This is a genomic window from Paenibacillus sp. FSL W8-0186, assembly GCF_037969765.1.
Taxonomy (GTDB): domain Bacteria; phylum Bacillota; class Bacilli; order Paenibacillales; family Paenibacillaceae; genus Fontibacillus; species Fontibacillus woosongensis.
In genome coordinates this window covers 4,967,501-5,082,843 of the sequence record NZ_CP150207.1, presented here as the reverse complement: position 1 = coordinate 5,082,843, position 115,343 = coordinate 4,967,501, and the positions used below count along the sequence as shown (strand labels likewise).

Below are 115,343 nucleotides of genomic sequence, written 5' to 3'. Positions count from 1 at the left end.
TGTCTGAGTTTACGAAGAACAACATTCTTCAACAAGCTGCAACTGCTATGTTGGCTCAAGCGAACCAACAGCCGCAAGGCGTACTGCAATTGCTTCGTTAATTTGGTTTATAGCCGGCCGGGGAACCGGTCGGCTTTTTTAATATCTGGCCTTTAGTAGGGGAAAGGGGGGAGAGTGATGAGGATAGATCCTTCTTCAAACTCTTCGCATTCGTCCTTGCTGCCATGGTTCAATAATCTTGCTAACGAAGCTTCGTTGGAAGTGAATACAGATAAGCCTAAAAACAATCCAGAGAAGACGATTCCTGAACTTGTTGACATGACGAATAAGAAACTTGAAGAGCTCGGGACTCATATCCAAGTGAAGGTTCATGATAAGACAAATACAATCATGGTTCTTGTAATGCAGGACGAGACCAATGAAGTAATTCGTGAAATTCCAAGTGAGAAAATGCTCGATATGCTGTATAACATCACAAGAAGAGTTGGTCTCTTCGTGGATGAAAAATTGTAAATGAGTAAAGGTAAAGGAGGTACCAAATGGCAATCAACAGTCCAATCCGGATTACTGGTTTTAGTGGGACGCTAGATACCGATAGTCTTATTACAAAGCTAATGCAAGCCGAAAGAGTTCCACTTGATAAAGTTTTAAAAAGCAAGCAGTTCACGATTTGGCAGAGAGAAGATTATCAGGCGATGAATACCGCGCTCTTGTCTTTTCGGAATTCTATTAACAATTTGCGTTTTGAAAGTAACTTTGAAAAAACTACAGCTACCTCTTCGAATACTTCTGTAATTGAAATAGCATCGAGCGGGACTTCTGCAGGAATTAGCTCGGTTAGAGTAGATAAGCTTGCTACCTCCGCAACTATTGTAAGTAATCCAATTGCATCTGCTACCCAAACAATAAGTCAGAGCGGAGCGATTTCTATCAATGGAAAGGCTACGGTGGCATTCACTGCAGGCGTTTCGACGGTAGAATCGATTGTAAAGGATATTAACAGTAAAGCTTCTCAAACTGGTGTCAAAGCTAATTTTGATAAAGCTAGCGGTGTTCTCTATTTGAGTTCCTCACAGACGGGAGATAATTCGGAAATTAGTATAGCAAGCTTGGATCCTAGTAACCCGAGTGACAATAGCCTCGATAATTTTATGAGCTTTCTTAATCTTTCTCAATCAAGTGCTAGTGGCTCGGATGCCGAATATTATGTGAATGGATCAACAAATGTAATTAAATCTGCTTCTAATAGTGTATCCATCAATGGTGTTCAAGTTACCTTGCGTAGTCCGGGAGAGGCTTCAATAGGTGTTGTAACCGATCGGAGCGGGATTGTCGATAAAATCAAAGATTTTGTTACTCAATACAATTCTTTGATTGATCTTTATTCAACCGCTGCAGATACCAGACGCAACCGTGAATATGAACCACTCACCACGGAGCAGAAAGAGGCCATGAGTGAGAGTCAGATTACTCAATGGGAAAAGCGGGCTAGACAAGGCACACTGTATAACGATAGCATTCTTAGAGATACATTGTCATCCATGAGAAGTGCCCTAAATACTCCCTTGAATGTACCTAAAGATCAAATCCAGTTGTTGTCTAGCATCGGTATTACTGTCATATCTGACTATAGAGAAAACGGGAAGCTGCAGATTGATGAAGCTAAGCTTCAGGAGGCAATTAATACACGGTTTGACGAAGTGAAGGAACTGTTCGTCAGAACATCGGATGAAACACCTCCTGCAGGAAAAAGTAACATAGGTATCGCAGACCGGCTGTATAATATAGCTAATGTGCAGATGGAAAAATTTAAGAAAAAAATGGGTACCGGATCGCTAGAGGCTATGGATGATAGTGTTATTGGTAAACAACTAAAGGCCCTATCTGAGCAAGAGTCCAATTGGAAGAGAAAACTAGAAGATATTGAAACCCGTTATTACAAAAGGTTTGCTGCAATGGAAGCTGCGCTGCAAAAGATGAATAATCAAAGTTCATGGTTGTTTTCACAATTAGGTCAGTGACCTCGGGATAAATTACACTAAATGATCAATAAAATGACTGATGGAGAGAGGAAACTATGCATTACGCACAACAACAGCAATATTTGAAAGTTCAAGTGGAGACCGCGAGCCCTGGAGAATTAACCTTACTCTTATACCAAGAGATGGTCAAATCATTGCTTCTAGCCAAAAAGTTATATTCTCAAAATCAGTTTGAAGACATGAATGCACCCTTGCATAAAGTTCGCTTAATACTAAGCGAGCTGATCGTGACTTTAAACATGGATTATGATATTGCCAAAGACTTGCGAAGGTTATATGAATTCTACAGTCAGTACATTGCTGAGTTTATTATTAAAAAAGACGAGGCTATGTTAAATGATACAATAGAATTTGCACGAGACCTGGCAGCAACATGGAAGCAGGCTTTGTTATCTTTAAAGACAGGTGGTACACAAGTACATGCATGAAGAAGAAAAACATGCAGTAACCCCTGTCGGACAGCTTCTTAATCTTTATCGCAAAGTAATGGATAATCCGAACTTTGATCAGTATCAGATATATGAAGCAGATATAACGACACTATTTGAAAAAATTAGTGAAATGCAATTAAGTGAAGCTGATCTAATTCTTTTATCAGAGGTTCGGATTTTACATGAGCAAATCATCCATGTCATTTTAGAGGAAAAGAGTAGTTTAAACGAGGAAATTGACCTTTTTGAAAGAAAAAAGCGCGCTAATGATCATTATGGCAAATCAAGTAACTATAATGTCGGCGCTTTTTTTGTAGATTTAAAAAATTAGTAAATTGGGAGGTTTCTATGAAAAGGAAGTCTGGGTTATTGATTTTTCTGGCTTTTATGTTGATTTTCGCACAACTTCCAGGCCTGCAGGCAGTTTATGCGGCTTCCGGGAGCGAAAATGTGCAAGTTACAAAGTCATTGAATCCTACTGAAATATTTGTGGGAGGAGAAACGGAAGTAACTATTAATGTTCAAGGAACACCAGATCAGAACGTCGTTAAGCCTAACGATGTTATTCTAATTATTGATAAGTCAGGCAGTATGGCTCCAACCTATGGGCCAAATAACGGCGAAGACAAGATGAGAAACGCCAAGGATGCGGCTAAAGGATTTATTGATTTAATGGACCTGACGAAGCATCGCGTCGGAATTGTAGATTATAGCACATCGGCAAGCGCATTCGCTCTTACCACGGATAAGACAGCAGCCAAAAATTACATCAACACAATTCAAGCCAGTGGGAGCACAGCAACAGGGGCTGCTATTGACAAAGCAATGGAAATGTTGCGGGATCATAGAGAAGATGCCCAGCCAGTTATTATTCTCATGACGGATGGAGATGCAACAGTTCCAGACTCAAACCCATATGGATTTGCGATGGAGAAAGCAAGGGAAGCGAAGGAGGCAGGCATCGTATTCTATACGATTGCATTGTTGCTACCTACTGAAAACCCAGTAACTAGCGGACCAAATAAATTGATGATGGATATGGCTACTACCGCACACCACCATCACTTTGTGCTTGGATCCGTGGGGCTCGCTGAAATTTATGCGGCGATTGTTCAGGAAATAGGTATTGCAAGTGCATATGATGTAAGAGTTACGGACTATATTTCTCCAGAGTTTGAAATAGTGCCAGATTCTTACAAGGATAATATACCACAACCGACCATTTCTGGAAACTCCATTTCTTGGAATTTTCTTGAGTTGAAAAATGAGTTGCTTACTTTTAAATACAAGATTCGGCATAAACAAGGTGCGGCGGTAGGGGACTTACCTGCTGGAGACCAAAAAATAAATGTTGGATATAAGAACTATTTGGGGGCGCAACGTCAGTATACTGTAACACAGCCCACAGTCAAAGTAAAACATTATGCGCCTATCATCACATCTGTCGACAAAGATAATGGCCCAATTCAAGGTGGGGAAGAGGTTATCATTTATGGTGACCACTTCAGGCCGAATCCAGTAGTGAACTTTGGCAATATTAAATTAACATCCGTAAATTATGTAAGCGCAAATCAATTAATTGTAACTGCTCCTGCTGGTACGCAAGGAACTGTTCAAATTAAAGTAACCAATGACGATGGTCAATTTGCAACTGCGGACTATCGCTACTATGCAACCCCTGAAATTACAACAATAACACCAAATGAAGGACCTCTTGAGGGAGGAACGAAGGTTGTTATTAACGGAGATTACTTCATGACTGGGGCGCAAGTATTAATAGACGGTAAAGCAGCCACCGTTACGAAGGTTGGAAAAACAGAGCTTGAAATCACTACCCCAGCCGGTACTACGGCTAAAACGGTTGATGTAACTGTTAACAATCCTGATGGCACTACAGTGACGGCAACAGATTCATTTACATACATTAAAGGCCCTGAGATTTTAGCAGTCGACCCTTCAGTAGGAGCTAGAACTGGTGGAGAGCAGGTGAAATTAACAGGTGAAAGATTTGTTGATGGAGCTAAAGTTTATTTTAATTCGACTTTAGTCAACTCAACATTTGTTTCCAGTCAAGAGATTTCATTAATTACTCCAGTATGGTCTAAAGCTGACACAGTTGATGTGAAGGTAGTAAATCCAAATGGCCAAAGTGCTACCCTTACTAAGGGTTACACCTATGAAGACCCTGTTCCTGCTATTACATCAGTGACCCCTTCTACAGGTCCTATGGCTGGCGGAACTGTGGTTATCATAAAGGGGGATTACTTTAAAACAGGTGCAAAAGTGCTGTGGGGAGGGCAAGAAATCACTGATTACACGTTTGTAAATTCCAGTGAGATTCGTTTCAAAACTCCTGCGTGGCCTAATCCAGAGCTGGTTTCCTTGAAGATTATTAATCCAGACGCTAAAGAGTTAGAGATGAGGGATGTATTCCAGTATCTGGCCCCTCCTGATCCAACTTTTGCTTCTATAACGCCAACAACAGGGTTAATAACCGGTGGAACAACTGTAACTTTAAATGGTACAAATTTCCCAAGTGATGTCAAAGTGTACTTTGATGATCATGAGGTGGCAACAGAGTCAGTTGCCGCATCCAGGATTGTAGTTAAATCACCTGTATGGCCTTCTCCTGAAACGGTTGATGTTAGTATCCAAACATCCACAGGGTTTAGACTGAGCCTGCCAGATGCATTTGAATATTTACCACTTCCTAAACCGCCTGCGCCGTCAATCACTAGCATCACTCCATCATCAGGTTCGGTTACTGGGGGCAATAACGCAACAATTAAAGGTCTGAATTTTGAAAAGGGTCTGAAATTGTATTTTAATGATCAAGAGTTAACATATACGTTTGTTAGTAGCTCTGAACTGCGGCTTAGGGTACCAGCTTGGCCAAAAGCAGAATCAGTCACTGTTAGAGTTACTAATCCGGATGATCAGTCAGCCGAGCTAGTAAATGGCTATAAATTCGATCCGCTGCCTGGACCGACGCTAACTGCAATATCGCCCAACTCTGGGCCGATAGAAGGAGGAACGACGGTTAGACTGACGGGTACTAATTTTAAAAATGATTCTAAAGTGTTCTTAGCTGATGAAGAAGTTAGTAGTACATTTATTTCTGCAACTGAACTCCGTATCACTACTCCAGCATGGGGAAAAAGTGATGTAGTAGATGTTAAGGTTCAGAACGCTGATGGACAAACTGCCTTATTAGCAAATGCTTATACCTTTGAGGTACCGCCACCGCCACCAGCACCTGTTATAACAGAAGTAATTCCTAATAGCGGACCACAAGCAGGTGGCACGACTGTTACAATAAAAGGCAGTAACTTTTTTGCGAATTCTGTTGTAAAGTTTGACGACACGATTATCTCATCGTCGTTATTATCTTCTTCAGAACTTCGTATTAAAACACCAGCCTGGGATTCAGCGGCTACAGTAAAAGTAACTGTAATATCGGAGGATGGGCAGTCAGCTTCTTTGGATAATGCCTTTACTTTTATAGCACCTCCTCCAAAACCAGATCCGGTTGTTACTTCAGTTTCTCCAAACTCATTAGAAATACCGGGAACTGGGACACTTGTAACTATTACAGGGCAACATTTCCAAAGTGGGGCAAAGGTATTCTTTAATGATACAGAGATTCCTGCTACTTACCTGAGTCAGTCTCAACTCAGATTAAGAACACCTGCATGGTCCATTGCGGAAAACGTGAATGTAACAGTTGAGAATCCTGACGGTAAGTCGGGAACATTGGTAGATGGATTTAAATTTGTAACCCCGCCACCGCCACCGGCACCAATTGTAACAGGTGCCTCGCCGAACACAGCACTTGCATCTAAGAGTAGTTTAATAACAGTAATTGGCGAAAATTTTGTAAATGGTTCAAGGGTTGCATTTGGAAATACAGAGCTAGCAACAACGTACTTAAGTAAAACGCAATTGCGTGTTGCTACGCCTATCTGGCCTAATCCAGAGACTGTTACACTGAGTGTAATTAATCCAGACGGGCAGTCTGGCCAGTTAGTAGATGGTTTTACATTCCTTCAGAATCCTCCGCCGACAGTTACAAGCTTATCTCCGAATACTGGATTGATTTCTGGTGGAGGACAGGTCACCGTCAGTGGAAGCAATTTCATAAGTGGTGCAAGCGTATATTTTAATGGTGAAGAGATTGCCGCGACTTATATAAGTGCGACACAACTTAGGATTAAAGTACCTTCTTGGCCGTCTGCAGCAGCAGTAGATGTCCAAGTTATTAACCCAGATGGTCAACAATCAGCAATTTTGAGTGGCGGATATGTATATACAGCGCCAGCACCTAAGCCTGCTCCAATAGTGACTAAGTTAACTCCAAATGTGGGCGGTATCAATGGTGGAACTATTGTTACTGTTACTGGGTCTAATATTCAAAGCGGAGCTAAAATAGAGATAAATGGCGTAGTAGTTGATGCAACGTATTTAAGCTCCTCTCAACTGAGATTTAGGACACCTGCTTCGGCTGTAACAGGTCCGGTTCCAGTCCGAATTATTAATCCAGATGGCCAAGCCTCAGAAATACTAGTAGATGGATTTACTTATCAATAAATACTATTTTGATTAATTTAAAGGTGCTTCTCTATAATTTTATAGAGGAGCACCTGATTTTATTTGCTGCAGGAAATGTCTAGAAAGATTAGAAAAGAGGGATCTCAACTGTGAAGGCACCAATATCTGTTTGTATATTAGCGAAAAATGAAGAAGATGTTATTGCCGATTGTATACGCTCGGTTAATAAGTTTGTTAAAGAAGTCATCCTTCTGGATACGGGATCAACTGATCTAACTAGAGAAATAGCTGCTAGTGAAGGTGCTGTTGTTAGGAACGGCATATGGGCAGACGATTTTGGAAAATCCAGAAATGAATTAATTAAGTATGCAGCTCAACCTTATGTATTAATGCTAGACGCAGATGAGAGATTAGTGAATCCTAGCTTAACAGATCTCGAGCATGCTGTTTCATTGCTCCAGAATGCTTCAAACCTAGTTGGAAGAGTGGAGATAAATAATATTAATGATGATAATCGAATTTCAGTAGCACAAATCATACGGCTGTTCCCCAATAAGATTGGATTCCAGTATTCAGGACGCATTCATGAGCAATTATTATATAATGAGGCCCCCCCAGAAACAGTTGTTACTAAAATTAGATTAACGCATTACGGATATACAAAAAAAACAATTTTATCAAAAGATAAAATTGCGAGGAATTTAAAATTACTTTTTGCGCAATTAAATGACCATGCAAATGAACCGTATACTCTATTTCAAATTGGCAAAACTTATTTTGTTAATAAACAGTATGATGAAGCTTTAACTTATCTTACAGAGGCATACAAATATTCTAATAGCAATATGCCATTTTACCCTAGTATAATTCGGACTTTAGCAGAGACCTTTCTACGAACGAAAGAATGGACTCAATTATTATCTCTTTTAGACTTTGCTATTCAGATTTTTCATGATTATACCGATTTATATTATATATATGGCAGTGCATTAATTGAGATTAGAACCATAGAATCTTTTCAATTGATTCCAACAGCTTTCGAACGATGTGTTGAGTTGGGAGATGCTGATCCACATAAATATGAAGGTGAAAAAGGGGCTGGGACGTATCTGGCCCATTATAATTTGGGCTTGTATTATGAATTATCAGGAAATTTAGAAAAAGCTAAGTTTCATTATAAGACAAGTGGCGGGTTAGGTTTTAAATTAGCAGATTCTCGTTTAGCGCAGCTATCATAGGAGGCAATATGAAAAAATCTACTATATCTTTATGTATGATTGTTAAGAATGAGGAACGTTGTATACAACGTTGTTTAGATAGTGTTGCTTCAGTTGTGGATGAAATTATTATTGTGGATACAGGTTCTACCGACAAGACCCTTGAATTATTGAATAAGTATGACGCGAAAATATTTCACTACCAATGGGATAATAACTTTGCTAATGCTAGAAATTATGCAATTGAGCAAGCTACCTCTGATTATATTCTACAGTTGGATGCTGACGAATGGATTGAAGATCCCCTCAATCAACTTAAGCAACATCTTACTAATGAAATTTACTATATACCAATTCGTAATGATTTAGGTGGCGGATTAGCGGAAATTCATAAATTTCCTCGTTTATTTGTAAGGATACCTGAACTAATGTACCATGGTGCAATTCATGAACAAATTGACATTCAATCCAATTGGCATAGAAGCAGTCAAATATTAAGTGAGATGATCATTCATCATGATGGCTACTTAACAAAAGTTGTTAACCAGCAGGGTAAACTTGAACGGAACTTACAAATATTATTGAAGGAAGTTGACGAAAATCCATCGGCTTTTAATTATTATAATCTAGGGCAGCAGTATTTTATCTCTGGCGAATATACAAAAGCTCTTGAGGCTTATAAAAAGTCTTATTCTTACGGTGACAACTATACATTTACTATAAAACTGCTTCTTGGTCTAATTCAAAGCTTAATAATGCTGAAACAATATAAAGATGCTTTGTCAATAGCCAATGATGCATTTAAATTATATTCAAATTATGTAGAATTCAAATATTATGAGGGACTCATATATCAGGAATTGGGTTATTTACCTGATGCCAGGGAGTGCTTTGAGAATTGTATTGAAGTTGGCGATAGTGATGTAAGCATCCATTTTAATACCTATGAGGGCACCGGTAGTTACTTAGCTTCTACTCGACTGGCAGAAATTGCTTACTCAAACTTTGAATTTGGTCAGGCTGATGCTAATCTACGTGTTGCGATAAGCCAGGCCCCTCATGTTATGGGATTACTGAAAAGTCTATTAGATTTTAACTTATATCATGATAATGAAGATTTGTTCAAACAGATCTCCGCCTTATGGCCGCAGGAAGAAAAGGTTATTCAGCAATTGATTGAAGCATTATATCAATTAAGGCATCCTGTAATAATTCAATTTATGAATAAATACAACATTAAATGTGATGAAGAGGCTTTGTCTTTTATTAACCTTTTAAAGGGAAACTATGAGGATTCCTGGAATTACTGGAGCAGCAAACAGAAGTACGAAGAAAAGGATCAAAGAGATATTTTATTAGTAAGCATACTTATGCAAAACAAGGAGTTAGCTGAACGCATTCTCCAAAATGCATCTCTCCGTACTGCTGAGAAGAGGGTCATACTAAAGCTAATAGAAATGAAGGATATTAAATGTGAAAATTTCACAAAGGATTTTCAGGATATTGTTAGTGTTCTAATCACGGATATTTTGAGACTTCAGAAGTACGATTTAATTGACTATTTCATGAATCAATTTACTACCTCTCAAATGCGTTTTATTCTTGCAAAAGCAATGTATGAGCAGGGATTTTATGAAGTTCTTCTTGATGTACTCTTACAAGGAACAAACCAAGAAGAAAGCTATAATATTAATCTTTTGGCTGCTCAGGCATTGCGGCGACTTAATATGCTAGAAGACAGCTTATATCATTATAAAGAAGCATATAAGAATAAGCCTGATGCTGAAATTGCTTTTCATATCTGTAATTTAGCTATCCAGACACAGGATGCTAACACCCTAAAGTCAATTCTAGGTGAGATGATGAATTGGGATATTGTATCAAAATGGGTTAATTCGCAACTTAGTACAGCAGGATAACATAAATAAATCCCAAGACAGGAGACTTGCGTTCATGCCAACTAAATTATTACAACAAGTGATTGAGTCAATTCAACAAGGTAGCCCGGAAATCGGATATGGTTTTTGTTTTTCAGAGTTAGCCATAAACCCAGAGAATAAAGAGATTTCCTTCTGTTTGGGACTATTATCCATGATTGTAGGGAATCATCAACCAGCAGAGTGGTATCTTCAAAATAGTACAGATTTGATGGATGCCAAAGAACTATCAGGTATAACTTTAGAGGTTATGAAGTATATAAACGATCCAAAGCTGAAAGAAAGATGGGGGAATTACCGTAGGCTCCGTAACCAGCAAGAGTTAAAGAGGATGGCCGAAACTGCCCCATTGTGTTATGGGGACGTATTGGAGATCGGTTGTGCGAATGGGGACCTTTCAGTATTTATTGCTAGCCATGGATCTAACTTATACGGCATTGATATTGATCCTATTGCTATTGATTTGGCGAGGCACAAGGCTGCAAAACTAGGATTCGATAATTGCCGTTTTCAAGTAGGAAACGGTTATCAACTCCAATTTCCAGATCATACGTTTGATACTGTTGTTGTTGCAGAAGTCCTTGAGCATGTTGATGATCCTAAAAAAATCATTAAGGAAGCCTTTCGGGTTTGTAAACCTGGAGGTACCATCATTATAAGTGTACCAAATGGATATTCTATCCCAGATCCGGATCATTATAATATATTTACCAAAAGAATTCTCAATAATTTAGTTGAATTTTCAATCGGATGCTCGCTGCATTGGAATAGTAAGGTCCCGAATGAATGGATTATGGGTTTTCTAATCAAGCCTTATGAAGAATACGAAGTTGCTTCAAACGATATAAATTCACTTTTCTTGCCTCAGCCTTACAGTTTTCCCAAAAGTAACCAACTTGTTTCGGTTATTGTTCCCACATATAATCGGAAAGAATATATTTCTGAAACGATACAGTCTATTTTAGATCAAACCCATAAAAATGTTGAAATTATTGTTATTGATGATGGTTCTGTTGAATCTCCAAAGGAAGAACTTTCACCTTATTTAGATAAAATTAATTATATTTATAAGGAAAACGGGGGGAAATCATCCGCACTAAATGTAGCTATTAAACAGGCTAATGGTGATTTCATCTGGGTGTTTGATGATGATGACATTGCATTACCTTTAAAACTAGAGCTTCAATTAAAGAGATTTTTACAAAATCCCGAATTGGGATTAATTCATACCCGCTCGATTGATTTCAATGATGTTAATGGTCAGGTAATAAGAGTACATGATTTGTCTCCTATAGATAGTAATAAATTAGATTTTCAAATGTTAATGAGAGGCTGCTTTATTCATGGGCCTACCGTTGTCTTTAGGAAAAGCTGCCTCGAACAATTAGGAGGTTGGGATGAGGAACTAGTAAGGGCTCAAGATTATGATTTTTGGCTTAGACTAGCCAACCTGAATAGTATAGAATATATCCCTGTACCAACGGTAAGATATAGAGTGCATGCAGGTAGTAGGGGCTCAGCTGCAGATCCCGTTTCTTATGATCAATTAGTTTCTAAAACAGCAGAATATGAACAAATAATTTTTAGAAAGCTGTACCAATCGATTCCTATCAATGAGATGTATAGGGAAACTTTCGAGTCTGACAATGTCACGCTTATGTTAGAGGCATTTATTGATAGAGCGGTTATTTTGGCTGCAAGGGGATTGCTGCAAGAAGCAAAGCAGGATTTATTAATAGTTAGAAAAAACTCTCAGAGTTTCGGTAACCCTTGTTTTAGTGGAGCGGCCATTCAAAACATTCATAATTTAGCCCAAACTGCAGTACAGAATAACTGGGATGATCACGAGCTAGTGTCTAGTGTTTTTGAGCTGGTCAATATGGTTACTTCAAAGGATTAGAGCGTTTGGGTTTAAAAGGAGCAAATAATGAATTCTAATGAAATTGAGCAAATTAACAACATGGTTGACACTTTGGCTGAAGCTGTAGATTATTTGGCTCATAAAAATCATGATTAGATGCACGAATTGTCCTTTTTGATTCATGACCTCATCAATGGCTTACAAGCTCTAAAACAAATGAACTATGTACAAAATAGTGAGGTCATTACCAAATACACTAATCAATTGATTGAAATAATGGGAAACTTCTTGTCTACCAATGAGAATTTTACTGTTGTTAATGATTCGTTCTACCAATGGAGAATGTATCTGCTATTTGATTTAGGGGAAGAGTCATTTAGGAAAGGCGACCATGCTGTCGCCTCTAAATGCTATAACAGTTTGGTTAGTGTAAATAATATAGATTATCAATCAATTGCTTATTATCGATTAGCACAAGTGAATAGTAGCTCTGACCCACTATACGCCTTTAATATGTATAAAATTTCCTTTAAGACAAATAATTCTATTAATAAGTTATCCTTCACATAATTACTTTTATGAAGAAGTAGACGAAATTTTAGAAAGTGACTGCCCTTTTTGCCAAAAGGAAGCACGGCCTTATTTTTGTGCGGAATCATTTTCGGGTATGAGTTATAACAGTATGTACAGTCCGGTTAAAGTTTGGATGTATTGCGAACCTTGTGAACATATATTTTCGTATAACAATCCCTCTTCATTAAGTGATATGAAATTTGATGGTATAAATTTTAATTTGATGCCTTCAAAATTGGATTTTCTACCAACAATCGGAGAAAATTTACGAGAATTGAAAAGAAATGTAACTGGTAAGAAGCTACTCGATGTAGGTATTGGTGGAGGGGAACTTCTAGCAGTGGCAAAAGAGCTACATTTTGAAGTTGAAGGTTTAGAAATCGTAAAAAAGCAAGCTGATCATATCGCGAATTTTTTGGGCATTCCAGTAACAGCTTGTGATTTTTTGAAATACGAAACGGATAAAAGATACGATGTTATCACTATGGGAGATGTTATTGAACATATTGAGGATCCAGCGGCTACAATTAGAAAAGCGTATGATCTATTAAATGATAGAGGCATACTCTGGATATCGACACCTAATTATCAGAGCGCCCACGCCCAATTTGTTAAGTTTGATGATGCGATGTGGAAAGAGGCAGGGCATTTGCATTACTTCTCATTTCATTCATTAAAAATGATTTTGGAAAAACACCAATTTCAATTGATTACAAGATGTCAAAGCACTACAAAGGCTCGATGGAGGTTACGGCTATAAAAATTAAGTAATTATTCTTAGGATATGATCTAAAATTTGGAGTGATGCCTCATGAGAATATCCGTGATTGGAACAGGATATGTTGGCCTTGTGACGGGGGTTTGCTTGGCGGAAATAGGACATATTGTCACTTGTATTGATATCGATGCCTTGAAAATTAATTTGTTGAGAAGCGGTAAATCACCTATTTATGAACCGGGCCTTGAAGAATTAATTGTTAAAAATATGGCTGAGGGCAGATTGCATTTTACCAATCAATATAATGAAGGGTTGATTAGAGCAGAAGTAATATACATTGCGGTTGGTACCCCTTCAAATGAAGATGGTACAGCTGATCTGAGTGCGCTTGAGGATGCAGCGATTGCTATTGCCGATCAAATTAGTAATGATGTGGTTATAGTAACGAAAAGTACAGTACCGATTGGAACAGGCGACCGGCTCAAAGCCATAATTGAATATAATAAGTCGAATGATAGCGTATCATTTGAAATGGTGTCGAATCCTGAGTTTTTAAGAGAAGGATCTGCCATCAATGATACATTTTATGGTGATCGAATAATTATCGGTTCTGATAGTGTGAAGGCGGCAGAAATGATTGAAGAGATCAACAAGCCATTTCAGATCCCAATATATAAGACATCTATACGAAGTGCAGAGATGATTAAATATGCTTCGAATGCCTTTCTTGCTACGAAAATAAGCTTTATTAACGAAATATCCAACTTATGTGAGAAGCTTGACGCAGACATTACAGAAGTAGCTCAGGGAATGGGAATGGACAAGCGGATTGGCGCGCACTTTTTGAATGCAGGTATCGGATATGGAGGGTCGTGTTTTCCCAAGGACACTAATGCACTTATGCAAATTGCGGGAAATGCAAATCATGATTTTGAGCTATTAAGATCTGTGATTGAAGTGAATAAGAAACAGCAAAATATTTTGACCGAAAAGGCAAAGAGGAGATTTGGATCCTTAGAGGGGTTGAAGATTGCTGTGTTAGGACTGGCCTTTAAACCCAATACTGATGACATGAGAGAGGCAGCTTCACTCACTGTTGTGACAGACTTAATAAAGTCCGGCGCTGTGGTAAGTGCTTATGACCCTATAGCAATAGATAATGCGAGAAAGCTGCTGCCAGAGGAAGTAGAGTTTTTATCAAATATTGAAGATGCAATCCAAGACGCAGACTGTGTGTTTATATTAACAGAGTGGCCTGAGATCGTAAATTTTGATTTGGAACTGTATGTGTCTAAGATGGGGAAACCTGTCATTTTTGACGGAAGAAATTGTTTAGACATGACGAAGATTCAAAAGCTTAAAATCGAATATCATTCAGTTGGTAGATCAAGCATTTATCTAAATCATTCTTACCCTGTTTCACCCCTCCCCTTCCAGGGTAATAAAAAATAAGCGCATTTCTGCCTCTGCTGGCTAAATGGGTCATTCCGCTTTTTGCGACAAGATTTTACAATAAATTAACAGTAAAACCTTTTCTTTTCCAATTGACACAATTTAAGCTGGAGTGGTATAGTCAGAAATGTGAGCTTGGTTCACACTCTTATTTGATAATGAAGGGAATGTTAGTGGATGCAAGGTAAAGTGAAATGGTTTAACGCAGAGAAGGGTTATGGCTTTATTGAGACTGAAGAAGGCGCAGACGTGTTCGTACACTTCTCGGCTATTCAATCCGAAGGCTTCAAAACGCTGGAAGAAGGACAATCTGTAGAGTTCGAGATCGTTGAAGGCGCTCGCGGACCGCAAGCGGCTAACGTAATCAAATTATAATCATCCGGCAGAGCCGACCTACATATAACGGTACGATGGTTAACAATTGAAGATTCGCTAGCATAGACCCGGGGCAGCCCGGGTCTTTCATTTTTCCTGGCAAGCGTTTACATATAGCGGCATACTGACCAGCAGGCTCAAGAAAAACGGCCAGGCATACTCAGCGGGCGCTGCACCAAATTGTCACAGAACTGCAAGACTAGCACTGGCGGCTTGCGCCATGGGCTTGGTCTTTTTTTAGGTCTTAATCCTGCGTTTACACTTTTTACATTGCCTTAACACCATGCTATAATAAAGGTGCAAAGCAAAGGAGGAGTGCCCTATGAATTTTAGTATTCGTGGACAGCAAATTGAAGTGACTGACGCACTGCGAGATTACGTAGACAAGAAGCTCAGTCGACTTGACAAGTACTTTGAAGCACCCCCTACCTCAGAAGGCTACGTCACGTTAAGTGTCGTACGCGGTTTGCATACGGTGGAGGTTACGATTCCTCTAACCGGCGTCGTGCTTCGCGCTGAGGATCGCAGTGATGACATGTATGCATCGATTGATGCAGTCGTGGACAAGCTCGAACGCCAGATACGCAAGCATAAGACGAAGATCAATCGCAAGTTCCGTCAGGAAGGCAGTCTGAAGAGCCTGTTCGTTGAGAATGGCGGCTCAGTCGCCGTGGATGAAGCGGACAGCGATGATCTGGAAGTCGTCCGCACGAAGCGGTTTACAATGAAACCAATGGACGTGGAAGAAGCCATACTGCAGATGAATATGGTCGGCCATAATTTCTTTGTATTTTCCAACATCGATACGAAAGAACTAAACGTCGTCTATAAACGGAATGACGGGAAATATGGTTTGATCGAGCAGGATTAGTATAACGTATCCAATCACGACGATTGTATGAATGGCATGGTAATTCTTGCAATTGAACTTAGGGAAACGAGCCTTGTCCGCCCGCGGATGGGGCTCTTTTTAGATATTGGAATGCCGCAGGAAACGTGACGGCGCGTGTTGCGGCATGCCTTACAAACTGTTACAATTTAGGTAAATCATTTGTTTAGCCGTGAAAGGGGTTAACTATGCTAGGAATAGTGAAGAAGATATTTGGCGACACGAATGAACGTGATGTCAAACGTCTTATGAAGACGGTGGACTTAATCAATACATTAGAACCGAAATTTGAGGCGCTGTCGGACGAGCAGCTGCAAGGCAAAACGGCCGAGTTCCGCGAACGGATCGAGAAGGGCGAGACATTGGATGAACTTCTTCCCGAAGCGTTTGCGACGGTTAGAGAAGCTTCGCGCAGAACGCTGGGCATGCGCCATTTTGACGTACAGCTGATCGGGGGGATGGCCCTCCATGAAGGCCGCATCGCCGAGATGAAAACCGGTGAAGGTAAAACATTGGTAGGTACCTTGCCGGTTTATTTGAATGCGCTCCTGGGCAAAGGCGTTCATGTCGTTACGGTCAACGACTATCTGGCACAGCGCGACAGCGAGCAGATGGGACAGATCTATAATTTCCTCGGCATGACTGTCGGGGTGAACCTCACCGGGATGGAGCATGCGGACAAGCAAGAAGCTTACGCCTGCGACATTACCTACGGAACGAACAATGAGTTCGGGTTCGACTATTTGCGCGATAACATGGTTCTATACAAAGAGCAGATGGTTCAGCGTCCGCTTTACTTCTGTATCATTGACGAAGTGGACTCGATTCTGATCGACGAGGCGCGCACGCCGCTGATCATTTCTGGACAAGCTCAGAAATCGACGGAGCTGTATTACGCAGCAGACCGTTTTATTAAGAGGCTTGTGCCTGAAGAGGACTTTACGGTTGATATTAAAGTTAAAGCAGTATCCTTGACAGAGAAAGGGGTAGCCAAGGCCGAGAAGGCTTTTGGCATCGACAATCTCTATGACCATGCCCATGTCACGTTGAACCACCATATCGTTCAAGCGCTCAAGGCGAATGTTATTATGCGCCGCGACGTAGACTATGTCGTCACCGAAGACGAAGTCATGATCGTCGACGAGTTTACGGGCCGCTTGATGGCGGGACGCCGGTATAGCGAAGGGCTGCATCAGGCGATCGAAGCCAAGGAAGGCATCGAGGTACAGAACGAGAGCATGACGCTGGCGACGATTACGTTCCAGAACTATTTCCGTATGTACCGCAAACTAGCGGGAATGACCGGTACGGCGAAGACCGAGGAAGAAGAGTTCAAGAAGATCTACGGCCTCGAAGTGCTGCAGGTGCCGACAAACCGTCCAAACCGCCGGATTGATATGCCGGATGTCGTGTATAAGAGCGAGGAAGGCAAATTCAAGGCCGTCGTTGAGGAAATCGTAAAACGGCACAAAGAGAAGCAGCCAATTCTTGTCGGTACAGTATCGATTGAGAATTCCGAACGTCTCTCCGAAATGCTGAAGCGCAAAGGTGTCCAGCATAAAGTACTCAACGCGAAATACCATGAGGAAGAAGCGGAGATCATTTCACGCGCAGGGGAGCCGAACTCCGTGACCATCGCTACGAACATGGCGGGCCGCGGTACGGACATCCTGCTTGGCGAAGGGGTAGCCGAAGTCGGCGGTTTGCATATTATAGGTACCGAACGCCATGAATCGCGCCGGATCGATAACCAGCTTCGCGGACGTGCGGGCCGTCAGGGCGATCCGGGCTCCACGCAGTTCTACCTGTCGCTCGGCGATGAGCTGATGAAGCGCTTCGGTGCGGATAACGTGCTTAACATGATGGAGCGCCTTGGATTCGAAGAAGATCAGCCGATCGAGAGCAAGATGATTACGCGCGCCGTGGAATCCGCCCAGAAGCGGGTCGAAGGCAACAACTTCGATGTGCGCAAGATCGTCCTGCAATATGACGACGTTATGAACCAGCAGCGCGAAATCATCTATAAACAGCGCCGGGAGCTGCTCGAATCTGAGAACATCAAGCAAATCATTATCGATATGATCAAAGCGGTTATCGAGCGGGTGGTCGAAGCGCATACGGCCGACGAAATCCCAGAGAACTGGGAGCTGCAGGACGTAGCGGAGTACATGAACGCCAAAATGCTGGATGAAGGCGCGATTACGAAAGATGAGCTGTGGGGCAAAGAGCCCGAAGAAATGGTTGAATATATTTTCTCTAAAGTGATGACCAAATACGATACACGCGAGGAAGCGCTTGGACCAGAAATGGTTCGTGAATTTGAGAAGGTTATCGCGCTTCGTGCGGTGGACAGCAAGTGGATGGATCACATCGACGCCATGGATCAGCTGCGCCAAGGTATCCATTTGCGGGCATACGGCGGTACCGATCCGCTTCGCGAATATCAATTCGAGGGCTTTGAAATGTTCAACCAGATGGTAGCCAGCATCCAAGAAGAGGTTGCCACATATATTATGAAAGCACACGTTGAGAGCAATCAGGAGCGCCAGGCGGTTGTGGACGAGAGCAAAATCTCCACCAGCGGCGAGCCCGCGGAGAAACGTCCGGTTCAACGCGGCGACCAGATTGGACGCAACGATCCATGCCCATGCGGCAGCGGAAAGAAATACAAACACTGCCATGGGCAGAACGCATAAAGTACGCAGAATGACTCTTGCAGCAGGCTAGAGCATCCTGAATCCTCAAGTACATTTGGGAAGGTGAATGAACAACGATGATCGACCCGAGCATCAAGCAGGATATGCGGGAAATCGCAAAGAAACTATCCAATCTTAGGGGGTCTCTTTGACTTAGATCTCAAGCATGAAATGATTGCCAATTACGAGGACAAGATGGCAGCCCCGGATTTCTGGGACGATAATGACAAAGCGCAAGGCATCATTGCCGAGCTGAATGCCATCAAGTCCTCGGTAGACCAATATGAAGCGCTGCAGCGGGAGTATGATGATACGGCGTTGATGGCCGAACTCGCCGAGGAAGAGGGCGACGAAGAGCTTGCGGCCGATATCGGCGGCTCCGTTGAAGCGCTGCTGAAGAAGCTGGAGGATTTCGAGCTCCAGCTTCTGCTCAACTCGCCGTACGATAAGATGAACGCTATTCTGGAACTGCATCCCGGAGCGGGCGGCACCGAGTCGCAGGACTGGGGCCAAATGCTGCTGCGGATGTATACCCGCTGGGCGGAGAAGCATGGCTTCAAGGTCGAGACGCTGGATTATCTTCCAGGTGACGAGGCGGGAATCAAAAGCGTTACGCTGCTGATCAAAGGATACAATGCCTACGGCTATCTGAAGGCTGAGAAAGGGGTACACCGCTTGGTGCGAATTTCTCCGTTCGACTCTTCGGGAAGAAGGCATACCTCATTCGTATCCTGTGACGTCGTACCGGAGATTACGGAGGACGTGGATATCGAAATCCGGTCAGAGGATTTGAAGATCGATACGTACCGGGCAAGCGGGGCCGGCGGGCAGCACATCAATACGACGGATTCCGCCGTACGGATTACTCACCTGCCGACAGGTATCGTGGTGACGTGTCAGAATGAACGTTCCCAGATCAAGAACAGAGAGCGGGCTATGACGATGCTCCGTTCCAAATTGGTCGAGCGCAAGCTGGAGGAACAGCAAAAGGAATTGGACGAAATCCGCGGCGAACAGTCGGATATCGCCTGGGGCAGCCAAATCCGCTCCTATGTGTTCCATCCTTACAGCATGGTGAAGGATCACCGCACATCGGTAGAGTCCGGGAACGTAGGGGCCGTCATGGATGGGGAGCTTGATCCGTTTATCGATGGATATTTGCGCAGCCAAATCAAGACCGAGCCCAAAAACTAAGCTATAGAATGAGACAAGAATTCCTACACTAGCGTTAGCGTGTAGGAATTTTTTTGGAGCCAATAAGGAGGATTACCGTGTCATCAAAGTCACGCAAACGCAGGCCAGGGGACTATATCCCGCTAAGCGGCCCGTTCCGGCATGCGCTCGATACGTTCATGATTCTAATCGGGGCATTCATTACGGCTCTGGCCTTTAACCTGTTTCTCGTACCCGCTCATATTGCTTCTGGCGGCGTTTCCGGGCTGTCGATCATCGCTAAGTCGCTGTTTAATATTGAACCAGCATATACCCAGTGGATGCTGAATATCCCGTTATTTACTGCAGGATATTTACTGCTGGGAAGATATTATGCGCTCCGTTCGCTGCTGGGGACGGTATTCCTGCCGTTGTTTGTGTTATTGACCAAGGATTGGGCGGCACCCACGACGGATCCGCTTCTAGCCTCCTTGTATGGAGGGATCGGTGTCGGCTTGGGACTGGGTCTTGTTTTTCGGGGCCGGGGCTCTACTGGAGGGCTGTCCATCGCGGCGCATATTATTCAGAAATACAGCGGGCTAAGCCTATCCCTTTGCGTGGTGCTGATGGATGGGCTGGTCATAGTCCTGGCCGGCTTCGTCTTGTCGCCAGAGCGGGCGCTGTACGCCTTGATCGGGCTTTATATTACAGGGAAGTTCATCGACGTGGTGGAGCTAGGCTTCAATTATACGAAGGTGGCTTATATTATAGCCGATAAGACCGATGAGATTGCGGATGCCGTATTGCATCATTTGGACCGGGGGCTCACCAAGCTGTCCGCGCAGGGCGGCTACACTGGAGATGATCGGACGGTGCTTATGGTTGTGGTCGGGCAGAGTGAAGTGACAAGTCTGAAAACGCTAGTGCAGACAATCGAGCCGACGGCATTTGTCATCATTTCGAATGCTCATGAGGTGCTGGGCGAGGGATTCTCGCTGGGCAGGGGCAGCAAATACGATAAATCAAAGAATCCGGGCTAAGGCCCGGTTTTTTTGTATATAAGTTCAGTTCAACCATTTTTGCAGCATAAATAATTATGCATTGCGGTTGTATTTATATAAGTATAATCGTATAATAATACATATTTTCTTTTCGGATCGCAAGTGAGCAGGGAACGTTTAGAAACAGACCGAAATTAGGGAGAGGAAGAGAGGTTATGACGGTGTCTGGAAATGCAAGCAAAGTAAAAGTGGCTATCGTTGGTTCCACAGGGTATGGCGGGGTGGAGCTGATTCGTTTTTTATTGGGACATCCGCTGGCGGAGATTACCTCTGTCATTTCGGCTTCAAGCGCCGGGGTACCGATTACGGATGGATTCCCGCATTTATCGGAAATCCTGGTTCAAGACCTGGACGGAGTAGACCCGGAGGAAATGGCCAAGAAGGCGGATATCGTATTTACGGCAACGCCGTCCGGAGTAAGCAGCAAGCTCGTGCCACAATTGCTGGAAGCGGGGCTTAAGGTTATCGACCTATCGGGAGATTTTCGTATCAAGGACGGTTCGCTCTATGAGGCCTGGTATAAACACGATGCCCCGGATGCCAGCGTGCTGGAGCAAGCGGTATACGGGTTGAGCGAAATTAACGGCGACAATGTCGTTGGCTCGGGATTCATTTCGAACCCGGGATGCTACCCGACGGCAACGCTGTTGGGATTGATCCCGGCGTTAAGCGCAGGCTGGATTGATCCGGCGACGATTATTATTGACGCGAAATCCGGGGTTTCCGGCGCCGGCCGCGGCACCGGCCTGATGACGCATTATGCGGAAATCAACGAGAATTTCAAGGCTTATAAAGTCAACAAGCATCAGCACATTCCAGAAATCGAGCAAAGCCTGTCGCAAATTGCGGGAGAGCAGGTGACCGTCACGTTTACGACGCAATTGGTGCCGATGACGCGGGGGATTATGTGCACGATGTACGCTCAGCTCAAAGGAGCTTATACCGATGAGGATTTAACCGAGCTGTATCGCCAGTATTATGAAGGCAGACCGTTCGTGCGGATTCGGGAGGCGGGCAAATGGCCAGCGACAAAGGAAGTATTCGGCTCGAACTACTGTGATATCGGCTTTGCCGCAGATCCTCGTACGGGAAGATTAACGATTATATCGGTTATCGATAACGTCGTAAAAGGTGCAGCAGGTCAGGCCATTCAGAATATGAATCTAATGATGGGTTGGGATGAGACGACGGGACTTAAGCTCAGTCCAGTTTATCCGTAATTGCGAGGGGAGAACGCCATGGGAGAGGTTAGCAAGTTTACTGTAGTTACTGAGGGAACGGTTACGACGCCGCAGGGTTTCCGGGCAGGGGGACTGCATTGTGGCCTAAAAAAAACATCGCGCAACGATCTCGGCGCGATTGTATGTGAAGTGCCTGCCGTAGCAGCAGCCGTGTATACATTAAATGTATTTCAGGCTGCGCCGCTTAAGGTGACGCGCGACAGCCTCGCCTCCAGCAGCCAGCGGCTGCGGGCGATCGTTGTGAACAGCGGCAACGCCAATGCCTGCACGGGCAAGCAGGGCGAGGACGATGCCTATGCGATGCGCGCAGCGGCTGCGGAAGCCTTCGGGCTGCAGCCGGAGGAAGTCGCCGTGGCGTCAACGGGTGTCATCGGCGAGCTGCTGCCGATGGAGCGCGTGAACGCCGGGATTCATGGACTTCCGGCAGTGGTAGCATCGGGAGCCGACGGGGCGGAGGAATTCTGCCAAGCCATCCTGACCACGGACCTCGTGAAGAAAGAGGTATGCGTGAAGCTGAACGTGGATGGACGGGAGGTCAGCATCGCCGGAGCCGCCAAAGGCTCAGGCATGATTCACCCGAACATGGCGACCATGCTTGGCTTTGTGACGACCGACGCGGTTATCGATGCCGAAGCGCTGCAGGCGCTGCTCCGCAAGGTGACCGATGCCACCTTCAATATGATCACGGTAGACGGCGATACGAGCACGAACGACATGCTGCTTGCGATGGCGAGCGGGCTGGCCGGAAATGAGCCGCTGACACCGGAGCATCCGGCCTGGGAGAGCTTTGCGGCGGGCTTCGGCTATGTGTGTGAGGTGCTCGCCAAGGCAATCGCCCGCGATGGCGAGGGAGCATCACGGCTCGTTGAAGTGAACGTGGAAGGCGCGGTCAGCGATCTGTCGGCCCGGGCTATTGCGAAGACGATTATAGGCTCCAGCCTGGTGAAATCGGCCGTATTTGGCGCCGATGCGAACTGGGGCCGCATCATCGCGGCGGTAGGCCGCGCTGGCGAGCCGGTGAACCCGGAGACGGTGGACATTTCGCTCGGCAGCATCCATGTGCTGACGGGCTCCCGGCCGATTCCTTTCGACGAGGATGAGGCGCTTGCTTATCTGCAGGGGGACACCGTGGTTATCCATGTCCACCTGCATAACGGCGAAGGCCAGGCCACGGCCTGGGGCTGCGATTTGACCTATGACTATGTACGGATAAATGCGGCATACCGCACTTGATTTCGAGGTTTTTCGACACATAATGATTACTTCATGAGAATCGGAGAGGGGTTTTGGAGCGATGAGAACAGCGCTGGATAACAGTAACACAGCAAGCAATCCGCTTGCGGCAAACGGGACGTTTGTAATGAAATGTGGAGGCAGCACGCTCGCAGAGCTTCCGGATTCCTTTTTCGAGGATCTGGTGAAGCTGCAGCAAAGCGGAGTGCAGCCGGTCATCGTCCACGGGGGCGGGCCGGCGATTTCCGGCAATCTGAATAAGCTCGGCATTGAAACGAAGTTCGTGAACGGGCTGCGATATACGTCTGAGGAAGTGCTGGACGTCGTAGAGATGGTGCTGGCCGGAAGCATCAACAAAGGCATCGTGCGCCGTATCGGGCAATCCGGGGGCAAAGCGCTAGGCTTGTCTGGCATAGACGGCCAACTGATCACCGCGCAGCCGGTAGCGGCTAGTGCAGAAGTCGGGCTTGTCGGCGATGTTACCAAAGTCGATGCCGCTCTGATCGAAGGCGTAATCCAGCTTGGATTTATGCCGATCATCGCGCCGCTTGGCGTTGATGCGGCGGGCCAGCGTTACAATATCAATGCGGACACGGCAGCCGGGGCGGTAGCGTCCGAGCTCGGCGTGGAGCGAATGATCGTCGTGACGGATGTGCCGGGCATTCTGAAGACCATCAACGGGGAGAAAAGAGTGCTGCCGACCGTGACCGTACAGGAAATCGAAGACATGATTCAGACCGGTGAAATTTACGGTGGCATGATCCCGAAAGTCCGGGCTGCGATTGCCTGTATCCATGGCAAGGTGCAGGAGGTCGTCATCGTGGACGGCAGCGAACCCGGGATCTTAAGCCGCGTTCTGTCCGGCGAGGAAATCGGGACGAAAATTGTGCGGATGCAGTAGCATGGCATTTTAGACTGCGTTATAGTTAATAGAGTGAAATGAAGAGAGTTTATCCAAATGATAGGAGTGACAAGCGATGGCACAAAGTGATCTTAAAGAAGCAAAAGCATCCAAGGCGGCGGACGCGAAAGCAAAGAGCGCGCTGTTTCCAAGCTATGCCCGCTATCCGATCAGTCTCGTCAAAGGACATGGCAGCTGGCTGTGGGATGACCAGGGGAATCGTTATCTCGACTTTATGAGCGGTCTTGCGGTGACGAATCTCGGGCATGCTCCTGAAAAAGTGACGGCGAAGGTCAAGGCTCAGCTGGATGAGCTATGGCATGTATCGAATCTGTTCCATATTCCGCAGCAGGAGAAGGCTGCGCAGCTGCTGACGGAGGTCACTTGTGCCGATGTCGTGTTCTTCTGCAATAGCGGAGCCGAGGCGAATGAAGCGGCCATCAAGCTGGCGCGCCGTTACCATCAGAAGATCAAAGGAACCGGCCGCTATGAAGTGATTACTTTCCAGCAATCGTTCCATGGACGGACGCTGGCGACGCTGACAGCTACAGGGCAGGATAAGGTGAAGGACGGCTTCCTGCCGCTGCCGGAAGGCTTCAAGACTATACAGCTGCATGATATGGCGGCGCTGAAGGAGGCCATCGGGCCGAATACGGCGGCGGTCATGCTGGAGATGATCCAGGCCGAGGGCGGAGTATATCCAGTCGATCCTGGCTTCGTTCAAGAGCTTGCTGCGCTTTGCAAAAAAGAGGGACTCCTGCTAATCGTAGACGAGGTGCAAACCGGCATGGGCCGTACGGGCAAATGGTTTGCGCACGAGCACTATGGTATAGAGCCGGACATCTTCACCTCCGCGAAAGGCATTGCGAGCGGATTGTCCGTCGGGGCGATGCTCGCCAAGGAATACCTGCGCGAAGCATTCACGCCAGGCAGCCATGCGACTACATTTGGCGGCAACCCGGTAGCAGCCGCGGCGGTCATCGCAACGATCGAGACAATGCTGGAGGACAGCATTCCGCAGCGCGCGGATGAGATGGGCAAATATTTGCACGAACGTCTTCAAGAGGCGTTCAAGGATGAACCGTTCGTGAAGGCCATCCGCGGCAAAGGCCTGCTGATCGGCATCGAATGCGCTGAACCGGTAGCGGACCTGGTTACTGAGGGCCAGAAGCGGAAACTGCTGTTCGTCACTGCCGGTCCGAATGTCATTCGCCTGCTGCCGAACCTGAACGTGAGCCGGGAGGAAATCGATCAAGCCGTCGATACGCTGGCAGCGATCATTTCCGCCTATACATCCAAGGAGGAAGTGTAGTATGAGTTTAATAGAGGGAACGAAGAAGAATGCATTTAATTTGAAGGGCCGCGATTTCATCGAGCTTACAGACTATACAACGGAAGAAATTCAATATTTGCTCGACCTCGCGATCGAGATCAAGGATAAACAGAAGAAGGGCGAGGTTTACCATCCGCTGAAGGGGAAAACCGTCGGACTTATTTTTGAGAAATCTTCGACACGGACACGGGTATCCTTTGAGGTTGGCACCTACCAATTGGGCGGGCATGCCTTGTTCCTGAGCAAGAATGATATCCAGCTTGGCCGCGGCGAGACGATCGCCGATACGGCGGCCGTCATGTCGAGATATCTGGACGGTATTATGATCCGTACCTTTGGTCACGAGAATGTCGTCGACTTGGCTCGTTATTCGACCGTTCCGGTCATCAACGGGCTTAGCGATCTGGCGCATCCATGCCAGGTGCTGGCGGATTTGCAGACCATTTACGAGCATAAAGGAATCCTCAAAGGCCTGAAGCTGGCCTATATCGGCGACGGCAACAATATGGCCCACTCCCTGATGATCGGCTGTGCGAAACTCGGGGTTCACATTTCCGTGGCGAGCCCGGAAGGCTACGAGCCGGATGCGCAAATTACGGAGCAAGCCCGGCACATCGCGAAGGAGACCGGAGCGGCCGTCGAGGTTGTCCGTGACCCGAAAGCGGCGGTAGAGCAGGCGGATGTCATTTACACAGACGTTTGGGCAAGCATGGGCTTCGAGGAAGAGCAGAAGGCGCGCGAGGCGGCGTTTGCTGCGTATCAGGTCAATGAAGAGCTGGCGCAGCATGCGAAGCCGGATTATTTGTTCATGCATTGCTTGCCGGCCCATCGCGGCGAGGAAGTGAGCGAAGGGGTTATCGACGGCAAGAACTCGATTATTTTCGATCAGGCCGAGAACCGTCTACATGCCCAGAAAGCGCTGATGGCAGCGCTGATCGGATCATAGGATTCTAAATCGGAGCTATAAAAAGTAACAGGAGGATCATTTAATATGGCAAAAAACAAAATCGTGCTCGCCTACTCCGGCGGCTTGGATACATCGATCATTCTCAAATGGCTTAAGGAAACGTACGATGCCGAAATCATTGCTTTCACGGCGGATATCGGCCAGAAAGAGGAATTGGACGGCCTGGAAGCCAAAGCGCTGGCTACTGGAGCTTCCAAAGTATATATCGACGATCTGCGCGAGGAATTCGCCAAGGATTTCATCTACCCGATGTTCCAGGCTGGCGCAATGTACGAAGGGCAATATTTGCTCGGTACGAGCATCGCCCGTCCGCTGATCGCCAAGCGCATGGTTGAAATCGCCCGCGCGGAAGGCGCAATGGCTATCGCCCATGGCGCTACAGGCAAAGGGAACGACCAGGTCAGATTCGAGCTGGCCGCTGCTGGTCTCGCTCCGGAAATCCAAGTAATAGCTCCATGGCGTCTCAGCGAGTTCCGCGACCGCTTCCCGGGCCGCGCGGAAATGATTGCGTACGCCGAAGAGCACGGCATTCCGGTTACCGCGTCTGCGGCAAAATCCTACTCGATGGACCGCAACCTGCTGCACATCAGCTATGAGAGCGGCGTGCTTGAGGATCCTTGGTACGATGCGAGCGGCGAGGAGAGCAAGGATATGTACCTGCTCAGCGTATCCCCGGAGGATGCTCCGGATCAGCCGGAGTATTTGGAGCTGGAATTCGAGCAGGGCAACTGCGTCGGCCTGAACGGCCAGCGTCTTGACCCGCTTGGCGTGATGGAGAAGCTGAATGAGCTTGGCGGCAAGCACGGCATCGGCCGGGTAGACATGGTCGAGAACCGGTTCGTCGGCATGAAGAGCCGTGGCGTATATGAGACGCCGGGCGGTACGATTCTGTTTACAGCGCATCGCAAAATGGAATCCCTCACGATGGACCGCGAAGTGATGAACTTGCGCGACAGCCTGATTACCCGTTACAGCACGCTCGTATACAACGGCTTCTGGTTTGCGCCGGAACGTCTTGCGCTGCAGGCGCTCGTGACGGAGAGCCAGAAGAACGTGACCGGAACAGTGCGCGTGAAGCTGTACAAAGGGAACATTATCGGGGCCGGCGTTAAGAGCCCGGTCAGCCTCTACAATCCCGACATCGCTACGATGGAGGCCGATCCGACCGAAGCTTACGATCAAGGGGACGCAACCGGCTTTATCCGCCTGAACGCGCTGCGCCTCAAAGTAAGCTCCCGGCGTGGAGCAGAACAACAAGTAATTGAAGCTACGTTTGAAACAGACAAGGAGTGAATCAGGTGAGCAAGCTGTGGGGAGGCCGCTTTACGAAGCAGACCAACAAACTAGTTGAAGAATATACCGCATCCATCGGGTTCGACAAGGCGCTGGCGGAAGAGGATGTACAGGGAAGCCTGGCGCATGTGACGATGCTGGCTAAGTGCGGAATCGTTCCTGAAGAGGATGCAGCGAGAATCAAGGAAGGATTGCAGTCCGTCCTTGAAAAAATCCGCCGCGGAGAGCTTGAGTATTCCGTCTCGGACGAGGATATTCATATGAATATCGAGAAGAATCTGATCGAGGAAATCGGACCGGTCGGCGGCAAGCTGCATACGGGCCGCAGCCGTAACGATCAGGTGGCCACGGATATGCACCTGTATTTGCGCAAGCGGGTCGTTGAATTCGTGGGGCTTCTGCATGACCTGCAGGAGGCCCTGATCGGGCAAGCGAAGGCCAATCTGGATACGATCGTACCAGGCTATACCCATTTGCAGCGGGCTCAGCCGATTCTGTTCGCTCATCATCTGCTTGCTTACGTCTCGATGTTCCAGCGGGACATCGAGCGCCTGCAGGACAGCTACAAGCGGATTAACGTCCTGCCGCTCGGCGCGGGGGCTCTGGCGGGAACGACTTTCCCGATCGACCGCCATTTCGTGGCCGAGCAGCTGAATTTCGGGGCTGTTTACGAGAACAGCCTGGATGCGGTCAGCGACCGCGATTTCATCCTGGAGTTTCTGGCGGATGCGTCGATCCTGATGATGCACTTGTCCCGTTTGAGCGAGGAATTGGTCATGTGGAGCAGCACTGAGTTCCGCTTTATCGAGCTGGACGATGCTTTTTGCACAGGCAGCAGCATCATGCCGCAGAAGAAGAACCCGGATGTGCCTGAGCTTGTGCGCGGGAAGACGGGCCGCGTTTACGGCAACCTGATGGGCCTGCTGACCGTCCTGAAGTCCCTGCCGCTTGCTTACAACAAGGACATGCAGGAGGACAAGGAAGGCATGTTCGATACGGTGGCAACGCTGCAGGGAGCGCTGCAGTTGTTCGCTCCAATGATTGCTACAATGAAGGTGAACAAGGAGCAGATGCGCGAGGCCGTCAACAAAGATTTCTCCAATGCGACCGACATCGCCGATTTCCTGGCCAACAAGGGATTGCCGTTCCGTCAGGCTCACGAAGTGATCGGCAAGACGGTGCTGTATTGCATTCAGCACAATAAATATTTGCTCGATCTCTCCCTCGAGGAATTCCAGCAATTCTCACCGCTGTTCGACGACAGCATTTACGAGGTGCTGCAGCCGGAGACGGTCGTTAACGCCCGCAACGTCTACGGCGGTACGGCGACCGGCCAGGTGAAGGCCGCGATTGGCCGGGCTGAGGAGAAATTGCAGGCGACCGGGCAATGGGTGCAGGAATATTTGGCTAAGAGCAAATAATAATGGATTTAAACATATACGAAATGATCAAAAGCAGATTTTGCCCCCTGGGCAGATTCTGCTTTTTTTTGCGACTAAATAAGGTTTTACAAGGAAAATCAAATGAATTTACAGTAAATTATCATTTATTTTCATGAAAAGTATAAAAAAATATTGAATTTTGTCGAAATATAGATATATAGAACGATTGACTAAGGTCAATCGAGACAGGGTATTTAGTCATTCCGAGCTATAAAGGGACAAAAAAGGTATGTAGCGTCCATTGAAGCAAGAGTAATTAGGTGAGGAACGGGTATCTGCATAATGGATTTTGAGAGGAGACAACAATGAGAAAGATATGGTCCAACTTACGGCGAGTCATCGAGATTAACTCGCTGCGGAATCGTCTGCTGCTTGCGTTCACGATTATGCTGGTCATTCCTAATATGGTGATTATGGGGTCCAGTCTGACAAGCGCCAAGCATGAAATGGAATCCAAGATTGGGAGTTCATCCAAAACGAGCGTCGAGCTGATGAATGAAGCGCTGAATGCTTATATAGAAGCGCAGGTACAGAACGTCGAGCAATTGGTCATGCAGATGAATTCCAAGCAAATCGATGAAGGATCGCCAGAGGTACAGTCGATGCTGGAGCTGTTCATGGCGAAGCATCCTGGGCTTGAGCTGCTTACCGTAGGCAACAATAACAAGGCTTTTATGAAGGCGCCAGACCCAGGCCCGCATGAATATGATCCAACAGATAGGGATTGGTATAAGGCTGCACTTGCCGATCCACAAAAGACAGTCATTATCGATCCCTTTAAGTCATCGACCACGGGACATCATAATTTGTATATCAGCCGTGCGCTTCCGGATGGGCAGGGAGCCATGACCGTATCCTTTAACATGGAAGCCATCAACGAGTTCACCCGGAACGTGCAAATCGGCAGTGAAGGATTCGTATACATATTTGACCGCAGCAACAAGATTACATACCATCCGCAGTACGAGCCCGGCGATGATGCTGTGGGAGAGCATATTTCGAGAATTCAGGCGATGGATTCGGGATTTATCGATTACAAAAGCGAGCTGACGGGCAAGCCGCAGAGAGCTTACGTTCTGACGAACGAGCTGACGGGTCTTAAAATCGTCGGAGTTCTGGAAATTAACGAATTCGATAAAGCGATTGCCCCGATTGTCTGGACTTCTGTGATCGTGCTATGTATCGCGCTCGTCGTTTCTGGCCTCGCGCTATTCCTGATTATTCGCAGCGTAACGCGTCCCATTGAGCAGCTGAACGCCTCCGCGAAGCGCGTGGGAGAAGGTTATCTCAATGAAGAGGTTCAAATTAAGCGAAAAGATGAAGTCGGACAGCTCGCCGGGAACTATAACGAGATGGTCGCTTCGATTCGCGGAATGGTGATGGACGTCGCGGAAATCTCCAGCCAGCTTGCCGCTTCGAGCGAGGAGCTGACAGCCGGGACTGAGCAGAACGCAAAATCAGTCGAGCACGTCGTGGATCTGGTTCAGGTGTCCTCCGAGGGAGCCGAGAGACAGGCTAGCGTCTCGCTGGAGAGTGCCGATACGATGGACGAAATGTCCCAAGGTATTTATAAAATCGCCGAAGCATCGGGAGCGATTGTCGATTCTTCGTCCCAGACGGTTGAGGATGTGCGGTACGGCAGCGAAAAGGTGGAGCAGGTCGGCCTGCAAATGGAGGAAATCCGGCGTTCTACGGAGCAGTCGGCCGAGCTGATGCATAAGATGAACGAGCTTAGCGCCCATATTGCCGGGATGAGCTCAGCGATTTCGGATATCGCCGTCCAGACGAATCTGCTGGCGCTGAACGCGGCGATTGAAGCGGCGCGTGCCGGTGAGGATGGCCGCGGCTTCTCCGTCGTGGCGGGCGAAGTGAGGAAGCTGGCTGAACAGTCCAGGGAGACGGCGGAGCAAATCGGCGAGGATATCGTGCAAATGACGAGCTTGGTAGAGAAGGCCTATGCAGTCATGAACGGCGAGGTTGCAGATAACGTCAAACGCGGCATTAGCGTCACTACCGATGCGCAGAATGCGTTCCGGCAAATCGAGCAATCGACGCGTCATATTACGGAGCAGATTCACGACGTGTCCGCGATTACGCAGCAAATGTCGGCGAGTGCCGAGGAGATTGCCAATTCCGTGAAGCATATCTCGGAAACCTCGCAGCAGAGTCTCGACTCCTTCCAGAGCGTAACGGCCGCGACGCAGGAGCAGCTGGCCTCGATGGAGGAAATTTCGTCAGCCGCAGAGGGCTTGGCCCGTATGGCGGCGGATATGCAGACGAAGATCGAGCACTTCAAGGTCTAATCTCCTTATAGCAGCGCCCAGAGTATCTAATTGCACCCTTTAGAATAATGTTGGGAGAACCATCCTGGTCCAACCAATGAAATTCTAAGGGTGCATTTTTTATGCGATGCTAGCTATAGGCTGGAATATCAATGGATTAACCATATTAAATTAAATTCCCTTATTAACTTTCCGATAAAGATAGAATGTCAAATAAAAAAGGAGAGAGGCCTATGAAAACGAAGGTTATAATCCTGGTCCTGTTAGTCCTAATGCTCATCAGTGGATGCGGCCAGGCTGCCAAACTGGAGCCAGATGCTTTTTTGGACAAGGATATGTGTATTGAATCGATTCACGAGCCGGGAACAAATATTTGTTTTGGTATGAGTCGGAAAAAAGTTGAAAACATTTTGGGATCAGGCAAAGGAAATGACATTGAGCAACGCTATGGTGCCGCAACGATTTATTATCGTGATGATAAAGTTGTTGGGATCGAGCTAACTAAGGGAGATTGGTTTCAGACACCACGAGGGATTCATGTAGGTTCGACAAAGGAAGAAGCCGAGAAACAATACGGCAGCCGATATATGCATCCTGTTACACCGAATGGACTGTTATACAGCTTTTATCAATTCAATAAAAATCCGCTTGGCATTCAAGCCATAAAAAAAGAAAAGTCAGATGAGGAAATGGAGGGGATTTATGAAATATGGATTTTGGCAGACACACAAGATGTTGTTAATAACATTATGTTACTGGACGAACGCTTGTCGGTTGAAATGTGGTATTGGTAAATGATCATTTTACAGTTTTGATTTGAGGAGAATAGATATGCATAAATACATAATGTTTTTAGCCAGCATTATGCTGGTGGTACTTAGCGGTTGTGGAAAAGGAATTCATCTTACAAATGATGAACAGGGACTTCCCTATGCGGAGGAATTAGTCGAGAAGTCTTCGGAACAAATCGAAAGTTTAAAAAGTTTTTCCGTGGAGTCAAAGTATGTTTATAAATCATTTGAAAATCCGAATTTAAAAGAAGCTTCTGGAAGCAGTTCTACTAACACCAAAATCGAGTATGTCAAAAAACCGTTCTCTATGTATTCTCAACATGAAAGCCCCGACTTAGAAAGGATAGTCAAAGAGTATGTAACGGAACAATATGGTGTTGCCACATTTAGGGATGGTCAATGGGAAGTGGGTCCCGAGCTCGAAGGTTATACGTCCGGTATGATAGAGAACAATAAAAAATACGTTGATCCGTACCACGATTTAAAAAGCCTAACCACACAGGGTATGCAAGTAGAGCAGAAAGATGGAAACTATATTCTTACAGTTACAGGGAACCAGCATGAGGAGAGTGCTCACGAGGGCTTTTATGACGCTAAGACCCAGAAAATAATTACCCTCGTAGTGACGACCGACCACCAATCGAAACTTACCTACACGATTAATAAAAGGACCTTGTTGCCTGTCGAGCTTATAAAAGAAACCGAAACGACCCTCGACTATTCAGGAGATAAAAAGTATAGCGAGTTAAAGGTTGTCCATACATATCAAGATTTTAACGATGTTAATGAAAAGAAATTATTAGAAGGTGCTTATAAAGCCTCAGACCCGAGGTTTAGTGAGTGGTAGCAGAACTAAAGAAAGGGATGCCAGGATCTGGGGAAATAGCGATCGTAGAATTTGCGTACTTGTCCACTCCATTTTAATTGTTCAACTTATAATAAATGGATTAATAGTAGTTAGTTTCTGCGGTAAAGAAGAGGATGTAGATTTAAATGGATTTCATGTCTCTAAAAGAAGAGAAATTGCCAATAATGGTCTGGGTGCTTGATTGTAGGTGCATAAAATCCATCTGATCCCGGGAAACACTTGTTTAGAGCATCATTAGATGCATGAATTCCATTTAGTCACGACACAGCATAGTGAACAACAGCACCTTATATACAATGAACTAAAGATGGGGAGCAGCAGCGTGCACTCTTTAGAATAGACATTGGAAACCATTCTGGTTTGTCCGGTGAATTCTGAGGGTGCGCTTTTCTTTTTGCAAAATTAGATATTCTGAAAATATTGAATGATTTTGAGCAATTGTCTCCTGTAGCTCTACGGGACTCTCCATCTATACTAAAAGTAAGAAAAGGAGAGTGAACACATGGAACGAACAACACCTTTAGCTAACGGGACGCCTGAGCGTAAAAAGCCATTTCTCAAGCGTTGGGACTCTCCCATTGCAGGATATCTGTTTATTTCCCCGTGGCTGATCGGGTTTTTGGCGTTGACGGCCTACCCGATGCTGTTGTCCCTATATTATTCCTTCACCAACTATACTTTAATGAAACCGATCGAATGGGTCGGTATGGAAAACTACAACCGCATCTTTACGGCAGACGAGAAATTCGTCCAATCCGTCAAAATCACATTTTATTACGTACTGGCCTCGGTGCCGCTGAAGCTCATTGCCGCGCTGCTTGTGGCCATGCTGCTGAATAAGGCGGTGCGCGGGATTTCGGTCTACCGGACGGCCATTTACTTCCCGTCCTTGATCGGGGGGAGTATCGCCGTTTCCCTGCTGTGGAAAAACATCTTTGGCGTGGACGGCTTCTTCAACAAAGTCCTCGGCGTTTTCGGCATTCCAGGCACAGGCTGGGTGACGAACCCGGATACGGCGCTCTGGTCGCTAATCGTATTGTCCGTTTGGCAGTTCGGCTCTTCGATGGTTATTTTCCTCGCCGGTCTGAAGCAGATTCCGACGGATCTGTATGAAGCCTCCTCGGTGGATGGCGCGGGCAAGCTTAGACAATTTTTCAATATTACGCTGCCGATGCTGTCGCCAACCTTGTACTTTAACCTGATTATGGGGGTCATTAACTCCTTCCAGGTGTTTACGCCAGCTTACGTCATTACGGCCGGAGGCCCAATGAACTCTACTTATGTGTATGCGCTTTACTTGTATGAGCGGGCGTTCAGCCGTTATCAGCTCGGATATTCCTCCTCCTTGGCCTGGATTATGCTGCTGATGATCGTTGTTGCCGCTGTAGCTATTAACGTGACATCGAAATACTGGGTGTTCTACGAATCCGACAGCCAAGGAGGGAAAAAGAGAAAATGACCCAATCAAAATGGAAAGGCTTAACTCGTCATGCAATGCTCATCATATTCAGCTTGATTATGGTCTACCCGGTCATTTGGTGGATTGGCGCTTCCTTGAAAAGCAACCAGGAGCTGAGCTCCCCGTCGCTTTTCCCGACTGTACCCCAGTGGTCCAACTACGTTAAAGGCTGGCATTCGGTTCCCGGTTTTACGTTTACCGATTTCTATATCAATACCTTCTATTTGATTATCGCGGTGATTATCGTGACGGTCATTTCCAGTACGCTGGTCGCTTTTGGATTCGCCAGACTGGACTTCCCGCTGCGGGGCTTTTGGTTCTCGCTGCTTATGCTCACGCTGATGCTGCCGGGACAGGTGCTTATTATTCCGCAGTATGCGATGTTCCACCAGTTCGGCTGGGTCAATACGTATTTGCCATTTATCGTCCCCCACGCTTTAGCCGGGGGAGCGGGAGGAACCTTCTTCGTATTCCTGCTGATCCAATTCATTCGCGGTATTCCGCGGGAGCTGGATGAATCGGCAAAAATCGACGGCTGCAACTGGTTCGGAATCTATTGGAGAATTATCATGCCGCTGATGAAGCCATCGATCGTTACCGTCATCATCTTCTGCTTCCTCTGGAACTGGGATGATTTCCTCGGTCACCTGCTGTACATTAACTCTGTAGATAAATACACGGTAGGCCTGGCTCTGCGGATGATCAACGACTCCCAGGGCGGCGCGGAATGGGGACAATTGCTAGCTATGTCGCTTGTGTCTATCCTGCCGGCAACGCTGCTGTTCAGCTCCGCTCAGAAGTACTTCGTCGAGGGCGTTGCTACGACTGGAATTAAAGGCTAGCCAGCAAGGAACATAATCGTTTACAATGAAAAAACATTGAGGCTTATACAGCTTCAATGTTTTTTTAGATGATGAACGCATATGGAAAAGGGGACGTCCTTATGACTAATCCATTTAAAAGATACCGCATTGATCTTCTGTTCATCCTTTGCTTCGGCGGCCTGATTACGCTCGTGCTGGCCAGTACGGTATGGATCAGTTATGCCATCTCCTCCCGCGAGCTGGCCGAAAATACGTCTTATTACCAGAAACGGCTGCTGGAGGAGCTGAACAATGAAATTACGGGCAGGCTTACATCGATTGAGCAGGTCTCTCTGACGACTTCCAGAGATAACGATTTGCTTGCATTTCTGTCAGGCAAGGATGACATGTTCGACCGCTACCGGAGGTCGATGGGCATCAAGCAGGCACTGGCCCATCTAACCTATTCGATTCCGCAAATCCAGGCGATCGACTTGTTCCTGGAGCAGCCGCAATGGGGAGACAATCAGAGCTATATCCAGTTTCACCAGCTGGAAGCGGCGGAGGAGCAGCCCTGGTATGCGGCTCTGGAGAAGAACGACTTCGCTTGGTCAGAGGAACATCAGATTTCAACTTTTAAGGGAGAAGCGTCTGTGCTGAGCTTTTCACGGAAGATTTATTATAATACACGGTTTATGGGCATTCTGGTCGTCCATGTAAAGGCTGACTGGATCCGGAGCATGCTCGAGGGATACTCTCAGGATTCGAACCGCATCTTATTGGATAGGAACGGCAGGGAGCTGCTCAGCATCGGGAAGTCCTTGCAGGAAGCCGGTCTGGTGGAGTCCGATCCGCGGTTTACGGGCGAGTCCGGCGTGTTCCGTCTTAATACGCAGCCGCACAGCGTCGAGAACCTCATCGTTTATTCCAAGGTGGCGGATTCCGACTGGATGATCGTTGAGATCACGCCATGGAAGCAAATTACGGCAGGCAGCGTGAAGCTGGCCGGGGCGATTATTTCGATCGGCATTGGCGCCTTGCTGCTGGCCTTCCTGCTGACGCTCTGGTTAAGCCGGCAGTTTATGAAGCCGATGGCCCAGCTTGTCAAGGCGATGAAGACTTATGTCGTTGGCGGAGCGCAGCCGGAGCTCACGAGCGATTATACCAATGAATTCGGCGTGCTGTTTGCGGGCTACCGCAGGCTGAATGAGCGGATTGAGGCGCTTTATTTGTCGCTTGCCGAACGTTATGAGCAGCAGCGCAAGGCCGAAATTGAAGCGCTGCAGGCGAATATCAACCCGCATTTTCTCTATAATACGCTGGATCAGCTGAACTGGATGGCGATTGCGGAAGGCCAGGACAAAATGAGCCGCATCCTAGAGCTGATGGGCCGTATGTTCCGCATCGGCTTGTCTCATGGAGAAAGCTTCATTACGATTGGCGAAGAGCTTACGCACGTCGGTTGTTATTTAGAAATCCAGCAGCTAAGATGGGAGGACGGGCTGGAATACGAAGTGCATGTATCCCAAGAATTGCAGAAGCTATTTATTCCGAAGATGACGCTCCAGCCCTTTGTAGAAAATTCGATCATTCACGGGTTCAATTCCAGACAAAACGGCAAAATCGTCATTCAAGTGACAGAAGAGGGCGAACGCATCCGCATCGTCATCAAGGACGATGGAATAGGACTTTCCCATAATCATGATAAGGGGAATAACCGGCGCAAGGGCGGTTACGGCATACGGAACGTAAGGGAAAGATTCTCGGCTTATTTCGGTGAAGCCTTCGATATTGCGCTTGCCGACGGCGAGCATGGAGGGACGGTCGTATCGATTGTGTTCCCGCGGCTGGAGGAGGCGCCGGGCAAAAGTGAAAGATAATCGGACGATTTTATAATAAATTGTGCATCTCTCTTATACTCCAATCTACAAGGAATTGATAGGATAAAAAGTGACTACAATACATTTATCTTTTTAGGGGGTAAGTCAACATGATGAAATGGAAGCGATTGCAGATTGTTGCGGCATTGCTGGTATGTTCCTTGCTGCTGGCAGCTTGCGGCGGCAAAGGAGATAACACAGGAGCAACGGCTGGCAATACTCCGGCTGCATCCAATTCAGCTTCAGAGAAAGTAAAATTGCGGGTGATGTGGTGGGGATCCCAGCCACGCCACGAAGCTACGCTGAAAGCGCTAGAATTGTACACCGAGAAAAATCCGCACGTGACCTTCGAGCCTGAATACTCGGGGATGGACGGCTATCTCGATAAACTGTCTACTCAAGCGGCAGCGCACAACGAACCGGATATTTTCCAAATGGATCCGGGCTGGATTTCCGACTGGACGTCCCGCAACCAATTGGAAGCGCTGGATGGCAAAGTTAATCTGACTGACTTGACGCCAAGCCTTCTGCCGATTGGCCAAAAAGACGGCCAGCAATACGGCGTACCGCTCGGCTCTGTAGCATTCGGTATGATCTACGACAAGGCTGCTTTGGAAAAAATGGGCGTAGCTGCACCACAATACGGCTGGACGTGGGATGATTTCTTCGCCCTGGCGGAAGAAGTGAAGCCTAAGCTCGCTAAAGGCCAATATTTCACACTCGACTATGCCGGCAACTACTTCATGTTCAGCGCCTATCACTATGCTAAAGGCAAAGGCACGCTGATCACCGAAGACGGTAAATTCAACATCGACGAAGCGACATTCCTGGAGTGGACGAAGAAATTCGAACAGCTGCGCAACGACGGCCTGATCCCTCCAGCGGATTTGAACGCATCTGACAAAGAAATGGATCCGACAGCTGACCTGCTGGTTAACGGCAAAGTATTGTTCCGTTACTCTTTCTCCAACAACTACACGACTTGGGACAGCATGAAAGAAGGAGCATTCGATCTCATCTCTATGCCACGTGCTGAAGAAGCGGGCGGCTGGCTGAAGCCATCCATGTTCCTCAGCTTGTCTCCAAACTCGAAGCATAAGGAAGAAGCAGCGAAATTCATCGATTGGTTCATTAACGATCCAGAGGCAGGAACAATTCTTGGAACGGCTCGCGGCGTGCCTGCCAACGCGAAAATTGCAGAAAGCCTGATTCCGAACCTGCCGGAAGGCGAGAAAGTAGGCATGCAGCTGATCGACGCAACGACTCCGGACGGACAAACGTTTACGACGGGGCCGGAAGGCTGGGTTAACTTCATTGATAAAGATTTCCCGCTTGTGCGCGATGAGCTGAGCTTCGGCAGAACGACGCCAGAGAAAGCTTACGAGTCCTTGAAAAAAGCTGCGCAAGAATACGAGTAAACTTAATTTTAAATGCGTGTTTAAAAAGTAAGATTCGATGTCGCATGAGCTGCCTGATTTACTTCGTGATCAAAGAATGACTTTTTGAACAACCTCTAAAAAAAACGTCATGCCTGAGGGGCTTAACAGCTTATCAGGCATGACGTATTATCATCATTATAAGATTAGCAAATTGAACATCATGCGCAAACATCATGTTGCAAGAGGAGGGGCTCTACAGATGTGGAAGATTGGAATCATCGACGACGACCGTGCGGTGCTGCAGGGAATTCGGAGAGCGATACCTTGGGACGAGCTGAATGCAGAATGGGCGGGTGAGGCGCTGAACGGAGAAGAAGGGCTGGAGATGATTCGGTCGGCTTCACCCGATATTGTCATTACGGATTTGTATATGCCCGTGATGAACGGGCTAGACATGATCGAGCAGCTGCGGCAAACCGGGTATGCGGGCAAAGTCATCATCCTCAGCGGATATTCGGATTTTGAATATGCCCGTCAGGCTTTGCGTCTGAACGTAAGTGATTACCTATCCAAGCCGGTCAGCGTTCCTACCTTGAAGTCCGTACTGGGCCAGGCCATTGCCGATCTCGAGAAACAGGAAGAGAAGCGCATGAAGCAGGATGAATTGCTGCAGAAGCTGCGTCTTTACGAACCATTTGTCGAGAAGGAATGGGTTAAGTCGGCAGCGGCGGGCACCCTGCAGAACTCCCGTCTGGATACGGAGATTCCAACGCCCTATCGTCATTGGGCCGACTGCGATCATACCGTTCTCGGCATTGAATTGGTCCGTGATCAGCGGGCAACGAAGCTGAGCTTGCCGGACTGGAGCCTCCTTCGATTTGCAATCAGCAACATTATTTGCGAGCTAACCCAGGAGGCCTTTGCCTCCTTTGAATATACCGATTTGCATACGAACCGCTCCGTCGTCATCATTCACAGCGACCGTACGGAGCCAGATGGGCAGCTGCGCCAGAGGCTGGAGCAGCTTGGCGTCCGCCTGATCGATTGCGTCCAGAGCTATTTGAAGCTGAAGCTCCGCATCGGAATTGGCGAGCGCAAGAGCAGCATCAGGGAGATCGGCAATTCGACGGAAGAGGCCTTCCGCGTCATTGATCTGAATCCCCAGCCCGCGGTTTCCGGTTATGATCTGTATGTCTTTGCGCAGGAACTGCACAGCGAAGGCACAGGAACGCCAATCCGGCCCGTGAAGCTGTATTTGGAGCTGGCCGGAGCCATCCGGACATCGCAGGAGAATCAGGCGCGTAAAATTATTTTGGATTACATGACGCGCTTGGAGAAAGAAGAAGGCATCACGAAATCATACGTCGGCATGCTGGCAGGCGAGCTATGGGGAATTATCGCCTTTGCTTTTTATGAAATGGGGACGGTGCTTGACGATATTTTCTCGAATGATTCCATCACTCGGGAAATCGCCGATTTGAAGCGCCCCTCCGAGCTGGCCGAATGGCTTAGCGCCAAGATCGGCATTGTGTTCAGCAGCCGCGAATGGGGCGGCAACGGCAAGCACCGGCAGGCTGTCGACTTCATGATGGAATATATCCACGAGCACTATGCCGAGGATATTACGCTGGCCGGGCTGGCGGATAAAGTGTATATTTCGCGCAACTACCTGTCGATGATTTTCAAGAATATTACGGGCGAGACGTTTAATAATTATTTGACAAGAGTACGGATCGAGAAGGCCCGGGAACTGTTGATGGAGAAAAAAGCATTGGTTTACGAAGTGGCGGAAATGGTCGGATACAAAAACGTTCCGTATTTCAGCACCGTGTTCAAGAAGATCACGGGGATGAACCCGACGGAAATCGTGAAATGAAGAAGAGGTGGCAAAATGAACAGCAATTATGATTTGGCATGGCTGCGGTACGGCGGAGCGTCCGTGGAACGTTCGGCAGCGATTCAGCTATTTGAAGGGTATTTGAGCAATATCGTGGCAGCGGGCGAAGGGCCCTCGCCGTTGTTCCGCACAGCGGTGCAAGAGTTGACGGAGGGTCTAGCCAAGCTGACAGGCAAGCAGCCTGCGGTAGAGCCGAATGCAGCCGCGGACCGCTTTGTGGCTCTAGGAACCATCGGCGGTGCCGGCAATCCTCTGCTTAACGATTCGGTGGAGGGAGCGGAGGCGGCTCGCCTAGGGGAAGAAGGGTATATCATTCGCAAGGCAGCCCGTGAAGGCAAGGATTATATTCTTATTGCCGGGGGATCGGATAAGGGGCTGCTTTACGGTGTATTTCATTTCCTGCGCCTGCTGCAGACGGCGGGTCAATCTCCCGATGGGCTGAATTTGGTCGAAGCGCCGAAGTATCAGCTGCGGATGGTCAACCAGTGGGATAATATGGACGGAAGCATTGAGCGCGGATATGCGGGCCAGTCGATATTTTATCAGGACAGCAAAATCGTCTCCGACCTGACTCGCGTACGGGAATATGCCAGATTGCTGGCCTCCGTTGGCATTAACGGTATCGCCATTAATAACGTGAACGTGCACGAGGTAGAAACGAAGCTGATTACGCCTGAGCTTCTGCCTGACGTTGCCCGGGTTGCTGATGTATTCCGCGAGTACGGCATTCGCCTCTATCTCAGCGTGAATTTTGCCGCGCCGATCGAGCTGGGCGGCACGTCCACGGCTGACCCGCTGGAGCCAGCGGTACAGGAATGGTGGAAGCAGCGGACAGCGGACATTTATCGTTATGTTGCCGATTTTGGCGGATTCCTGGTCAAAGCGGATTCGGAGAACCGCCCGGGGCCATTCACCTATGGACGGGATCATGCGGACGGAGCCAATATGCTGGCTGAAGCGCTGGAGCCTTACGGCGGGCTCGTATTGTGGAGATGCTTCGTCTACGATTGCCATCAGGACTGGCGGGATCGCAAAACCGACCGGGCCCGCGCGGCATACGACCATTTCAAGCCGCTTGACGGCAGATTCAAGGACAATGTCATTCTGCAAATCAAGAACGGCCCGATGGACTTCCAGGTTAGAGAGCCGGTATCGCCGTTGTTCGGAGCCATGAAGCAGACAAATCAGATGCTGGAGTTTCAAATCACCCAGGAATATACGGGACAGCAAAGGCATGTATGCTATTTGATTCCGCAGTGGAAAGAAGTGCTCGAATTCGACACCCTCTGCGAGGGAGAAGGCAGCAAGGTGAAGGATATCGTTGCCGGGCAGGTTCATCCGTATAAACATAGCGGGATTACAGCGGTATCCAGCATTGGCGATGATTATAACTGGACGGGCCATTATCTCGCCCAATCCAATCTGTATGGGTACGGCCGGCTGCTTTGGAATCCAGAGCTGAGCGCGGAGGAGATTGCTGAGGAATGGACGAGCATGACCTTTGGCGTGAACCAGGATGTGGCGAGTACGATCCTGGACATTCTGATGGAATCCTGGCCGACCTATGAGAGCTATACGTCCCCGCTGGGCGTGGGCTGGATGGTTGTGCCGCATTATCACTACGGACCTGACGTGGACGGCTACGAATATTCCAAGTGGGGAACGTACCATTTCGCGGACCGGGACGGCATCGGTGTAGACCGGACCCTGGCTACGGGTACGGGATATTCCCACCAATATGTTGGCGCTAATGCAGCATTGTATGATAGTCTGGAATCTTGTCCGGATGAGCTGCTGCTATTTTTCCACCATGTTCCTTATACCTATGTGCTGAAATCTGGCAAGACCGTTATTCAGCATATTTACGACACGCACTTTGCGGGAGTGGAGCAAGTGGAGAAGTGGATCGCACGCTGGGATGCTTTGGAATCCAAGCTGGATCCGCAGCGCTTCGCCCATGTGAAAGAGCGTTTGCTGGAGCAGCTTGAGAGCGCCAAGCACTGGCGGGATGTCATCAATACCTACTTCTACCGCAAATCGGGCATCAAGGACCAGCATAATAGAGTAATTTACTAGTAGTTGTTTTGGCACGAGATAAGAGGAAGTGTCATCCATGGAGAACCCTGAACCCCAACTTCGGTTGGAATTCGGGGTTCTTTGCGTTTTTATTTTACGGTTATCGCCTCATTTCGTATGATGGATGTAACCAAAGTGAGGTGGATGAAATTGGAGGAACGGTTAGCAAAGGATATAAGAATAAATGGGATGGGCCAGGTGCCAGGCGGCAATTATGGAAAAATCAATACCGATGGCGCCGCGACAATCCAAGGGGAAGTGAGATGCGCTTCGTTTACAGCGAACGGATCATTGAAGCTGACGAATTCGATATACGCAGAGCAGTTTCGCCTAAATGGAACGGGCCGTAGTTCGGGGACGATTGCCGGAGGGAAGCTGCGTGTGGATGGAACGATGAAGCTGGATGGCGATGTGAGCTTTAGCAGCATCAACATTAACGGGATGCTGCAGGCCAGGGGCGGAGCGGTTGGTGAACAAGCACATATCGACGGCGGGATGAAGCTGGACGGGTCGGCACAATACGAAACACTGAAGGTCCATGGCCTCCTCCAGGTCTGCGGGAGACTGCGCGCAAGAGAATTGGATATCGTGATGGCCGGAGCATGCCGTGCTAGTGAAATTAGAGGCGAGCGCATCAGCGTCCGCAAAAGGCTGGGGGCTAGCCGTGTGTTAGCCTGGCTGTCGTCTTCATTAGCACCCTGCTTAACAGCCGAGCTGATTGAGGGAGATGACATTGTGCTGGAGGCCACCAAAGCGGGGGTTGTCAGGGGAAATACGATACGGATCGGTCCGGGCTGCGAGATAGACCACGTGGAGTACAGGGTACATTACGAGGCAGATCCTGGTGCGTCGGTAGGCAGGGCAGGACAGGCGCCCTAAGGCGTTCCCGTCCGCTTAAACTATTTTTGCCTGACCGGAAATCATGCTGTGATATTTCGTTGATCGCCGTTATTCCGCTTCGATGTAGCCTTTGCGCCCGGCGGCGTATCCAAAGAGGATCGTCAGCAGGGACAGTGAGGTAATCGTTGCCAGCGGCACCGTCCAGTTGCCGCTTTGGTCGTGAATGAAGCCGAACAGGGTCGGGCCGACGGCGGCTAGCAGGTAGCCGAGGGATTGCGCCATGCCGGACAGTCCGGCCGCCTGATCTGCGGTTCGCGACCGCAGTGCGAAGAACAGGATGACAAGGCTGAAGGTGGTGCCGCAGCCAAGTCCGATAGCCATAATAAACAGCGGGGCCAAAGCCGGGGAACCGAGCCATACTCCGCCGAAGCCGAGCAGGAACAGCGCGGAAGAGCCGGCGGCTAGTCCTTTCTGGCTTTGCGTTCTTGAAGCGATGAGCGGCATCAGGAATGAGCCAGCCATACTGGCGATTTGCATCAGAGAGAGCATCCAGCCGGCTGTTCCGGGAGCCATCCCCTGCTCCTGGAGAATTTCCGGCAGCCATGAAATGCCTATGTAGAACATGATCGATTGAAAGCCCATAAAGATCGTTACTTGCCAGGCAATGGCCGATTTCCAGACGGCTCCCGTCTTGCGGTAGGAGCTCGCGCCTTTCGCTCTGCTCTTATCGCCGCTGCGGCGCAGCTGCGGAATCCAGGCCAATGCCGTCGCGGCCGACAGGATCACCCAGTAGACGAGAGCGCCTCTCCATCCGGCGTTCCGCGAGAGCGGGATGCTGATTCCTGAGGCGATGGCCGCCCAGCCATTCATGGATGAGGTGTACAGGCTGGTCATCAGGCCGATGCGATGGGGGAAATCGCGTTTGATCAAGCCGGGCAGCAGCACGTTGCAGACGGCAATCGCGCTGCCGATCAGTGCGGTGCCGAGAAACAGAGCCGGATTATTCGGCATGGAGCGCAGCAGGATTCCCGCGGTCATGATAATCATGCAGAAGAACATGGTGCGTTCCATACCGAACCGCCAGCCCAGCTTAGGAGCAGCAAGGGCGAAAATAGAAAAGGCGATCAGCGGCAGCGTGGTCAGCATTCCTGCTGCGGTATGACTCAGTCCCGTACCGCTCTGGATCTCGCCAATCAGCGAGCCCACACCGGTCAGAGGCGAACGCAGCGTCGCTGCCGTAAGCAGGATGGCTGCAATCAGCAGGGCCGCTGCACCAATCCGTCGTTCGGCCGGACGGTTGCCGGATTTGGGGGTTGCACCAGAGTTATAACTGGAGTCCGGGTCGGAGGAAGAGTGTGTGTCAGCTTCACTTGCTGATAATACAGGTGCGTCGTTTTTTGTTTTTGTCATAGCTGTAGTACTCCTCCTGATCAATGTTGCCGTGCTTATTAAAATTGGCTTAACCTTAACATATGAAAACTTTTACAAGCAATAGTCAAGTTAGGGAAAAAGCCTAATATATTTCCTCGTGGTAAAGTGAATCCCTTTGCGTTTAAAAGCTTGGCCCGTTTACGCCATCCTCCAGCAGGAGCTTTGGAGCCGTGCCGTGCGAGCCCGGCGTTGAGGGTGCCGGAGTGTTTCCCGTGTTTTCAGGTGCAATGGCGATGACGGTAGGCTGAGGCGGATAGGTATCCCGGGATAACTTGACTTTGCTTACGGGTTTGCCGGATATTTTTTTGATCCGGTAGGATTCGACAATATAGCCAGGTTTGCCTTCGATAATCTTTTCTTCAGTTCCGGGAGCAAGGGAGGGATTGGCAACGTATTTCGTAGGGGCGGGAATCGTCCGGGTAGTGAGGGATTCGACATCATAAGTGATGTCGCCCGGCGCATCGCCGAACAGCTTAACGGTCAACTGGTCGTCTTTCACCCGGGAATGAATGAGGAGGTGGCGCCCGGTCGTATTTTTGAAGCGGAAATTGATATATCCCCTCGCAAACGTGGCATCCAGACCTTTAGCAACGTAACTGACGGGCAGCGTGTGATTGCGTCTCTCTACGATATCCAATCCGGCCAGAATAACGGCATTGTAGAGTGTGCTGGACACTTGGCAAATGCCTCCTCCGACACCAGGAACGAGCCTGCCGCCAAAAATGACCGGGGCCTCCCGGAAGCCGTACTTGTCCTCCGCAGTCTTAATGACCTGCTCGTAATTAAAGGTTTCCCCCGGAGCCAATACCATTCCATCGATTGTGCGTGCTGCTGCTTCAATATTATGCCGCCGACCTTCCCCGCTTCCGTGCAGACCGGTCGTGAACTCGGTGATCTTCCGCTCGATGCCCTGCTGGTGCAGGCTCTCCAGGGTCACCTTGGGCCGGAGGGTGTAGAGCGGTACTTCAAGAACAGGCAGCCCCTGCTTGGCCTGGCGGGTTCTCTCATCGGGTATGCTCTCTTGGTGCAGAGCCTTCAGACTGCGCTGCTGAATCATGGCTCCAAAAGTAATCCAATCGATCCGGCTGACGGAGCGCTCTGGCAGATAAGTGATTTTGTCGGCTTGGGAAATGAGGCGCACGGCATCGGTAGGGCTGCCGAAACGGCTCTGCTCCCACTGTGGCGTAAACAGCCTGCGCAGTTTTTTTTCGTCCAAATTTACATGCAGTTCCCAGGGCTTGGGGAAATGCCACCTGGCCTTCGCCCGTTCCCATAGAGAACCTTCAAACAATCGGTCAAGCTCGTTGTAGAAATGGGAGGCGTCATATTGCACGCCAAGCTCTTTCCATGTTGAATTGACTTTGGTTTGCTGTACCGTAACGACAACCTTCTCTTGCTCCATTTTCAGGATCATTTCCTCTACCAAAGCCACGGCTTTGTCCCGTTTCAAACTGCCGATATCCAATCCATTTATCGAGACGCCGGGCGGCACGGTATCCCGGCTGGCATATACAAATATAGCTCCAAAGACAACAGACCACAGAAGCAGAACGCAAGAAAACAAAATAGTTACAAGGTGCAATCTCTTCATGCGCATCTCCTTTCCAATTCGAGAACATGGCAGCGTACAAACATATATATGATGAAATTCTGGAAACTTTCGGCCGTTCAGGGTACTCAAAAGGTAACATATTTGTTACAATAAAAAACGGGCTGATGAAATAACTCAGCTTTTAAAGGAATTGGCTGGAAAGTGTCGAAATGAAATACAGCAGCCTACAGACTAAGGAATCAAGGTTTAGGACGTGATGAATTGATAGAAATGCAGGATGTTTATAAGACCTATCCGAATGGAACTCACGCCCTTCGCGGCGTCTCGGTTCAGATAGACCGCAATGAATTCGTATATGTCGTCGGTCCCTCTGGTGCGGGGAAATCGACTTTCATGAAGCTCATATATCGCGAGGAAGTACCCACGAAAGGACAAATTTCCGTCAACGGCTTCAATATCGGCAGGCTGAAACAGCGGAAAATCCCTTATGTCCGCCGCAATATCGGCGTGATCTTCCAGGATTTCCGGCTGCTGCCCAAGCTGACCGCTTACGAGAACGTAGCCTTTGCGCTGGAAGTCATCGAAGCGCCGAAGAAAGTCATCAAGAAGCGTGTGATGGAAGTGCTTGATCTCGTCGGACTCAAGAACAAGGCAAACCGCGATCCGTCCCAGTTGTCGGGGGGAGAGCAGCAGCGTGTGGCCATCGCCAGGGCGATCGTCAACAATCCGTCCGTAATTATTGCGGACGAGCCTACCGGAAATCTAGACCCGGAGACTTCATGGGGGATTATGCAGCTGCTCGATGAGATCAATTTCAGGGGTACGACGATTGTGATGGCTACCCATAACAAAGAGATCGTGAACAGCATGCGGAAGCGGGTTATCGCTATCGAGCACGGGCAAATTGTTCGGGACGAACAGAGAGGGGAATATGGTTATGAGTTTTAACACCCTCCTTCGTCACTTTCGGGAAGGTTCGAAAAATGTTTTCCGCAACGGCTGGATGTCGGTAGCTTCCGTTACGTCCATCGTTGTGTCGTTATTTATTTTAGGTGTATTCATTTTATTAGTGCTTAACGTTAATGCGTTCGCGGATGATGCGGACAGCATGGTGCAAATCAAGACGTACCTGAATTCCAACGTCGATGACAGCATGCGGCAGAAGCTGCATAACGATATCGCGGCGATGGAGGAAGTGAGTAAGGTAACCTTCATATCCAAGGCGGAGGGGCTTAAGGACTTCCGTGAACAGCTCGGGGAAGAGGGCAAGGACCTGCTCGAGGGATATGACGAAAATACGAATCCAATTCCGGATACGCTGCAGGTGGAGGTCGTTGAACCGACGACGGTTCCGTTCGTCGCTTCCAAGATCGAGCAGCTCAACACGAAATATCCGGATGAACCGATATATAAAGTAAGATACGGGCAAGGAACGACGGAGAAGCTGTTCAAGATAACCCGCGCCGTTCGCAATATCGGCTTTGCCTTTGTTGCAGGCCTCGGCCTGATGGCCATGTTCCTGATTTCCAATACGATTCGCGTAACGATATTGGCCCGTCGCCGGGAAATCGGCATCATGAAGCTGGTGGGTGCGACGAATATGTTTATTCGTTGGCCGTTCTTTGTGGAGGGTGCGCTGATCGGACTGATTGGCTCGGTAATTACCGTCGGCGTTCTATTTTTCGGATACAACCAGCTGGCCATTTCGGTTAAAGAGGACATCACATTGGCTTTCCATCTCGTTTCGCTGGATGAGGTCGGATTCCAGATCGGGGTATTGTTGATCGGGCTGGGTCTGCTCATCGGAATATGGGGAAGCACAGTTTCTATACGCAGATTTCTTAAAGTGTAATTGAATTGATAGAAAAGCAGCGTTAAGAAGAATTGGACGACTACATCCGGGAATGGCAAGGGATCGGTGCTTTTCTTAAGCCAGAAATGATGAATGCAAGAACAAAATGAAGAAGGATGGGGAAGCGAAGTTGAAAAAGTGGATTTCCGTTGTAGTCGTTGTCGCTTTAGCCGTTATTATCTTCCAGCCTGACAATGGGTATGCTAAGAGCAAAACAATAAACCAAATCGATAAAGAGCTGAAGCAGTTGCAGGAGCAGGCGAAGAAGGCCAAGCAGCAGCAGGAAAAGGCCGCCCAGCAGAAGCAGGAAGCTCAGCATTACGTTAACAAGAACAAGAATTATCTCAATGAAGTTCTTAGACAGATGGATGTCGTGAGCGCGGAGCTGGCCAAAATCTCCTTGCAGATTCATGATACGGAAGAGAATCTCAGAGAGACAGCGGTCAAGCTGAGCGAGACGGAGACGCGGATTGAGGAGCGTTCTGGTCTGCTGGATTCCCGCGTACGTTTGATGTATACCGACGGGGCGGTATCGTATCTCGATGTGCTGCTGTCATCAACCAGCTTCACGGATTTCCTGGAGCGGGCCGACTCGCTGCAGGCGATCGCGAATCAGGACCAGCTCTTGCTTAAGGAGCATAAGCAGGACAAGCTGCTGATTGAAGAGCAGAAGGCTCAACTGGAGCAGGATTATGCGAAGGTCAAGCAGTTGTACGCGGATGCGGAAGCCCGCAGAAGCGAGCTGCAGCAGAAGGAAATCGAGAAGCAGCAGCTGATTGCGAAGTATCATGCCGAGATCGAGGAATCGGATGATATCAGCGAGGAGCAGGAGAAGCTTCTCGTAGAACTGGCCACGAAGCGCGCGGCTCTGGAGAAGGAGAAGAACAAGCTCAAGGCTGCGCAAGTGTATACTTATAAGAAGAGCTCCTCTTCCGGCTCCGGCGGATTTAAAGGAAACGGCGGCTCGATGGCGCTGCCGGTCAGCGGTGCGCGCTTGTCCTCCAACTATGGCACCCGGGTTCACCCCATCTCAGGACAGGTGAAGAAGCATACGGGAGTGGATCTTGCGGCTCCGCAAGGAACGGATATCCGGGCGGCTGAAGGCGGCGTGGTTATCGTTGCCGAGTGGTGGAGCGGCTATGGCAACACGGTGATCATTGATCACGGGGACAACGTCTGGACGCTGTACGGACATATCCGCAACGGCGGCATCAAGGTCGAGAAGGGCGATAAGGTCAAGCGCGGACAGAAGATTGCCGAGGTGGGCAGCACAGGAAACTCCACAGGACCGCATCTGCACTTTGAAGTGCGGATCAACGGGAGCCCTGTAGACCCATCCCCGTATTTGTAGCGGAATCGTTGGACATTTGTATCCAGCACTTATAAAATAGTATTATGCGTTTATTAACGGATACCGTCTATTCAGGACGAATATCCGTTTTTCCTTCTTTACTCGTTGTATATATTCCGTACAAGCTAAACATATACTATGATGGTTATTACAGGTGGGCTTCGGGTCGGCCGGATTAAACAGAGGCGGTGATTTTACTGATGTTCAAAGGACGCACAGTTACTTTACTCGTATTGGTTGCTATGGTGGTTAGTAGTCTTCTCACCGTGACTTTGACGGGCCAATGGAGCTTGGCTGGCTCGGGACAGCTGTCCAGTGGCTTGTTTGCGGATATCGGCGGACAGCCAAAGAGTGATATTAAGAAAATCGAGACGGCGCTTGATCTGGTAACTAAGAACTATGTGGAAAAAGTGGATCGCAGCAAGCTCGTGGATGGCGCCATCAATGGCATGATGAATGCGCTGGATGATCCCTTCTCTTCATATATGGCCGGGGCAACGGCTCAGCAATTTTCCGAACAAATCGAAGGATCCTTTACGGGAATCGGCGCGGAGGTATCGAGTGAGAACGGCAATGTCGTCGTCGTGTCGCCCATCAAGGGTTCTCCGGCGGAGAAGGCCGGCATCAAGCCGAAGGACATTTTGTTGTCGGTGAACGGCGAATCGTTTGAAGGTCTTACCCTGAATGAGGCCGTAGCCAAAATCCGCGGCCCTAAAGGAACGGAAGCCAAAATCAAAGTGAAGCGTGCCGGAGTAGCGGAAGCTCTGGAATTTACGATTGTACGCGCCGATATCGCTCTGGAAACGGTGTATGCCCGGATGGAGAAGGATCATGTCGGGGTTATTGAAATTACGGAGTTCTCAATGAATACGGCGAACCGCTTCAAGAAAGAACTGGAGGCATTGGAGCAGCAGGGGATGAAAGGTCTGGTCATCGACGTGCGGAATAATCCGGGCGGTGTGCTGCCGATCGTCATCGAAATGTCGGAGCTGTTTGTGCCAAAAGGCAAAGGAATCGTTCAGGTAGAAAATAAGAACGGGCGCCGTGACGCCACATTATCAGAAGGCTCAGGCAAACCTTATCCGATCGTCGTAGTAACGAATAAAGGCAGTGCCAGCGCTTCGGAGATTTTGGCGGGTGCGCTGCAGGAATCAGCGGGAGCGAAGCTGGTCGGGGAACCGACTTATGGCAAAGGTACTGTCCAGTCGAGCTACTCCCAGGAGATGGGCGACGGCAGCATGCTCAAAATCACAATCGCCAAGTGGCTGACACCAAACGGAGAGTGGATTCACAAGAAAGGAATCCAGCCGGATATCAGCGTATCCCAGCCGGATTACTTCTCGGTAGCTCCGATTAACAAAGAGAAGACTTTCAAATTCGATACGCTCGGCGAAGATGTGAAGAGCGCGCAAGTCATGCTCAAAGGTCTCGGGTACGATCCGGGCCGGGTAGATGGCTATTTTGACAAGAATACGGAGCGTGCGCTGAAGAAGTTCCAAAGCGACCAAGGAATACGCGCGGATGGCGAATTGGATGCCAAGACAGCTGAGAAGCTGGAGAGCAAGTTGATTGAGCTGATCCGCGATCCGAAGAATGATGCACAATTGAACCGTGCCCTGGAGGAAATCCGGAAGGAAATAACCCAAGCGGCGTCGAAACCATAAGAGGGCTGATTTCAGCCTTCTTTTTTCTTAGGATGGATTGTTGATGGGCCGTCAAGGTGATTGTCAGAGAACGTTAGGATGATTGCTGGAGACGGGCTCAATTAGCAGGGCGCTATGATGGTGTTCTGAGGAACGGTTAAATGGTAGGGAGCTATGATGGATCCTGGAGAACGGTTAATGGTAGGGCGTTATGATGGGTCCTGAAGAGCGATAAATGGTAGGGACCTATGTTTTTGCAGGAGCGTTAAAAGGTGGGGGCGGTATGATGGCTGCCACTGGAGCCGTTAGGACCTTGCTGATCAAAACTTTAGAATGACTGCTAGTGGAGTTAGGATACTTGATGGGGTAACTTTAGGGTGGTTGCCGGGGTAACTGTCAGGACGGTAGCTGGAGTAACTGTTAGAATTTAAGTGGATTTGTTGTATTTAAAAGCTGCACTTTAACGTTTAACGTATAATTAGCTGGATTTCCTGTACTTAAAATGTGCCTTGCAGGACAGTAAAGTAACAAACAGTGGTTTAGATACAGAAAATACAGCTATTTTTATCAAATCGGCGCAAAATGATAAAATAGACACAAGTAATACAGTTAAATCGCGAAGTAGAGCTGAGCTGAACTCAGCTGAGCAGATCTAAGTAGATCTAAGAAGATTTAAGTAGATCTAAGAAGATTAAAGTAGACCAAAGTAGACCAAAGTAGACCTAACAGACCTAACAGACCTAATAGACCTAAGTAGACCTAAGTAGACCCGGGTAGTCATGAGCAGCCATGAGTAGTCATGAGTAATCTTGGAAAGTTATGAATGATTGATACTGAATGTCCTTTTGTAAAACGGATGGGAGCGTGAATACCTTTTGGATACCGTGCTTGAAGTTCTGTGGATGCTGGCTGAAGCGGCAGGGCAGCTTCTCTTGCAGCCGTTCTATTATATTGCGATTATTCTAATGATGCTTATTTATAGACGTCAGGTGCTGCTGGAGCGCAAGCTGTTTCATGTCAGGCTGCACAGTTGGGGCGTACAGACCTGGCGTACGGTTCTGGGAGGACTCTTGGCAGGACTCTTCGTTTCGCTTGTCTCGCTGTTTACCGGTATGACTTTAACGGTGGAAGGAATTATCTGCATTTGGGCTGTTACGCTGCTCCTCCTGTTATTCCGCGTCCGCTACTTATGTCTGGCTTATGCAGTGGGGCTGCTTGGCATAGCCCAGTTTATTATTAATTTGGCTCCGGGCTTGCAAGGCCAGGGATGGACTGCTGAGATATTGCGCGTGATCCGGGAGCTTAATATCCCGGCTCTTTTATGCCTGGTAGCCGTGCTGCATGTAGCTGAAGGGTTTCTGGTGCGCTGGCAGGGGGCATCCTTTGCGGGGCCGTTGTTTTTTGAAGGGAAGCGCGGCAAGCTGGTTGGCGGCTACCAATTGCAAAGCTTGTGGCCGGTTCCGCTGTTTCTGATGATACCGGCGCACACGACGGGGGCTATGCTGCCATGGACTCCGTTATTCGGCGGGGAAGCCTGGCAGGAAGGCTTTCAGTGGATTGCATTACCTATTATGATTGGCTTTTCGGAGGTAACTACGGGACTGCTGCCGCGGGCTAAAGCAAAGGTGTCTTCTGGCCGTTTGCTCGGCTATGGGACGATTATGCTGGTGTTGGCGCTGTTAAGCGCATGGTGGAGTCCGCTGACGATTGCCGCTGCGCTGGCGGCCATTCTTTTACATGAAGGACTGGTTTGGCTCAGCCGTTTCGAGGAGCAGAAGCGCAGTCCGCTGTTCGTCCATCCTGTTGACGGGCTCAGAGTGCTAGCGGTGCTGCCGGGAAGCCCTGCCGAGGAGCTTGGCATCCAGGCTGGCGAGACGATCATCAAGGTGAACGGCACTCCGGTGGCTACGAAAGAGGAGCTTCATGCCGGGCTGCGCATGAATCCCGCCTTCTGCAAGCTGGAGGTGCGCAACCTCGCGGGCGAGAGCAAGTTCCTGCAGCGCGCAATTTACGCAGGCGAGCACCATCAGCTGGGCGCCATTCTGGCGCCGGACGATCAAGCGCCTGTTGCTGTGCGGATGCGGCCGATCGCGCTTTTGCATCTGCTCCGCCCGCGCCGCGAGGGAGAGTCGTTCCGTGGCGGCGCTAGCCGATCTGCCGGAAGGCAAAGGGGCAAGAAGCTGGCGGACAAGCCGCAGCCGCCCCAGCAGGAGCTGGGGGCCGAGACGGAAGGCTAGCGTTTAGCCTAGCGGGAGCCGTGGACCTGCAGCGGGTTCGCTGAGTTTTCAGGGCTTATAGGCGGTGCAGGGTTTTCGGGCTTATCGGTTATGAGGCTTATATGACCTGTTGGGCTTATGAGGCTTGGCTTATCAGGTTAGTGGCTTGAAGAGCTTATCTGGTCTATAGACTGATAAGGCTTAGATAAGGCTTGTAGGGTTGTAGACTTGAAGACTGGATAGAAGCTGCAAAGGGCAGTTCAGAGGCATTCCTCTTGAACTGCCTTTTTTAGTGTGTGCGTTTTATGCGGGAAATGGATTGCTTGTCGATTTAACAGCTGGTATTTTCAATAAGTCTCGTCTTGGGGAAGATCAGGGTCGTTTGCAAGTTGCGAGTTCCAATAAAACTGCGAAAATACAGGATTTTATCTTATTGAGGTACATATTAGGCGAAAATGATGCAAAAGCGGCCCGGTCCCCTAAAAAAAGTGGAGTCTTTCACTCTAATAAACTAGTCTACTGATTATGACTAAATGGCCACGATGAGGTAACTAGATGTATTTCATGCAGTTAGTTCATCGATTTTGACCGTGTTAGAGGGAACTAACTGCAAAAACTGCATTTAGTTTTAAGCAATTTCGACGAGTTAGCTTTATTCGGGTAAACTAGCTGCATGTTTTACACTTAGCGCAAGTATTTTCTTTAAAAAAGCTTATCTAGCTGTATAAAATACATTTAGTTTAAAATTGACCGAGTAAAACCAAAGGGCTGGACGGCAGTCACCAACGCCCGGCAATTTTCTAACAAACCCCAATGCCAACAGCCGAAAGGCGGGATATCACGAGGATTGCCGAGAGTCGCTAGCTGTTTATTAGCTCGGTCGTTCTGTGCTTGCGTTGCTCGAGTTAGGATATAAACAAAAAAACGCACCGCGAGCAATATGATGTGCACGCGGTGCGAAGGAAAGTCATATGAAATGAACAAGCTAAGCTAACTATTGCTGTAGCTGGCGCAGCACAGTGATTTCGACGCGGCGATTTTTCTGGCGCCCGGCTTCGGTGGAGTTGTCGGCATCGGGACGGGTGTCCGCATATCCGGCATATTGAAACCCGTTCGGGTCGAGCTTCTCTGTGTCGACGAAATAGCGAAGCACGGACAAGGCTCTGGCTCCAGACAACTCCCAGTTATCCTTGTATTTCGAGGCATGGACGATCGGCAGATTGTCCGTGTGCCCTTCGATGCTGATGACCGTGTCAAGCGTGCCGAACAGGCTGGCGAGCTTGGCCAACGTTTTGGCTGAGCCTTCCTTGAGTTCGGCTTTGCCTACGTCGAACAGGAAGCGATCGCTTAATGTGATGGAGATGCCCTTGGGCAGATCGGCTACCGTGATTTGATCCTCCAGTCCGTTATCTTTTATATAAGCTTCGATCATTTTCATTAAATTGAGCAGCTCCTCCTCCTGCTTGCGGAAGGCGAGCTCACGCTCTGTAAGCGGTCCTTGCGGGGATGCTCCCAGCGTCGGGTCGCTGCCTTGGTTTTGATCGGGGCCCTGAGCGTCCTTGCCGTTGTTTCCCTTCTGATTCGTACCGAGCTCTCCTTCGGATGGAGGGTTGCGATGCGTGAAGCGGTCGGCCGAGCCGAGAATCCCGCTGCCATTTTCCAGAACCGAGTCCCCGCTTTTGAACGTCTGCTGCAGTGAAGCGGTCACCTCTTCATATTTTTCAATATCAAGGCGGCTCATGGCATACATAATCACAAAGAAAATCAGCAGCAGTGTGATCAGGTCGGCATAAGTAATCAGCCAGCGGTCCTTGGTCTCTGCTCCTTCTCTTCGGCGTTGTCTGTTGTTGCGCTGCCTCATAGGTCATTCTCCATAAAGGAAGTTGATGATGAAGACCTGGACGAAGACGAAGCAGAAGCTGAAGGCGCAGAAGCTGGCAGGCCGTCGTTGATACCGGCCAAGAAGGACTCCATTTTCCGCCGTACGAGCAGCGGATGATCTCCATTTTGCACGGACAATACGCCTTCCAGGATCATTTCCATGCGGCTGATATCGTCTTCTCCGCGAGCTTTGATCTTGGAGGCGATCGGCAGGAAGATGAGGTTGGCGCTGGCGACCCCGTAAAGTGTAGCTGTAAAAGCCAAGGCGATCGAAGGGCCGAGTGCCGTAGGCTCCGTCAGACTGCCCAGGACATGGATGAGCCCCATGACCGTGCCAATGATCCCCATCGTCGGGGCATAACCGCCGGCGGATTCGAATATTTTGGCATAGCTTTCGTACTTCTGTTGGGTCGCATCCATTTCGTATTCCATAATCTGCTGCACCATTTCCCGGTCCGTGCCGTCAACGACAAGCTGAATCCCTTCGCGCAAATAGGCGTCGGAATGATCGATAATTTTCTTCTCCAGGGAGAGAACGCCTTCGCGTCTCGCCGTCATAGCCATATCGACGATGTCTTCAACCAGTTGCCCCGCGCTCGCGTTCGCGGATGTAAAAGCGAGCTTCAAAGCCCGGGGAATCGTCTTTAATCTGCGCAGAGGGAAGCTGATCATAACCGCGGCAAACGTGCCGCCGAAAACGATCAGAGCAGCCGTAAGCTGCATGAGGCCACCGACCTCCCCGCCCTCCCATAAAAATCCGCCGATCAAGGCGGCCAGTCCAATGATAATGCCGATAATTGTTGCGATATCCATAGATTTGTCGACAGCTCCTATCCTATACTTACCGATTGCATCCAGAGGATGAAAAAGGTATAATGACATGGGAACACCCATTCCTATTTTGCGTAATTGTGGAATTGGGAATTCGGGTTCTGAGAACATTTGGCTTGTCATTTACGTATTCTTTTCTTAAGTATATAGATTTGGGTTAATATTATAAGGAGGCTTTTGTCCTCCTTTTTGGAAATAATGAAGATATTTTCATTCCCTAGTATTTCATTTTAGACGATAAGGGTGATGTTGGACAATGAGTGATATTGTCTTTAGCAACAATAAATTCGAGATTGTTTCCGATTTCTCTCCCCAGGGCGACCAGCCGTCGGCTATCGACCAGCTGGTAGAGGGTGTTAAGCAAGGCAAGCGCCATCAGACGCTGCTCGGCGCGACGGGCACCGGGAAGACGTTCACGATTGCCCATACGATCGCCAGACTCGGTCGCCCGACGCTTGTGATCGCCCATAACAAGACGCTGGCAGCTCAGCTTGCGAGCGAGTTCAAAGATTTTTTTCCGAACAACTCCGTAGATTACTTCGTTAGTTACTATGACTACTATCAGCCTGAAGCCTATATCCCATCCTCCGACACCTATATTGAAAAAGACTCCAGCATTAACGAAGAGATCGACAAGCTTAGACACTCGGCGACGAGCTCGCTGTTCGAACGGCGCGATGTCATCATCGTAGCCAGTGTGTCCTGCATATACGGTCTCGGTTCGCCAATGGAGTACCGCGATCTCGTCCTTTCTTTGCGGGTTGGCATGGAGCGGCCGCGCAATCAGATATTGAGCCGGCTGGTGGATATTCAGTATCAGCGGAACGATATCAACTTCGTGCGGGGCACGTTTCGGGTGCGCGGCGATGTCCTGGAGATCTTCCCGGCTTCCAAAGGGGAGCAGGCGGTGCGGATCGAGTTCTTCGGGGATGAGATCGAGCGGATCACGGAAATCGATGTGCTGACCGGGGAATTGGTGGGAGAACGCGAGCATGTGGCTATTTTCCCGGCCTCTCACTTCGTTACCCAGGAAGAGACGATGCGCATTGCGATCCAGAATATCGAACGGGAATTGGAGGAGCAGCTCGAGCTGTTCCGCTCGCAGGGCAAGCTGCTGGAAGCACAGCGCCTGGAGCAGCGTACGCGTTACGATATTGAAATGATGAAGGAAGTCGGCTTTTGCTCGGGGATCGAGAACTACTCGGGACCGCTGACTTTCCGGGAGCGCGGGGCTACCCCATATACTTTGCTGGATTATTTCCCGGACGATTTGCTGATCGTGGTGGATGAGTCGCACGTTACCTTGCCGCAGATCAGGGCGATGTACAACGGTGACCAGGCGCGGAAAACAGTGCTTGTTGAGCATGGGTTCCGGCTGCCTTCGGCGCTGGATAACCGTCCGCTGAAATTCGAGGAGTTCGAGGAGAAGGCGAATCAGCTGATTTATGTGTCTGCGACGCCAGGCCCTTACGAGATTGAGCATACGGATAAAATGGTGGAGCAAATCATCCGCCCGACCGGGCTGCTTGACCCGATCATTGAGGTCCGTCCGACGAAGGGGCAAATCGACGATCTGATCGGCGAGATCCAGGATCGGCTGGAGAAGGATGAGCGGGTGCTGGTCACGACGCTTACGAAGAAGATGGCCGAGGATCTGACGGATTATTTAAAAGAAATCGGCATTAAGGTGCGCTATCTGCATTCCGACATCAAGACGCTGGAGCGGATGAGCATCCTGCGGGATCTGCGGCTGGGCACCTTCCATGTGCTTGTCGGCATCAACCTGCTGCGGGAAGGGCTCGACCTGCCTGAGGTGTCGCTAGTAGCGATACTGGATGCGGATAAGGAAGGCTTCCTTCGCTCGGAGCGCTCTTTGATCCAGACGATTGGTCGTGCTGCCCGGAACTCCGAGGGACGCGTGCTCATGTACGCCGACCAGATTACGGAGTCGATGGACAAAGCGATCAAGGAGACGGAACGCCGCCGTGCGATTCAGATCGCCTATAATGAGAAGCATGGCATCACACCGCAGACGATTCGCAAGAAGGTGCGTGATGTCATCGAGGCGACGCGTGTGGCCGAGAGCAAGAGCGAGTACCTGGCCGACGTAGGCAAAGGCAAGATGTCCAAGCGCGATCGCGAGGCGATGATCGGACGCCTGGAGGCGGAGATGAAGGAAGCGGCGAAGAACCTGCAATTCGAACGCGCCGCAGAGCTGCGCGACGCTATTCTCGAGCTCAAGGCGGAGTAATATATTTTAAGCTAGTATCAAGGAGATGAAATCTATTGGCCATTGAGAATATAGTCATTAAAGGCGCCAGGGCGCACAATTTAAAAAATATAGATATTACGATTCCGCGCGACAAGTTCGTGGTGCTAACCGGGCTCAGCGGATCAGGAAAATCCTCATTGGCATTCGACACGATTTATGCGGAAGGACAGCGCCGCTATGTAGAATCCCTTTCCGCCTATGCGCGCCAATTTTTGGGGCAGATGGAGAAACCGGATGTGGATTCCATCGAAGGCTTGTCCCCGGCGATTTCAATCGACCAGAAGACGACGAGCCGGAACCCGCGCTCCACGGTAGGTACCGTGACGGAAATTTACGACTATTTGCGCTTATTATTCGCCAGGGTTGGACATCCCCATTGTCCCGAACACGGCATCGAAATTACCTCGCAAACCGTAGAGCAGATGGTGGACCGGATTATGCAATATCCGGAGAGAACGAGGCTGCAGATTTTGTCGCCCGTCATTTCTGGCAAGAAGGGCGAGCATAAAAGCTTGTTCACGGAAATCGCCAAGCAGGGCTTCGTACGGGTGCGAGTCGACGGTGAGCAGCGTGACCTGTCCGAAAATATTGAGCTGGAGAAAAATAAGAAGCATTCGATCGAGGTGATCGTGGACCGGATCGTCATTAAGGAGGACGTGCGAAGCAGGCTGGCGGATTCGATCGAGACGGCTCTGAAAATGTCTGGGGGACAGCTGCTCGTCGACATCATCGGCCAGGAGGAGCTGCGGTTCAGCTCGAATTTTGCCTGCCCGATCTGCGGTTTCAGCATTGAGGAGCTGTCTCCGCGGATGTTCTCCTTTAACAGTCCGTTCGGCGCCTGTCCGGAATGTGACGGGCTTGGGGCGAAGATGATTATTGACCCCGATCTGCTCATACCGAATCCGAACAAGAGCATTGAAGAAGGCGCGTTCGAGGCTTGGGCGGGAAGCACGTCGAACTATTATCCGCAATTTCTCAAATCAGTGTGCGAGCATTACGATATTCCGCAGGACGTGCCGGTCAGCGAGCTGAATAAGGAGCAGATGGATACGCTGCTCTACGGCACGGGCAGCACCAAAGTCCGTTTCCGTTATACGAACGACTTCGGCATGAGCAAGGACGCCTTTGTCACGTTTGAAGGAATCGTACACAATTTGGAGCGCCGTTACCGGGAGACGTCTTCCGAAGGCATTCGCGAGTTTATTGAGGAATTCATGGGCTCCAAGCCGTGCGGGACTTGCAAGGGACATCGTTTGAAGAAGGAGAGCCTGGCAGTAACGATCAATGAACGGAACATGGCTTATGTGACCAGTCTGTCGATTGGAGAGGCACGGGCTTTCTTTGATAATCTGAGCTTAAGCGAGAAAGAGACGACGATTGCCCATATGATTCTCAAGGAAATCAACAGCCGTCTCGGCTTCCTGGTCAATGTCGGCCTCGACTATTTGACAATGAGCCGCGCAGCGGGAACGTTGTCCGGAGGCGAAGCCCAGCGCATCAGACTTGCTACGCAGATCGGGTCGAGCCTGATGGGGGTACTTTATATTCTGGACGAGCCGAGCATCGGGCTGCATCAGAGAGACAACGACCGGCTCATTTCTACGTTGGCCCATATGCGCGATCTAGGCAACACGCTGATTGTCGTGGAGCATGACGAGGACACAATGATGGCTGCTGATTACATTATCGATATCGGCCCTGGCGCCGGCATGCATGGCGGACAGGTTGTCGCTCAAGGGACGCCGCAGGAGGTAATGGACGATCCGAACTCTCTGACCGGCCAATACTTGAGCGGCAAGAGGTTTATTCCGGTTAATACGGAGCGCCGGAAGCCGAACGGCCGCTGGTTGGAAATCAAGGGCGCCAAGGAGAATAATCTTAAGAATATTAACGTGAAATTCCCAATTGGTGTGTTCAGCGCCGTGACGGGTGTGTCTGGATCGGGGAAATCGACGCTCGTAAATGAAATTTTATATAAAACGCTCGCCCGCGATTTGAATCGCGCTAAGGTACGTCCGGGTCAATACCGGGAAATCAAAGGGCTGGAGCATGTCGAGAAGGTCGTTGATATTGACCAGTCGCCGATCGGCCGCACGCCGCGGTCGAACCCGGCAACGTATACAGGCGTATTTGATGATATTCGCGATCTGTTCTCCCAAACGACGGAAGCAAAGGTTCGCGGCTACAAGAAGGGGCGCTTCAGCTTCAACATTAAGGGAGGGCGCTGTGAGGCGTGCCGCGGAGACGGGATTATCAAGATCGAGATGCACTTCCTTCCGGATGTGTACGTGCCTTGTGAAGTATGTAAAGGAAAACGATACAATCGCGAGACGCTTGAAGTGAAGTACAAAGGCAAGAGCATTGCGGACGTGCTGGAAATGACGGTAGAAGTGGCAACGGACTTCTTCCAGAACATTCCGAAGATTCACCGCAAGCTGGAGACTCTGCTTGATGTTGGGCTTGGCTACATCAAGCTGGGCCAGCCGGCGACGACGCTGTCCGGCGGGGAAGCCCAGCGGGTGAAGCTGGCTTCCGAGCTGTATCGCCGGAGCACGGGCAAGACGATCTACATTTTGGACGAGCCGACGACCGGGCTGCATGTCGATGACATCGACCGCCTGCTCAAGGTGCTGCACCGGTTGGTTGATTCTGGCGAAACCGTGCTTGTGATCGAACATAATCTCGACGTGATCAAGACGGCGGATTATCTTATCGATCTAGGCCCCGAGGGGGGCAGCGGCGGCGGTACCATTATCGGCACAGGCACGCCGGAGGAGCTCGCCAAGAATGAGCAATCCTATACGGGGCGTTACCTGAAGCCGATCCTGGAGCGCGATACGAAGCGAACCCGGGAGCTGCAGCTTCAAGGCTGATCAGCGATAGCCGAAGAGATTGGCAGGAGCACAGCATAGAGTTATATGGAATGACCCTCTGAATCACTTTAAGTGGTTTAGGGGGCTTTTCTTTTGTCTAAACTGTGAAAGTCAAGGAAAGTGGTTACTTTAATTCAGTAAACCACGCCAAAATATTGTCTAAATTGTGACAAATTCATTTTTTATTTGCTGTTCCCCTTGCATCCAAACCCTGGGGAAGATAACATATAGGGAGATGTGTATATACGTGATTTTTAAGAAGGGGGTTACGGCATGCGACTGCTCGCAGAAGCGGCAGAGAATACATCAAACTTCAACGGGTTCGATATTTTTATGCTGCTGTTTACAGTAATTATTTTTATCGGCGTGGTTCGGCTGATGGTCGCTCGTCCGAAGAAGAATTTGTTTGCAATCGGTTTCGGCATCGTAAGTTTGCTCGTTTTCCTGGCATCGGATGCTGTGATGATTAGCGGCTGGTTTAAATAAATACAAAATGAGCAGAAGACACTTTGTTTCGTTACGGGAACAGGGTGTTTTTTCAATTTCATGTGAGATGAGAATTATGGAAGTCGGTACCCGTGGGTTCATAAATAACACACACAAACGGCAGGGACGCCGTTTGTGTGTGTTTGGCAAGTGGAAGGAAGCATTCGCAGGTTAGCGTTGTCCGTTAGTCTATAAATCCGTAAATCCGTAAGTTCGTAAGTCCATAAGTCCGTAAGTCCGTTACCCCGTAGCCCGTAGCCCAATACCCCGTTAACCCGTTACCTGGTAGCCCGTTCGCCTGATACCTCCGATACCCCGAGTCTAACGAATCTCATTCACGTTATTTGTACATATTAGCGTTGATTCTGAATCTAACGAATGTCAGCCACGCTATTTGCGGTTTAACTGCTGTTTGGAGCGGTAATAGACTGAAATAACGTACCCTGGATTCGTTACATTTTGAAAGGGGTGATTTTTCTACAAATAGCGGTTGTGAGATTCGTTAGAAATCTCGGCCTCGGTCTCGGGGCTTGCAGGTTCAGAATCACAGTTTGCCTGCCGCTTGTGATCAGCAGTAATCAGTCATTGTCGCTGGCGAGATGGTGAACGATTCGTCTCGAGGTTTTAGAAATCATTGACCGACCGGCAGCCATTCCAGCCAATCGATGACGATAGTGCCGCTTATGACCTCTATTTTTAAATCGAACTCTCCGCTGGAGGATATCGTTTGCTGCCCCGCCGAGATGATGCTCCAATCTTGTGAGGACACGTTGATGGTCTGGTGCCTATAACGATCCGTATGCACAACGAGTTCAGCAATCTCGTCGATACCCTCGTGAGTACCCTTGTCAGCACTCTCGGTCAAGGCGCGCAGCTTGATTTGCAGCGTGTAAGCGGCGGGAGACTCACACAAGAACGGGTATGCGACCCAATCTCCCGCAGTAAGTGTCACGCAGAGGCGATGCTCTTCGTTCCATTCCTCTTCCGGCTTCAAATGATAATTTGGCGTACCATCCTGGGCCATGAGGAACCCGACGTGGATGCCGTCATCTGGACGAAATACGTTAGGCTGCTCCTTGGACGTTAAAGCTTGCAGGCCAGCTTGCTCTCTTTCGCTGTCAGCGGTGGCGCCCCAGCTAATGTTTTGGCCCCGATGACCATAATGCTCGGCAGGCATGCGAAGCGGCAGCTTACGCTGAACGGCTCGCAGCACGCCTGGGAGATAGTCGCAGTTGCCAAGCAGAATGTTGTCCAGGTATTCGTTAAGGATGGCTGCTGAAGCTGCTTGATCTGGTTTCTCGCCGCTGCCATCCACATAGTTCAAAATAAGATCCCAGTGATGTGGCCGGCGGATGGAGCAAGGGGAGTTAACTGTGTCGAGTTTTTTCCAGGTCCAGAAGTTCCATGAAATATGATGATCCTCATATAAACCAAAGGCTCCAGCATACCAGCCCAAGCTGTTCTCACCGCCTTCACCCATGTATATAGGCATGTTCAGCATTTCCCGCTTCTCTAAATAGGGGGCGATTCCTTCTTGGTCAGGACTGCTCCAGTACTTGTGGAATTGCAGCAAAAGATTGTCGTCGAACATATCTTCGGCGGTAAACATCGACCAGTCGGTTGCCCAATGGGCGCCTTCAATGATAATCATATGCTTGTCGTCGACCTCGCGGATCGCGGCGGTGATTTCCTTGTAGAGCGGCATGAGCTTGCCGTTATGCATGTTGAACCATTCCGGAAGCGGCTCGTTCAGCAGATCGTAGCCGCCGACGATCCATTCATCCTTATAACGGTCGGCTAGCATTCTCCACAGCTCGACGGTACGCCGCCAGTAATCCTCGTTAGTGAACAGCTCCGGCTGATCATGTTCGGAGTCGTCGATATTCGCTCCCGTTTGCCCGCCTGGTGCTCCGTGCAGATCAAGGATGACGTACAGGCTGTATTTTTTGCACCAGCCAATAAAACGATCAATTAAAGCGAGGGTATCCGGGTTGAATCTTACAGGATCGCCCTCCTCCAACAGCCAGCGCGCATTGATTGGCAGTCGAATGGAGTTCAAGCCCTCCGCAGCGATTTGGCGCACGTCATCCTCGGTTATAAACCGTTCGCGAAATGTAACCCAAAACTCCTTGGCAGCGGCTTCCCCGATCAAGTCCGTGACGAGCTTCTCGATTCGTCTTGGCCGATCGGCGTTGGTCGGCGGGAACTTCCACATATAACCTTCCGGCAGCAGCCAGTTTCCCAGCCCCACGCCGCGCAGCAGCAGCTCCTGCCCGTCTCCGTTCACAATTCGCTGGCCTTCGGCACGCAAGTAGCCTTTTACCCGTCCATCGTCTCTGTACATTGCTTGCTCACACCTTTCGGTTGAAGTTGAGGTAGTCAAAGTGGACATTCAGCCTTAATATAGTCCTAATTTTGCCGGTTTGGGTAGGTCTCGAATTTCGGGTACGATTTTTCGGGTGGAAGAGAAAAAGACTCCTGTATTCTACCGGAGCCAATGGTATAGACTATATTATTTTTATGTAAGCTAAGAATAAGGAAACCCATCGCATAGGATTTGTTCCTAACGATGGGTTATTTGATGCAATTTACTAATGTAACTGAGATGAACTATTAGGGTCAGGATTCAACTCTACGTTCCGTGCAGTGCTGAATTGCTCGTTATTTTACTGTCTGATGAGTATTGGGTAGGAATAAATAAAGTAAATGCAAAGCTAGCTGTCAAAAGAAGTAACAGGATTTTTTTCTTCATTCTCATAAACTCCTTTTACTATAGTTTTATATTTTAGCAAGGTTTCTTGGGATGCCATATCTCTATATCGTTCGAATAATCCCATACATTTAAGCATACACTTTTTGTTATTTATATAGGAGGATTTTTCAAGTCCTTTTAGCAAATTCACGAACCCCGCGGTGTAAATTTCCTTCTTAAGATAATAGTAAGCTAAATTGTGTAATAATAGAGACAAAAGGTTTTCGCTATAATGGTTTTTGTTGATATCAACAGTCTTGTCCTTATTCACATAAGCTGCAAGTTCAGACTCAAAATGCTTAAGAATATGATCTACATTGAAATGGTATTGATTAGCTGCTTCCATAATATTAAATAAAGCTGGGATAAGTTCATCTTGTTCTTTTTCGATATATGCAACGTACTCTGGGAGTACACTGGTATCACCACACATTAGCTTAATCACATATGTATTGGCCTTTGCCCATTCCAGAAAGACACCTTTCCAGTGCCGGGTGTTCTCATCATCTTCTTTAACCCAGCTAAAATCAGCATAGTAGGAGGTATAGTGTAGTGCCTGCTTATAATCTCTTCGTGCATCACAAACATCAGCGTGAAATAAGTTGGCCAATGCTATATATGTAAACAGCGGCCTGCTAGGTTTAGATTTTTCTTGAATCTTCACAGGTCGCGCCGTGAAGTATAAAGTTCTGGCCAAATAACCCAGTCTGTTTGCTATCATTTCTACTTTATCCCACTGGTGTAAAAAACGGTATACATTTCCTAAGTCTCTCAAAGCATCTAATTGAACAAGTTCATCCAATCTTTCTACATAGGGCTCGAACAGAATAGCTGCTTTATAATTATCCTCTTGATTGCTTCCCAAGCGGATTGAAAATAGTCGATATTGGCAGAAGGCGAGCCGTTCTGAATGCTGATGCTTCTCGCTTAATGCCACATTTTCAAACAATAGTTCTGCTGCTTTGCGCTTGTTCTGCTGGTAAAGGTCTTCCGCTACTTCGAATAGAAGGGGAGAGTACATCAGATTATCCATTAACAAGCTGATCACTTGCTTTATACAGTCCAATTTATCGAGGTCTGCACAGCGGTATAAGAACGGCTTGAATCTTCGCCAGTTGGGAATGTTTTGGCTCAAATGGTCTTTAATATATTGCTCGTAAAAATATCCCTCAGGGTAATTCATGACCCTTGTAAGGCGATCCAAATGATCTACTGTTAATGTTTTGTTTTTATTTAATATGGAACTCAGTGTGCCTGCGTTAATATTGGAGCTACTTGCTAATTTCCTTAGATTCATATTTTCCTGGTTCATGAAATCGACGATATGCTGGAGAACTGAAGATGTATAGCTCATGCAAATCATCCTTCTTCAGTATTTCTTGTCAAACTGTAAGTGTTTAGAAAATGGAAAGGCCCTTGTCTTCGAAATATGTCTTTTTATTCTTTGATTTCTAGTATATTACAAATATAAACAATATTTGATGATTGGTCAATTCTATTTAATAAGATGTTTATATTATGTCATAATTTGATCTCAAGCTATACGAAAGAAGTTCATCCTTTGGAAGGGATTAAAGCTAGAGTCTGCAGGGAATGTCTGATAAAATAAATAAGTTATCGTCGTTTCAATTTAAATTTAAGGGAAATCAATATACGAGGGCCGCTCGGCCGCTCGGGGAGGAATATATGAGCAGCACAACATTAACGCGGCAGGACGTGGAACTCTTGGCGCCGGCGGGCGATTGGGACTGTATGCGGGCCGCGGTGGCGAATGGGGCGGACGCGATTTTTTTTGGAGTCGAGAAATTCAACGCCAGAGCCCGGGCGAACAATTTTCGCATGGACGAGCTTCCGGAGATTATGGCCTTTTTGCACAGCTACGGGGTTAAGGGATTCCTGACTTTTAATATTCTCGTATTCGAGGATGAGCTGCGGGATGCGGCGGAGTTGATCGAGGCCTGCATCGATGCGGGCGTAGACGCGGTGATCGTGCAGGATTTGGGACTGGTCAAAATGATTCGCGAAATGTCGCCGGACTTTCCGATTCACGGCTCGACCCAGATGACGATTACTTCGCCGGAAGCAGTCGAGTTCACGAAGCCATGGAATATGGAACGTGTCGTGCTGGGCCGCGAGAACAATTTGAAGCAAATCCAGAAAATCGGAGAACAGGCAAAGCTGCCGATGGAAGTGTTTGTTCACGGGGCGCTTTGCGTATCGTATTCGGGACAATGCCTGACCTCGGAGATGTGGGGCGGGCGCTCCGCGAACCGGGGGGAATGCGCTCAGGCCTGTCGTCTCCCGTATGACCTGATCGTGGACGGGGAGCAGAAGCCGATGGGGGATGTGGCGTATTTATTGTCTCCCAAAGACCTGGCAGCGATTGATTTGATGCCGGAGCTGATCGAGGCGGGTGTGACGTCTTTTAAAATCGAAGGGCGCTTAAAAAGCCCGGAATACGTAGCTAACGTTGTGAGCAAATACCGCAAGGCGATTGACCGTTATTTTGACGGGGAGGATGCCCGGCCGTCGAAGGAGGAGGTTCGGGAGCTGCAGCAGAGCTTCTCGCGGGGCTTTACGCATGGATTCCTGGAGGGCACGAACAATAAGAAGCTCGTGGAGGGTACGTTTCCGAAGAGCCGGGGCGTGTATTTGGGCCGGGTGGAGCAGGTGCTGCGCGACGGCGTGGTCTGCCGCCTGGAGGCTCCTGTGAAGCGCGGAGACGGGATTGTCTTCGATGCCGGGGATCCGACGAAAAAAGAAGAAGGCGGACGTGTCTATGATTTGCGCCGCAAAGGTGTGAGGCTGGAAGGCGAAGCGGACGAGAAGTGGATCGTCGATATCATACCGGGACGCAATGACGTCGATCTGCGCAAGGTTCACGTCGGCGACCGCATTTGGAAGACGAGCGATCCCGCGCTGGATAAAAGACTGCGCCAGACGTTCGAGACGGACAAGCCATACCGGGTATTCCCGGTGCATGTCCGCGCTGCAGGGCGGGCTGGCGAGCCGCTGGCGACCTTCTGGACGGATGTGCAGAAGGGAACAACGGTGCGCGTCGACTCCGAGCTGCTGCTCGAGACGGCGCAAAAGCGGCCGATGGACGGCGCCCTGCTCGAAGAGCAGTTCGGCCGTCTCGGCGGCACGCTGTTTCAGCTCGAACAGCTGGATGCATCGCTGCATGGCGATGTGATCCTGCCGATGCGAGAGCTGAACAGCATCCGCCGGCGCGCAGTGGAGCTGCTCGCCGGCGAACGGCCAAAGCCGCCCGTTTACGTGAAACGGGCGGACGCCGCCACCGCCGCCACAGCTGTGCTGGGCGCGGCGGGCGCTGGCGCACCACGCGCAGCGGGTGCGCCCGTAGGCGGCGCGGGCTTGGCCGCGCGCCGCGCCTTGCGCGGTGAAGCGGAGCTCACCGCGCTGTGCCGCAGCCTGCCGCAGGTGCAGGCTGCGCTGGAGGCCGGCGTAGGGATGATCTACGCCGACTTTGAATTCATCAAGCAGTTTCCGGCAGCGGTGGAAGCCGTTCGGGCTGCTGGCAAACGAATCGCGCTCGCGACGCCGCGCATCCATATGCCGGGCGAGAACGGCTACCATAACAACATCCTGCGGCTTGAGCCCGATGCGGTGCTGGTGCGCAACACCGGGGCGCTGTACTATTATTTGCGCCACCGGCAGGAGAATCCGGACGCGAAGCATCCGCAACTGATCGGCGACTTCTCGCTGAATATTGCCAACCACAAGACCGTGGAGCTGTTTCTGGAGACCGGCTGCGATATCGTTACGCCATCCTACGATCTCAACATCCAGCAGATGGTGGATTTGCTGGGCAACAGCCAGAGCCTGGCTGGTAATATGGAGATCGTCATTCACCAGCACTTGCCGATGTTCCATACGGAGCATTGCGTCTACTGCACCTTCCTGAGCGAGGGTACGGACTATACGAACTGCGGCCGCCCATGCGAGCAGCATAGAGCATCCCTGCAGGACCGTATCGGCATGTCCCATCCGGTTCGTGTTGATGAAGGCTGCCGCAATACGGTATATAATGCGATCGAGCAGTCGGGTGCGGAATATTTGCGGAACTTCCTGGAGCTTGGGGTACGGAGCTATCGTGTCGAATTCTTGGAGGAAACGCCGGAGAAGGTGCATGAGGTCATCCGTCTCTACACCCAAGCCCTACGCGGTGAAATTAGCGGCACCCAGGTATGGAAGACGCTCAAGGCGACGAACCAGCTCGGCGTGACGCGTGGACAGCTGATCAAGTAAGCTGGCTGAAGTTAACCAGCCAACTACGTGAAGCGACGAATTGAATAAACCAACTAAAGTAAACTGGGCGGCTCAAGCCAAGTGCACGACGAAGGGCAAGCTAGCCGACCGATCTATAGGAAATAACTAACCAAAGCCCCTCTGACGCTTCGAAATTAAGCGGAGGAGGGGCTTTTAGAGTTGGTAAAAAGTAGAAATTTTGGAGCTTTCGTCTGTTCTTGTCGCTGGAACTTATTAAGCAAGTTCTGCAGTGATAAGGCCAGGTGTTCCCTGTGTGGGCTTATCCCACATGCACTTCGAAGGAGGCGACCGCCTGTCAGCGGTCTAACGAATCTCAGCCACGTTATTTGTACATATTTGCGATTATTTTGAATTTAACGGTTATCATCGACTCTATTTACGGTTTATCTGCTGTTTGGGGCAGTGAAAGTATAAAATAACGTTACCTGCAACCGTTACATTTTCTCAAGAGCTTATTTTAACCGAATAGTAATTGTGAGATTCGTTAGAAGCCGCGGTCAAGGTCAGGATCACGGTCACCATCAGGGTCTAAGCCTTGGTGTCGCATCTCCCTAGGAGTCACGTCTTGCTGTTGTGCCCCGGTGTCGTATCTCAATGCTTCGTCTCAATGTCACGTCCGAGGTCTCACGTGTGCCTCGCCTCGTGCCACAGTTCTAGGTCAGATCTAGGCCCCTGCCTCACTTTAACTCTATGTCCTGCCCGGGTGCTTGCAAGTTCACTCTCATGCTTCACGACTTGCGCTCAGCAGCAAAGTTTTGCTACAAGATGGCGAAGTCTCTACCTTACGATGAGCGTCCCCAAACATCTACTACAATTATAGCGTGGCAATGATTTTACCTGCAGAAATGGCTGTGGTATAGTCGGCGGGCGTTCCGGTATGGTCATAACCCGTCGGCCAGAATATCGTAGCTTCCGGCGGAGAAGAATTCGCCGCCGACAACGTCGTCCAAGTGCCGCTGCTGTCCTTGTAGCTGAAGCAATCGCACACGACGGCGTCGTGGCGGGTCGTCCATTCCGGAAGCGGGTCAGGCACAATCTCGAATTTCTGATCACAAGCGGCAACAACAAGCCTGGCAGTAGTCAATGCACCGAAGGGTTCATCCTCAGCCAGGAAGGTCTTCACGACCTCGCCGGCAACCTTGAACTCCAGCTGTCCGTTGCAATTCAGGGATAGTTCGATCGGCACCACCGATCCTCCCTTTATCATCCAAGGCCCCCCATCGTTGGCAAATCCGGTATTCCAGAACCAGTGCCAGTTGTCATTTGCTGCTTCTGCGGGTTTGGTGGATAGTCCGCATTCGTAATGGACATTTGCGCCAAAGACACCCAAGTAGAAGTTGATGAAGCCTACATTTTTCTCGAAAGTTGCGCTCTTGGGAAGCTGAATGGTAGTTCTTAGCCCATATACACCCACATCCGTTGACCATCGCAGAACTTTTGCATACTCTTCCATTTCGATTACCTCTTTTCGTTATGTTTTTGGGAAAAGAGAGGACAATCCATGGCAAGTCCACAATCTTCCCTCTCATAATAGAAAGGTATTTATAGAAGGCGTTTCACAACCTAGTTTTAAAAATACTTGAGTTTTTTATGTTCAAGCCCTATTAAATTGCCATTAAGGTAATTTAATAGGGCTATTATTGACTAAATATTACCATAATGGTAATATGCAGAGAGACAACACTTATATACTTTATGACAATTCAAAGGACTAATGGTTCAACAGGTTGTTTTAATGTTCTTTTATTACACTTTAGTAATATAAAGGGGATTCAGGGGGTGTTTTGAGTGATTCTAACTAAATCTCAAAAAAGAACTTTTGATCATTATTATCGAAAAAATGCAGCTGTATTTTCAAATGGTATAGTCAGTAGTTTTTTTCAAAATGAAGAGAACATTGTTCTTTTACTAAAAGCAGTAGACCATGAACAAAAATATTTACCTGAACTAAACGATAAATTTCGTAAGTATTTTTTTAGAGTTCGTTTTACGAAGTACTTGGTTTCTACTGTGCATTATTGTGCAATTGATCATATGAGGCAAAACCACAAAATGAAGAAAAGAAATCTGCTTATATTTGATAGTCCGATATCAGATAAGGATACGTCTGTAACTTACGGGGAATTACTTCTTAGCAAACATGCAACTCAATCTTCCGACATACCAAATTGCAGTCTCGCTACTTTTCCAGATTCCATAACCAATGATCATCTATCGAAGGCTTTTTCTCTCCTCACCAGCAAACAACAACAAATTATTACCTACAGCTATGTTTTATGCTACAAGGATGTTGAAATTTCCCGCTTATTTGGTATTTCACAGCAAGCTGTGTGCAAAACTAGAAATACAGCACTGCGAAGATTACGACTCATCATCCAGAAGGGGGGTGACCCTGATGGAAAATAATCAACCCCTAGCTTTTATATTTACAGCTATTAGTCAGGTAGGATTTCCGATTGTACTAACAGGTTATTTACTTCTTCGCTTTGAAAAAAAACTAGAGCTTTTAACACAAACCATATCAAAACTTATTGAGGTAATTCATAAAAAAGTGAGTGGGGAGGGTAATGATGGATGAACTATTTGATCTGGTCCTCCAGGCACAAAAGGGCGACCGTGAGGCAGTATATGAAGTAATAAAAATTATATTACCAGTTATAAAAAGTGCGCGGAACAAGATAGAGCATAATAACAGAGATGATCTTGAACAAGAAATTATGGTGACACTTATCAAAAAAATTTTATCTTATGACTTAACCCAAGTCCCTGATTTCTCTACTTTCTTTATAGTTCTACAAAAAACACAGGGTAATTATAAATCGTGATATCTAAAGTAAATAGGCTATCGTGTCGTGATATGTATAGGAGTTCGTCCAATTATCTCCGTGTTTGGGTTGTTACCAGCACTTTCGAGGTATAGGGGGACTCCTTTTTTATATGCTTAAAAACTTGGCTATATTCAGGGGAGGGACTAATGATTGACTAATATTAAACTCAAGGGAATTTATGTGACGGCACAACTAATATATTCCAAATGTGTATATTATATGTGAGACTGTTATATAAAATCAACTTCCGGAGGGATAGCAGTGAAAAAAGGAACTGTTTTATTAATATTGGTATTTTTGTTGGCTGGATGCGGAAATACTGGTGATGGTTCTAATATGTATAAGACTGAAGAAGAAGGTAACCGTACAGGTGTAGAAATAGCAAAGTTAGAAGATGTGATATTATTAGGGAACAATGAGAAAGAGGGTTCCTTTAATGAAGTTGTTGTACAAATGCGAGATAAATCCCAAAGCTTTAATTGGCAAACATCAAACAATGCAACGTACTATCCAAGGGTTGAAAAACTAGATATTAATGATGATGGTACAGATGAAATTGTAATCATTACTACCCGTTATACTGGAAGTGATATAAATGTACAAGACCTACATGTTTTAAAATCACAAGATTTAACAGAGTTACACATTGAAGATCCTCTTACTTATACGAATCAAAATACAAAATCAACAATAAAAAAATCAGATGGAATAGTAAACATTCATATCCAAGCTAATTCTCAACAGGTAGTAGAAAAAATTTTTAAAGAGGAAGATGCGGGTTTGTGGTTTGATGAAGTGAGTTACATTAACCACATCAAGTATGAAATCGAGGATAATAAAATTACTGCTACCCTCCTAGGGGCAGTAAGCCCTTCGCTAGTTGTGGCAACTGTAAAAATTGAATATGATCAGGATCTAAATGCTGCAGATTTAGTTATTACGGAAGTTAATAACTAAACAAAAAAGAATCAGCTTAAATGCTGATTCTTTTTTGTTCTTCGTATTCTACCTATTAATATCCACTTAGACGGAAGAAGGTATGTCCACCAATTACTACTTTTTCGACAACTTCCGTGTAGTCTTTTCCGTTAAAGGAATATTTCTCTACCTTATTTTCTGTTTTGGATTTCGCTGCATACGTATCGTTTCCATTAAACCATAGGCATTTACCAATAGGATTGGTACCACCATTAGTCGCAATACTTAGCGAGTCCTTCCAAGCCGTGCTATCAGTATCAGGACAACGAGCCCTATTAGTTGTCATGCCATCAAAAGCTCCACTCTTAAGTGCTATACCAGATATTGTATTACCGCCGAACTCAGTTGAGTTTTTAGCTTTGCGGTTCACTACGACATGGTAAACTCCTCTTTTCCCTGTCAGAGACTCCCCTTCAGCCTCTGAAAAAATCAGTCGTGCTAAAATATCAACACTATCAAGCCCATCAAATTCAGTTAAACCTGTTTTATTTGTTAAACAAGCTCCTGCCGCCATTACAATTCCTCCTATTAATTTTATTATGAGATTGGAGACGTGTGGATGTCAGTGTAATCAGTTCATCCAGTACTGATCTTCACTGATCTCTCGTTCTCATATTATTAAAGTGTGAATTTAAATTTTGAAAACAACCTTTATAAACATTTTTTAATTTAGTTTATTTATTGGAGGAATATAAAAATGTGGTTGTTTAACGTAAACTACTCTTCACTTTAAAAGATAGAGGACAAGATTGGAGGATGATTATGGAACAACAAAAATCTTATATGGAGCGATTATTATCTTTACGAATCGAAATATGCCAATTAGCAAAACGTGTTTTAAATTGCCACCCTGAAGACCGCGAATTTTACGAGAATGTTGCTCAGTTGTATACAAAACATTTAAATTCAATGCAAGTTAATGATCCTACCGATTTCCGATTGTCAGAACATTGCAATGTCATTGATAAAAAATAGTGTTCTTCGCTGACATTCAGTCAATATCCAAATTACTTGTGAACAAAGGTAAGATCATTGACTTAGATGCGATCTCTGAACGTATCGGAAACGAATGTTATGGAAGATTAAAGATGGGGGCCGATGCTATGCCGACCATCTAATTATGCAGTAAATATTCCCTTGAAATTTGTTCTTACCATCTCACAACAGCGGATTCATTAAAAATAACTACTGAACCAAGGAGTTGCTTTGTATCTGTTTTTGGTTCAAACACTCTATGGTTATCTTCATCTAGATAAAAGTTTATAGTAACGTAAGCATTGGAAGGTGCTCGGGTTTCTATACTCATATCAAAGTCCCCGTCTCCCCCTAGGCACTATTTTCCCATCACCTATAAAAGAATGAATGCCCATCACAGTCTCGTCGCTTCTCTATATTCAAAATCTGGTGCCAATAAAGCAGCAGCCATCTGGCCTGAAGAATATTGGGCCCCGGACCAGTTGGACAGAAAAGTCAGCATAATGTAGCAGCAGACGGTGATCCTCGCCTAACGAGGGGGACCGTCTTTTTTCTGGATCAAGAACCCGGGTATAATACAGGCTGCTACAGTTTGGTCGCGTACATGCCCATTTTTTGTGTATAATAGGCATATGTTATTTCAGGTCTTTATTTAGAAGGGGATTCGGGATGAAGATACGTAAAGCCATTATACCTGCGGCAGGATTAGGAACGCGCTTCTTGCCGGCAACGAAGGCAATGCCTAAAGAAATGCTGCCGATTGTGGATAAACCGACGATTCAATATATCGTTGAGGAGGCAGTAGCCTCAGGAATTGAGGATATTATCATTGTAACTGGCAAGAACAAACGTGCTATTGAGGATCATTTTGATAATTCGTTCGAGCTTGAATTTAATTTGCATGAGAAAGGCAAGTGGAAGCTGCTGGAGGAGGTTCGTAAATCCTCCGAGATGGCAGACATCCACTATATTAGGCAGAAGGAGCCGAAGGGCTTGGGGCACGCGATTTGGTGCGCGAGAAAGTTCATTGGAGACGAGCCGTTCGCTGTGCTCCTCGGGGATGATATCGTCGAATCAGAGAAGCCTTGCCTAAGACAAATGATTGAAGTATATAATGAGCAGAAATCATCCATCGTAGGCGTTCAGCCGGTGCCATGGAGCGAAGTGTCGCGTTACGGCATCGTGGATGGCACGGAAATCGGAGATCGTGTTTACATAGCTAATCAGCTAGTCGAGAAGCCGGAAATGGAGAAGTCGCCGTCCAATTTGGCGATTATGGGAAGATATATTTTAACCCCTGCTATCTTTGGCATATTGGAGGAGCAGCGTGTCGGCGTAGGCGGCGAAATTCAGTTAACGGACGCCATATCCAGGCTTAAAGAATATGAGCAAATCATTGCTTATAATTTTGAGGGAATCCGCCATGATGTGGGCGAGAAGCTAGGATTCATTGAAACGACGATACACTATGCCTTGCAGAGCGAAGAGTTGAGAGATCAGCTGCTGGAGTACATGGCGCAGATCATCGACCGAAACCAACAAACAAAAACGGCCTCTCGTTAAACGAGAAGCCGTTTTTCTTAAGATTAGAGAATTGATAAAAATTTCAATGAAGCTGAACCATCACGACGATAGTCGTTTTTCTTATGCCTAGAATTGCAGTTTTGCGAGCTGAGTAATGGTTTCCTGTTCAGATGGGTTAATTTGAATCAATTGGTCGTAAACGGCCTGATCGCTTGCTCCGGTTTTCTGCAATGCAGCCAAATACCAGACAGCGATTTCTTGCATGGTTGAATCATGCAAGTCTCCCGTCAGGCCATTTTTCAGAACAGCAGCTGCCTGCTCCGGTTCATTCATCATAAACTGCATTTTACCGGCACTTAACGTCATCTGCGGTGTGATGTAGAACTCTCCGCCTTGGAATTGTCCCGGAGGGAGGGTTTTTAAATGCTCGACTCCCTCAACCACATGCTGGTAAGCATTCAGCCCGGTTTTGAAGTACTGCTCTTTTTCGGCGATATTAGCCTGGCCAAGTGCCTGATAACCGAGCTCATAGGATTGATAGATCAGTTGATCATACCAATTCATGTCCCAGGCATACTTGTCTGCGTTGTCTCTATATATAGCATACGCCTGCTCGTCTTCTCCTTTTAGCTGGTGCAGGGCGATAAGCTGGTTATAGATGTTCTTATTAAATGGTTCCTTTTTCAAGGCATTCGTTAACAGATCATAGCTTGCCGTATAGAAAGTCTCATTCTGTGTCTGTTCATATCCTGCTTTCAGAAGCACGGACATATTTAGTACAGCATCAGGCTGGTGGGCACGTTTCTGAAGCGCACGATCCAGCGGTGCTTGGATCTCCTGGAAGTCGGAGCTTGTGCCCATGAGTTCTCGTCCTCTAGTTACTTCATCATTGGCTTGGATGTAGCGAATCGAGGTAAAGATGAGTACGAGTGAAGCAATGACCGCCACTGCGCTATACAACCCGCGAGCTGCGGATGGTTTCAAGGCTAGGCGCTTCACGGGCTCATTATCCATCGCTGCCGCCATGCCGGCCAATCCCAGGAATACGATAATACCGATATAAATGTAGCTCATATTGAAGTCCATCAAGCTGTGAATGAACAACGAGAATACGAGGATGAAGTAAATGAAATGAGATTCGCGCTGTTCTTCTGATGAACGAATATAACCTTTAATATATTTGTAGAAAATAAACAGAATGAAAGCCATAAATACCGCAAAGCCCAAAATCCCGACTTCGACTAAATACTGCATAACAAAGCTGTGCGCCTGCCGGCTAAGATAAGGGTTGTTCTGGTATTTTTCATATAGAGCAGCCCATGCACCACCGCCCGCACCGATGACGGGATAGTCCTTCATGACTTTAAGGGCATCTTTATAGAAGGTTAGACGCTCGAGCACACTGTGCTGCTGGAAGTTGATGTTCTCGAGGCGCTCGCCGATATTACCTGGCAATAGATGCTTGGCATTTGTTCCAAGGAAAACTGCTGCAATAATGACAACCGCTACGATGGAGCCGATCGGCAGCCATAGGTTAGACAGCTTGCGCACAGACAAGCCGCTCAGGCGCTGTTCCAGCTTAGGAGCCAGGAAACGCTGGATCAGCCAGGCAAGAGCTGCAACGATAACGGATGCAGCCAACACGTAACCCCAGCCTTTGGCTGGATCCTGGATGAGACCTTGGTGAAATTGCTGTCCTAACTCAGTTACAGGTTTCGCAATTAGCAGTGTGCCGATACCGGAAATCAAACAGTACAGAATCCAAAGAACCTGCTTTGCCGGTTTTAAGAATAGCAGAAGTACGATAAATACGACCGGAAGGAAAACTAAACCACCGCGTGATAGAGTCAGCAGGATGGAAAGCGCCATCGGTACGAGCATGAAGCCATGGATCGCTTGCTCATACCATTTCCGGGAACGCGTAATGGCGAACACCGCAACAAAGAAGAAAGCCATCAGGAAGGCGGCATATGTGTTCGGATATTGGAACACCGATGCCAGCCGCGGACCGTTAGCGTCAATCCAGACAGCCTGGTTATACACTCCATTATATACCGTGCTCGAAAACCACCCGACGAGCGCTGACACGGTTCTGCCTTGGCCAAGCCAATTCAGCAAACCGAACATAACGATGATGTAAGCGGCAGTAATTGTCGTTATTTCGACAAAGCGGTTGCCTTGTTTATTTTGCAGCAAATATAGGCCTATAATAAATAGGATGGCGTACAGGCACTGGATAAGTACCATGTTCATTGCAAAATAGTGGGAAGCCGCTGATAGGAGCGAGAGCAGGTACGTGATAGGCACAAGCAGCACAAAGGCGGCTGTCCAACTGCGCTGATCGTCCAGTTTAATATTTTTGTAGTAAGCGGCAAGCCAGATCAGCAGCAGGAAGCTGCCGATAATGACAGACCAGTAGATGGGCTTCTCAAATTGTAGAATGAGGCCGTTGAATAAGCCGGCCTGAAAGGGCGCCCAGATCATCAGAAATACAATACCAATCTTTAACAGCCATGCAGCAACCGATAATTTCTCTCCATTTCTCGACGCTGAGGCCTTTTTCCCGTATACTGGATTCGACAAGGTTACAATCTCCTTTGCTTGTAGATACGGTAATTATTTTAGCATAGGTTCTATGGTAGAGACCAGTTTCAATAGATTATTCAATGAAATGATGAGGTATGAGAAGCTCATGAGAAGCTACGTTAATAACTTTCTGAAGTATAGGCATTTTCTTAAAGAATTAGTGAAGAAAGACTTTAAATTCAAATACAGAAGGTCGAGACTTGGTGTTTTATGGAGCCTGCTGAATCCTCTGTTAATGATAATGGTGCTATCAATCGTTTTTTCGACATTGTTTAACCGCCATATTCCAAACTACATTTTATATCTGTTAACAGGGAAACTGATGTTTGACTTTTTCTCAGAATCAACAAGTTCGGCAATGAGGGCGATTAACGGGAATGCCGCTTTAATTAGGAAAATTTACGTACCAAGGTACTTGTTCCCGCTATCTAAATCTATTTTCTCTTTAATTAATTTAGCTTTTACATTAATTATACTATTCGTGATTATGATGGTTTCTAATATAGACTGGTCTTGGACTGTTCTCCTTTTTCCAATACCTATAATATACTTATTTGTATTTGCTGTTGGTTTTGGACTTTTGTTATCGGCATATGCTGTGTTCTTTAAAGATTTAAATCATCTATATGGCGTAGTCACTACAGCATGGATGTACTTAACCCCGATTATTTATCCGATTGATATTATTCCTGATAAATATAGGGCCATTATTGAGGCCAATCCTATGTATTACTACATTAGCTTATTCCGAGATATCGTATTGAACGGAAATTTTGGCGATTTGAACACTCATTTGATATGTATGGGAGTATCATTGTTGTCGCTAGCACTAGGACTTTTTGTTTTCCAGAAAAAACAGAACGACTTTATATTATATCTTTGAGGAAATACGAGGGAAACTATGAATAGTGATCATATAGTAATAGATGTGGCTGATATTTCAATGACCTATCGGATGTACAAGGAAAAAGTTGATTCCATAAAAGAATACTTCGTTAAGATGGTTAAGCAGGAACTGCAGTATAAGGAATACAAGGCACTAAGTAATGTTTCTTTCCAAGTTAACAAGGGAGAAATCATGGGAGTCATTGGATTGAATGGCGCAGGCAAAAGCACCTTGTTGAAAATTGTAGCAGGTATTCTGAAGCCTACTGTAGGGAGTATTAAGGTTAACGGGAGAATGGCTCCTCTTATAGAGCTTGGAGCGGGCTTTGACGAGCATCTAACGGGTAGAGAAAACATCTACCTGAACGGTTCTCTTCTTGGGCATTCTAATAAGTTCATGAAAGAACAAGAGGCTGCAATTATTGAATTTGCAGAGTTGGGAGAGTTTATTGACGTTCCTATTAAGAATTACTCTTCAGGTATGAAAGCAAGGCTGGGGTTTTCAATAGCTACCTGCATAAATCCGGATGTTCTAATTGTTGATGAAGTATTATCTGTAGGCGATTTTAAGTTTCAACAGAAGTGTCAAGTTCGCATGCAGGAATTGTTGGGTGGGGGTACGACGGTGCTTTTTGTTTCGCACTCGCTTGGCGAGATTGAAAAATTGTGCAATCGAACCTTATGGTTGGAAAAGGGCGAGCTTAAAATGATTGGTGAAACTGTAGAAGTTTTAGAGAAATTCAAGAATCAAGATTGAGTTGGAGGAGAGAATTCATGCATAGATACTGGGATAGCGTAATTAAACCAGTCTTGGAAAAGCAGCAAGTATCAAATATCGTTGAAATTGGATGTTTATATGGAGATAATACTTGGAAATTAGCTGAGTATTGTCAAAAAAAAGATGGTATATTGTATGCCATTGATCCCTTTCCAAAATTCGATGAAAATTTACTTATGGATAAATACGGGGCTAGTTTCAAGCTATTTAAAGATTTGAGCTTGTCTGTCCTTCCTAACATAGATGCGTTTGAAGCAATATTAATTGATGGGGATCATAACTGGTATACGGTCTTCAATGAGTTGAAAATTCTTGAACATAATTTCAAGGAACACTTCCCAATTGTTTTTATTCATGATGTTGGCTGGCCCTATGCAAGAAGGGATCTGTACTATAATCCAGAAAACATCCCTCCAATTTTTCGTCAGCCCTATAAAAAGGCAGGTATTAGTCCAACTTGTCATTCCTTAACTGATGAGAATGGAATTAATGAACACTTATTCAACGCCATTTATGAGAATAATCCGAAGAATGGCGTTTTGACTGCAGTAGAAGATTTTATAGACCAGTCGGATATGGAGTTTGAGTTTTTTTTATTTTCGGGATTCAATGGCCTAGGAATACTTGTTCATAGTGAGTATAAAGAGTTAATTGAATTTATTAATGAACAAAATATATTAATTTCTTCAAAATTAATTACTGCTCTGGAAATGGAGCGGATTGAACAGAGCATTAAGTTGAATACGGCAAAGAAAGAAAAGGAAAAGCTTAAAAGAGATAATAAGCAGCTTGTGATTAAACTGAATGAAATCAGTCGCCAATTAAGTGTTCCATCTTCTGAAAACAATGATATTGAATCCATACAAATTCATATCCGACATCTATTAGATGAAATTACGTCACTGCAAAAGGATAATAAGAAACTAACCGAGAACAAGCATAAGCTGTTCGAGAACAATTTAGAATTAAAAAATGAAGTTAGCAATTTGAAGAAACAAATATTAGAGAATAATGAATTTGATCAACAAAATAACCATCTTACTAATAAACTTAAGGAAATGGAAAAAGAATTAAGCACGTTTAAAATTAATGCCCACACAGAGAAAAAGCAATTGGAACAACGTGTCCAGGCAGCAAATCGAGCTTCAAATGTTCATCTTAACTCTATTAGATATCAGTTGGGAGATATATTAATAAATTCAATAACTAGCCCGAGCAAGTTTATTAGATTGCCAGGCAGCTTGTTTAAGCTTGTGGCAAGGGCAAGAAAAAAGAGGAATGGAAATACTGCTATAGAACAAAATATTCCTAAAGTGGAATCCACCAGGCAAATGGTTGAGCCTAAAAAGGTAACTAGTAACAATGAATTAGTAGAGTCTTCAAATCAGGGGACAATGGAGTCTTTTTTTAATCAATTGTTTACTTCAATAATTGTTCCTGTGTACAATGCAGCGGATGATTTTATTAATTGTATTGAAAGTATAGAGAGACATACCGTGCTGCCTTATAAAATAATAATTGTAAATGACTGTAGTACGGATCCGAGAATAGAACAATTTCTAGAGACTAAAACAAAGTTGCCGAATTATCTAATCATTAATAATGAAACTAATTTAGGCTATGTCGAAAGTGTTAATATTGGAATGAGGAATAGCACCTCAGATGTAATTTTATTGAACAGTGACACAATAGTCACAGCTGGTTGGTTAGAGAAATTAAAATATGCAGCATATTCTATTAAAAGAGTAGGTACTGTCACTCCACTTTCAAATGCAGCAGGAGCTTTCTCAGTACCGAGTGCTGGTGAGGTTAATGAAATACCAAAAACACTTGGAATCGATGGAATGGCTAAGTTAGTTGAAGACGTATCAGAAAGAGTGTACCCAATCGTACCTACTGGGAATGGTTTTTGTATTTATATAAAACGGGAACTTATTAATTCAATTGGGTTAATGGATTCGATACGTTTTAAACGTGGTTATGGAGAAGAAAATGATTTTTGTATGAGGGCCCTTAAAGCGGGATGGAAGCATATTATTGATGATGCGACTTATATTTATCATAAACGGAGTGCTTCATTTTCTGAAGAGAAAAAGGAACTTATTAAAAGAAACAGGGCTGTGTTAAACGAATTACATCCCGAATATACAGCAATGGTAAAGGAAGCGTTCGAATCTGAAAAACTATTGAAAATACGTAATAATGTTAAATTTCACTTAAAAGACGAAGACTTAAAATTTGAAAAAACAACAAAGAAGGTGTTGTATGTCCTTCACGATGGATCCGGTGGTACACCTAATACAAACAAAGATCTGATGACTTATGTCGAATCCGAATACGAGTGCTTTGTTCTTATTTCCAATAAGAGGAGCTTAACGCTATATAAATTTAAAGATAAATCTTTTCAAGTACTAAATACTTGGGATCTAAAAGAAGAATGGGAAGTAACGCATACTTCCCGCGATGATTTTTCAGAAATTTATTTTGAGGTATTATTGAAATGGAATATATCGCTTGTGCATATTAGACATTTATTAGCGCATACCTTTGACATTGCTTATTTGGCGAATAGGCTAGGTAGAAAGTTGATACTCTCTTTTCATGATTTTTATTATGTTTGCCCTACTATTCATCTACTGGACAATAATAATAATTATTGCGGAGGTCGTTGTACAGAGGGAACGGGCGTTTGTTCTCCGCCAAGTTCCTGGATTCCCAACCCGCCAACATTGAAGCATAACTGGGTATTAGTGTGGAGGGGATTGGTACAGGAAATGTTCAAAGTCTGCGATGCCTTTGTTACGACTTCTAAGAGTACAAAAGACGTATACACTACTACATTTCCAATGCTAAAAGAGTATGATTTTAGAGTAATTGAACATGGCAGAGATGATTTAGTTGAATTTACTCGGAATGAAACATTTCACGAGCGACCAGTCAAAGGAAAGCCTATCAAAATATTAATACCTGGGAATATTGGTTTAAATAAAGGCTCGGAATTTATTAAAGATCTTAAAAATATTGATACAGAAAATAGGCTTGAATTTCATTTTCTTGGAAATATACAATCCTCATTAAAAGAATATGGAATAGATCATGGATCATATCATCGTCATGAATTTTATGATAGGGTCAAGGCTATAAAACCTTCTTTTATTGGTATTTTTTCAATTTGGCCTGAAACATATTGCCATACGCTTACTGAGGCTTGGCAGTGTGAAATACCTGTTTTAGCCACAAAACTTGGCGCTGTAGAAGAGCGAGTAAACGAAACAGGTTGTGGTTGGTTCATCGATTATAGGAATCCTAATGAGTCATACAAGAAAATTATAGAGTTATCAATTGATCATGACGGGTACGATAGAATGTTAGATAGGTTAAAAAAGGTTCATATAAAGACTGCAAAAGATATGTCTAAAGAATATCTTGAGTTATATAAAGGTGTCTCTCTTAAAACTCCTATGGATGCTCAAAGCTAAAAATACCTTTTTACTACAAAGGTCTACCTAGCAATTGAATGGAGAATACAATGGTAAAATATAATTTTTGTATTAAAATTGGAGTTCCCACACGATCACAATTAAAAAAGTGGGGCGATTATTATTTAGCAAAAAGTTTATCTGATGAGCTAATTAGAAACGGGCATAAATGCCATATTCAAATTCTGCCTGAATGGGATTTAGGAGAAGATTCGCAAGATGATATAGTCATTCATTTTCGTGGTCTCTCCCGTTATAAGGTTAAACCCGGGCATTTTAATATTATGTGGAATATATCGCACCCTGATGATATTAGCATTGAGGAATTCGAACAATATGATATGGTTTTGGTTTCTTCGCAAATGTTTGCGGAGCAATTAAAAAATAAAATACGTGTCCCTGTGGAAGTTTTTTTGCAATTTACGGATTTATCTGTCTTTTATCCTAAGTTAAACGATGAACTACGTTTTCCCTTGCTGTTTGTAGGAAACTCGCGTGGGGTGTATCGAAAAATTGTAAAAGATGCCAGTGAAGCATCAGATGAATTAAAGATTATTGGTTCCGGGTGGGAAGATATTATTCAAAAAAAGTATATTCATTCAAGATGGTTCTCTAATGAAAAATTGAATGAACTATATTCATCGTGTCATGTATTGCTAAATGACCATTGGGAGGATATGCGAAACCATGGTTTTATAAACAATCGTTTTTTTGATGCAGCAGCTTGTAAAGCAATAGTAATCAATGATGATCACAATGAATTGAAAAATATCTTTCCATCTGCATTAACTTATTCTGATAAAGAACAGCTAAATTGGATTTTGCATGATATCCGTGTTAACGAAGAGAAGTACCGGAAAATCTCCGAACAACTTTATAATGAAGTAATTTCCGAACATACCGTGGTGCAGAGAGTTCAGCAGTTGTCAACAATGCTAATAAAATATAAGAGGGAACTTGATAATAAAATTCAATCAAAAGTAGTCAATAAGGGTGATAATATCCAATATTCGGTAAAAGATATTGGAAAGCGATTGCTGCTTAAAAGCCTTGGTTATGGAAAAACCTATCGTGCAGTGCGAAGAGTGTATCTTAGCGGTAAAAATATGAAGTTTATTATAAAAAAGCTGGGAAAGAAACTTGGGAGGAAAGCTAATAGGGAAAAACAGAAGTTGCTCTTAAATATGTCCACAGAATCTGAGATAAGGGCTCTTGCTCAAAATATTGCTACTCCTATAGAAAATAATAAGGTAAATTCATTAATTAGCATTATTATACCTACAAAAAATGGCAAGAGCCATTTTGAATATCTTTTTCCAGCACTTAAAAAGAATACATTGTATTCAAATTATGAAATAATCATTGTTGATAATGATAGTAAAGATAAAACCAAAGAGTATCTCGATTCATGGAAAAACAGTGTAAACATTCGTTATTTTAATACTCAGCAAAATCTTAATTTTTCTCAAAGCATTAATTTTGGGGTCTCAAAGGCTACAGGTAAATACTTACTATTCTTGAATAATGATGTTATACCTTTATATGGATGGCTGGATGAAATGCTTAAGACATTTGTAAGCCAAAATGAAGTAGGTGTGGTCGGGGCGAGATTAATTTATAACGAGTTAACTGCTTCGAGAATGAAAATTAAAGAAGTAATATATCCTGGTTGTTCAATTCAGCATGATGGTATTAAATTCAAATGGAATCGGACAGGCCCGGTTCCTGTGAATATAGGTAAGAATAGAAGTCCGTTATTTGAAGAAGATTCACAAGTGGAAAGACTGGTGCCTGCTGTAACGGCTGCTTGTTTACTTACCGATAGAGATACTTTTCTGCAAATAGGTGGATTTGATGAACAATATTGGTTTGGAAGGGAAGATGTTGACTATTGCCTAAGAGTTCTTGCGAAGGGTAAGAGAATTGCGGTATCTACTAGAGCTTTGTTATTTCATAGGGAATTCTCCTCCCAAATAAAACAGAGCCATTCTCTTGTTAAAAAATCAAGAGTTAGGAATCAACAACTATTTTTATCTTCATGGGGAGAGAAGCTAACCTCCTTCATCTGGGAAGAGAAGCTTTTATCCCAGACTAACTATTGGACAGAGGGGCCATTGCACATTGTTTTTCTAGTAACTGAAAATGAAATGACGACAACGGCAGGAGATTACTTTTCTGCACGTGGTTTGGGAGATTCTTTAAGGCAGAAATTCGGTTATCGAATTAGTTATTTGGCAAGAAGGCCGGAATATGAATGGAGTGAAATCCCAAAGTCTGCAGATATCATTATTTCCATGCTTCATGACTGTGATATTGGCAATATGAATATTCCGGAAGGAGCCATTCTTATCGCTTGGATTCGGGGATTTATCAACGATTGGAAATCAAACAAGTGGATTAATTTGTTTGACGGACTGATTACTTCATCAGCTTATGCCCGAAATGAATTTGAAAAAATAGTTGATTCATCAAAGTTATGGGGAATACTTCCCCTAGCTGCGAACACAAATATGTTTAAAATTGATGCTCCTGCATTAAATAGGGATATTGATGTCACTTTTGTAGGTAATATATTTCATATTCAACGTGATATTGTAGAAAATCTAGATATAAGTACGAATATTAAATTCAACTTCTATGGAAGATTGGAAACTGGGCAAGTGAACCATCCATGGGAAAAGTATCATCATGGTAACATTGCTTATTCTCACCTTCCTGAATTATATCAAAGAAGTAAAATAGTGATAGAGGATATAGCGCCCTTTAACCGCGGAACAATAAATTTACGGATATATGAGGCAATGGCTAGTGGAGCATTAGTTATTGCTAATAATGCTCCTGAAATTCAAGAAACATTTAGTGAGCACGTGCTTATTTATCAAAGTAAAGAGGAATTAAATTCTTTGATACAATATTATTTAACTCATGAAGCTGATCGAAAGGAAATTGCTTCAAAAGCAAAAGAGTTTATTCATCGTAAGCATACATTTTTAAAGCGTGCGGACGTATTTCGAAACATATTAATGAGTAATTTGGTAAAAGGACAACATAAATTGGAGGACATATGAAAATTACAATGATAGGCACAGGATATGTTGGATTAACTTCTGGAGTATGCTATTCGGAGATGGGACATACGGTGATTTGTGCCGATATTGATGAAGAGAAAATTGATCAACTGAAAAGTAATGAATGCCCAATCTACGAGCCTGGATTAAAGGAACTCATAATTAAAAATAGTTCGAAAGGAAATTTATCTTTTACTACAGATATTGATGAAGCTGTTAAGCTGGCTGATATCGTTATGATTGCTGTAGGTACTCCGTCACTTCCTGACGGTAGTGTTGACATGTTTTATGTGGAAGAGGTTGCTCGCAAAATTGGAAAATCAATCAATAACTACAAAATAATTGTTAACAAAAGTACTGTTCCAGTAGGTTCAGCAGATAAAGTTCGTCACATTATTCAGAGTTGCACCAATATCCCATTTGATGTAGCATCAGTCCCGGAATTTTTAAGAGAAGGTTCAGCCGTGAACGATATATTAAATGGGGAGCGCATAGTCATAGGAGTAGACTCAGAAAATGCAAAGGATGTTTTAATAAATACACACGCACCTTTCAATATTCCGATTCAAGTTACAGATATTCGTAGTGCTGAACTAATTAAATATGCAGCAAATTCCTTTTTGGCAATGAAAATATCTTTTATTAATGAAATAGCAAATTTGGCTGAAAAGGTTGGCGCTGATGTTCTAGAGGTTGCTAAAGGTATTGGCAGCGACAGTAGAATCGGAAATAAGTTCCTAAATGCTGGCATTGGATTTGGAGGGGCCTGTTTTCCTAAAGACACGCTTGGATTAATTAGTATTGCGGAACAGGTTGGGCACGATTTTGCAATCATGAAGGAAGTAGTAGAAGTTAATAAGAAGCAATTTTATAAAGTAATTGAAAAGCTACAGTCAGTTTACCCTAAACTCAGTGGTAAGACTGTATCTATTTTAGGTTTGTCATTCAAGCCTAATACAAATGATCTTCGAGAAGCTCCGTCAATAAAAATTATTAATGAATTATATAACATAACGAACGGTCACATTCATATTAAGGTGTATGACCCAATATCAATGGAAGAAGCCAGTAATCAATTACCAAGCTCAGTTGATTACTGTCATTCTGTTAAAGACGCTGTTAGAGATACTGATGTAGCGGTTATTGTTACTGAATGGAAAGAGATCATTGAGCAGGATTGGAACAGTCTTGCTAGTCTAATGAAGAAGCCTGTAATTATTGATGGAAGGAATTGCTTGGGATTGATGCATGATGAGAGTGTAACTTATCTTGGTATTGGACGAAAAAAAGATAAAGTAAAAATCGTGAATTAGTATTTAGATAGTTAGTAGAGCGTATTCTTTAACCATAATGTCCGAATTTATTGTGGGAGGATAAACTTTGAGAAGGTTGCTTAAGTTCAATAAGCTAGATAAGCATGTTTTGATTTTAGTAAGTTGTTTATTTTCTATAAGCTTGATAGTATACAAAAATTTCATTTTTGGTGAGGAGCTATATATTTACTCCGATATCGGAAGTGATACTCAAAATTCATATTGGCCTTATTTATCTTATATTTCAGAAATGCTGTGGTCTGGAGATATTTCATTTTGGTCAAATAGTTTTGGGACAGGGAATAATATATTTTCCTTAAGCTTACTTCTATTTGACCCTTTTAACTGGATATTATTTTTATTTGGGAAAACAAATTTGCCGTTATTATTGCCGTATATTGCAGCTCTTAAAAATATTGCAGCAGGGTATCTGTTTTATAAGTATCTAAAAACTATAAATATCTCAAATAGATCTTCTTTGGTTATTTCCCTGATTTATGGGTTTAATGGTTATATTGTTTTATGGGGGCAGCATTATCAATTTGCCACCTTGATGGTTATACTTCCTTTAGTTCTATATGGTTTTGAGAGATTTTTGCAACAAGGTAAGAAAAGATACTTTATTGTGAGTATTGCTTGCTTATCAATGTATAGCTATTATTTTTTGTATATGTTTTCTATTTACCTATTTATTTATGCGATTTTTAGATATTTAGAGCTAAACCAATTCTCCTTTAGCCATATTCTTAAGACTCTTGTAAAATCACTAATCTTATATCTTTGCGGCGTTTTCCTAAGTGCTGCTGCGTTATTTCCGGCACTATATGTTGTTTTGAGTAGTCCTAGAATTAGTACTGCGTTTCCTCCTATATTTAGTTTTGCCAATATAATTGAATATACAACAATGATCTTTAGATTGATGTCGAATGATTTATTAGGAACGGCTTCTACATTCGTAGGCTATCATAATTATTATGAGAGTCCAATCCTATACAGCGGAATTCTTTGCCTAGTGGTTATTCCATGCTTTTTTATTTATTCTACTAAAAAAAGCAAAATAATATATTCAGTATTTTCGGGTGTATTGTTGCTATTTTTAATATCCCCTTTTTTTTCATATATGTTTAACTTCTTCAGTATAAAATCATATCGATGGACTTTTGTAATTATTTTATATATCTGTTTTTTAGCGGCTAGAGCATTGGACTTGATTTTTGAAAAAAATGGTTGCAAAATGCGCTTTCCATATTATTTGTTTTTTATCTTTGGAGGGCTATTTACAATATTATGCTGTTTGAAGTATTTTGACTGGAGTATAGGAGTAGTTAAACAACTGATATTTTTATTCACAGTAACTTCAGGATTATTTGTTTGTTATTTTTTTATTCTAAGATTATCCCTCAGAGATAAAAGAAAAGTATTACCCATAATTGGCATCTTAGTTTTGGCTTTAACAGAGTTAAGCTCTTTTGCTTATTTATCAGTTAACTTAAATAGAGTTCTACTTAAGAAAGAAGTTTTAACTCAAAAACAAGGATATAATGACTACACTACAGAGGCTATAACATATATAAATGATACAGACGCGACCGCATACAGAGTTGATAAGACATATGATTCTATTTTTCTTAATGACCCGGTAATGCAAGGGTATGCTGGTGTAAAGGGATACAACTCGTTAAATCACCCAAGTTATATAGATTTCCTTAAAACTTTAGAAGTTCCTTTTAAGCGAAGAGACCATTTGAATTATTTAACCGGTTTAGATTCAAGAAGGGAATTATATGCTTTGCTAAGCGTTAAATACATTTTGGATAAAGAAAATGTTATTTCTGATGAATCTAATTTAATATATAAAACGGGTGATGTTAGCATATGGGAGAATAATTATTACCTTCCATTTGGTTTTACCTATGATACTGTTATTGATTATGAAGACTTCGTTAAGTTTCCCTCATACGAAAAAGATGTGATTTTAATGAATTCTTTTGTTATGAATAAAGAACAGGAAGAATTTAGTTATTTTAATAAGGTTAATTATAAGGGCTTATCAAATAAGACGATTAATCTTTTTGAGAAGGTAAGCAAGATAGCAAATGCTAAACAAGTAAATTCAAATAACTCAGAAGGTATAAGCTTAAAGGTGGAGAATACAGATCCGCAAATCGTAGTAACTATGGATAAAATGTTATCTCCAAGAACATCAAGTATTATTTTATCCATAGATAGTCCTTCTGATACAGAATTGCAAATTTTTTGGGCGGAGCAGCTTCAGTTTAAAGAAATAAATTCAAAAAAATTGAATATAAAAAGGGGAGAGGGCACTTACAAAGTTGACCTTGGTAATATTAGTTTTGATTCACTCAGGATTGATCCAACAAATGAAAAAAAGGATGTTGTATTAAAAAAAGCTGAGCTATCCTATATTGAATATGATATAGATGAATTTATTGAACAAAGCAAGAAGTTGTCTGAGGAAGTATTGCAAGTAGATAAGTTTACAAATGACTCTATAAGAGGAAGTATACATGTAACAAAAGAAAAAATGTTATTTTTGTCCATCCCTTACGATGAAGGCTGGAAAGCTAAGGTTAATGGAATTAACGTTCCAATTAGAAAGATAAATATTGGATTTTTAGGAATCCCATTAGAAGCTGGTTATTATACAATAGAACTTACTTATGATCCTCCCTTATTTAAAATCGGTTTATACACATCAATGATTACGTTGATTTTACTGCTAATGTACTTCTTCTACTCGAGGATGAAAAAGATGTTATAGGTATTTTCATGTAGTTTGATGCTAGGGGAGTATCTTTTTTAAAAGAATACTCCCCTAAATGGCCAGTTCAATACTTTTAAAACAGTTATACTGAAAGGAAGATTTTTTTTGTGAAAATCTCTGTAGTTACAACTATGTATAATTCGTCTATTTATCTTCAAGAGTTTTACAGCAGAATAAAGAGAAGCATAGAGGAATTAGAATTTTCATATGAAATAATTATGGTTAGTGACGGGTCTCCTGACAATTCGTTGGAAGTAGCCAAAAATATTCAAAAACAGGATTCTCATGTAATGGTTATAGAATTATCAAAAAATTTCGGTCATCATAAAGCTATTTTAACCGGATTATCATTTGCTACTGGGGATTTAGTTTTTCTAATAGATTGTGATTTAGAAGAAGAACCTGAACTACTAGGTCAATTTTATTCAATATGGGAAAATAATGAAAGAAAATATGATGTTATTTTTGGTGTCCAAGAAAACAGAAGCGGTACTTTTTATAAAAGAATCGCAGGCTCGTTATTTTATAAGTTATTTAATTATTTATCAGATGTACATATATCTGAAAATATATGCACTGTACGATTAATGACAAAAGGGTATGTTGATAGTTTACTAAGATTTAAGGATAAAAATGTTTTTTTGGCGGCGTTATTTGAAAAGACAGGTTTTGAGCAAATGCCTGTAATTATTAATAAAACTTATAAAGGAAGCTCGTCATATAATTTATTTAAAAAAATTGCTTTAATGACTGAAGCAATAACTTCTTTTAGTAGTAAGCCTCTTAGTTTAATTATGATTACCGGGCTAACCTTTTCTTCGGTTTCATTTGTGTATGCAATATATCTCATTTTCCGAAAAGTACTAAATTCATCAGTTATAGGTGGATGGACAAGTCTGATGGTTTCGGTATGGTTTCTAAGTGGGCTCATTTTGTTTTCTTTGGGAACATTAGGTATTTATATTACAAAAATTTATAATGAAACAAAGGATCGGCCAATTACCATTGTAAAAGCAATTTATGGTCTTCAGAATGGGGAAAAGCTGAATGAGTAAAGTTATTATCTATGGATCACAACAGTTTGCACATTATGTAAAAGAGATCGTTCTGGAATGTGGACATCATTTTATAGGATACATTGACGACTACAATCAAGGAGATTATGTATTAGGCTCTTTTGATGAGGTTATGAAGAACTATAGTGCAGTTGAATATAAAATTGTTATTGCAATTGGTTATAATAATCTTGCTGCAAGATGGAAGGTATACAATAGAGTTGTAAATGAAGGATATGAAGTAATTTCTCTTATCCATCCCGGAGCATATGTCCATAAAACTGCAAAGGTAGGAAGAGGAACAATAATTTCTGTTGGATCTATCATAGATTATAATGTAGTCATTGGAGAAGCAACTTTTATTTGGCCGAGCGTTACTGTAAATCATGATTGTCGGATAGGATCAAATTGTTACTTATCACCCCAAGTCAATATTTGTGGTTTTGTTGAAGTTGGGGATAATTGCTTTCTGGGAGCTTCATCCGTAATAATTAACGGAAATAACGTGAAAGAAAACTCTTTTATTAAAGCGGGTACAATATATCATAGAAAAGAGAGTAAAAATGAGTAGAGTTGCAGTGCTTCAGTCCAACTATATACCATGGAAAGGTTACTTTGACATCATTCAAGACGTAGATCAGTTTATATTTTATGATGATGTTCAATACACTAAGAACGATTGGAGAAATAGGAATAAAGTAAAAACGTCGAGCGGATCTCAATGGTTGACGATACCAGTAAATGCTGCAAGTGATATGTTAATATGTGATGTTGTTCTACCGAATAATAATTGGGCTGTAAAGCATTTTAAAACACTTGAAGCACTATATTCTAAAGCTCCTTACTTTAAAAATTTCAAGCCTTTTTTAGAATACGTCTACTTAGAACGAAAATGGGTACATCTTTCTGAGCTCAATCAATATTTGATTAAATATATTTCTAAAAATTATCTTGGCATCTCTACAGGTTTTTTGAATTCTCGAGAAATTAAAAGTGAAGGTAAAAAATTGGATAGATTGTTAAGCATATTAAAGGAAGTTAATGCGAAAACATACATATCTGGTCCTGCTGCTAGAGAATACATTATCGAAGATCGGTTCGAAAATGAGGGAATCAGGTTAGTGTATAAGGATTATAATAACTATCCTAAGTATGCTCAATTCCATCCTCCTTTTGATGATTATGTAACAATATTTGATTTGTTATTTCATACAGGTTCGGATGCCCCATATTATATTTGGGGGTGGAGAAATAATGAGAATGCGTGTGAATTTTGATTATTTTTATTTGGTCTTAAGTATTCTATTCCAATCAATCTCATCTATACTGATGAAGTTTGCTTCTATGAATTTGACGAGTGGTAATATATTTTTATTAATTAGTAATGTATATTACTTGGCTGCATTAGTTTGTCTTGTATTGCAGGCTGTTTTCTGGCAATTGACACTTAAGAAAGTAGAACTTTCAATTGCCTATCCACTGACTGCTCTGAACACTGTGTTTATACTTACTTTCAGTTATATTATTTTTAAGGAACAAATTTCTTTTTATAATATTCTTGGGGTGATTATAATTATGATAGGGGTTGCTATACAAAACTTAAAGTGGGCATCTAAATGAGTGCTCTTGTAATTTTGATACTGGTACTAATTAATAGTTTTGCTCAAATTCTCTTAAAAATTGGAGCGACAGCTCCTACTAGAACCATTCTTTTTACTAGAATCAGTATTCAAACCGCCAGTGGTTACTTGCTTTTTATGATATCTACTATTTTGTCGGTGTATTTAATGCAACTTATTAATTTTAAAAGTTTAACCATAGTAGTGGCTTTAAATTATGTTGTTGCTTTTATACTCTCCATTCTTATATTAAAAGAAACTTATACAAAACAGAAGCTTATATCAACACTATTTATAATAGTAGGAGTAATTGTTTTTAATATATGAAGACCGTCGTCTTGCTGCATATAGGAAGGAATTTCTAAGGAAACTCAGTTGTTGCTACTTATTGTTTTAAAATACTGAGATTACCGAATATGTGATTATTCATAGTGTTCTCATTTAACGGTATTCCTGCCTACTCTATTACGGTAGGATGCCGGCAGTAGTCATAAAGGAGAGAATTTGACAATGATTCTATTTAATGTCCCCACTACAACAGGTAATGAATCGATATATATAAATGAGGCTATTAAAGAGGGGCATCTCTCGGGAGATGGAAAATTCACAAAATTATGCAACGGCTGGTTTGAAGATAAATTCGATGTTCAAAAATCCTTGTTAACAACATCCTGTACTCACGCACTAGAAATGTCAGCAATTTTAGCTGATATTAAGGAAGGCGATGAGGTTATTATGCCCTCTTATACATTCGTCTCTACCGCTAATGCCTTTGTATTGAGGGGAGCAAGAATTGTATTTGTGGATATTCGGCCTGATACAATGAATATTGATGAATCATTAATTGAAGAGGCGATAACTTCAAAAACCAAGGCAATCGTACCGGTACACTATGCTGGTGTTGCATGCGATATGGATAAAATCCTTGAGATAGCGAACAAGCATAACATAGTTGTCATTGAGGATGCTGCTCAAGGTGTCATGAGTCAATATAAGGGGCGCTATCTAGGAACGATAGGCCATATAGGTTGTTATAGTTTTCATGAAACTAAAAATTATAATTCTGGAGAAGGTGGAGCTATACTAGTAAATCATGAAAGTTATGTTGAAAGGGCTGAAATAATTCGCGAGAAAGGGACGAATAGATCAAGATTTTTTAGAGGACAGGTAGATAAGTATACATGGGTTGACCTTGGCTCGTCTTACTTACCTAGTGAAATCAATGCAGCTTTTCTATACGCTCAGTTGGAGCAAGCGGAGGAAATTAACAATAATCGTATGCAAAGTTGGAATAGGTACCACATTGGTTTGGCCGACTTAGAAAAGAGAGGGTATGTTCAACTACCAACTATTCCAAATGAGTGTTCCCATAACGCTCATATGTATTATTTGAAGTGCCGTTCTCTAGACGAAAGAACGAGATTAATACAGTTTCTAAAAGAACGAGGAGTTCAATCAGTTTTTCACTATATTCCTTTGCATTCTTCTAATGCCGGAAAACAATTTGGTAGGTTCAACGGTAAAGATAATTATACTACCATTGAGAGTGAAAAACTATTAAGGCTTCCTTTATATTATAATTTTGCTAATGATGATCTTGATAAGGTTGTAGATAGTATATATAAATTCTACATTTAAATAACCTAAAGGAAGTGACTTCAAATGAAAGGCATAATTCTAGCAGGCGGTACAGGCTCCCGCTTATATCCATTAACTAAAGTAACGAACAAACACCTTTTACCTGTAGGTAAATACCCTATGATTTTTCATGCGGTACATAAATTAAAACAAGCAGAAATCACTGATATCTTGATTGTTACCGGTAAAGACCATATGGGCGACGTCGTTAACTTGCTCGGAAGCGGTCATGAGATGGGCGTCACATTCACTTACAAGGTTCAAGACGAAGCTGGGGGGATTGCCCAAGCGCTTGATTTGGCTGAACAATTTGTTGGTGATGATCAAATGGTGGTTATTTTGGGCGATAACGTGTTTGCAGATGATATTTCACCATTTGTAGCTAATTTCCGGCAGCAGCAGGCCGGTGCAAAAATTCTGATTCAGCAGGTATCTGATCCAACCCGATTCGGTGTCCCTGAATTGGACGGCGATCGAATCATATCAATTGAGGAGAAGCCTAAGCAACCTAAATCGAATTACGCCGTTACCGGCATATATATGTTTGATCATAAGGTATTTGATATAATTAAGACGCTGAAGCCATCTGCTCGAGGCGAATTGGAAATCACAGACGTCAATAATGCATATATTGAACGAGGCGAGCTTACTTTTGACACTTTGCAAGGCTGGTGGACAGATGCTGGAACCCATGCATCCTTAGCCCGGGCCCATGATTTGGCGCAAGATATCGTGTTTGGCGAAGAGTTTGGTAAACTTAAGTTGTAGTAAATATAAGGAGGAGAGTCATCCATGAAATTAACTCCTTTAAGGTTAGAAGGCGCCAGCCTGCTAGAACCGGTGGTACATGGCGATCACCGGGGTTTTTTTATGGAGAGTTACAATGAACAGGTTATGAAGCAGCTTGGAGTCAATCATCAATTCATCCAAGATAACCAATCGCTATCTGCAGAGCCTGGTGTTTTGCGCGGACTGCATTACCAGTTGAACCCTAAAGCACAAACCAAGCTGATCCGGGTGCTCACGGGGGCAATCTATGATGTAATTCTGGATATTCGTCGCAGCTCCCCTACTTTTGGACAATGGATCGGAGTCATACTCAGCGAGCATAATAAGCGTCAACTTTTAGTACCTAAAGGATTTGCCCATGGATTCTGTACCTTGGTGCCAAATACGCAAGTCTTTTATAAAGTGGACGAATATTATTCCCCGGAACATGACCGCGGCATATTATGGAATGATCCGGCTTTGAACATTGACTGGCCGGTTGGCGAACCATTGCTATCCGGTAAAGATCGGAATCACCCGACATTTGCGGATGCAGAAATGAACTTTGACTAGGAGGTCTCAATTCATGAAATTGCTGGTTACAGGTGGTGCCGGATTTATCGGCAGCAATTTTGTGCTATATATGCTACAGCAGTACCCGGAGTATGAAATTATAAATGTGGACTCTCTGACGTACGCAGGTAATTTGGAAAATTTAAAATCGGTGGAGAATAATCCGAAGCATACGTTTGTTAAGGCCGACATTACGGACGCTAAGGCCATGGATGAGCTCGTAAGTCAAGGTGTTGATGTCATCGTGAATTTTGCAGCTGAATCCCACGTGGACCGGAGCATCCTGGAGCCGGACGTTTTCGTGAAGACGAATGTGCTGGGTACCCAAGTGTTGTTGGATGCCGCCCGTAAGTATGAGATTACAAAGTTTGTTCAAGTCTCTACAGATGAAGTGTACGGTACCCTCGGAGATACGGGGTTTTTCACGGAGAAGACGCCGCTTGAACCTAATAGTCCGTACTCCTCAAGTAAAGCAGGAGGAGATTTACTAGTCCGTGCTTATCACGAGACTTTTGGTCTTCCTGTAAATATTACGCGCTGCTCCAACAACTACGGCCCATATCAATTCCCGGAGAAGCTGATCCCCCTTATGATCTCTAAAGCTTTGGCCGATGAGTCGCTTCCAATCTATGGTGATGGCTTGAATGTTCGGGATTGGTTATACGTTGAAGATCACTGCAGCGCAATTGATCTTGTGATTCATAAAGGGAAAAATGGCGAAGTATATAACGTTGGTGGTCATAATGAGCGAACCAATATACAAATTGTTAAAACTATTTTAGAACAATTGGGCAAGCCGGAGTCACTAATGACTTTCGTAAAAGATCGCCCAGGCCATGACCGCCGTTATGGCATTGATCCAACTAAGATTATGAGTGAGCTTGGTTGGAAGCCGAAACATAACTTTGAGACAGGAATTAAAGAGACGATTGCGTGGTACTTACAGAATAAAGAGTGGTGGACTCGCATCCAATCCGGGGCATACCAGGAGTATTATGCCAAGCAGTATGGCGAGCGCCTCGGTGAGCGTGCATGAGAGTTCTTGTAACCGGGGCTGGCGGACAGCTAGGGCAGGACGTTCTTCGTGTATTTCAAAATGCTGGCCATATCGTGCTGCCTTGTGGCCGAGAGACATTGGATATAACTGACTACGAGAATTGCTTGGAGCGTACAGAAGCATTCAAGCCGGACGTTGTCATACATTGTGCAGCGTATACAGCGGTAGATCAAGCCGAGAGCGATGTGGATACAGCGTATGCTGTTAATGCCTCCGGCACTAGAAATATGGTGCTGGCAGCTCAAAGCGTAGGCGCGAAATTCTGCTATATCAGCACGGATTATGTGTTTGACGGGACCGCGAAGGCTCCTTACCACGAATATGACAACACGAACCCGCAGAGTATTTACGGCAAATCGAAGCGGGCTGGTGAGGTATTGGTACAGAGCTTATCGTCCGCTTTTTTTATCGTGCGAACCTCTTGGGTATACGGGCTGCATGGACATAATTTTGTGAAAACCATGCTGAAATTAGGTGCGGAGAAACCTGAGTTGAAGGTGGTTAATGATCAGAAGGGATCCCCGACCTATACCGTTGATTTGGCGCAGTTTTTGCTCGAGCTTACCCAGACGGAGAAGTACGGAATTTATCATGCTTCTAACACAGGGGAATGCACTTGGTTTGAATTTGCCAAGGCGATTTTTGATGAGGCGGAGCGTATTTTTAGAGAAGACTACCCTGTACGGGTAGAGCCTTGTACTACAGAGGAATTTCCTCGCCCGGCTCCGCGGCCCAGCAACTCGGTGATGGAACATTTGGCCATTCGAACAAATGGACTTAAGGATCTTCGCCCTTGGCGGGAAGGACTGCAGGCTTTTTTGCGAGAGCTTGGCGAGAGCGACGAGGCCAAATCATATAGCACCCGTTAGTCCGGTTTGTTATAATTAAATCACAAGCACAACTCTAATCCCTCCGGGATCAATCGTACAGAGCACTGAGAGTCTAGCGGTGCTCTTTTCTTATCTTATGATTATCATAGAAAAGGATCTAGCCTATGTCACCTACCGTTAGCGTACATATCGTAACTTATAACAGTGCAGATGATATTAAGGAATGCCTTGAAGCTGTCATGCAGCAAACCTATGGAATCCATCAGGTGGTTATTATCGACAATGCTTCTTCAGATGGCACGGTGGATTGCGTCAGATCATTTATAAAACGTGTCCAAAATGCTGGCTATATTATCGCCGGCAAGACAAACACTGAAATTCTGCTAGTTCCGAATCCCGAGAATACCGGATTTGCCCCGGCTCATAATCAGGCGATCCAGCTTACGGATACCGACTACGTGTTGGTGTTGAATCCGGATGTGCAGCTTCGGCCGAATTATGTCGAACGACTAGTTGAATACATGGAGCAGCATCCCGATGTTGGCAGTGCTACAGGGCTGCTTCTTCTGAAGTCCGCTCCTGATACTGTCGACAGTTCCGGCATCGTGATGAACGGGATATGGCGTGCCTTCGACCGGGGGGCTGGAGAACCCGCTTTAAAGTGGCGTGAGTCAGGTGAAGTGTTTGGTGTATCGGGAGCGGCTGCCTTATATGCTCGAACGATGATCAAGGACATTTCGATTCAGGATGAATTTTTTGATGCGGACTTTTTTGCTTATAAAGAGGACGTGGACGTCGCTTGGCGGGCTAGGCAGCTTGGCTGGAAGGCCTATTATTGCGCTGAGGCGGTCGGGTTGCATGAACGGGGCTGGAAAAAAGGCAGCCGCAGGCAGCAGTCTATTTTCATTCGCAGAATGTCCTATATAAACCGCTATAAAATGCTTTACAAGAATCTGCGCGGGAGCAGTTGGCTGCGTCAGCTCCCTAAACTGCTAGCCTATGAGCTGCTGACTCACGGGTATATTTTACTAAGGGAACCGAGGGTGTTAAGCGCATGGAAGAGTTTTTGGGAGCAGTTGCCCGTACTCAGGCAGAAACGGCAGGCGATTCGCAATATAATTCAAAATAAAGACAGGCTCTAAACCACCTGCGAACTCATCTTAGGATGAGTTCTTTTTTCAACTTTTGAAATATATTGGTTAAGATGAAAAATGATTACTTTTGTGGTCTGTTAGTCCTATGAGAATATTAAAATTTTATATTCAACTAAGTCTTTAGTATGTATAATAAGATAAACGCCTATAAGGTTAGGCGTAGTTTTGTTTATCAATCACAGGGGAGGAAGGAAGATTTGAAACAGCTTAGAAGAAAAAGCAACAAATTCCTGAGCCTGGTTCTCGGACTTTCATTGCTGGTTTCATCCGCAGTGGGATCGTTTGCTGCACCAGCACAGGCAAGCGCCGAGTCAGCAGCCAAGGCGAACAGCCTTCAGCAGCATTGGGCAGGAACAGTCCTGAAAGAATGGCAGGACAAAGGATACATAAAGGGAGATGAGCAGGGCAATCTGCAGCCGGATGGGAAAGTAACCCGGGCTCAACTGGCGGCATTGATCAACCGTTCATTTCAGCTGGAAGAGTCCAAGACGGTCTCTTACAGCGATGTTAAGGCAGAGGCTTGGTACTACAAGGATGTAGCCAAGGCAGCGGCCAAAGGTTACATGAAAGGTTATGAGGACGGAACCTTTAAGCCAAATGCCAACGTTAGCCGTCAAGAGCTGGCGGTTATTTTAACGTCATTGCTGGGGCTTAAGCCTTCCGACGCTTCCAATTCCTTCAAGGATACGGCGAACAGTCCGGCTTGGAGCAAAGGGGCGATCGGTGCTGTAGCGAACAGCGGACTTATGAAGGGGAATGACGGGAATTTCACCCCCCTCGCATCGGCAACCCGTGCAGAAGTTGTAAGTGTGCTGGATCGTGCACTGAAGCAATCGTCCAGTCAAGCTATCGTAACCTACAATAAGGCGGGAAGCTATGGACCAAGCACTGGATCCGAGACCATCAAGGGCTCAGTACATATTACGACAGCAGATGTAACTCTGAATAATTTGATCATTGAAGGCGATCTGCTGCTTGGAGAGGGTATCGGAGAAGGGGATGTTACCCTGGACAATGTTACCGTAAAAGGATCCACAATCGTCGAGGGCGGCGGCAAGAATAGTATTCATGTCGTAGATTCCGTGCTAATTACGGTCATTGTCAATAAAAAAGACGGAAGCGTTCGTATTGTGGCTGAAGGCAACAGCGTAGTGTCTCAGGTTACTCTGCAGTCGGGCGCAATACTCGAAGAAGCGGGATTGAGCGGCTCGGGATTCCGGGATCTGATCCTCTCGGAGCAAATTCCGGCGGGAGCAGAAGTATCTCTCGCAGGTCAATTCGAGACAGTTGACGTGGTGGCGACTTCACTGCACATCAACTTGACCTCGGGCTCCATCGGTGAGCTGGCCATCGGCGATCAAGCGGCGGGCAACAACATCCAAATCGGTGCTTCGGCGCTCATTTCCTCGCTGATCCTGAACGCAGCGACGAATGTGGGCGGACAAGGCTCGATCGGGCATGCTACAATTAATGCTCCCGGTTCAACCCTGGCACAGCGTCCGGGAATCATAAGCTACAATAACAATAGCTCCGCTAACATTGGCGGACAGTTATCCTCAGGCAGCACAGGGAATTCAAGTGGATCCGGTTCAGGTAACAGCGGCAATAACGGCGGCGGTTCGACTCAGCCTGAGCGCAATCATCTCATCGTAACGAACGGTAAAGTAAGCTTGAAGTTCATTAGTACAGTCTCTGGCCTGGAGCTTGCGGATTTGAATGTCGCTGCGACGGTTGCGGGAGATGCTGTCAGCTTGGAGAATGTTGCTTTTGATGGCTTGGCTAACGAGCTCTCCTTTGATCCTCTATCGTTGGCAGAGCATTATGGCAAGCAATTGGTTGTAGAGGTAACTCCTGAAGAAGGAGTAACTAAATTTAGCGGGACATTAAGCGGAAGCGTGCGTCTTGAAGGCTTCGCCGGTACAATTGTTGATGTAGACGATCAACCGGTGGCAGACATGACGATTAAATTCCGCAGAGGTCTTGCCAATACAAACGGCGCTGTAGCTGCTACAGTAGTAACCGATCAGAACGGACGGTATTTGGTCAACCTGCCTGCCGGCGTTTATACAGGTGAGTTGAACAAAGCTGGGTTTATTAAAGGATATGTTGTTGGAGTATCGGTTACCGATACGTTCAACCAGAATGAGGATGCTACGGCAATTAAAGTGCCGGAATCTGGGGAGCTTCGCATTGTACTGACATGGGGCGAGAAGCCTCGGGATGAGGATTCCCACCTTATTGGCCCTACACCGGCTGGGGACAATTTCCACACCTGGTATGCAGATAAAGTACATCGCTTTAACGGCGAAGTGTACGCTGATTTGGATCATGATGATGTCGATTCCTATGGTCCGGAGACGACAACCATTCGTAAAAGAGTCGACGGGATTTATACATTCTACGTGCATAACTATTCCCGGAACGGCTTTGATGGCAAGGAAACTTTGCGCAAATCTACCGCGAAGGTAGAAGTTTACGATGCAACCGGCAATCCGCTGGCAACTTACCATATCCCTACGGGAGAAGGTACTGAACTCTACTGGCATGTTTTCGATATGAAAATCGAAGGCGCCAACATTGAGTTCATCGACAAAAACCTGCTTGTAGATACCGCCCCTAGCGGTTCTGTATCCGAGCCAAGCGCAGAATACGCGCTTCTGCAGCAGGAAAAGAATAAGCTGGCTTCTGTTACGACCGTAACGTACAATACGCAACCTGGTGAGGCGTTATCCTTAACGTATCCAGGCGAATCCTTGCTGGATGACACAGAGGTTAAAATACGGAGTCTGTTCCCTAGCTCTGTAACTGATGATGTCTATTTGACGAAGAGTCCGGATCTAAGCAAGGTTATACTCAGCCAGTATAACAACACTGGAGGACCGGTATTCTACAATGCGGAGGTTGAGCTGAGCAGAGGCGGCTTCACAGTTACCAGCTGGATTGATATTGAACTGCCGACGTTGGATGTTTTGCTCATTGAGGCAAAAGCCAACGCTGCAGCATTGGGCAGACCAGAGCTTGCGGGTGAAATTCAAGCTGTTGAAGATGCACTTGGGAACGGCGCTGACTTAACGGCCAAAATTGCCGCCCTGCAGTCTCTGCTGGCCGCTCTTGCAAATCTATAATAAGCAATAAAAATTCATAGCTTCAGTCAAGTTAGTTTTTAGAAGAAGCGGCTTTCATCGGTGCAAACCTATGAAAGGCCGCTTCTTTTTTCGTTTAATATAAAGTAACTCTATCTATATGTTATAATGTCGATAGATTACTATTTTTGTCAGGGGCGCGTTTTATAATGGACTTAAGCATCATCATCGTTAGTTACAATACCTGCCGCCTAACGCTCGATTGCCTGCAATCGGTGTTCGACTCCAGGACGGCTTATCAATATGAAGTTTTTGTAGTCGATAACGCTTCTTCGGACGATTCCGTAGAGGCGATTTCACGCGAGTTCCCGCAGGTGATTCTTATCGCCAATGAGGAGAATACCGGCTTCGCCAAAGCGAACAATCAGGCGATGGAGATCGCTAATGGCCGCTATGTGCTGCTGCTTAATTCGGACACGATCATTCAGCCGGAGACGCTGCAAACGATGATATCCCTCATGGATGAGCGGTCTGATCTTGGCGCAGCAGGCTGCAAAATCATTCTTCCCGACGGCTCGCTGGACAAAGCCTGCCGCCGGGGGTTCCCTACGCCATCGGCCTCGTTCTATTATGCGTTTGGCTTCTCCAGACTGTTTCCCAATACGCCGCGCTTCAATCAATACCAGTTAGGTTATCTCGATCCGGACGAGGCTTATCCGGTCGACTGCCTGATGGGGGCCTTCATGCTCGTGCGGCGAGAGGTCATTCAGCAAATCGGCGGCCTGGACGAGACCTTTTTTATGTATGGCGAGGATGTCGACTGGTGCTACCGGATCAAGGAAGCGGGCTGGGGTATTCAGTATGAGCCAGCTACATACATTGTTCACTATAAAGGAGCGAGCAGCCGCCGCAAGCCTTTTAAAATCATCTATGAATTCCACCGGGCGATGTGGGTATTCCACCGCAAGCATTATAAGCGCCATTATTCGTGGCTGACCAATGCCATCATTTACTTGGGGATCGCAGTAAAATTCATGCTGTCCTTAGCCAGCAACAAATTGAAGCCGGGCAAGCCGGCAACTCGGCCGCTGCCTGCGTCAGCCTCAACTCAGATGACCCAAGAAACCGACAGTAACATGGAGGTGAGACGATGATCCGGAAAAATCAGCATTTTCTGACCCAACTGTATATTTTGGCTGATTTCATGTTCGTCCAGCTCGCTTTTCTATTGGCTTGGTGGGTGAAGTTCGAGAGCGGCATTATTCCTTACGAGCAGCCGCTGCCTATGGAGATTTATGCATTCTGGAGCCTGGTTTACGGCGCTGTAACCATCCTCGTGGGCATCCTAATTTCCTTTTATTCGCCCAAACGCAAGAAACGGTTCGCCGATGAAGTGCTGAAGATCATTCAAGTGCATTTCACAAGCCTCGTTATCCTGCTCAGCTTGATGTTCTTCGTGAAGCAGGTCGACATTTCAAGGTACTATCTGGCGATTTATATGGGCTTTAATCTGCTGTTTATTATGCTATACCGTTATTTTCTAAAAAGATCGCTAAAACAGCTCCGCCGCAAGGGCTATAACAAGCAGTTCGTGCTCATTATCGGAGCGGGATCGCTCGGCCGCAAATTCCATGACAACTTGAAGTTGTATCCGGAGCTCGGTTACGAAATCATCGGATTTCTTGACGACTATCAGCAGTGGCATCCCAATGAAAAGGGCAAATACAGCCCAATTCTCGGAACAGTCGATCAACTCGTAGAAATTCTGGAAAGCAAGCTCGTTGATGAAGTGGTGCTGGCTCTGCCGCTGGACGCGCATTCCAAATACGCGAGAATCATCGCCGCTTGCGAGAAGGCCGGCGTACGGGCGCTGATTATCCCCGACTTTTTTGACTATTTGCCGGCAAGGCCGTATTTCGACAATTTCGCGGGCATGCCGATGATCAACGTGCGCGACATCCCGCTTGATATGGCGGGGAACCGTCTAGTGAAGCGGGCCTTTGACATCGTATTTTCCATAGCGGCTATTATTATAACCTTGCCCGTGATGCTCTTCGTCGTGATCGGAATCAAGCTAACTTCGCCGGGCCCGGTTATTTTCAAACAAGAACGAGTTGGGTTGAATCGCCGGACCTTCCAAATGTATAAGTTCCGTTCGATGAATGTGCTGCCCGAAGGGGCCGTTGACACGGGCTGGACGACGGAGAACGATCCGCGGCGGACGAAGTTCGGGGCATTTATCCGCAAGACGAGTATCGACGAGCTGCCGCAGTTCTTCAACGTGCTTGCGGGGCATATGAGCGTCGTAGGACCCCGTCCGGAGCGGCCTTACTTTGTGGAGCAGTTCCGGGAGGAAGTGCCGAAATACATGGTGAAGCACCATGTCCGCCCGGGCATTACCGGTTGGGCGCAAACGCATGGGCTGCGCGGGGACACATCGATAGAAGAGCGGATTCAGCATGATATTTTCTATATCGAGAATTGGTCGATGCTGCTGGATATCAAAATCATTCTGCGGACGATCATTCACGGCTTCGTGAACAAAAATGCTTACTAGACCAAACTTCGTGAACCAAAGGATGTTGTTAGACGATGAGAAACAAGCTGTTATATAGTCTGCTGGTCGTCTGTGCGCTAGGAATCGTGCTGCTTGCGATATGGCAGCGGCCGGCAGAGCCATCATTCACCGGCTTCAAAGCTCACCGCATCATCGCCCATGCCATGGGCGGCATTGAAGACATGACCTACACGAATACACGAGACGCTTTTATAGCCAACTACGAGAAGGGTACCCGGGTGTTTGAAGTGGACCTGCTGCTGAGCAAGGATGATCAGTTGATTGCTCGTCATGAATGGGGACAATTTTTCACGAACATGCTCCGTCAGCAGGACGGGATCAGCGAGGAGCGGTCCGGGGCTGTTTGGTCGGCAGAGGAATTCAAACAGGCCAAAGTCGACGGAAGATACGAGCCGTTATTTTGGGACGATATCGTAGAACTGCTGGCCGAATATCCGGATATCTATATTGTGACAGATACGAAGCAGATTAAGCCTGAGGAAATCGACAGTATTTTTGCCAAAATCGTTGACAGTACGAAGCGCAAGGATCCGAACCTGTTGGAGCGCATCGTGCCGCAAATCTACAACCAGCCGATGCTTGGGCAAATCAAGCAATATTATCCTTTTGATTCTGTGATCTATACGCTCTATCAATCGCAGGACAGTGACCGGCAAGTGGTCAATTTTGCTAGGAGCAACGGAATCGCAGCAGTGACCGTCTCCGAGGGGCGTGTTAACGAGCAGCTGGTTAAATCCTTGAAGCGGGCTGGAATACCGACTTATGTCCATACAATCAATGATATGAAGCTGGTGTCCGACTATAAAAAAATGGGCGTCTATGGCTTCTACAGCGATTTTCTGGCTGGGGACCAAGCGGATTCTGCCTCATGATCTGTTCCCCTTTCATGCGAACATTGACACGGTATCCTTCGTCACTTAGACTAGGAATGAAGCGGTTATATCGCGATTGAATAGACATCATGAATAATGGGAATTTAAGGTGGCGGGGCGTGTGGCAGGCCCCGTTTTTCGTGCCGATGTGGGAGGAATGGGATTGAAGCAAACGATATCGACCTGGCGACATGTGTTCAAAATAGACCCCGACCGCAATTTGGATGATGCGGCCCTGGAGGCGATCTGCCTGTCCGGTACCGACGCCGTCATGATCGGAGGCTCAAGCGGCGTTACCTATGATAATACGGTAGAGCTTCTATCGCGTGTCCGACAGTTCGAGGTTCCTTGCGTGCTGGAGGTATCCAGCCTGGAAGCGGTCGTTCCCGGCTTTGATTTATACATGATTCCGATGGTGCTGAATACGAAGCACCCCGATTGGCTGATCGGTCATCATGCGCGAGCCGCCCATAAATATAGCTATTTGATCCCTTGGGAGCAGTTGATTCCTGAGGGCTATGTCATTTTGAACCCGGATTGCACCGCGGCAGCCGTCTCCGAGGCGAATGCAGCCCTGACGGAATCCGAGGCGGCGGCATATGCGGAAATCGCCGACAAACTGCTGCATCTGCCGATTGTTTATGTGGAATATAGCGGCATGTTCGGCAATCTGGATCTGGTCTCCGCCGTCCATCGCTCATTGAGCGGTTCGCAGCTGTTCTATGGCGGTGGGATCAAGGATGCCGGCACGGCGCGGCTGGCCGCTGGGGCCTGCGATACGATCGTGGTTGGCAATGCGCTGTACAGCGATCTGGAGCAGGCGCTGTCAACGGTGGCTGCGGTTAAGCCAAGACGAGTGTAGGCAGCTGTCTATATCTGCCCGGCGTTCTGAACTGAAGGAAAGGAGTATCTCTATGCAACCTGTGAACATACAAGATGCGATAACAAAACTAAATCCCGAGCAGCGCAAAGCCGTGGTAACGACCGAGGGACCGCTGCTCATTATGGCGGGGGCAGGCAGCGGTAAGACGCGGGTGCTTACGCATCGGATCGCTTATCTTATAGCTACGCGCAAAGCTCCGCCGTGGGCCATTCTGGCGATTACGTTTACCAACAAGGCGGCCCGGGAAATGCAGGAGCGCGTTTCTCAGCTGGTAGGACAAGAAGGCAAGGACATTTGGGTTTCGACCTTCCACTCGATGTGCGTTCGGATTTTGCGTCGGGATATTGAGCGGATTGGCTTTTCTTCGAGCTTCTCTATTCTCGATTCGACCGACCAGCTGTCCGTCATTCGCAATTGCATGAAGGATCTGAATATCGATACGAAGAAGTTTGAGCCAAAGGCTGTCCAAGCGATGATTAGCACCGCCAAGAACGAACTGATCACCCCTCAGCAGTATGAGCAGAAGATAGGGGACTACTTCGAGGGCATCGTGGCCAAAGTGTATACCATGTATCAGAAACGGCTGCGCCAGAACAATTCCCTGGATTTCGACGACCTGATCATGAAGACGATCGAACTGTTCAAGGAAGTACCCGATGTGCTCGACTTCTATCAGAAGAAATTTTCCTATATTCATGTCGATGAATATCAGGATACGAACCGGGCCCAATATATGCTCTGCAAGCTGCTGGCCAACAAGCATCACCGCATCTGCGTCGTGGGTGACAGCGACCAGTCCATCTACCGCTGGCGTGGAGCAGACATTACTAACATTCTCAACTTCGAAGAGGATTATCCTGAGGCAACAACCATTTTCCTGGAGCAGAACTATCGCTCTACCTCGAATATCCTCAATGCGGCCAATGCTGTCATTGCCTTGAATACGGGCCGCAAGCCCAAGAACCTGTGGACCGACAAAGGCGACGGCGACAAAATTAAAGTATATCGCGCAAGCTCCGAGCACGACGAAGGCTACTTCGTCACCTCGGAAATTCATAATAGCATCAAAAGAGGCAGAAGCTATCGGGACCATGCTATTTTGTACCGGACAAACGCGCAGTCCCGGGTGATCGAGGAAACGCTGATCAAATCGGATATTCCTTATCAAATTGTCGGCGGGATCAAGTTCTACGACCGCAAAGAGATCAAGGACTTACTCGCTTATTTGCGGCTGCTGTCCAATCCAGATGACGATATCAGCCTGACGCGAATTATCAATGTGCCCAAAAGGGGCATCGGCGATACAACCGTTGGCAAGCTGGCGGCTGCGGCTGCGGAGCGGGGAGTATCGATTTTCCGCCTGCTCTATACAGTGGACGACCTCGGATTTTCCGGACGGACGCGGAATGCGCTCGTCGAGTTCTATGACATGCTTGCTGCGCTGCATCAAATGGTCGAATATTTATCCGTGACCGAGCTGACGGAGAAGCTGCTGGAAATGACGCAGTACCGGCTGGAGCTGCAAAATGAGAATACGATCGAATCTCGCTCCCGGTTGGAGAATATCGATGAGTTCCTCTCCGTGACGATGGAGTTTGAGAAGAATAACGAAGACAAGACGCTTGTTGCCTTCCTGACCGATTTGGCGCTGATTTCCGATATCGATACGATGAACGATGAGGAGGAGGATCAGCCTGGAGACGCGGTTATCTTGATGACTATGCATAGCGCTAAGGGACTGGAGTTCCCTGTCGTCTTCATTATCGGCATGGAGGAAGGGGTCTTCCCGCACAGCCGTGCGTTTCAAGATAATGAAGAGCTGGAAGAGGAACGCCGTCTTGCTTATGTTGGCATAACGAGAGCGGAGGAGCGTTTGTTTCTCACCTGCGCGCAGATGCGCACGCTCTTTGGCCGGACAACGGCCAATGCTCCGTCCCGGTTCCTAGAGGAGATTCCAGAGGAGCTGAAGGAGGATACCGAAATGGCCCGCGACCGCTACCGGCGGGGCGCAGGGATTGGCGGGGCATACAGCGGCCGCGGATTCGGCGCAGGAGCAGGAAGCAACTTTGGCCACCGGTCTGCCGACCGGGGAGGGACACGAACGTCTGCGCCGGCCTCGAGCGGCGTAACCGTGACCACCGGTGTTACCGGAGCCCAGACTGCGAAGAAGGCAGATCCTGCCGACTTCAATGCGGGCGATAAAGTGGCCCATGGCAAGTGGGGCATCGGGACGATTGTAGCGGTTAAGGGCACGGGGAACGATATGGAATTGCAAATTGCCTTCCCTGCGCCGACAGGAGTGAAGCGGCTGCTTGCGGGCTTCGCGCCGATCACGAAAGTGGAAGAGTAATCATATTTAGGAGGGTTGTCCGCATATGGATGCGATGCAAACGATGGAGCGGCTCGTCGAGCAATTGAATCAATACAACTATCATTACTATACCTTGGATCAGCCTCTGGTAAGCGATAAGGAATATGATGCCCTGTACGATCAGTTAACCGCGCTTGAAGCGGAGACGGGCATCGTTCTGCCCGATTCTCCGACGGGCCGGGTTGGCGGAGAGCTGCTGAAGGGCTTCGAGCCGCATCGTCATTTGGCTCCGCTGTGGAGCTTGGACAAAGCGCAAACGGAGGAGCATCTGATTAACTGGAATAATCGGGTAATCCGCCTGATCGACGATTATAACAGCAAAAATCCGGACAATCCGCTTCCGTCGCCGACTTATGTCGTCGAGCTTAAATTCGACGGGCTGACGTTGAATCTGACGTATACGGACGGAAAGCTCGTGCAGGCTTCCACGCGGGGGAATGGCGTCGTCGGCGAAGGGATTCTAGCCCAGGTGAAGACGATTAAATCGGTGCCGCTGACGATTCCTTACCGCGAAGGGACGATCGAGGTTCAGGGCGAGGGCATCATGAATTTATCCGTCCTGGCCAAATACAATGAGACCGCCGCCGAGCCGCTCAAGAATGCCCGCAATGCCGCTGCTGGAGCGCTGCGGAATTTGAATCCGCGGACGACGGCTGAACGAAAGCTGAACGCGTATTTCTACAACGTCGGCTATTCCGACAATATTCAGTTTACGGACCATCGTCAGATGATGGACTTCCTGAAGGACAATCGTTTCAAAGTCAATACGTATATCGAATATTTCGATGATTTCACCCAGGTGATGAAGGCGCTGGGGCAAATTCAAGAGCGAAGGGATTCGCTCGATTATCTGATTGACGGAGCCGTCATTAAAGTCACGGACATGAGAACTCGCGAAGTGCTCGGTTATACGGATAAATTCCCGAGATGGGCGATTGCTTATAAATTTGAAGCCGAGGAAACAACGACGATTCTGGAGTCAGTATCCTGGAACGTCGGGCGAACCGGCAAAATTACGCCGCTCGCCAGGGTCGAGCCTGTGGAGCTCGCCGGCGTGACGGTACAGAACTGTACGCTGAACAATGTCGGGGACATTGAGCGCAAGAACCTAAAGTTTGCCCTGGGAACCCGGGTGTTCATCCGCCGCTCCAATGATGTCATCCCGGAAATTCTCGGCAAAGTGACCGATGAGCAGGATGGCGGGGAAATTGTGTTCCCGGATACTTGTCCGGCCTGCGGCTTCCCGCTGGAGCAGCGGGGAGCGCATCTATTCTGCAACAACCGCTTCGATTGCAAGCCGCAAATCGTCACCCGCATCACTCACTTTGCTTCCCGGGATGCAATGGATATCGAGACGCTTAGCGACAAGACGGCCGAGCAGCTATTCGAAGAGCTGGACATTCACGAGCCGGCGGATCTGTATGAGATTACTTTCGAGCAGCTTGTTAAGCTAGAGCGCTTCGGGGAGAAGAAGGCGAATAATTTGCTGGATGCGATCAACAAGAGCAAGGGGCGGGATTTGGCTTCCTTTCTGTATGCGCTTGGCATTCCGAATACCGGCAAATCGACCACAAAGGTGCTGGCCGATCATTTCCGCGATCTGAAAGCGATCATGTCAGCAACCGAGGAAGAACTGATGCAGCTCCCGGATATCGGAGGCATTGTCGCCGAGAGTATCGTTACCTTCTTTGCCGATCCATTCATGCAGGCGGGCATTCACAAGATGCTTGAGCTTGGCGTGGAGGCTAAAGCGCCGGAGGAGCGAAGCCCTGTGAAGGACTCCTTTTTCACAGGCAAAACGGTAGTGCTGACTGGGACGCTGCACCAGCTCAGCCGCGATGAGGCGACAGAGCGTCTTGAAGCTTTGGGCGCTAAGGTAACGGGAAGTGTATCGAAGAAGACCGATCTCGTCATCGCTGGCGAGAAAGCGGGCAGCAAGCTGACCAAGGCTAAGGATCTTGGCATCCCGGTTATCGAGGATGAGAATGAGTTCGTTCGGTTATTGACCGAGTAGAACGCAGGACATCATGCTGGATTGAATTAAGAAAGTGGGAATATCCCTCAGCAAGCAGCCACTTGCTGGGGGTATTTTTTATATTTAAATATAGGCTCTAGCAGGCTTTATAAATTTTTCTCATATAAAAAGCTTCCAAAATGTAACCATGTTGCCATCAAATACGTTTATAATGGTGAACTAGAGAAAATACAAATTTTGGAGGTAAAAATGTCTATTAAAGGAATGAAGAAGGCGCTGTTCTTGATCATGTGCCTCGTGCTTGTGGCGGGATGTACTAGCAATCCCGGTTCCAAAGAGCCCGAGCAGCAAAGCTTGAGAGTAATGTTCTGGGATGAAAACTACTTTTTCCAACAATACGGCGATTTATTTACTATGCAGCACCCTAATATTGAGATCGAAGTTGTAAGCACTAATAATATCTATAGAGATATGGGTCCGGATGGGGATTATGATAAGGCTTTTAAGGATTTTATCGATAAGGAACAACCGGACGTGCTCATGGTAAGCATTGATCAGATGGAGACTTATATTTCCGAAGGCAAAATCCGTGAGCTAGATACTCTGATTGAGCGGGACAAATACAGTATCGATACGATTTACCCCGCATTGATCGAGCTTCTGAAGGAACGCGGGGATAATAAGATTTACGGTCTGACTCCGAATTTCTACGGTTCGGCGATTTTGTATAACGCGGATTTGTTTGCCAAGCATGGTGTGGAATTGCCGCGCGACGGCATGAGCTGGTACGACATTATTGAGTTGGCCAAGCAGTTTCCTACCGAGGGCGATGAGAAGACTCGAATATACGGCTTCGACAATAACTGGGGAATCAATATGACGCAGCTTGCCTCGATGATTTCCTCGTCTGAAGGAATTGAGCAGATCGATACGAATTCCATGAAGCTTACGTTGAATACCGAATCATGGAAAAAAATCTATCAGACCGCTCTTGATGCCATGAAATCCAATGTATTTTATAATCCTGGAGAAGATGGCTTCAGAGGCGGTTCGATGGAGGAGTATTATCAAAGCCAGCCGTTTCTAATGGGAAGAGCCGCAATGACGACCGGCGACACGTATGTGCTTCGCAATTTGAAGGAAGCTGCGGATGCCTTGAAGGATTACAAGCCTTTTGAAATCGGCATCGTGGCAGGACCGGCATCATCTACTGACCCGGATAAATCCAGAAACATCGGCATAAGCGAAGTATTCGCCATTTCGGCAAATTCTCCGAACGCGGATGCTGCTTGGGAATTCATCAAATTCGTTAATGGTGACCAGTTCGCCAAGATTAAGTCGAGAAGCCTGAACAATGGATTGTTGTCCCGGATGGGATATACCGACGAATATAACGGCATCAGTCTTGAGGCTTATTATAAATTGAAGCCGCTGCCGACGGATTACTCGGGAATGAGAAAAATCCCTAACGGATTTTATGAGAAATTCCAGCCTCTGCTTGATACGGAGCTGAAGGCCGTTGAAGATAACGCCAAATCCTTGGATGAAGCTTTGGCTAAGATTGAGGCCGAAGGCCAAGTCGCTTTGGATCAAGCGCTGAAGGAACAGGAAGAGAAGAAGAAAGAAGAGGAAGCCCAAGGCGGCTCCAGTGAAGGGTCTGCTGATGATTCCGCGGGAACCGCAGACTCCAGCGAAGGCTCTGACGGAGCGGAAGGCTCAGCGGAAAACAGCGCGAACGAAGGCTAACCCGAAGACTCTGACTCGAATAGGGAACTCCCTTATTTTTTAAACTCTTCGAGTGCTCTATAATTAACACAATCGAGAAGAGCGAGCAGGATTCGATGTAAGGCGAACTATCCTAGAGCTCCCGCAGATTGGGAGAGAATGAGGCTGTCACAATGAATGCTGACGGAATGATCTGGTGAACCGGGCCGCTATGGAAGAACGGATGGGTGTATATGAAACGACTATTGTACGGCATCGTTATGCTTTGCTTTATGGACTTGTTTATACAGCTGCCTGTCATGGGACCGTTCGCCAAGAGCCTTGGCGCCGGGTCATTCATTATTGGTCTTGCCGTTGGATTGTATTCGCTGACCAATATGTTCGGAAATATTGCGGCAGGCTACTGGATTGACCGCTACGGAGCACGAAATATTTTACTGCTGGGATTTGTTCTGACGGCTGTCGTTATGATGCTATATCCTCTAGTTAGTCAGCCCTGGCATTTGGTCATCGTACGTTTTGTTCATGGTTTGACTGGTGGACTCTTAGTGCCCAGCGCCTTTACTTTAATCTCGCATTTTGCTTCGACTCAGCAGCCGGGTAGAGCGATGGCTCTCTCCGGTGCGGCTGTCGGAGCGGCGGCGATTGTAGGCCCGGCTGTAGCCGGGATCACGAAGGCTAAGCTGGGCCTTCCTCCTTTATTTTGGGGGACGGCCACGCTGCTGATGCTTGGTGGTTTATTGGTGGGGGTGACGATCCCGGCGTCACAAGCGAAACGGATTACCCGGAGGCTTCAGCTCTCTCGTTCGGTGGAAGGGCTCGGGGCTATGCTTCGCAAGGGGCCGGTGCTGCAATCTTATATTGGAGCATTTTCGCTTATGTTTGCGATGGGGGCTTTAACCTATGCCTTGCCTCTGAAAGCGGATGAGCTTGGCTTCCCGGCACAAGCCTCAGGGCTGATGCTAAGCACGTTTGGCATAGTTGCGATCGTTGTATTCGTTATGCCAAGTAATCGCTGGTTTGATCGACTGTCTTCGCTCCTGCTGATGTTTTCTGGCGGGACAGTCATCATGCTGGCGCTGCTGCTGCTATCATTTTTTCATCAGCAGGCAGCCATGTTTGCTGTCATGGCTTTCTATGGGCTTGGATTTTCCTTGCTATTTCCGTCTTTGAATTCTTTACTAGTTAAGAATGTTAGCGAGGAATTCAAGGGAAGAGCATTCGGCTTGTTTTACGCGTTCTTCTCGCTTGGCGTCGTAGCAGGTTCCTCGGGAATAGGGGCTCTGACAGCGGATTATGATATTGCTCTGCGTATTGCGTCAGGATTTATATTGTTGGCAGGTAGTGTGGTTGCGCTGTTGAAATATGCGGAGTCAAGGGAAAAGAGAGAAAAACTGCTTAAATCAATGGATATTTGAATTTCATAAACCACATCTGGTTAATCCTCTTGAAGTTAGGATTAGCCTTTTTTATTTGTCATATTAAACTAATCTAATCGTAGTACTGAGAGGTTGTCATGTATAGAAAAATCCATCGGAATAGCATACAGATTGTTAGCAAATGGTTTATCCCTATATTCTTACTCTCGCTGCTGCTAGTCTCCGCTTGTGGAAAAGAGCAAGGAAACCCGGATACTAACCAGAAGACAGCGATAAAGGTCATGTATTGGGATGAGACTTCGTATTTTAACAGTTTCGGCGATTTGTTTGCGATGAAGTATCCCCATATTGAGGTTGAGGTTGTGAGCACCTGGGAGCTTCAAAAAGGTGGGGATTCGAAGCAAGCGCTAGAGAAATTTATCGAGAGAGAGCAGCCAGACGTTCTTATGTTAGATTCAAGGCAATTCGAACAGCTGTCTCCCAGCGGCAAGCTCCTAGAACTTGAGCCGCTTATTCAGCGGGATCAATATGATGTAGATTCCATTTTCCCGAATCTAGTTGAGCTATTAAAGGAAAAAGGCGAGGGGCCGGCTCTATGGTCTTACTCCTGTTTTCCAGGGGAGTGTTCTTTATTATAATGCAGATTTGTTCACCCGGTACGGCGTTGAGTTTCCGCATGATGGCATGACCTGGCAAGAGGTTATCGACACCGCTCGCCGGTTTCCTGTGGAAGGGGATGAGAATACCCGGATATATGGTTTTGGCGATCAATATCCATTATCTTGGGAAAGCTTGATCCTCACGATGAACTCCACATATGGCTTGAAGCTGCAGAATGAACAGACCGGGAAGCTGAGCATCAACACGCCCGCTTGGAAGAATATCTACCAACTTGCCTTGAAAGGCTGGGAGTCGGGGGCCATTTATACTAAGAGGGACTCCCTTTCTTTAGGGGATGGGTCGATGGAGGACTATTATAGAAGGCAGCTTTTCTTAATGGGACGAATCGCGATGGTCGTAGGCGACCAATCTCTGCTTAGCAGATTGGATGCAGCCCGTCAGAACGTTAGGGATATTGATGTGTTTGAGGTAGGAATGGTCGCAGGTCCCGTTGATCCGGCAGCTCCAGAATATACCCGTGATATTTCGCTACGAGGCATTTATTCGATTCGAGCTGATTCACCTCGTGTGGATGCAGCATGGGAATGGATCAAATTCATTAACGGTGAGGACTATGCGCGGATAAGATCGAGAACCATAAATAATGGGCTATTGTCGAGAATGGATTATTCTAAGGAGTTTCATGGACATAGCCTGGAGAAGTTTTATATGCTTAAGCCTAAGCTTGGCGATGGCATTATTATGGATGATGCGCCTCCGGGAGTAGCGAATGAATTGTTCAAGCTTTCTGAGCGGGAAATGATGTTGGTGCTGGATAAGAAAAAAACACTCGACGAGGCGCTGCAGACGATTGAGTCGGAAGGGCAGGCGGCGCTGGAACAGGCGAAGAGTGAACA

At 46.3% G+C, this 115,343-nt stretch carries 85 protein-coding genes (2 of these 85 running past the window's edge); 76 read left to right on the top strand and 9 right to left on the bottom strand.

The genetic code is table 11. The features are described 5' to 3' along the window. From MKX50_RS22790 to MKX50_RS22630, 33 genes are all read left to right on the top strand, one after another. On the top strand, window positions 1-101 hold the 3' end of the coding sequence (locus MKX50_RS22790) for a flagellin (RefSeq protein WP_213593652.1). Its footprint begins 751 nt before the window's first position; the window shows 101 of its 852 coding nt (coding positions 752-852); the start codon falls outside the window, past its left edge; the stop codon is at window positions 99-101. A 76-nt stretch (window positions 102-177) separates the two neighbouring features. Continuing rightward, window positions 178-513, top strand: a complete 336-nt coding sequence (locus MKX50_RS22785; protein ID WP_213593654.1) for a flagellar protein FlaG — start codon at window positions 178-180, stop codon at window positions 511-513. Window positions 514-539: 26 nt separating this feature from the next. Continuing rightward, window positions 540-2,021, top strand: coding sequence for a flagellar filament capping protein FliD (fliD, locus tag MKX50_RS22780; protein WP_213593656.1), 1,482 nt, complete (start codon window positions 540-542; stop codon window positions 2,019-2,021). Between the two features lie 56 nt (window positions 2,022-2,077). Further along, window positions 2,078-2,470 carry a flagellar export chaperone FliS gene (gene fliS, locus MKX50_RS22775; RefSeq protein WP_213593658.1) on the top strand — a complete coding sequence of 131 codons (393 nt, stop codon included), beginning with the start codon at window positions 2,078-2,080 and terminating at the stop codon, window positions 2,468-2,470. Beyond that, window positions 2,463-2,804 carry a hypothetical protein gene (locus MKX50_RS22770; protein WP_213593660.1) on the top strand — a complete coding sequence of 114 codons (342 nt, stop codon included), beginning with the start codon at window positions 2,463-2,465 and terminating at the stop codon, window positions 2,802-2,804. Before fliS ends, MKX50_RS22770 begins: the two co-directional genes overlap by 8 nt. Window positions 2,805-2,821: 17 nt before the next feature. After that, the gene (locus MKX50_RS22765; RefSeq protein WP_339157837.1) at window positions 2,822-7,060 is read left to right on the top strand and encodes an IPT/TIG domain-containing protein; all 4,239 of its coding nucleotides are present in this window, start codon (window positions 2,822-2,824) and stop codon (window positions 7,058-7,060) included. Between the two features lie 110 nt (window positions 7,061-7,170). After that, window positions 7,171-8,259 carry a glycosyltransferase family 2 protein gene (locus MKX50_RS22760; protein ID WP_213593664.1) on the top strand — a complete coding sequence of 363 codons (1,089 nt, stop codon included), beginning with the start codon at window positions 7,171-7,173 and terminating at the stop codon, window positions 8,257-8,259. Between the two features lie 8 nt (window positions 8,260-8,267). Then, a complete protein-coding gene (locus MKX50_RS22755; RefSeq protein WP_213593666.1) occupies window positions 8,268-10,157 on the top strand; it encodes a glycosyltransferase in 1,890 nt (629 codons plus the stop codon). A 34-nt stretch (window positions 10,158-10,191) separates the two neighbouring features. Then, window positions 10,192-12,075 (top strand): glycosyltransferase, encoded by a 1,884-nt coding sequence (locus tag MKX50_RS22750; protein ID WP_213593668.1) that lies wholly within the window; start codon window positions 10,192-10,194, stop codon window positions 12,073-12,075. A 628-nt stretch (window positions 12,076-12,703) separates the two neighbouring features. After that, window positions 12,704-13,369 carry a class I SAM-dependent methyltransferase gene (locus tag MKX50_RS22745; protein WP_339157836.1) on the top strand — a complete coding sequence of 222 codons (666 nt, stop codon included), beginning with the start codon at window positions 12,704-12,706 and terminating at the stop codon, window positions 13,367-13,369. Window positions 13,370-13,420: 51 nt separating this feature from the next. Then, window positions 13,421-14,779, top strand: a complete 1,359-nt coding sequence (locus MKX50_RS22740; protein WP_339157835.1) for a UDP-glucose/GDP-mannose dehydrogenase family protein — start codon at window positions 13,421-13,423, stop codon at window positions 14,777-14,779. A 177-nt stretch (window positions 14,780-14,956) separates the two neighbouring features. Beyond that, the gene (locus MKX50_RS22735; protein WP_155612535.1) at window positions 14,957-15,154 is read left to right on the top strand and encodes a cold shock domain-containing protein; all 198 of its coding nucleotides are present in this window, start codon (window positions 14,957-14,959) and stop codon (window positions 15,152-15,154) included. 322 nt (window positions 15,155-15,476) lie between these two features. Further along, complete coding sequence (gene raiA / locus MKX50_RS22730) at window positions 15,477-16,025, top strand: ribosome-associated translation inhibitor RaiA (RefSeq protein WP_155612536.1); 549 nt, start codon at window positions 15,477-15,479, stop codon at window positions 16,023-16,025. 206 nt (window positions 16,026-16,231) lie between these two features. Further along, window positions 16,232-18,739 carry a preprotein translocase subunit SecA gene (gene secA / locus MKX50_RS22725; protein WP_155612537.1) on the top strand — a complete coding sequence of 836 codons (2,508 nt, stop codon included), beginning with the start codon at window positions 16,232-16,234 and terminating at the stop codon, window positions 18,737-18,739. A 77-nt stretch (window positions 18,740-18,816) separates the two neighbouring features. Beyond that, window positions 18,817-19,933 (top strand): peptide chain release factor 2 gene (prfB, locus tag MKX50_RS22720; RefSeq protein ID WP_213593674.1). Its coding sequence is split into 2 segments (ribosomal slippage): window positions 18,817-18,888 and window positions 18,890-19,933, totalling 1,116 coding nucleotides; the frame shifts between segments, so codons are not numbered across the junction. A gap of 77 nt (window positions 19,934-20,010) precedes the next feature. Then, window positions 20,011-20,931, top strand: a complete 921-nt coding sequence (locus MKX50_RS22715) for a YitT family protein (RefSeq protein ID WP_213593676.1) — start codon at window positions 20,011-20,013, stop codon at window positions 20,929-20,931. Window positions 20,932-21,107: 176 nt separating this feature from the next. After that, complete coding sequence (gene argC / locus MKX50_RS22710) at window positions 21,108-22,172, top strand: N-acetyl-gamma-glutamyl-phosphate reductase (protein ID WP_339157834.1); 1,065 nt, start codon at window positions 21,108-21,110, stop codon at window positions 22,170-22,172. An 18-nt stretch (window positions 22,173-22,190) separates the two neighbouring features. After that, window positions 22,191-23,426 (top strand): bifunctional glutamate N-acetyltransferase/amino-acid acetyltransferase ArgJ, encoded by a 1,236-nt coding sequence (argJ, locus tag MKX50_RS22705; RefSeq protein ID WP_339157833.1) that lies wholly within the window; start codon window positions 22,191-22,193, stop codon window positions 23,424-23,426. Window positions 23,427-23,487: 61 nt separating this feature from the next. Beyond that, entirely contained in the window at window positions 23,488-24,327 is an 840-nt protein-coding gene (gene argB / locus MKX50_RS22700; protein WP_213593682.1) for an acetylglutamate kinase, read from the top strand. A gap of 76 nt (window positions 24,328-24,403) precedes the next feature. Next, on the top strand, window positions 24,404-25,639 hold the full coding sequence (locus MKX50_RS22695; protein ID WP_339157832.1) for an acetylornithine transaminase: 1,236 nt from the start codon (window positions 24,404-24,406) through the stop codon (window positions 25,637-25,639). A gap of 1 nt (window position 25,640) precedes the next feature. After that, the gene (gene argF / locus MKX50_RS22690) at window positions 25,641-26,606 is read left to right on the top strand and encodes an ornithine carbamoyltransferase (RefSeq protein ID WP_339157831.1); all 966 of its coding nucleotides are present in this window, start codon (window positions 25,641-25,643) and stop codon (window positions 26,604-26,606) included. 45 nt (window positions 26,607-26,651) lie between these two features. Next, window positions 26,652-27,920, top strand: a complete 1,269-nt coding sequence (locus MKX50_RS22685; RefSeq protein ID WP_339157830.1) for an argininosuccinate synthase — start codon at window positions 26,652-26,654, stop codon at window positions 27,918-27,920. Window positions 27,921-27,925: 5 nt separating this feature from the next. Then, the gene (gene argH, locus MKX50_RS22680) at window positions 27,926-29,341 is read left to right on the top strand and encodes an argininosuccinate lyase (protein WP_213593688.1); all 1,416 of its coding nucleotides are present in this window, start codon (window positions 27,926-27,928) and stop codon (window positions 29,339-29,341) included. Between the two features lie 326 nt (window positions 29,342-29,667). Then, complete coding sequence (locus tag MKX50_RS22675; protein ID WP_339157829.1) at window positions 29,668-31,665, top strand: methyl-accepting chemotaxis protein; 1,998 nt, start codon at window positions 29,668-29,670, stop codon at window positions 31,663-31,665. A 212-nt stretch (window positions 31,666-31,877) separates the two neighbouring features. Next, the gene (locus tag MKX50_RS22670; protein WP_213593692.1) at window positions 31,878-32,438 is read left to right on the top strand and encodes a hypothetical protein; all 561 of its coding nucleotides are present in this window, start codon (window positions 31,878-31,880) and stop codon (window positions 32,436-32,438) included. A 37-nt stretch (window positions 32,439-32,475) separates the two neighbouring features. Next, on the top strand, window positions 32,476-33,282 hold the full coding sequence (locus tag MKX50_RS22665; protein WP_339157828.1) for a DUF6612 family protein: 807 nt from the start codon (window positions 32,476-32,478) through the stop codon (window positions 33,280-33,282). Window positions 33,283-33,805: 523 nt separating this feature from the next. Beyond that, window positions 33,806-34,762, top strand: coding sequence for a sugar ABC transporter permease (locus tag MKX50_RS22660; RefSeq protein WP_155612546.1), 957 nt, complete (start codon window positions 33,806-33,808; stop codon window positions 34,760-34,762). Then, window positions 34,759-35,604 carry a carbohydrate ABC transporter permease gene (locus MKX50_RS22655; protein ID WP_155612547.1) on the top strand — a complete coding sequence of 282 codons (846 nt, stop codon included), beginning with the start codon at window positions 34,759-34,761 and terminating at the stop codon, window positions 35,602-35,604. Before MKX50_RS22660 ends, MKX50_RS22655 begins: the two co-directional genes overlap by 4 nt. Before the next feature lie 101 nt (window positions 35,605-35,705). Further along, complete coding sequence (locus MKX50_RS22650; protein ID WP_213593697.1) at window positions 35,706-37,445, top strand: sensor histidine kinase; 1,740 nt, start codon at window positions 35,706-35,708, stop codon at window positions 37,443-37,445. A 110-nt stretch (window positions 37,446-37,555) separates the two neighbouring features. Beyond that, window positions 37,556-38,863, top strand: a complete 1,308-nt coding sequence (locus MKX50_RS22645) for an ABC transporter substrate-binding protein (RefSeq protein WP_155612549.1) — start codon at window positions 37,556-37,558, stop codon at window positions 38,861-38,863. Between the two features lie 220 nt (window positions 38,864-39,083). Beyond that, on the top strand, window positions 39,084-40,700 hold the full coding sequence (locus tag MKX50_RS22640; RefSeq protein ID WP_155612550.1) for a response regulator transcription factor: 1,617 nt from the start codon (window positions 39,084-39,086) through the stop codon (window positions 40,698-40,700). 15 nt (window positions 40,701-40,715) lie between these two features. Continuing rightward, window positions 40,716-42,797 (top strand): alpha-glucuronidase family glycosyl hydrolase, encoded by a 2,082-nt coding sequence (locus MKX50_RS22635; RefSeq protein WP_339157827.1) that lies wholly within the window; start codon window positions 40,716-40,718, stop codon window positions 42,795-42,797. A gap of 150 nt (window positions 42,798-42,947) precedes the next feature. After that, the gene (locus MKX50_RS22630) at window positions 42,948-43,676 is read left to right on the top strand and encodes a hypothetical protein (RefSeq protein WP_155612552.1); all 729 of its coding nucleotides are present in this window, start codon (window positions 42,948-42,950) and stop codon (window positions 43,674-43,676) included. 69 nt (window positions 43,677-43,745) lie between these two features. Here MKX50_RS22630 and MKX50_RS22625 read toward each other — a convergent pair whose 3' ends face one another. Together MKX50_RS22625 and MKX50_RS22620 are read right to left on the bottom strand one after the other, a co-directional pair. Continuing rightward, complete coding sequence (locus MKX50_RS22625; protein ID WP_155612553.1) at window positions 43,746-45,047, bottom strand: MFS transporter; 1,302 nt, start codon at window positions 45,045-45,047, stop codon at window positions 43,746-43,748. 142 nt (window positions 45,048-45,189) lie between these two features. Continuing rightward, complete coding sequence (locus MKX50_RS22620; RefSeq protein ID WP_155612554.1) at window positions 45,190-46,659, bottom strand: VanW family protein; 1,470 nt, start codon at window positions 46,657-46,659, stop codon at window positions 45,190-45,192. Window positions 46,660-46,881: 222 nt separating this feature from the next. Here MKX50_RS22620 and ftsE point away from each other — a divergent pair, with 222 nt between their 5' ends. The 5 genes from ftsE (at window position 46,882) to MKX50_RS22595 (ending at window position 53,703) form a co-directional block, all read left to right on the top strand. Beyond that, window positions 46,882-47,568, top strand: a complete 687-nt coding sequence (gene ftsE, locus MKX50_RS22615; RefSeq protein ID WP_155612555.1) for a cell division ATP-binding protein FtsE — start codon at window positions 46,882-46,884, stop codon at window positions 47,566-47,568. Further along, window positions 47,558-48,472, top strand: coding sequence for a permease-like cell division protein FtsX (gene ftsX / locus MKX50_RS22610; RefSeq protein WP_155612556.1), 915 nt, complete (start codon window positions 47,558-47,560; stop codon window positions 48,470-48,472). The genes ftsE and ftsX overlap by 11 nt, the downstream gene beginning before the upstream one ends. Window positions 48,473-48,602: 130 nt before the next feature. After that, a complete protein-coding gene (locus MKX50_RS22605; protein WP_155612600.1) occupies window positions 48,603-49,823 on the top strand; it encodes a M23 family metallopeptidase in 1,221 nt (406 codons plus the stop codon). Window positions 49,824-50,023: 200 nt separating this feature from the next. Continuing rightward, window positions 50,024-51,487 carry a S41 family peptidase gene (locus MKX50_RS22600; protein WP_155612557.1) on the top strand — a complete coding sequence of 488 codons (1,464 nt, stop codon included), beginning with the start codon at window positions 50,024-50,026 and terminating at the stop codon, window positions 51,485-51,487. An 854-nt stretch (window positions 51,488-52,341) separates the two neighbouring features. Beyond that, window positions 52,342-53,703: a PDZ domain-containing protein gene (locus MKX50_RS22595; protein WP_155612558.1), complete on the top strand. Its 1,362-nt coding sequence runs from the start codon at window positions 52,342-52,344 to the stop codon at window positions 53,701-53,703. Between the two features lie 973 nt (window positions 53,704-54,676). Here the strand turns inward: MKX50_RS22595 and MKX50_RS22590 are convergent. Next, window positions 54,677-55,543, bottom strand: coding sequence for a flagellar motor protein MotB (locus tag MKX50_RS22590; RefSeq protein ID WP_155612559.1), 867 nt, complete (start codon window positions 55,541-55,543; stop codon window positions 54,677-54,679). Further along, on the bottom strand, window positions 55,540-56,376 hold the full coding sequence (locus MKX50_RS22585; protein ID WP_155612560.1) for a flagellar motor protein: 837 nt from the start codon (window positions 56,374-56,376) through the stop codon (window positions 55,540-55,542). Before MKX50_RS22585 ends, MKX50_RS22590 begins: the two co-directional genes overlap by 4 nt. 274 nt (window positions 56,377-56,650) lie before the next feature. Between MKX50_RS22585 and uvrB the strand changes: the two genes are divergently transcribed. From uvrB to MKX50_RS22570, 3 genes are all read left to right on the top strand, one after another. Then, entirely contained in the window at window positions 56,651-58,645 is a 1,995-nt protein-coding gene (uvrB, locus tag MKX50_RS22580) for an excinuclease ABC subunit UvrB (protein ID WP_339157826.1), read from the top strand. A 35-nt stretch (window positions 58,646-58,680) separates the two neighbouring features. Next, window positions 58,681-61,539, top strand: a complete 2,859-nt coding sequence (uvrA, locus tag MKX50_RS22575; RefSeq protein WP_155612562.1) for an excinuclease ABC subunit UvrA — start codon at window positions 58,681-58,683, stop codon at window positions 61,537-61,539. Between the two features lie 273 nt (window positions 61,540-61,812). Beyond that, the gene (locus MKX50_RS22570; RefSeq protein ID WP_283926004.1) at window positions 61,813-62,025 is read left to right on the top strand and encodes a hypothetical protein; all 213 of its coding nucleotides are present in this window, start codon (window positions 61,813-61,815) and stop codon (window positions 62,023-62,025) included. A 631-nt stretch (window positions 62,026-62,656) separates the two neighbouring features. Here the strand turns inward: MKX50_RS22570 and MKX50_RS22565 are convergent. Further along, window positions 62,657-64,369 (bottom strand): cellulase family glycosylhydrolase, encoded by a 1,713-nt coding sequence (locus tag MKX50_RS22565; protein WP_339157825.1) that lies wholly within the window; start codon window positions 64,367-64,369, stop codon window positions 62,657-62,659. Between the two features lie 370 nt (window positions 64,370-64,739). After that, entirely contained in the window at window positions 64,740-66,131 is a 1,392-nt protein-coding gene (locus MKX50_RS22560; protein ID WP_339157824.1) for a transcriptional regulator, read from the bottom strand. A gap of 332 nt (window positions 66,132-66,463) precedes the next feature. On the opposite strand from MKX50_RS22560, the gene MKX50_RS22555 reads away from it, so the two are divergent. Next, complete coding sequence (locus MKX50_RS22555; protein WP_339157823.1) at window positions 66,464-69,046, top strand: U32 family peptidase; 2,583 nt, start codon at window positions 66,464-66,466, stop codon at window positions 69,044-69,046. Window positions 69,047-69,881: 835 nt separating this feature from the next. Here the strand turns inward: MKX50_RS22555 and MKX50_RS22550 are convergent. Continuing rightward, window positions 69,882-70,520, bottom strand: a complete 639-nt coding sequence (locus tag MKX50_RS22550) for a hypothetical protein (RefSeq protein ID WP_339157822.1) — start codon at window positions 70,518-70,520, stop codon at window positions 69,882-69,884. Between the two features lie 335 nt (window positions 70,521-70,855). Between MKX50_RS22550 and MKX50_RS22545 the strand changes: the two genes are divergently transcribed. The 4 genes from MKX50_RS22545 to MKX50_RS22530 all read left to right on the top strand — a co-directional run bounded on the left by MKX50_RS22545 (window position 70,856) and on the right by MKX50_RS22530 (window position 72,852). Beyond that, window positions 70,856-71,473 carry a sigma-70 family RNA polymerase sigma factor gene (locus MKX50_RS22545; protein ID WP_339157821.1) on the top strand — a complete coding sequence of 206 codons (618 nt, stop codon included), beginning with the start codon at window positions 70,856-70,858 and terminating at the stop codon, window positions 71,471-71,473. Beyond that, entirely contained in the window at window positions 71,463-71,645 is a 183-nt protein-coding gene (locus MKX50_RS22540; protein WP_339157820.1) for a YvrJ family protein, read from the top strand. Before MKX50_RS22545 ends, MKX50_RS22540 begins: the two co-directional genes overlap by 11 nt. Further along, a complete protein-coding gene (locus MKX50_RS22535; protein ID WP_339157819.1) occupies window positions 71,635-71,892 on the top strand; it encodes a helix-turn-helix domain-containing protein in 258 nt (85 codons plus the stop codon). Before MKX50_RS22540 ends, MKX50_RS22535 begins: the two co-directional genes overlap by 11 nt. Before the next feature lie 264 nt (window positions 71,893-72,156). Then, window positions 72,157-72,852 (top strand): hypothetical protein, encoded by a 696-nt coding sequence (locus MKX50_RS22530; RefSeq protein ID WP_339157818.1) that lies wholly within the window; start codon window positions 72,157-72,159, stop codon window positions 72,850-72,852. Window positions 72,853-72,907: 55 nt separating this feature from the next. Here the strand turns inward: MKX50_RS22530 and MKX50_RS22525 are convergent, their stop codons facing one another. Then, window positions 72,908-73,387, bottom strand: a complete 480-nt coding sequence (locus tag MKX50_RS22525) for a cell wall hydrolase (RefSeq protein ID WP_339157817.1) — start codon at window positions 73,385-73,387, stop codon at window positions 72,908-72,910. 248 nt (window positions 73,388-73,635) lie between these two features. Here MKX50_RS22525 and MKX50_RS22520 point away from each other — a divergent pair, with 248 nt between their 5' ends. Together MKX50_RS22520 and galU are read left to right on the top strand one after the other, a co-directional pair. Next, complete coding sequence (locus MKX50_RS22520; RefSeq protein WP_339157816.1) at window positions 73,636-73,848, top strand: hypothetical protein; 213 nt, start codon at window positions 73,636-73,638, stop codon at window positions 73,846-73,848. Window positions 73,849-74,517: 669 nt separating this feature from the next. Continuing rightward, a complete protein-coding gene (gene galU, locus MKX50_RS22515) occupies window positions 74,518-75,411 on the top strand; it encodes a UTP--glucose-1-phosphate uridylyltransferase GalU (protein ID WP_213593709.1) in 894 nt (297 codons plus the stop codon). Window positions 75,412-75,498: 87 nt separating this feature from the next. On the opposite strand, the gene MKX50_RS22510 is transcribed toward galU, so the two are convergent. After that, complete coding sequence (locus tag MKX50_RS22510; protein ID WP_339157815.1) at window positions 75,499-77,955, bottom strand: O-antigen ligase family protein; 2,457 nt, start codon at window positions 77,953-77,955, stop codon at window positions 75,499-75,501. 109 nt (window positions 77,956-78,064) lie between these two features. On the opposite strand from MKX50_RS22510, the gene MKX50_RS22505 reads away from it, so the two are divergent. From MKX50_RS22505 to MKX50_RS22370, 28 genes are all read left to right on the top strand, one after another. Next, the gene (locus tag MKX50_RS22505) at window positions 78,065-78,841 is read left to right on the top strand and encodes an ABC transporter permease (RefSeq protein ID WP_213593713.1); all 777 of its coding nucleotides are present in this window, start codon (window positions 78,065-78,067) and stop codon (window positions 78,839-78,841) included. Between the two features lie 18 nt (window positions 78,842-78,859). Next, window positions 78,860-79,600, top strand: a complete 741-nt coding sequence (locus tag MKX50_RS22500) for an ABC transporter ATP-binding protein (RefSeq protein WP_339157814.1) — start codon at window positions 78,860-78,862, stop codon at window positions 79,598-79,600. A gap of 17 nt (window positions 79,601-79,617) precedes the next feature. Then, the gene (locus MKX50_RS22495) at window positions 79,618-83,100 is read left to right on the top strand and encodes a glycosyltransferase (protein ID WP_339157813.1); all 3,483 of its coding nucleotides are present in this window, start codon (window positions 79,618-79,620) and stop codon (window positions 83,098-83,100) included. 50 nt (window positions 83,101-83,150) lie between these two features. Further along, a complete protein-coding gene (locus MKX50_RS22490; RefSeq protein WP_339157812.1) occupies window positions 83,151-86,168 on the top strand; it encodes a glycosyltransferase in 3,018 nt (1,005 codons plus the stop codon). Next, window positions 86,165-87,481, top strand: a complete 1,317-nt coding sequence (locus MKX50_RS22485) for a UDP-glucose/GDP-mannose dehydrogenase family protein (RefSeq protein ID WP_339157811.1) — start codon at window positions 86,165-86,167, stop codon at window positions 87,479-87,481. The genes MKX50_RS22490 and MKX50_RS22485 overlap by 4 nt, the downstream gene beginning before the upstream one ends. A gap of 67 nt (window positions 87,482-87,548) precedes the next feature. Next, a complete protein-coding gene (locus tag MKX50_RS22480) occupies window positions 87,549-90,263 on the top strand; it encodes a YfhO family protein (protein ID WP_339157810.1) in 2,715 nt (904 codons plus the stop codon). Between the two features lie 110 nt (window positions 90,264-90,373). Next, window positions 90,374-91,321, top strand: a complete 948-nt coding sequence (locus MKX50_RS22475; protein WP_339157809.1) for a glycosyltransferase family 2 protein — start codon at window positions 90,374-90,376, stop codon at window positions 91,319-91,321. Next, the gene (locus MKX50_RS22470; RefSeq protein ID WP_339157808.1) at window positions 91,314-91,892 is read left to right on the top strand and encodes a hypothetical protein; all 579 of its coding nucleotides are present in this window, start codon (window positions 91,314-91,316) and stop codon (window positions 91,890-91,892) included. The genes MKX50_RS22475 and MKX50_RS22470 overlap by 8 nt, the downstream gene beginning before the upstream one ends. Further along, the gene (locus MKX50_RS22465) at window positions 91,885-92,598 is read left to right on the top strand and encodes a WbqC family protein (protein ID WP_339157807.1); all 714 of its coding nucleotides are present in this window, start codon (window positions 91,885-91,887) and stop codon (window positions 92,596-92,598) included. Before MKX50_RS22470 ends, MKX50_RS22465 begins: the two co-directional genes overlap by 8 nt. Next, window positions 92,576-92,941, top strand: a complete 366-nt coding sequence (locus MKX50_RS22460; RefSeq protein WP_339157806.1) for an SMR family transporter — start codon at window positions 92,576-92,578, stop codon at window positions 92,939-92,941. Before MKX50_RS22465 ends, MKX50_RS22460 begins: the two co-directional genes overlap by 23 nt. Next, entirely contained in the window at window positions 92,938-93,267 is a 330-nt protein-coding gene (locus MKX50_RS22455) for a hypothetical protein (RefSeq protein WP_339157805.1), read from the top strand. Before MKX50_RS22460 ends, MKX50_RS22455 begins: the two co-directional genes overlap by 4 nt. A 183-nt stretch (window positions 93,268-93,450) precedes the next feature. Further along, on the top strand, window positions 93,451-94,578 hold the full coding sequence (gene rffA / locus MKX50_RS22450; RefSeq protein ID WP_339157804.1) for a dTDP-4-amino-4,6-dideoxygalactose transaminase: 1,128 nt from the start codon (window positions 93,451-93,453) through the stop codon (window positions 94,576-94,578). A gap of 24 nt (window positions 94,579-94,602) precedes the next feature. Continuing rightward, window positions 94,603-95,346 carry a sugar phosphate nucleotidyltransferase gene (locus tag MKX50_RS22445; protein WP_213593737.1) on the top strand — a complete coding sequence of 248 codons (744 nt, stop codon included), beginning with the start codon at window positions 94,603-94,605 and terminating at the stop codon, window positions 95,344-95,346. Between the two features lie 24 nt (window positions 95,347-95,370). Further along, window positions 95,371-95,919, top strand: coding sequence for a dTDP-4-dehydrorhamnose 3,5-epimerase (gene rfbC, locus MKX50_RS22440; protein WP_339157803.1), 549 nt, complete (start codon window positions 95,371-95,373; stop codon window positions 95,917-95,919). Between the two features lie 13 nt (window positions 95,920-95,932). Beyond that, window positions 95,933-96,955 carry a dTDP-glucose 4,6-dehydratase gene (gene rfbB, locus MKX50_RS22435; protein WP_339157802.1) on the top strand — a complete coding sequence of 341 codons (1,023 nt, stop codon included), beginning with the start codon at window positions 95,933-95,935 and terminating at the stop codon, window positions 96,953-96,955. Further along, a complete protein-coding gene (rfbD, locus tag MKX50_RS22430) occupies window positions 96,952-97,845 on the top strand; it encodes a dTDP-4-dehydrorhamnose reductase (RefSeq protein ID WP_213593743.1) in 894 nt (297 codons plus the stop codon). Before rfbB ends, rfbD begins: the two co-directional genes overlap by 4 nt. A 125-nt stretch (window positions 97,846-97,970) precedes the next feature. Then, complete coding sequence (locus MKX50_RS22425; protein ID WP_213593745.1) at window positions 97,971-98,948, top strand: glycosyltransferase family 2 protein; 978 nt, start codon at window positions 97,971-97,973, stop codon at window positions 98,946-98,948. Between the two features lie 209 nt (window positions 98,949-99,157). Next, window positions 99,158-102,085, top strand: coding sequence for an S-layer homology domain-containing protein (locus MKX50_RS22420; protein WP_213593747.1), 2,928 nt, complete (start codon window positions 99,158-99,160; stop codon window positions 102,083-102,085). Between the two features lie 167 nt (window positions 102,086-102,252). Beyond that, window positions 102,253-103,197, top strand: coding sequence for a glycosyltransferase family 2 protein (locus tag MKX50_RS22415; RefSeq protein ID WP_213593749.1), 945 nt, complete (start codon window positions 102,253-102,255; stop codon window positions 103,195-103,197). Beyond that, window positions 103,194-104,600, top strand: coding sequence for an undecaprenyl-phosphate glucose phosphotransferase (locus MKX50_RS22410; RefSeq protein ID WP_339157801.1), 1,407 nt, complete (start codon window positions 103,194-103,196; stop codon window positions 104,598-104,600). The genes MKX50_RS22415 and MKX50_RS22410 overlap by 4 nt, the downstream gene beginning before the upstream one ends. A 35-nt stretch (window positions 104,601-104,635) precedes the next feature. Beyond that, window positions 104,636-105,493, top strand: coding sequence for a phosphatidylinositol-specific phospholipase C/glycerophosphodiester phosphodiesterase family protein (locus MKX50_RS22405; RefSeq protein ID WP_155612586.1), 858 nt, complete (start codon window positions 104,636-104,638; stop codon window positions 105,491-105,493). Window positions 105,494-105,656: 163 nt separating this feature from the next. After that, window positions 105,657-106,355, top strand: coding sequence for a heptaprenylglyceryl phosphate synthase (locus MKX50_RS22400; RefSeq protein WP_339157800.1), 699 nt, complete (start codon window positions 105,657-105,659; stop codon window positions 106,353-106,355). 52 nt (window positions 106,356-106,407) lie between these two features. Beyond that, window positions 106,408-108,726, top strand: coding sequence for a DNA helicase PcrA (pcrA, locus tag MKX50_RS22395; protein ID WP_339157799.1), 2,319 nt, complete (start codon window positions 106,408-106,410; stop codon window positions 108,724-108,726). A gap of 25 nt (window positions 108,727-108,751) precedes the next feature. After that, window positions 108,752-110,761 (top strand): NAD-dependent DNA ligase LigA, encoded by a 2,010-nt coding sequence (gene ligA / locus MKX50_RS22390; protein ID WP_213593755.1) that lies wholly within the window; start codon window positions 108,752-108,754, stop codon window positions 110,759-110,761. Window positions 110,762-110,971: 210 nt separating this feature from the next. Further along, entirely contained in the window at window positions 110,972-112,468 is a 1,497-nt protein-coding gene (locus tag MKX50_RS22385) for an extracellular solute-binding protein (protein WP_339157798.1), read from the top strand. 212 nt (window positions 112,469-112,680) lie between these two features. Further along, the gene (locus MKX50_RS22380) at window positions 112,681-113,865 is read left to right on the top strand and encodes an MFS transporter (RefSeq protein WP_339157797.1); all 1,185 of its coding nucleotides are present in this window, start codon (window positions 112,681-112,683) and stop codon (window positions 113,863-113,865) included. Between the two features lie 98 nt (window positions 113,866-113,963). Beyond that, entirely contained in the window at window positions 113,964-114,464 is a 501-nt protein-coding gene (locus tag MKX50_RS22375) for a hypothetical protein (RefSeq protein ID WP_339157796.1), read from the top strand. A gap of 7 nt (window positions 114,465-114,471) precedes the next feature. Further along, window positions 114,472-115,343: the 5' portion of a hypothetical protein gene (locus MKX50_RS22370; RefSeq protein ID WP_339157795.1), read on the top strand. It continues 43 nt past the right edge of the window; 872 of the gene's 915 nt are visible here — the first part of the coding sequence; it begins with the start codon at window positions 114,472-114,474; the stop codon falls past the right edge of the window.

Bases quoted from the DNA above. Each gene is read 5' to 3' on its own strand.
- MKX50_RS22785 (WP_213593654.1), top strand. From the start codon at position 178: ATGAGGATAGATCCTTCTTCAAACTCTTCGCATTCGTCCTTGCTGCCA.
- fliD (WP_213593656.1), top strand. From the start codon at position 540: ATGGCAATCAACAGTCCAATCCGGATTACTGGTTTTAGTGGGACGCTA.
- fliS (WP_213593658.1), top strand. From the start codon at position 2,078: ATGCATTACGCACAACAACAGCAATATTTGAAAGTTCAAGTGGAGACC.
- MKX50_RS22770 (WP_213593660.1), top strand. From the start codon at position 2,463: ATGCATGAAGAAGAAAAACATGCAGTAACCCCTGTCGGACAGCTTCTT.
- MKX50_RS22765 (WP_339157837.1), top strand. From the start codon at position 2,822: ATGAAAAGGAAGTCTGGGTTATTGATTTTTCTGGCTTTTATGTTGATT.
- MKX50_RS22755 (WP_213593666.1), top strand. From the start codon at position 8,268: ATGAAAAAATCTACTATATCTTTATGTATGATTGTTAAGAATGAGGAA.
- MKX50_RS22750 (WP_213593668.1), top strand. From the start codon at position 10,192: ATGCCAACTAAATTATTACAACAAGTGATTGAGTCAATTCAACAAGGT.
- MKX50_RS22745 (WP_339157836.1), top strand. From the start codon at position 12,704: ATGAGTTATAACAGTATGTACAGTCCGGTTAAAGTTTGGATGTATTGC.
- MKX50_RS22740 (WP_339157835.1), top strand. From the start codon at position 13,421: ATGAGAATATCCGTGATTGGAACAGGATATGTTGGCCTTGTGACGGGG.
- MKX50_RS22735 (WP_155612535.1), top strand. From the start codon at position 14,957: ATGCAAGGTAAAGTGAAATGGTTTAACGCAGAGAAGGGTTATGGCTTT.
- raiA (WP_155612536.1), top strand. From the start codon at position 15,477: ATGAATTTTAGTATTCGTGGACAGCAAATTGAAGTGACTGACGCACTG.
- secA (WP_155612537.1), top strand. From the start codon at position 16,232: ATGCTAGGAATAGTGAAGAAGATATTTGGCGACACGAATGAACGTGAT.
- argC (WP_339157834.1), top strand. From the start codon at position 21,108: ATGACGGTGTCTGGAAATGCAAGCAAAGTAAAAGTGGCTATCGTTGGT.
- argJ (WP_339157833.1), top strand. From the start codon at position 22,191: ATGGGAGAGGTTAGCAAGTTTACTGTAGTTACTGAGGGAACGGTTACG.
- argB (WP_213593682.1), top strand. From the start codon at position 23,488: ATGAGAACAGCGCTGGATAACAGTAACACAGCAAGCAATCCGCTTGCG.
- MKX50_RS22695 (WP_339157832.1), top strand. From the start codon at position 24,404: ATGGCACAAAGTGATCTTAAAGAAGCAAAAGCATCCAAGGCGGCGGAC.
- argF (WP_339157831.1), top strand. From the start codon at position 25,641: ATGAGTTTAATAGAGGGAACGAAGAAGAATGCATTTAATTTGAAGGGC.
- MKX50_RS22685 (WP_339157830.1), top strand. From the start codon at position 26,652: ATGGCAAAAAACAAAATCGTGCTCGCCTACTCCGGCGGCTTGGATACA.
- MKX50_RS22675 (WP_339157829.1), top strand. From the start codon at position 29,668: ATGAGAAAGATATGGTCCAACTTACGGCGAGTCATCGAGATTAACTCG.
- MKX50_RS22670 (WP_213593692.1), top strand. From the start codon at position 31,878: ATGAAAACGAAGGTTATAATCCTGGTCCTGTTAGTCCTAATGCTCATC.
- MKX50_RS22665 (WP_339157828.1), top strand. From the start codon at position 32,476: ATGCATAAATACATAATGTTTTTAGCCAGCATTATGCTGGTGGTACTT.
- MKX50_RS22660 (WP_155612546.1), top strand. From the start codon at position 33,806: ATGGAACGAACAACACCTTTAGCTAACGGGACGCCTGAGCGTAAAAAG.
- MKX50_RS22655 (WP_155612547.1), top strand. From the start codon at position 34,759: ATGACCCAATCAAAATGGAAAGGCTTAACTCGTCATGCAATGCTCATC.
- MKX50_RS22650 (WP_213593697.1), top strand. From the start codon at position 35,706: ATGACTAATCCATTTAAAAGATACCGCATTGATCTTCTGTTCATCCTT.
- MKX50_RS22645 (WP_155612549.1), top strand. From the start codon at position 37,556: ATGATGAAATGGAAGCGATTGCAGATTGTTGCGGCATTGCTGGTATGT.
- MKX50_RS22640 (WP_155612550.1), top strand. From the start codon at position 39,084: ATGTGGAAGATTGGAATCATCGACGACGACCGTGCGGTGCTGCAGGGA.
- MKX50_RS22635 (WP_339157827.1), top strand. From the start codon at position 40,716: ATGAACAGCAATTATGATTTGGCATGGCTGCGGTACGGCGGAGCGTCC.
- MKX50_RS22625 (WP_155612553.1), bottom strand. From the start codon at position 45,047: ATGACAAAAACAAAAAACGACGCACCTGTATTATCAGCAAGTGAAGCT.
- MKX50_RS22620 (WP_155612554.1), bottom strand. From the start codon at position 46,659: ATGAAGAGATTGCACCTTGTAACTATTTTGTTTTCTTGCGTTCTGCTT.
- ftsX (WP_155612556.1), top strand. From the start codon at position 47,558: ATGAGTTTTAACACCCTCCTTCGTCACTTTCGGGAAGGTTCGAAAAAT.
- MKX50_RS22600 (WP_155612557.1), top strand. From the start codon at position 50,024: ATGTTCAAAGGACGCACAGTTACTTTACTCGTATTGGTTGCTATGGTG.
- MKX50_RS22590 (WP_155612559.1), bottom strand. From the start codon at position 55,543: ATGAGGCAGCGCAACAACAGACAACGCCGAAGAGAAGGAGCAGAGACC.
- MKX50_RS22585 (WP_155612560.1), bottom strand. From the start codon at position 56,376: ATGGATATCGCAACAATTATCGGCATTATCATTGGACTGGCCGCCTTG.
- uvrB (WP_339157826.1), top strand. From the start codon at position 56,651: ATGAGTGATATTGTCTTTAGCAACAATAAATTCGAGATTGTTTCCGAT.
- MKX50_RS22570 (WP_283926004.1), top strand. From the start codon at position 61,813: ATGCGACTGCTCGCAGAAGCGGCAGAGAATACATCAAACTTCAACGGG.
- MKX50_RS22565 (WP_339157825.1), bottom strand. From the start codon at position 64,369: ATGTACAGAGACGATGGACGGGTAAAAGGCTACTTGCGTGCCGAAGGC.
- MKX50_RS22560 (WP_339157824.1), bottom strand. From the start codon at position 66,131: ATGAGCTATACATCTTCAGTTCTCCAGCATATCGTCGATTTCATGAAC.
- MKX50_RS22555 (WP_339157823.1), top strand. From the start codon at position 66,464: ATGAGCAGCACAACATTAACGCGGCAGGACGTGGAACTCTTGGCGCCG.
- MKX50_RS22550 (WP_339157822.1), bottom strand. From the start codon at position 70,520: ATGGAAGAGTATGCAAAAGTTCTGCGATGGTCAACGGATGTGGGTGTA.
- MKX50_RS22540 (WP_339157820.1), top strand. From the start codon at position 71,463: ATGGAAAATAATCAACCCCTAGCTTTTATATTTACAGCTATTAGTCAG.
- MKX50_RS22535 (WP_339157819.1), top strand. From the start codon at position 71,635: ATGATGGATGAACTATTTGATCTGGTCCTCCAGGCACAAAAGGGCGAC.
- MKX50_RS22525 (WP_339157817.1), bottom strand. From the start codon at position 73,387: ATGGCGGCAGGAGCTTGTTTAACAAATAAAACAGGTTTAACTGAATTT.
- MKX50_RS22520 (WP_339157816.1), top strand. From the start codon at position 73,636: ATGGAACAACAAAAATCTTATATGGAGCGATTATTATCTTTACGAATC.
- galU (WP_213593709.1), top strand. From the start codon at position 74,518: ATGAAGATACGTAAAGCCATTATACCTGCGGCAGGATTAGGAACGCGC.
- MKX50_RS22505 (WP_213593713.1), top strand. From the start codon at position 78,065: ATGAGAAGCTACGTTAATAACTTTCTGAAGTATAGGCATTTTCTTAAA.
- MKX50_RS22500 (WP_339157814.1), top strand. From the start codon at position 78,860: ATGAATAGTGATCATATAGTAATAGATGTGGCTGATATTTCAATGACC.
- MKX50_RS22495 (WP_339157813.1), top strand. From the start codon at position 79,618: ATGCATAGATACTGGGATAGCGTAATTAAACCAGTCTTGGAAAAGCAG.
- MKX50_RS22490 (WP_339157812.1), top strand. From the start codon at position 83,151: ATGGTAAAATATAATTTTTGTATTAAAATTGGAGTTCCCACACGATCA.
- MKX50_RS22485 (WP_339157811.1), top strand. From the start codon at position 86,165: ATGAAAATTACAATGATAGGCACAGGATATGTTGGATTAACTTCTGGA.
- MKX50_RS22470 (WP_339157808.1), top strand. From the start codon at position 91,314: ATGAGTAAAGTTATTATCTATGGATCACAACAGTTTGCACATTATGTA.
- MKX50_RS22465 (WP_339157807.1), top strand. From the start codon at position 91,885: ATGAGTAGAGTTGCAGTGCTTCAGTCCAACTATATACCATGGAAAGGT.
- MKX50_RS22460 (WP_339157806.1), top strand. From the start codon at position 92,576: ATGAGAATGCGTGTGAATTTTGATTATTTTTATTTGGTCTTAAGTATT.
- MKX50_RS22455 (WP_339157805.1), top strand. From the start codon at position 92,938: ATGAGTGCTCTTGTAATTTTGATACTGGTACTAATTAATAGTTTTGCT.
- rffA (WP_339157804.1), top strand. From the start codon at position 93,451: ATGATTCTATTTAATGTCCCCACTACAACAGGTAATGAATCGATATAT.
- MKX50_RS22445 (WP_213593737.1), top strand. From the start codon at position 94,603: ATGAAAGGCATAATTCTAGCAGGCGGTACAGGCTCCCGCTTATATCCA.
- rfbC (WP_339157803.1), top strand. From the start codon at position 95,371: ATGAAATTAACTCCTTTAAGGTTAGAAGGCGCCAGCCTGCTAGAACCG.
- rfbB (WP_339157802.1), top strand. From the start codon at position 95,933: ATGAAATTGCTGGTTACAGGTGGTGCCGGATTTATCGGCAGCAATTTT.
- rfbD (WP_213593743.1), top strand. From the start codon at position 96,952: ATGAGAGTTCTTGTAACCGGGGCTGGCGGACAGCTAGGGCAGGACGTT.
- MKX50_RS22425 (WP_213593745.1), top strand. From the start codon at position 97,971: ATGTCACCTACCGTTAGCGTACATATCGTAACTTATAACAGTGCAGAT.
- MKX50_RS22415 (WP_213593749.1), top strand. From the start codon at position 102,253: ATGGACTTAAGCATCATCATCGTTAGTTACAATACCTGCCGCCTAACG.
- MKX50_RS22410 (WP_339157801.1), top strand. From the start codon at position 103,194: ATGATCCGGAAAAATCAGCATTTTCTGACCCAACTGTATATTTTGGCT.
- MKX50_RS22405 (WP_155612586.1), top strand. From the start codon at position 104,636: ATGAGAAACAAGCTGTTATATAGTCTGCTGGTCGTCTGTGCGCTAGGA.
- pcrA (WP_339157799.1), top strand. From the start codon at position 106,408: ATGCAACCTGTGAACATACAAGATGCGATAACAAAACTAAATCCCGAG.
- ligA (WP_213593755.1), top strand. From the start codon at position 108,752: ATGGATGCGATGCAAACGATGGAGCGGCTCGTCGAGCAATTGAATCAA.
- MKX50_RS22385 (WP_339157798.1), top strand. From the start codon at position 110,972: ATGTCTATTAAAGGAATGAAGAAGGCGCTGTTCTTGATCATGTGCCTC.
- MKX50_RS22380 (WP_339157797.1), top strand. From the start codon at position 112,681: ATGAAACGACTATTGTACGGCATCGTTATGCTTTGCTTTATGGACTTG.
- MKX50_RS22375 (WP_339157796.1), top strand. From the start codon at position 113,964: ATGTATAGAAAAATCCATCGGAATAGCATACAGATTGTTAGCAAATGG.